The sequence below is a fragment of the Tannerella forsythia 92A2 genome (genome assembly GCF_000238215.1).
GTDB classification, from domain to species: domain Bacteria; phylum Bacteroidota; class Bacteroidia; order Bacteroidales; family Tannerellaceae; genus Tannerella; species Tannerella forsythia.
In genome coordinates, this window is the sequence record NC_016610.1 from 2,940,220 (window position 1) to 3,055,562 (window position 115,343).

Annotated in this window: 93 protein-coding genes, 2 tRNA genes and 1 pseudogene (2 of these 96 only partly in view); 52 read left to right on the plus strand and 44 right to left on the minus strand. The window is 47.3% G+C overall.

Annotation, left to right across the window (positions count from 1 at the left end; all coding sequences use genetic code 11):
• The 3 genes in view from BFO_RS11980 to BFO_RS11990 are tightly spaced (at most 2 nt apart) and all read left to right on the plus strand, a layout consistent with a single transcriptional unit that may run on beyond the window.
• Positions 1 to 1,265, plus strand: partial view of a CNNM domain-containing protein gene (locus BFO_RS11980; protein ID WP_041590923.1) — the 3' portion only. The gene continues 37 nt to the left of window position 1, outside the view; the window shows 1,265 of its 1,302 coding nt (coding positions 38-1,302); its start codon lies off the left edge, out of view; the stop codon is at positions 1,263 to 1,265.
• Positions 1,266 to 1,267: 2 nt separating this feature from the next.
• Entirely contained in the window at positions 1,268 to 1,831 is a 564-nt protein-coding gene (gldD, locus tag BFO_RS11985) for a gliding motility lipoprotein GldD (protein WP_014226024.1), read from the plus strand.
• 2 nt (positions 1,832 to 1,833) lie between these two features.
• A complete protein-coding gene (locus BFO_RS11990) occupies positions 1,834 to 2,457 on the plus strand; it encodes a 4'-phosphopantetheinyl transferase family protein (RefSeq protein ID WP_014226025.1) in 624 nt (207 codons plus the stop codon).
• Between the two features lie 400 nt (positions 2,458 to 2,857).
• On the opposite strand, the gene BFO_RS14575 is transcribed toward BFO_RS11990, so the two are convergent.
• A complete protein-coding gene (locus BFO_RS14575) occupies positions 2,858 to 4,762 on the minus strand; it encodes an Ig-like domain-containing protein (RefSeq protein WP_014226027.1) in 1,905 nt (634 codons plus the stop codon).
• Positions 4,763 to 4,969: 207 nt separating this feature from the next.
• On the opposite strand from BFO_RS14575, the gene BFO_RS15695 reads away from it, so the two are divergent.
• A complete protein-coding gene (locus BFO_RS15695) occupies positions 4,970 to 5,131 on the plus strand; it encodes a hypothetical protein (protein ID WP_155642600.1) in 162 nt (53 codons plus the stop codon).
• A 257-nt stretch (positions 5,132 to 5,388) separates the two neighbouring features.
• Here the strand turns inward: BFO_RS15695 and BFO_RS12010 are convergent, their stop codons facing one another.
• The 5 genes from BFO_RS12010 to BFO_RS12030 all read right to left on the minus strand — a co-directional run bounded on the left by BFO_RS12010 (position 5,389) and on the right by BFO_RS12030 (position 13,223).
• Positions 5,389 to 6,375, minus strand: a complete 987-nt coding sequence (locus BFO_RS12010; protein WP_014226028.1) for a sugar phosphate isomerase/epimerase family protein — start codon at positions 6,373 to 6,375, stop codon at positions 5,389 to 5,391.
• 19 nt (positions 6,376 to 6,394) lie between these two features.
• Complete coding sequence (locus tag BFO_RS12015) at positions 6,395 to 7,930, minus strand: RagB/SusD family nutrient uptake outer membrane protein (protein ID WP_014226029.1); 1,536 nt, start codon at positions 7,928 to 7,930, stop codon at positions 6,395 to 6,397.
• A 24-nt stretch (positions 7,931 to 7,954) separates the two neighbouring features.
• The gene (locus BFO_RS12020; RefSeq protein WP_014226030.1) at positions 7,955 to 11,419 is read right to left on the minus strand and encodes a TonB-dependent receptor; all 3,465 of its coding nucleotides are present in this window, start codon (positions 11,417 to 11,419) and stop codon (positions 7,955 to 7,957) included.
• Between the two features lie 202 nt (positions 11,420 to 11,621).
• Positions 11,622 to 12,602, minus strand: a complete 981-nt coding sequence (locus BFO_RS14580; RefSeq protein WP_014226031.1) for a FecR family protein — start codon at positions 12,600 to 12,602, stop codon at positions 11,622 to 11,624.
• Between the two features lie 51 nt (positions 12,603 to 12,653).
• On the minus strand, positions 12,654 to 13,223 hold the full coding sequence (locus BFO_RS12030; RefSeq protein WP_014226032.1) for an RNA polymerase sigma-70 factor: 570 nt from the start codon (positions 13,221 to 13,223) through the stop codon (positions 12,654 to 12,656).
• Between the two features lie 273 nt (positions 13,224 to 13,496).
• On the opposite strand from BFO_RS12030, the gene BFO_RS12035 reads away from it, so the two are divergent.
• The 6 genes from BFO_RS12035 to BFO_RS12060 all read left to right on the plus strand — a co-directional run bounded on the left by BFO_RS12035 (position 13,497) and on the right by BFO_RS12060 (position 18,132).
• Positions 13,497 to 14,453, plus strand: a complete 957-nt coding sequence (locus BFO_RS12035) for an NAD-dependent epimerase/dehydratase family protein (protein ID WP_014226034.1) — start codon at positions 13,497 to 13,499, stop codon at positions 14,451 to 14,453.
• Positions 14,454 to 14,471: 18 nt separating this feature from the next.
• Complete coding sequence (locus BFO_RS12040; protein ID WP_014226035.1) at positions 14,472 to 15,053, plus strand: phosphatase PAP2 family protein; 582 nt, start codon at positions 14,472 to 14,474, stop codon at positions 15,051 to 15,053.
• Positions 15,050 to 15,928: a phosphatase PAP2 family protein gene (locus BFO_RS12045; protein ID WP_014226036.1), complete on the plus strand. Its 879-nt coding sequence runs from the start codon at positions 15,050 to 15,052 to the stop codon at positions 15,926 to 15,928. The genes BFO_RS12040 and BFO_RS12045 overlap by 4 nt, the downstream gene beginning before the upstream one ends.
• A 183-nt stretch (positions 15,929 to 16,111) precedes the next feature.
• Complete coding sequence (locus BFO_RS12050) at positions 16,112 to 16,654, plus strand: pyruvoyl-dependent arginine decarboxylase (RefSeq protein WP_014226038.1); 543 nt, start codon at positions 16,112 to 16,114, stop codon at positions 16,652 to 16,654.
• A 212-nt stretch (positions 16,655 to 16,866) separates the two neighbouring features.
• Positions 16,867 to 17,232, plus strand: coding sequence for a hypothetical protein (locus BFO_RS12055; protein WP_041590925.1), 366 nt, complete (start codon positions 16,867 to 16,869; stop codon positions 17,230 to 17,232).
• A 699-nt stretch (positions 17,233 to 17,931) separates the two neighbouring features.
• On the plus strand, positions 17,932 to 18,132 hold the full coding sequence (locus BFO_RS12060; RefSeq protein ID WP_140230635.1) for a hypothetical protein: 201 nt from the start codon (positions 17,932 to 17,934) through the stop codon (positions 18,130 to 18,132).
• 26 nt (positions 18,133 to 18,158) lie between these two features.
• On the opposite strand, the gene BFO_RS12065 is transcribed toward BFO_RS12060, so the two are convergent.
• The 3 genes from BFO_RS12065 to pepT are packed head-to-tail and all read right to left on the minus strand — an operon-like array spanning position 18,159 to position 21,471.
• Positions 18,159 to 19,160, minus strand: coding sequence for a Gfo/Idh/MocA family protein (locus BFO_RS12065; protein WP_014226043.1), 1,002 nt, complete (start codon positions 19,158 to 19,160; stop codon positions 18,159 to 18,161).
• Complete coding sequence (gene gcvT / locus BFO_RS12070) at positions 19,157 to 20,242, minus strand: glycine cleavage system aminomethyltransferase GcvT (protein WP_014226044.1); 1,086 nt, start codon at positions 20,240 to 20,242, stop codon at positions 19,157 to 19,159. Before gcvT ends, BFO_RS12065 begins: the two co-directional genes overlap by 4 nt.
• Before the next feature lie 2 nt (positions 20,243 to 20,244).
• Entirely contained in the window at positions 20,245 to 21,471 is a 1,227-nt protein-coding gene (gene pepT, locus BFO_RS12075) for a peptidase T (RefSeq protein WP_014226045.1), read from the minus strand.
• A 189-nt stretch (positions 21,472 to 21,660) separates the two neighbouring features.
• Between pepT and BFO_RS12080 the strand changes: the two genes are divergently transcribed.
• The 3 genes from BFO_RS12080 (at position 21,661) to BFO_RS14585 (ending at position 24,198) form a co-directional block, all read left to right on the plus strand.
• Positions 21,661 to 21,734, plus strand: a tRNA-Thr gene (locus BFO_RS12080).
• Positions 21,735 to 21,889: 155 nt separating this feature from the next.
• A complete protein-coding gene (locus tag BFO_RS12085; protein WP_041590926.1) occupies positions 21,890 to 22,840 on the plus strand; it encodes a glycosyltransferase family 2 protein in 951 nt (316 codons plus the stop codon).
• 623 nt (positions 22,841 to 23,463) lie between these two features.
• Complete coding sequence (locus BFO_RS14585; protein ID WP_052299295.1) at positions 23,464 to 24,198, plus strand: DUF4858 domain-containing protein; 735 nt, start codon at positions 23,464 to 23,466, stop codon at positions 24,196 to 24,198.
• Here the strand turns inward: BFO_RS14585 and BFO_RS12095 are convergent.
• The 4 genes from BFO_RS12095 to ileS all read right to left on the minus strand — a co-directional run bounded on the left by BFO_RS12095 (position 24,127) and on the right by ileS (position 29,417).
• Positions 24,127 to 24,882 carry a DUF4296 domain-containing protein gene (locus BFO_RS12095; protein WP_041590927.1) on the minus strand — a complete coding sequence of 252 codons (756 nt, stop codon included), beginning with the start codon at positions 24,880 to 24,882 and terminating at the stop codon, positions 24,127 to 24,129. The two genes, BFO_RS14585 and BFO_RS12095, sit on opposite strands and share 72 nt — an antisense overlap.
• A 9-nt stretch (positions 24,883 to 24,891) precedes the next feature.
• Entirely contained in the window at positions 24,892 to 25,503 is a 612-nt protein-coding gene (locus BFO_RS12100) for a lipoprotein signal peptidase (RefSeq protein WP_014226047.1), read from the minus strand.
• 13 nt (positions 25,504 to 25,516) lie between these two features.
• Entirely contained in the window at positions 25,517 to 25,897 is a 381-nt protein-coding gene (locus BFO_RS12105) for a TraR/DksA family transcriptional regulator (RefSeq protein ID WP_014226048.1), read from the minus strand.
• 67 nt (positions 25,898 to 25,964) lie between these two features.
• Positions 25,965 to 29,417, minus strand: coding sequence for an isoleucine--tRNA ligase (gene ileS / locus BFO_RS12110; protein ID WP_014226049.1), 3,453 nt, complete (start codon positions 29,415 to 29,417; stop codon positions 25,965 to 25,967).
• A gap of 393 nt (positions 29,418 to 29,810) precedes the next feature.
• Here ileS and BFO_RS12115 point away from each other — a divergent pair, with 393 nt between their 5' ends.
• The gene (locus BFO_RS12115) at positions 29,811 to 30,815 is read left to right on the plus strand and encodes a Fic family protein (protein ID WP_236684444.1); all 1,005 of its coding nucleotides are present in this window, start codon (positions 29,811 to 29,813) and stop codon (positions 30,813 to 30,815) included.
• A 10-nt stretch (positions 30,816 to 30,825) separates the two neighbouring features.
• Here BFO_RS12115 and BFO_RS12120 read toward each other — a convergent pair whose 3' ends face one another.
• Positions 30,826 to 31,362 carry an LOG family protein gene (locus BFO_RS12120; RefSeq protein ID WP_014226051.1) on the minus strand — a complete coding sequence of 179 codons (537 nt, stop codon included), beginning with the start codon at positions 31,360 to 31,362 and terminating at the stop codon, positions 30,826 to 30,828.
• A gap of 107 nt (positions 31,363 to 31,469) precedes the next feature.
• Between BFO_RS12120 and BFO_RS12125 the strand changes: the two genes are divergently transcribed.
• Positions 31,470 to 32,045, plus strand: a complete 576-nt coding sequence (locus BFO_RS12125) for a CDP-alcohol phosphatidyltransferase family protein (protein ID WP_041590928.1) — start codon at positions 31,470 to 31,472, stop codon at positions 32,043 to 32,045.
• Positions 32,046 to 32,141: 96 nt separating this feature from the next.
• Here BFO_RS12125 and BFO_RS12130 read toward each other — a convergent pair whose 3' ends face one another.
• A complete protein-coding gene (locus tag BFO_RS12130; RefSeq protein ID WP_041590929.1) occupies positions 32,142 to 34,136 on the minus strand; it encodes a DUF3352 domain-containing protein in 1,995 nt (664 codons plus the stop codon).
• Between the two features lie 9 nt (positions 34,137 to 34,145).
• Positions 34,146 to 35,402: a type IX secretion system plug protein gene (locus BFO_RS12135; protein WP_014226054.1), complete on the minus strand. Its 1,257-nt coding sequence runs from the start codon at positions 35,400 to 35,402 to the stop codon at positions 34,146 to 34,148.
• A 197-nt stretch (positions 35,403 to 35,599) separates the two neighbouring features.
• Here BFO_RS12135 and BFO_RS12140 point away from each other — a divergent pair, with 197 nt between their 5' ends.
• Positions 35,600 to 36,865, plus strand: a complete 1,266-nt coding sequence (locus tag BFO_RS12140) for a nucleotide sugar dehydrogenase (RefSeq protein ID WP_014226056.1) — start codon at positions 35,600 to 35,602, stop codon at positions 36,863 to 36,865.
• Between the two features lie 42 nt (positions 36,866 to 36,907).
• On the opposite strand, the gene BFO_RS12145 is transcribed toward BFO_RS12140, so the two are convergent.
• From BFO_RS12145 to BFO_RS12180, 9 genes are all read right to left on the minus strand, one after another.
• Positions 36,908 to 37,987: a mannose-1-phosphate guanylyltransferase gene (locus BFO_RS12145; protein WP_014226057.1), complete on the minus strand. Its 1,080-nt coding sequence runs from the start codon at positions 37,985 to 37,987 to the stop codon at positions 36,908 to 36,910.
• Positions 37,988 to 38,072: 85 nt separating this feature from the next.
• On the minus strand, positions 38,073 to 38,507 hold the full coding sequence (locus tag BFO_RS14590; RefSeq protein WP_140230637.1) for a hypothetical protein: 435 nt from the start codon (positions 38,505 to 38,507) through the stop codon (positions 38,073 to 38,075).
• Complete coding sequence (locus BFO_RS14595) at positions 38,434 to 38,916, minus strand: hypothetical protein (protein WP_140230638.1); 483 nt, start codon at positions 38,914 to 38,916, stop codon at positions 38,434 to 38,436. Before BFO_RS14595 ends, BFO_RS14590 begins: the two co-directional genes overlap by 74 nt.
• Positions 38,917 to 38,937: 21 nt before the next feature.
• Positions 38,938 to 41,238: a GH92 family glycosyl hydrolase gene (locus BFO_RS12155; RefSeq protein WP_041590930.1), complete on the minus strand. Its 2,301-nt coding sequence runs from the start codon at positions 41,236 to 41,238 to the stop codon at positions 38,938 to 38,940.
• Positions 41,239 to 41,278: 40 nt separating this feature from the next.
• Positions 41,279 to 42,022: a shikimate dehydrogenase family protein gene (locus tag BFO_RS12160; protein WP_014226059.1), complete on the minus strand. Its 744-nt coding sequence runs from the start codon at positions 42,020 to 42,022 to the stop codon at positions 41,279 to 41,281.
• Positions 42,019 to 42,780 carry a bifunctional demethylmenaquinone methyltransferase/2-methoxy-6-polyprenyl-1,4-benzoquinol methylase UbiE gene (gene ubiE / locus BFO_RS12165; RefSeq protein WP_014226060.1) on the minus strand — a complete coding sequence of 254 codons (762 nt, stop codon included), beginning with the start codon at positions 42,778 to 42,780 and terminating at the stop codon, positions 42,019 to 42,021. The genes BFO_RS12160 and ubiE overlap by 4 nt, the downstream gene beginning before the upstream one ends.
• A gap of 6 nt (positions 42,781 to 42,786) precedes the next feature.
• Complete coding sequence (locus BFO_RS12170) at positions 42,787 to 43,734, minus strand: phosphoribosylaminoimidazolesuccinocarboxamide synthase (protein ID WP_014226061.1); 948 nt, start codon at positions 43,732 to 43,734, stop codon at positions 42,787 to 42,789.
• Positions 43,735 to 43,754: 20 nt separating this feature from the next.
• Positions 43,755 to 44,729, minus strand: coding sequence for a PhoH family protein (locus BFO_RS12175; RefSeq protein ID WP_014226062.1), 975 nt, complete (start codon positions 44,727 to 44,729; stop codon positions 43,755 to 43,757).
• 156 nt (positions 44,730 to 44,885) lie between these two features.
• Positions 44,886 to 47,549 (minus strand): Eco57I restriction-modification methylase domain-containing protein, encoded by a 2,664-nt coding sequence (locus BFO_RS12180; RefSeq protein ID WP_041590931.1) that lies wholly within the window; start codon positions 47,547 to 47,549, stop codon positions 44,886 to 44,888.
• Positions 47,550 to 47,637: 88 nt separating this feature from the next.
• Here BFO_RS12180 and BFO_RS12185 point away from each other — a divergent pair, with 88 nt between their 5' ends.
• Positions 47,638 to 49,017, plus strand: coding sequence for an aminopeptidase P family protein (locus tag BFO_RS12185; protein WP_014226066.1), 1,380 nt, complete (start codon positions 47,638 to 47,640; stop codon positions 49,015 to 49,017).
• Positions 49,018 to 49,218: 201 nt separating this feature from the next.
• On the opposite strand, the gene BFO_RS12190 is transcribed toward BFO_RS12185, so the two are convergent.
• From BFO_RS12190 to BFO_RS12230, 9 genes are all read right to left on the minus strand, one after another.
• Positions 49,219 to 49,944: a hypothetical protein gene (locus BFO_RS12190; protein ID WP_141729009.1), complete on the minus strand. Its 726-nt coding sequence runs from the start codon at positions 49,942 to 49,944 to the stop codon at positions 49,219 to 49,221.
• A 76-nt stretch (positions 49,945 to 50,020) separates the two neighbouring features.
• Complete coding sequence (locus BFO_RS12195; protein WP_074450262.1) at positions 50,021 to 50,716, minus strand: hypothetical protein; 696 nt, start codon at positions 50,714 to 50,716, stop codon at positions 50,021 to 50,023.
• A gap of 102 nt (positions 50,717 to 50,818) precedes the next feature.
• On the minus strand, positions 50,819 to 52,303 hold the full coding sequence (locus BFO_RS12200) for a hypothetical protein (RefSeq protein ID WP_014226070.1): 1,485 nt from the start codon (positions 52,301 to 52,303) through the stop codon (positions 50,819 to 50,821).
• A gap of 77 nt (positions 52,304 to 52,380) precedes the next feature.
• Positions 52,381 to 53,292, minus strand: coding sequence for a hypothetical protein (locus BFO_RS12205; protein WP_014226071.1), 912 nt, complete (start codon positions 53,290 to 53,292; stop codon positions 52,381 to 52,383).
• A 13-nt stretch (positions 53,293 to 53,305) separates the two neighbouring features.
• On the minus strand, positions 53,306 to 54,322 hold the full coding sequence (locus tag BFO_RS12210; RefSeq protein ID WP_141729174.1) for a TolB family protein: 1,017 nt from the start codon (positions 54,320 to 54,322) through the stop codon (positions 53,306 to 53,308).
• 40 nt (positions 54,323 to 54,362) lie between these two features.
• Complete coding sequence (locus BFO_RS12215) at positions 54,363 to 54,851, minus strand: hypothetical protein (protein WP_014226073.1); 489 nt, start codon at positions 54,849 to 54,851, stop codon at positions 54,363 to 54,365.
• A 36-nt stretch (positions 54,852 to 54,887) separates the two neighbouring features.
• Positions 54,888 to 55,625 (minus strand): DUF6935 domain-containing protein, encoded by a 738-nt coding sequence (locus BFO_RS12220; protein WP_014226074.1) that lies wholly within the window; start codon positions 55,623 to 55,625, stop codon positions 54,888 to 54,890.
• 102 nt (positions 55,626 to 55,727) lie between these two features.
• On the minus strand, positions 55,728 to 56,150 hold the full coding sequence (locus tag BFO_RS12225) for a 5-fold beta-flower protein (RefSeq protein WP_014226075.1): 423 nt from the start codon (positions 56,148 to 56,150) through the stop codon (positions 55,728 to 55,730).
• Between the two features lie 45 nt (positions 56,151 to 56,195).
• Complete coding sequence (locus tag BFO_RS12230; protein WP_157755322.1) at positions 56,196 to 57,029, minus strand: TPM domain-containing protein; 834 nt, start codon at positions 57,027 to 57,029, stop codon at positions 56,196 to 56,198.
• Positions 57,030 to 57,350: 321 nt separating this feature from the next.
• Here BFO_RS12230 and BFO_RS12235 point away from each other — a divergent pair, with 321 nt between their 5' ends.
• Both BFO_RS12235 and galB read left to right on the plus strand, forming a co-directional pair.
• Positions 57,351 to 58,760 carry a glycoside hydrolase family 30 protein gene (locus tag BFO_RS12235; protein ID WP_046472699.1) on the plus strand — a complete coding sequence of 470 codons (1,410 nt, stop codon included), beginning with the start codon at positions 57,351 to 57,353 and terminating at the stop codon, positions 58,758 to 58,760.
• A gap of 15 nt (positions 58,761 to 58,775) precedes the next feature.
• Positions 58,776 to 61,286, plus strand: a complete 2,511-nt coding sequence (gene galB, locus BFO_RS12240; protein WP_014226078.1) for a beta-galactosidase GalB — start codon at positions 58,776 to 58,778, stop codon at positions 61,284 to 61,286.
• On the opposite strand, the gene BFO_RS12245 is transcribed toward galB, so the two are convergent.
• Positions 61,271 to 63,409: a tetratricopeptide repeat protein gene (locus tag BFO_RS12245; protein WP_014226079.1), complete on the minus strand. Its 2,139-nt coding sequence runs from the start codon at positions 63,407 to 63,409 to the stop codon at positions 61,271 to 61,273. The two genes, galB and BFO_RS12245, sit on opposite strands and share 16 nt — an antisense overlap.
• An 88-nt stretch (positions 63,410 to 63,497) precedes the next feature.
• Between BFO_RS12245 and lepA the strand changes: the two genes are divergently transcribed.
• Entirely contained in the window at positions 63,498 to 65,285 is a 1,788-nt protein-coding gene (gene lepA, locus BFO_RS12250) for a translation elongation factor 4 (RefSeq protein ID WP_014226080.1), read from the plus strand.
• Positions 65,286 to 65,569: 284 nt separating this feature from the next.
• Here lepA and BFO_RS15700 read toward each other — a convergent pair whose 3' ends face one another.
• Positions 65,570 to 65,842, minus strand: coding sequence for a hypothetical protein (locus tag BFO_RS15700; protein ID WP_157755323.1), 273 nt, complete (start codon positions 65,840 to 65,842; stop codon positions 65,570 to 65,572).
• A gap of 323 nt (positions 65,843 to 66,165) precedes the next feature.
• Between BFO_RS15700 and BFO_RS12255 the strand changes: the two genes are divergently transcribed.
• Positions 66,166 to 69,315 (plus strand): SusC/RagA family TonB-linked outer membrane protein, encoded by a 3,150-nt coding sequence (locus tag BFO_RS12255; RefSeq protein WP_014226081.1) that lies wholly within the window; start codon positions 66,166 to 66,168, stop codon positions 69,313 to 69,315.
• Between the two features lie 12 nt (positions 69,316 to 69,327).
• On the plus strand, positions 69,328 to 70,788 hold the full coding sequence (locus BFO_RS12260) for a RagB/SusD family nutrient uptake outer membrane protein (protein ID WP_052299298.1): 1,461 nt from the start codon (positions 69,328 to 69,330) through the stop codon (positions 70,786 to 70,788).
• A gap of 83 nt (positions 70,789 to 70,871) precedes the next feature.
• On the opposite strand, the gene BFO_RS12265 is transcribed toward BFO_RS12260, so the two are convergent.
• The gene (locus tag BFO_RS12265) at positions 70,872 to 72,278 is read right to left on the minus strand and encodes an MltF family protein (RefSeq protein WP_014226084.1); all 1,407 of its coding nucleotides are present in this window, start codon (positions 72,276 to 72,278) and stop codon (positions 70,872 to 70,874) included.
• Entirely contained in the window at positions 72,271 to 73,689 is a 1,419-nt protein-coding gene (gene rlmD, locus BFO_RS12270) for a 23S rRNA (uracil(1939)-C(5))-methyltransferase RlmD (protein WP_014226085.1), read from the minus strand. Before rlmD ends, BFO_RS12265 begins: the two co-directional genes overlap by 8 nt.
• 173 nt (positions 73,690 to 73,862) lie before the next feature.
• On the opposite strand from rlmD, the gene ppdK reads away from it, so the two are divergent.
• From ppdK to BFO_RS12325, 11 genes are all read left to right on the plus strand, one after another.
• Positions 73,863 to 76,583, plus strand: coding sequence for a pyruvate, phosphate dikinase (gene ppdK / locus BFO_RS12275; RefSeq protein ID WP_014226086.1), 2,721 nt, complete (start codon positions 73,863 to 73,865; stop codon positions 76,581 to 76,583).
• 168 nt (positions 76,584 to 76,751) lie between these two features.
• Positions 76,752 to 77,141 (plus strand): LytTR family DNA-binding domain-containing protein, encoded by a 390-nt coding sequence (locus BFO_RS12280; RefSeq protein WP_046472598.1) that lies wholly within the window; start codon positions 76,752 to 76,754, stop codon positions 77,139 to 77,141.
• Positions 77,138 to 77,797: an FHA domain-containing protein gene (locus BFO_RS12285; RefSeq protein WP_014226088.1), complete on the plus strand. Its 660-nt coding sequence runs from the start codon at positions 77,138 to 77,140 to the stop codon at positions 77,795 to 77,797. Before BFO_RS12280 ends, BFO_RS12285 begins: the two co-directional genes overlap by 4 nt.
• A gap of 125 nt (positions 77,798 to 77,922) precedes the next feature.
• Complete coding sequence (locus BFO_RS12290; RefSeq protein WP_014226089.1) at positions 77,923 to 78,150, plus strand: hypothetical protein; 228 nt, start codon at positions 77,923 to 77,925, stop codon at positions 78,148 to 78,150.
• Positions 78,147 to 78,653, plus strand: coding sequence for an FHA domain-containing protein (locus tag BFO_RS12295; protein WP_014226090.1), 507 nt, complete (start codon positions 78,147 to 78,149; stop codon positions 78,651 to 78,653). The genes BFO_RS12290 and BFO_RS12295 overlap by 4 nt, the downstream gene beginning before the upstream one ends.
• A gap of 19 nt (positions 78,654 to 78,672) precedes the next feature.
• A complete protein-coding gene (locus BFO_RS14220; RefSeq protein WP_046472599.1) occupies positions 78,673 to 79,440 on the plus strand; it encodes a PP2C family protein-serine/threonine phosphatase in 768 nt (255 codons plus the stop codon).
• A gap of 80 nt (positions 79,441 to 79,520) precedes the next feature.
• Positions 79,521 to 81,398 carry a serine/threonine protein kinase gene (locus BFO_RS12305; RefSeq protein ID WP_014226091.1) on the plus strand — a complete coding sequence of 626 codons (1,878 nt, stop codon included), beginning with the start codon at positions 79,521 to 79,523 and terminating at the stop codon, positions 81,396 to 81,398.
• An 18-nt stretch (positions 81,399 to 81,416) separates the two neighbouring features.
• A complete protein-coding gene (locus tag BFO_RS12310; protein WP_014226092.1) occupies positions 81,417 to 82,355 on the plus strand; it encodes a hypothetical protein in 939 nt (312 codons plus the stop codon).
• Positions 82,356 to 82,370: 15 nt separating this feature from the next.
• Complete coding sequence (locus BFO_RS12315; protein ID WP_014226093.1) at positions 82,371 to 84,524, plus strand: kelch repeat protein; 2,154 nt, start codon at positions 82,371 to 82,373, stop codon at positions 84,522 to 84,524.
• 371 nt (positions 84,525 to 84,895) lie between these two features.
• Entirely contained in the window at positions 84,896 to 88,012 is a 3,117-nt protein-coding gene (locus BFO_RS12320) for a SusC/RagA family TonB-linked outer membrane protein (protein WP_014226095.1), read from the plus strand.
• A 13-nt stretch (positions 88,013 to 88,025) separates the two neighbouring features.
• Entirely contained in the window at positions 88,026 to 89,909 is a 1,884-nt protein-coding gene (locus BFO_RS12325) for a RagB/SusD family nutrient uptake outer membrane protein (RefSeq protein WP_014226096.1), read from the plus strand.
• 211 nt (positions 89,910 to 90,120) lie between these two features.
• Here BFO_RS12325 and BFO_RS14600 read toward each other — a convergent pair whose 3' ends face one another.
• The 3 genes from BFO_RS14600 to kbl all read right to left on the minus strand — a co-directional run bounded on the left by BFO_RS14600 (position 90,121) and on the right by kbl (position 93,178).
• Positions 90,121 to 90,972 (minus strand): GNAT family N-acetyltransferase, encoded by an 852-nt coding sequence (locus tag BFO_RS14600; protein WP_014226097.1) that lies wholly within the window; start codon positions 90,970 to 90,972, stop codon positions 90,121 to 90,123.
• Positions 90,969 to 91,880: a DUF2156 domain-containing protein gene (locus BFO_RS12335; RefSeq protein WP_014226098.1), complete on the minus strand. Its 912-nt coding sequence runs from the start codon at positions 91,878 to 91,880 to the stop codon at positions 90,969 to 90,971. Before BFO_RS12335 ends, BFO_RS14600 begins: the two co-directional genes overlap by 4 nt.
• 107 nt (positions 91,881 to 91,987) lie before the next feature.
• The gene (gene kbl, locus BFO_RS12340) at positions 91,988 to 93,178 is read right to left on the minus strand and encodes a glycine C-acetyltransferase (RefSeq protein ID WP_014226099.1); all 1,191 of its coding nucleotides are present in this window, start codon (positions 93,176 to 93,178) and stop codon (positions 91,988 to 91,990) included.
• A 367-nt stretch (positions 93,179 to 93,545) separates the two neighbouring features.
• On the opposite strand from kbl, the gene BFO_RS12345 reads away from it, so the two are divergent.
• From BFO_RS12345 to BFO_RS16715, 14 genes and pseudogenes are all read left to right on the plus strand, one after another.
• Positions 93,546 to 94,067, plus strand: coding sequence for an RNA polymerase sigma factor (locus BFO_RS12345; protein WP_014226100.1), 522 nt, complete (start codon positions 93,546 to 93,548; stop codon positions 94,065 to 94,067).
• A 20-nt stretch (positions 94,068 to 94,087) separates the two neighbouring features.
• Positions 94,088 to 95,401, plus strand: coding sequence for an outer membrane beta-barrel protein (locus BFO_RS12350; RefSeq protein WP_014226101.1), 1,314 nt, complete (start codon positions 94,088 to 94,090; stop codon positions 95,399 to 95,401).
• 66 nt (positions 95,402 to 95,467) lie between these two features.
• Positions 95,468 to 96,259: a BFO_2992 family lipoprotein gene (locus tag BFO_RS12355; RefSeq protein ID WP_041590934.1), complete on the plus strand. Its 792-nt coding sequence runs from the start codon at positions 95,468 to 95,470 to the stop codon at positions 96,257 to 96,259.
• A gap of 269 nt (positions 96,260 to 96,528) precedes the next feature.
• Positions 96,529 to 97,095: a YIP1 family protein gene (locus BFO_RS12360; protein WP_014226104.1), complete on the plus strand. Its 567-nt coding sequence runs from the start codon at positions 96,529 to 96,531 to the stop codon at positions 97,093 to 97,095.
• 12 nt (positions 97,096 to 97,107) lie between these two features.
• Entirely contained in the window at positions 97,108 to 97,572 is a 465-nt protein-coding gene (smpB, locus tag BFO_RS12365; RefSeq protein WP_014226105.1) for an SsrA-binding protein SmpB, read from the plus strand.
• A 3-nt stretch (positions 97,573 to 97,575) separates the two neighbouring features.
• Positions 97,576 to 98,535 carry a nucleoside recognition domain-containing protein gene (locus BFO_RS12370; RefSeq protein ID WP_014226106.1) on the plus strand — a complete coding sequence of 320 codons (960 nt, stop codon included), beginning with the start codon at positions 97,576 to 97,578 and terminating at the stop codon, positions 98,533 to 98,535.
• Between the two features lie 4 nt (positions 98,536 to 98,539).
• Positions 98,540 to 98,947, plus strand: a complete 408-nt coding sequence (locus tag BFO_RS12375; RefSeq protein ID WP_014226107.1) for an A1S_2505 family phage non-structural protein — start codon at positions 98,540 to 98,542, stop codon at positions 98,945 to 98,947.
• A gap of 113 nt (positions 98,948 to 99,060) precedes the next feature.
• Positions 99,061 to 100,380: a T9SS type A sorting domain-containing protein gene (locus BFO_RS12380; RefSeq protein WP_014226108.1), complete on the plus strand. Its 1,320-nt coding sequence runs from the start codon at positions 99,061 to 99,063 to the stop codon at positions 100,378 to 100,380.
• Between the two features lie 191 nt (positions 100,381 to 100,571).
• Complete coding sequence (locus BFO_RS12385; RefSeq protein ID WP_014226109.1) at positions 100,572 to 101,237, plus strand: inorganic pyrophosphatase; 666 nt, start codon at positions 100,572 to 100,574, stop codon at positions 101,235 to 101,237.
• 237 nt (positions 101,238 to 101,474) lie between these two features.
• A complete protein-coding gene (locus BFO_RS12390) occupies positions 101,475 to 102,053 on the plus strand; it encodes a hypothetical protein (RefSeq protein WP_140230643.1) in 579 nt (192 codons plus the stop codon).
• A gap of 94 nt (positions 102,054 to 102,147) precedes the next feature.
• Positions 102,148 to 103,083, plus strand: coding sequence for an IS1595 family transposase (locus tag BFO_RS12395; protein WP_014223827.1), 936 nt, complete (start codon positions 102,148 to 102,150; stop codon positions 103,081 to 103,083).
• Between the two features lie 98 nt (positions 103,084 to 103,181).
• Positions 103,182 to 104,345: a sensor histidine kinase gene (locus BFO_RS12400; RefSeq protein ID WP_014226111.1), complete on the plus strand. Its 1,164-nt coding sequence runs from the start codon at positions 103,182 to 103,184 to the stop codon at positions 104,343 to 104,345.
• A gap of 138 nt (positions 104,346 to 104,483) precedes the next feature.
• A complete protein-coding gene (locus tag BFO_RS12405; RefSeq protein ID WP_014226113.1) occupies positions 104,484 to 105,089 on the plus strand; it encodes an RNA polymerase sigma-70 factor in 606 nt (201 codons plus the stop codon).
• A 22-nt stretch (positions 105,090 to 105,111) separates the two neighbouring features.
• Positions 105,112 to 105,225 (plus strand): annotated as a pseudogene (locus BFO_RS16715) (YegP family protein); the annotation flags it as partial.
• A gap of 49 nt (positions 105,226 to 105,274) precedes the next feature.
• On the opposite strand, the gene BFO_RS16720 reads toward BFO_RS16715, so the two are convergent.
• Entirely contained in the window at positions 105,275 to 105,430 is a 156-nt protein-coding gene (locus BFO_RS16720) for a hypothetical protein (RefSeq protein ID WP_014226114.1), read from the minus strand.
• A 694-nt stretch (positions 105,431 to 106,124) separates the two neighbouring features.
• On the opposite strand from BFO_RS16720, the gene BFO_RS12410 reads away from it, so the two are divergent.
• The 3 genes from BFO_RS12410 (at position 106,125) to BFO_RS12420 (ending at position 108,984) form a co-directional block, all read left to right on the plus strand.
• Positions 106,125 to 107,021 carry a DUF1266 domain-containing protein gene (locus BFO_RS12410; RefSeq protein ID WP_014226115.1) on the plus strand — a complete coding sequence of 299 codons (897 nt, stop codon included), beginning with the start codon at positions 106,125 to 106,127 and terminating at the stop codon, positions 107,019 to 107,021.
• Between the two features lie 84 nt (positions 107,022 to 107,105).
• Complete coding sequence (gene trmB, locus BFO_RS12415; RefSeq protein WP_014226116.1) at positions 107,106 to 107,867, plus strand: tRNA (guanosine(46)-N7)-methyltransferase TrmB; 762 nt, start codon at positions 107,106 to 107,108, stop codon at positions 107,865 to 107,867.
• Positions 107,868 to 107,877: 10 nt separating this feature from the next.
• Positions 107,878 to 108,984 (plus strand): Mrp/NBP35 family ATP-binding protein, encoded by a 1,107-nt coding sequence (locus tag BFO_RS12420; protein WP_014226117.1) that lies wholly within the window; start codon positions 107,878 to 107,880, stop codon positions 108,982 to 108,984.
• A 484-nt stretch (positions 108,985 to 109,468) separates the two neighbouring features.
• Here BFO_RS12420 and BFO_RS12425 read toward each other — a convergent pair whose 3' ends face one another.
• Both BFO_RS12425 and BFO_RS12430 read right to left on the minus strand, forming a co-directional pair.
• The gene (locus BFO_RS12425) at positions 109,469 to 111,172 is read right to left on the minus strand and encodes a S41 family peptidase (RefSeq protein ID WP_014226119.1); all 1,704 of its coding nucleotides are present in this window, start codon (positions 111,170 to 111,172) and stop codon (positions 109,469 to 109,471) included.
• Positions 111,173 to 111,230: 58 nt separating this feature from the next.
• A complete protein-coding gene (locus tag BFO_RS12430; protein ID WP_014226120.1) occupies positions 111,231 to 112,208 on the minus strand; it encodes an adenosine kinase in 978 nt (325 codons plus the stop codon).
• Positions 112,209 to 112,292: 84 nt separating this feature from the next.
• On the opposite strand from BFO_RS12430, the gene BFO_RS12435 reads away from it, so the two are divergent.
• Both BFO_RS12435 and BFO_RS12440 read left to right on the plus strand, forming a co-directional pair.
• Positions 112,293 to 112,366 (plus strand) — tRNA-Asn (locus tag BFO_RS12435).
• 162 nt (positions 112,367 to 112,528) lie between these two features.
• Positions 112,529 to 115,343 carry the 5' portion of a TonB-dependent receptor gene (locus BFO_RS12440; RefSeq protein ID WP_041590935.1) on the plus strand. Its footprint extends 191 nt past the window's final position, so the window shows 2,815 of its 3,006 coding nt (coding positions 1-2,815); its start codon is at positions 112,529 to 112,531; the stop codon falls past the right edge of the window.

A 115,343-nucleotide genomic window follows, 5' to 3' on the forward strand; every position in this document is an offset into this window, starting at 1 on the left:
AGGCCGTGTATCACGAGCCTGTTTGGAATGCTGTGATTATTTTGGTCGTAATACTTTTGCTGCTGGTTCTTTCCGGATGGTTAGCCGCAGCAGAGCGTGCCTTGTTCTCTCTGTCGGCCGACGAGACGAATCAAGTACGGGAAGAGAAAAGCACGAGCGACAAATTCATCAGACAACTGTCAGACCGTCCGCAACAGACGCGTACTGCTATTGCGATGATACAGACAATACTGATCATTACAATGACGATAGCCGGAATGTACGGCCTTCAGTCCGTATGTTCGACTATTCAATCGGTCGGCGGATGCGTGGCCGGGATTTTCGTCCTTGTACTGCTGCTGTTCATCTTCAAAGGATGGTTTCCCAAGTTTTTGACACAGGGCAGACAGCTTGACGTGGCACGTCGGACGGCACCTTTCCTCAAAACGATCGACTGGCTCTGCCGGCCGGTCAGCCGATGGATGTACGCTCCTCCGGCCAATCAACACAAGCACGAATCGCAACCCTCCGAATCTACCATTATTTCGAAAGAATCGGCCGACGAGAAAGAGATGCTTGAAGAGATCGTACATTTTTATAATAAGACTGCCGATGAGATCATGGTGCCACGCCTCGACATGAAAGCCATCAATGCGAAATGCACTTTCAAAGAAGCGCTCGACATCATCATCCGAAGCGGTTTTTCACGTATCCCCATCTACGAAGAGACGGAAGATAACGTAACGGGTGTCCTGTATGCGAAGGACTTACTCCCCTACATTCAGAACACGAGCGATTTTGAATGGCAGAAGCTGATCCGTCCGGCATATTTTGTACCTGAGACAAAAAAGATCGAAGGACTGCTGGAAGAGTTTCGAACCAACCGGGTGCATATCGCCATCGTGGTAGATGAGTTCGGATGTACCTCGGGATTAGTAACGATGGAAGATATTATCGAAGAAATCGTAGGAGATATTTCGGACGAATACGACACGGACGCGAAACAGTATTTCCAACTTCCGGATGGGAGTTATATCTTTGAAGGCAAAATCCAATTGAATGATTTTTTCCGCGAAACAGACATCGACGAGGAGGAGTTCGGCGATCTGACGGAAGATATCGAAACACTTACGGGATTGCTGCTCAAAATCAAAGGCACTTTACCCCGTCGTCGTGAGATTATCGAATATCACAATTATCGTTTTCGCGTGCTCGAAGCAGATGAACGACGTGTACTGAAAGTGAAATTCGACCGTATCCCTCCGGCTCCCGGAAAAGAGAAATAACGATGCGTATCTTGTCATGGATTCTCTTACTGGCAGGCTGTGCAGCCTGCTCGACACCCACGCCAAAGCCGCGCGGCGTATTGCGCATCGATCTGCCGCAGGCGAAATACACGTTGTTCACGGCCGGAGAACTGGCTTATGCTTTTCGGGTATCGCAGCTCGTGACCATCGAAATGCCTCCTGCCGATGTGACGGAAGATTGGCTGAACGTCACCTACCCGTCACTCAACGTCAAAATGTATTGCAGCTACCGAAGTATCACCCGTGAGACGCTTCCTCGCTGCGAAGCGGAGTGTCGTGAACTCGTCGCACGCAGCGCCCGCGATGCTCAGGCCATTACCGAACAGGCTTACGAAGCTCCCGAGCGCCGTGTGTACGGCATGCTCTTCCGGATCGATGGCGACTCGCCCTCGCCTGTCCAGTTTATGCTCACCGACAGTGTTTCGCACTTCTTCCGCGGGGCGATCTACTATCAACATCGTGTCGATGCCGATTCGGTGGCGCCCGTGACCGAATACCTTCACCACGATGTGATGGAACTGATTCAATCGTTCGACTGGAAATAACCATGCCCGTTCTGCCCGAATACACGACCCCGCTGCGAGGAATCTGGAAAATCGAAGAAAGCCGCGATGAATTACTGGCTCTGCTGACGCGCAAAGACGATTACATACCGTTTCTGACCGGTTGCAAGTCCGACACTCGCCAAACAGAATGGCTGGCTGTGCGCACATTGTTGAAAACCATGCTCGGCCGTGAAACAACCGTCGCCTATCACCCCGACGGCATTCCTTACCTGCCCGATGCAGACCTGCACATCAGCATCTCTCACACGAAAGGCTATGCCGCCGTACTGCTCGATACGCAACCTCGCATCGGCATCGATATCGAATACCGCTCCGAACGTATCCGCAAGCTGTACGATCGCTTTCTCGGCAAGGCGGAGCAACGCCTGATCGGCCAACATCCCGATACCGAAACGTTGTTAATTTGCTGGAGCGCGAAAGAAACGGCATTTAAAATGATGAGAAAAAGAGCGGTCGACTGGCGGAACGACCTGCAAATCGTCTCGTTCGATCCGCAACTCAGACGGCTGTCGATCCGCGAAACCCTCACACCGCACGCCACGCTCTGTTCGATCGGCTACATCGCGACCCCCGAATTTATCATGACGCAAAGCGTCTCCCAATAGCTCGACTCTCCTTGTTTATTGTCAATATTTGAATCAAACAGCAATAATCATTCCGCTTTAACGTCTGTGTCTTTCTTTTTATCTTGCATATTGACTACTATTTTTCACCTTGTTACTAACATTTCCACTTCCATATTCTCCGATTTTTATGCGGAGATTAAACAACCCAAACAACCTTGTCAATCTTTTTATCAACCATATACAAAAAAATCACCCATCGTATTAAACGAATAGATTCGGATAAGTTCAACCGGTTATTAACATATCCAAATAAATTATACGCATAACGAGTATATGATGAAACCAAGCGGTCGAACGCTGCATCCCATTATGTTAAAAATAACGGCTATCCGATATCCGATAAAAGAGACACTTGCTTTTATACGGAAATAATTCTGTCTCACAGTTTAATTTTACGTGTCCAGCCCGACGAACCTCTTACGATAAGCACGCTCTGTGAGGAAAGATGGAGATCGTGCGCAACCTTTCCGGGAATTTTAATGATACGGCCAAGCAACCCGCCATTTATGCTATAAATATCAACCGTTTCGGCAGCCGGCGAATCAATATGCAGCCGCCCGTTTTCACTCCACACGGCGAAGACTTCACCGACCTCGACATTGGCGTTAGTAATGTGTTGTACGATGACCTTACATGTTGCGGTCTTACTACCGTCGACAGTCGTGACCGTAACGGTTGTTTCGCCGGCTTTGTACGCAGTCACTTCCCCCTTATCGTCTACCGATGCGACGGCTTCATTGCTGCTCGACCATGTTACGTTCCGGTTCGTAGCATTATGGGGGGTAACGGTTGCCGTCAGTACTTCTTTGCCGCCCACCGGAAGCGTAAGACTCGACTTGTTCAGGCTGACTCCCGTCACCGAAGTGACAGGAGGAAGAGGAACGGCAGCAGCCGTGACTTTTATTTGTACGGATGCCGTCTTTGCTCCGTCGACAGTCGTAACCGTAACGGTTGTTTCGCCGGCTTTGTGAGCAGTCACTTCCCCCTTATCGTCTACCGATGCGACGGCTTCATTGCTGCTCGACCATGTTACGTTCCGGTTCGTAGCATTATGGGGGGTAACGGTCGTCGTCAGTACTTCTTTGCCGCCCACCGGGAGCGTAAGACTCGACTTGTTCAGGCTGACTCCCGTCACCGAAGTGACAGGAGGAGGAGGAACGGCAGCAGCCGTGACTTTTATTTGTACGGATGCCGTCTTTGCTCCGTCGACAGTCGTAACCGTAATGGTTGTTTCGCCGGCTTTGTGAGCTTTTACAAGTCCGTTGGCGCTGACCGACGCAATATCCGCTTTACTGCTCGCCCACGTCATATTCTTATTCGTCGCATTATCAGGTGTTATTACGGGTGTCAGGCGTTTTACATCGTTCACTTTCAAGTCTTGATTTCCTTCCCGAATGGCAACGCTCTCTACGGGTGTGTGTTTGTTTTCGTATGGCTCTACAGTTACTTCGACAGATCCTTTGGGAAAACCGCCATCCCGATCGTCCGACCATGCCGTGACAGTCGTTTTCCCTACTCTCTTTGCTATCAGATAGCCCGAAGAAGTTACTGTTGCGACTGATTTATCGTCTATTCGCCAGCTGATGGATTGTACCGATGCATCAGCGGGCTGTATCGTCGCCGTAAGTTGCTTTCTTTCGGTTTCTTTGAGCGTAATATCTCCTCCGTCGATAATTACTTTTCTTACCGGTCTGTGGACTTTGATCGCGAGCTGGCCACTCACGCCGGAACCGTCTTTTGCAGTAGCTGTTATGACAGCCGTTCCCGTCTTGTGAGTTGTGATTTGCCCTGTAGATGTAACGGAAATAACATCGGGGTTGCTGGTGTCCCAATTCAAATCATCTTTGCCGGTGGCATCAGAGGGTTCGACCCTTACGGGCAATTCCGTCGTTACACCGATATCTAAAAATGATCCCGGTATACCAAGGATAATTTTATTGATCAAGCGTATGACAGTGATGCGGATACTGCCTGTCACGCCGCTGCCGTCCTGTGCGGTAGCGGTGATCCAGGCCGAACCGGTACTATATGCTTTTATAAAAGCATTGTTATTATTGCTTCTGACTATTTCTACGACGCCAACATTTGAACTTTCCCACTTGAGAGCCTTATTCGCAGCATCCGAAGGAGAAACAGTGGCTGTAATGGTTGCATTTGTCCCTACCTGAAGCATTGAGTTCCCTCCAAGCTCGATTTTTGTGACTGACCGGGCTTCTGTACGGCCGATAAAACCGCAAAAAAGCGTCATTATAAAAAGTAATAATTTGTAAGAAGTTATTCTCATTTTATTTATCTGTTAAAAGTTTATCCCATTGAACTAAATATGTGGTTTTGGAGGGCGCAAAGATACATCTTTTTTATGTTTTACAAAGAAAAGGATTACGATCCGATCAGAACGCACACGTTAAATCTTTATATCTTCGACAAGTTTTCAAGGTTATTTATATTTGGGGCAGTCTTGAACCCAGATTCCGCAATAGAACCAATAAGAATGAATTTAATTCAGGCCTTCAGCCCTCTAACCAAGATATGGGCATGGATCCCCCACCCTTACGGGATGGGGCTGAAATATATCTGGCTTTCAGCCCTTTCGGGTAATGGTTATGTGTGTTACACGCCGAATCATGTACCCGGCATGACAATTAACCATTAATAAATAGGGGGCGAGATCATTCAGCCCAATGCGAAGCGTTGGGGAAAAAGGCTTCACATTTCGGCGGAGGGCTGTAAGCCTGACGTAACCCTTGTCGTACATTCGTACGTCCATTATTAATGGTAAACGCCCAATAGGGTACCGCGTAATTTGGGTTGAACAGATAAGTTGAACATTAACCCCATAGACTGATTTCTGAAAAAAGCCCGTCCTACACAGGGTGTGGGGCAGGCTCTTTTTATGAGAAGAGAGCGTAACTACCGGGCGATATAGTCCGTGTAATACTTGTCGATATAGCCCTTCAGCATCTTTATCGAAGCTGGTACGGCCGTATCGGGGTTTTCCTTGCCTTCGAACTCAAGTGTAAGGTATCCTCTGAATCCGACATCGTAGATCTGTTTGATGATACGATCATAGTCCAGATCGAGCGTGTACCAGGTTCCTCCTCCGTTATACGTCTTGGCCGAGATAAAAATCGCTTCGGGAAGCACCTGAGCCAGTTTGTCATAAGGCTCTTCGAGGAAATTACCCGTATCTACCAGTAATTTCAACCAGTTGGAACGGACATCATTCTTGATACGAAGCATCCCTTCGGGTGTACCGGCGATACCCCAGTGATTCTCCAGAGCGAGTGTCACGCCACACTCTTCGGCTACGGGCAGGCATTTGTAGATCGCATCTTCTACCCACCCGAAGGCGTCATTATCCGTATATCCTTCAACAGGCTTTTCAATTCCACGCGCTTTCATCAGGTTATCGAACGAGCCGCTGGTTCCCCATGTGCCCGAATTCAGACGCAACGCAGGAATTCCCATCTTATAAGCCAATCGGATGCAACGGATTGTATGATCTACCATCCGCTGACGATATTCCTTATCGGGATTCACCCATCCCTGATGAATGCAGAGGCACACCAGAGCGATTCCGTTCTCGTAGGCCAATCGTTTCAGCTTCTGCAAATAACTATTGTCTTCGCTTTCCATCTGACGATGCAGTACATCGACCCCTTCGATACCCATATCGGCAGCTTTGAGAATACACGATTCGATGGAATCTTTACGTTCACGGAAGCCCCAATACGAATACGTTGATACCGCAAGTTTGAGGCGTCCCTGCATCTGTTGCTTGCCGGACGCTGTCCCGGAAATTTCCGGGACAGCGTTTGCTGCAAATGTCGGTACTCCCAATCCGGTCGCAATGCCGGCCGCGCTTTGCGCTAAAAAAGAACGACGCGATAATTTCATAACTGATCCTCCTTTCCTATCAATACCCTTCATTCTGTTTCAAATTGTTGTTGAGTGAAATCTCACTGTCGGGAATCGGAAGTACATTGTCTTTCTTTACATTATATCCGTTCGGAAACTTTGTCTCCAGCTTTTCGCCCAAGGCTCCGAACACGTCACACGGATAGTATTCCGGTCCGGCATTCCAACGCTTGATATCATCCCAGAATTGCCCCTCGAGCGCGAGTTCGATACGCCGTTCATGACGCAACGCTTTCCGGGCTTCGGCCTGCCCTACTCCCTTCTTCACCGGCGGCATCTTCACGTCTTTGCGTTCGGTACGGATACGGTTAATCAGATCAATCGCTCCGTCGATATCCTTATTCAGCTCGATCATCGCTTCGGCGCGACACAGCAGCACGTCGCCATAACGCAGAATCATAAAGTCGAGAGGAGATTGACGCCCTACGACCGGCATAGTCTCGATCGTATATTTACGGATACCGAAACCGACCTTCTGCCCCGTATGGTTCTTGATCTCGGTCGGATACAACTGCCCCTGAAAATAAGCGCCCGGACGCAGGATGGTAAAATCCAGACGAGGATCTCTGTTTTTGTAAGGATCATTCCTGTCGACCGGACTACCGTCGAGCGTTTCATACTCATCGACCAGCAATTGAGTCGGCGCAACCGAGTTGGAGCCGTCGATTCCGTATTTCAGATTCTGGGGCTGCCAGTAACGGTCGAAAATACTTCCCTGCTGAAACACCCCGTCCATAAAGCTCAGGGCAAAGAGCGTTTCGGCATTGCCTTCGTTTTCATACTGGAACAGCCCGTAATACGTGGGGAAAAGCTTATATTTATTCAACGCGTCAATTTTATCGCAATATTCCAGCACGTTGTCCCATTCGGAGGTGTACATATACGTTTTCATCTTCATCCCTAAGGCTGCGCCCAATGTCGCCCGTCCGTTATCCGAAGAGTTTTTGGGCAGACGCTTGATGGCTTCGTCGAAGTCTTGACGTACCTGTTTCCAGATATCTTCGGCGGAAGCGCGACTTACCTTACGTCCTTCCTCCGGCGTGATTGTTTTGAGAATTAGCGGAACGCCTCCATACGAACGTACCAGCAGATCGTAGAACAAAGCGCGTAAGAAATATACTTCGCCCAACATCACTTCTTTTGCTGCCGCATCCATATTCGGAATCTTATCTACGTTTTCCAGGAAGTAATTTGCACGGTAAATTCCCCCGTAACAATATTTCCAGCGATTGGAAACGATTCCTCCGATACCGGACGTAATCGTTCCGTTACCGACCTGTTTCTGTTTGCCTTCCCAATGCGCCCACTGATAGGCATTCGGCGTACAGGCGTCATAGCCGCCTCCGTAACCGTACACAAAATTATTTCTCAATACACTGTACACCCCGTTCAAGGCCAGTTTCGCATCGTCGGACGAAGTCCAAAAGGTCTCATTCGTAATCTTATCATCCGGCAATACATCCAGATAACTTTCGCATGAGCTGAGTCCCGTCAATGTGACGGTGAGCATCATATAGATTATTTTTTTCATCATTCTTTCATTTTGAATTGTTAAACATCAAAAACTTACATTCAGTCCCAAAGAGAAGACACGCGGAATCGGATAATGATAGTCCCCCCGATCAAACGAATCCCGTTCGGGATCAAATCCTTCGTATTTACTGCTTACGATGGTGAAGACATCCGTTGCATTCAAATAGATATACAGTTTTTGTAGAAACAGACTGCGAGCTATATCTTTCGGCACATTATAACCTATCTGTATGTTTTTCAACTTAAACCATGACATATCGCATGACCAGAACGACGACTCTTGACGATGCCAGTCGGCATCGAGCGTAACCAAGGGAATTTCATTGTTCTTATTTTCCGGTGTCCATGCACCTTCCCACTTCTTCGTGATCGTCCCTCCGGATACGCCTAACGGAATCGTCCAATCATTTCTAAAATATCCCTTTACTCCGGCTATTCCCGAGAACTGTACATTCAGGTCAAAGCCTTTCCACGACAGATTACCGTTGATACCGTATGTAAATTTCGGGATCGTATTACCGATTTCCTCTTTATCGCGATAATCCAGTTTGCCGTCTCCGTTTACATCCTTGTAGCGAATATAGCCGGCTTTAGGCTTAAAGCTATTGTTTTTCATGTGTGTTGCACCTTCTTCGTCGGTCTGATAGATACCCTCCTGAATAAAACCGTACAATGTCTTATACGAATAGCCTTCGCGGATGAGGAAAAGTTGGTCCGGAGATTTGCCTCCGCGAAATTTTGTCACTTTGTTGTCTACATACGTCAGATTTGCTCCGATGCTGTATGACAAGCCCGAGGCTTTGTCCTGGTCTTGCCAATTTATCCCCAATTCCATTCCGGTGTTCTTCATTTTACCGACATTCTCGAACGGTGCTCCCATATTTCCCAAAACCGACGGGATAGGAAGCTGCACGATAATATCGGTTGTCAGACGCTGAAAGTAATCAGCTTCGAGATTCAGGCGATTATTCAGGAATCCCATATCGAACCCAAAATCGGTTGAGGTTGTCGTTTCCCAGGTAATATTCGGATCGACAAGAGCCGTGATCGCTGCACCGGGCACCAGGGTATTATTGAAATTATAACTGTTCGGATAATCCTGTGTAATAACGGTCAGGTAAGGGAAATAATTGGCATTGCTCGGATTGGCTGTGTTTCCGATGTTCTGATTTCCGAGTTTTCCCCACGAAGCGCGCAACTTCAAATTACTGAACAGATCGAGGTTCTTGATAAACCGTTCTTCCCCCAGACGCCAGCCGGCCGAGAAAGACGGAAAAACGCCCCAACGATGTCCTTTGGCAAAACGCGAAGACGCATCGGCGCGCAGGTTGACCTCAGCCAGGTATTTTCCGTTCAACGCATAGTTAATACGGCCGAACCACGACATCATTCGCCACATGTATTTATTTCCGTCAGCAAAAGGATTCTTCGTTCCCGAAGCGACCTGATGCAGTTCGGGTTTGGACGGATCCGTTTTTTTCGTTTTCGTATAACGACGAGTCGTAGCCTCCTGCTGATATCCAAGCAATAAACTCACATCATGGATTTTGTTCAATACACGGTTATAATTCAAATTCGTAAAGAATGTCGAATAATATTCATCGACCATAATACGCGATATCTCCAACGTAGACGGATAATCGAGCGGTTTCGTGGGGTTCGACCGGTTCAGGTCCGTATAGCAGGTTGCCAGTTGATTGTAATTATCGATATTCCGATGCCAATACTGCCCGCTGTAATGCGCACTCAGTGTCAGCCCCTCAAACAGGTGTAATGTAGCATACACATTTCCTTTGAGGAAGTTCGTTGTCGTTTCGTTCTTTCCATTATACAAATCGGGGAACGGATTGCGAGTATCGACAATGGGCAGTCCGGCTTTCGGCCCCGAAAGATAGAGCGCCTGTGTGCCCCCGTATGTTTTCCCGTCCTGCAAATAGGGGGTAGAGAACGGATGTCCGTTAGACATCATGTAGAAAACACGTTCGATCCCCGAAGAGTAATCACCGTCATAATCGACAAACGGCTGATTCGATACGGTACGCATCACACGTCCTCTCCCACCGAAGGTCAACCACTCGCCTACTTTGGCTTCGCTGTTGATAGAGAGGTTATAACGTTCCGAGTCGGTATTCTTGATCGTTCCGTTGTTTTTCAGGTAACCCATCGAAAGGTAGCTGTTCGATTTTTTTCCGCCAAATGTTGCGGACACGTTATGCTGTGTCGTAAAAGCATTACGGAATACTTCATCGAAATAATTCGTACTCGGATATTTATATGGATCATTGCCGGAAGCAAAAGCATCGATGACATCCTGCGGGAACAACGGATCACCGCCTTCGTTTGTGACAGCTTTATTCCACAGCTGCATATAATGCGGGCTGTCGGTGATCAGATCATACTTTCGTCCCAACTGTTGCATACCAAAATAACCGTTATAGTTGATGTGCACCTGTTCCCCTTCGCCTTTCTTCGTCTCGATCAAGACGACGCCATTGGCTGCACGGGAGCCGTAGATCGCAGCCGATGCTGCATCTTTAAGAACCGTGATCGAGGCAATGTCACTCGGATTCACGTCCGACATACGTCCTTCCACTCCGTCAATGAGTATCATCGGATCGGTATTGTTCAGCGTGCCGTAGCCACGAACACGAATTGTTGCACCGTCGGCACCCGGCGCACCGGAGTTTTGGCTGGCCCATACGCCGGATATTTTTCCGGAAAGAGCCTGCGAAGGATCCGTAATCGGCCGGTTCTCTAACTCCTGATTGTATTTGACAGTGGAAACGGATCCGGTCAGGTTCGCTTTCTTCTGCACGCCGTAACCTACCACTACCACTTCTTCGAGTGCCTTTGTATCTTCGCGAAGAATCACATCGATCACATCTTTTCCTGCAGTAGAGACCGTCTGCTCAATATACCCAATGTACGAAACATGTAAGGTTGCTCCGCCGGAAATTTCGAGCGTAAAACGTCCGTCGATATCCGTTACCGTACCGTTGGTCGTTCCCGCCTCTACGACGTTGGCGCCAATCACCGGTTCACCTTGCGCGTCCGTAATCCTTCCGGAAACCGACCTCCTGTCAGCAGCTTGCCGTAAACCGGAATGGCCTGTTCCGGCTTTCTCTTTGTGAGTGATCACAATATACTTGTCCACCAGCTTGTAATTCATATCGGTATTTCTGAACAGCTGATCAAGTATCTCCGGCAGTTCCTTCTCTCCTACCCGGATATTCAGTCTGGATTCCGTATCTACGATTGCACGATTGTAGAAGAAACGATACTCCGACTGTTTCTCGATCTCACGAAAGACATCGGGGAGCGTTACGTTCTCAAGAGCAAGATTGATTTTTGCATTCTGCGAATGCGTTACATCAGCCTGTAAAACGGGCGAGACAGATAACATGACAATGGCTGTCAGACCGATTTTCAAGCATAATTTTCGTAAGGTCCGAAGAAAATGACCTTTCCTATAGTTCAATGCATTTTCCATATTTTATTTGTTGTATTGCGATTTTAATTGAACAATTGTTATTATTTGATTTAAAAAAACGCAGACTGTCCCTGTCGAACAGTCAGTCGGGTTATTTCCGAACAAGCAGAGACACCCCTGATTTGGTTCTTATTTTCTTCTCTATATCATACGCCTCCCTCCTATCTTTAAAGGTTTATATATTTGTTAATCTGTTTGAACATCATCGGATAAACACTGTATTTTCTTCTATGGTATAACTGAGATGGAGACTTGTCTTCAGTACGTTCATGACGGTTTCGAGTGAGTCATAATCTTTGAGTGTACCCCCGAAAGCGGTCTGTTGTACTTCGAGGTTGTCACAGACGAATTTCACATGATACAGTCGTTCGAGGCGATGGATCAACTCGCCGAACGTCATCTTATCGAAAACAAATTCGCCCCGACGCCATGAAGATAAATGTTCCACATCTTTCTTCTCGACTGTAAAAATACCGGTGTTCTTATCATACGTAAATACTTCTCCCGGGCTGAGTGCATACACCCATTTTCCACTTTCGACCGTAACTCCTCCTTCAAGCAGGGCCACCGAATTTGTCTCTTCTTCTTCGAATGCGTATACATTAAATGAAGTCCCTGTCACACGGTAAGTCAGTCTTTCGGTACAGACGGAGAAAGGGCGTTGTTTATCCGTTTTTACCTCAAAATACGCTTCCCCTTTCAGATACACGTTTCGTTCACTCTTGCCGAAGAAGTCGCCATACAATAGCGAACTGCACGCATTTAGCCACACAACGGTCCCATCTGGCAGTGTCGTTTTCGATTTATCGCCGACCCCTGTCTCTATACGGGTTTGAGCCACGGGGCACTCCGATTTTTCTTCCACAATGTAACGAATCCAATAAACCAAAAGCATCCCCAAGATAAAAACAGCAACATAACGCATCCAAGAGAAACGGTTGAGAAGTCGTTTGTCTGCGTTCCGACTGACGGAAATGTTTTTCCGAAACATGTCCCATTGCGACTGAACACAACTGTTTTTTTGCTCGTATTTCAAACGTCCCGAATCATAGGCATCTTTCATCGAACGGAAATGCCTCTTGTTCGTTTCGCTTTCTTCCAACCATTTCAGTAACACCGCCTGCTCCTCGAAAGAAGCACTGCCCGTCAGATATTTTATGATCAGCGTATCGTTCTGCTTCATGTTTTTGGGATCATTCTTTTTAGAGTATGACGCACAGAAAGCAGAGAGTACTTAGCGAAAAGCGAAAAAAATAATCAACAGAATCAATAAATAGTCGTTAAATGCTGTTTTAAAAATTTTCAGTGCGTTATATATCTGCACTTCTACGGTCCTGACGCTAAGCCCTAACACCGTTGCTATTTCCTGATTTTTCATTCCTCTGTAACGACTCATTTCAAATATCTTCCGGCATTTTACGGGTAGTTTCTCCACGATACGGTGCACCATCCCGTGCAGTTCCTTAACATAAAGATCGGCTAAGGGGTCGGGCTCCTCAGGATGCAATTCGATTTCGCGAATACGCCATCTGACAACATCTTCATAATATGCGGCTCCGACTTTTCGCGAGCGGATAAACGACAAACAGCGATTATGTACGGATCGAAACAGATACGATTCGTATGAATGTATCGAGTCATCATAATGCTCCCACAAGCCGATAAAACATTCCTGTACAATATCTCTGGCACATTCTTCGTCATCGACATACTTACGGCAGAAAGCAAACAGTTGCGGCTGCATCCTGCGAAACAGTGATTCAAACTCCCGGATATCCGGCTTATTTATTGATTTGTCGTCCATATCATGGTATAATGTCTTTTGCTATCATCCGGAAACATACACTTTCCCGAACGGATGCAAACTTACGAATTATCTATTGGTTCGTAAAACAAGGTCGTCGTTTATTTTTTCGCCTGTATCGGATCGTTTGAGGAGAAAAGAAGTAAACGCAAAACGAGCCAATTACATGACGACGCAAAAACTTTTCATGTCGCTGTACATAAATTAAAATTTATCGTGTACATTTGTGCCTCGAAAATTCGAAGTAATTCGTTAATTAAATTAACAAAAAAGATGAAGAACATATTGGTGATAGGCTCGACCGGGCAGATCGGTTCGGAGCTAACCATGGAATTAAGAAAGCGTTACCACGGGAATGTAGTAGCCGGTTATATTTCCGGTGCGGAGCCTAAAGGAATCTTGGCCGAGTCAGGACCTTCGGCTTTGGTAGACATTACGAACAGACAACAGATTGCTGACACGGTGAGTCGGTATCAGATCGACACGATTTACAATCTGGCAGCGTTACTCTCGGCTGTGGCGGAAGCTAAACCGCAGCTGGCGTGGAAGATTGGTGTGGACGGACTGTTGAACGTGCTTGAGGTAGCGCGCGAGAAGCAATGCGCCGTATTTACCCCCAGTTCGATCGGAGCATTCGGGCCGGACGCACCGAAAGATAAGACGCCTCAGGACACGGTACGCAGCCCCCATACGATGTACGGAGTGACGAAAGTGACCGGCGAGCTGGTAAGTGACTATTATTTCCGTCGTTTCGGGGTAGATACGCGTGCCGTACGTTTTCCGGGACTGATCTCGTATGTGGCTCCTCCGGGAGGCGGTACGACGGACTATGCCGTAGACATCTTCTATTCGGCCGTAAAACAGGAAAAGTTCTTCTGCCCCATCGCAGCCGGCACCTTTATGGATATGATGTATATGCCCGACGCACTCCATGCGGCCATTCAACTCATGGAGGCCGATCCGTCGCGACTCAAACACCGGAATGCGTTCAACATCGCTTCGATGAGCTTCGATCCGGAAATTATTTGCGCACAGATCCGAAAATATCTGCCTGACTTCGAAATGGAATACCGCATTGATCCGTTGCGTCAGGCTATCGCCGAATCGTGGCCGAACATGATGGACGACACCTGTGCACGCGAAGAGTGGAATTGGGCGCCGCAATATGATTTGGATACGATGACTCGCGACATGCTCGAAAAACTGAAACAAAAAGAGGGGTCGTCATGAATCAAAAAACCGGTTGAAATGGAAGAACTGCTGGCCTACGAGCATGATCTGTTTACTTGGATCAACAGCACGCACACTCCTCTGACGGACGCGTTGTTGTGGCCGTTTTCGGGTACGCTCATCTGGTGTCCGGTAGTGCTGGTACCGTTCTGGTTCTACCTTCGTAAGAGACCTGACCGGTTACCGGCTTCCCTTTCGATTGGACTGATTATTCTGCTTTGCAGCATTGTCTCCGACCTTGTTTTCAAGCCTTTGTTTTCGCGCTTCCGCCCGACAATGCATCCGCTTTACCTCGAACAGGTCAGGCTGTTGAAAGAATACACGGCCAACGGACTGTACGGATTCATCTCCGGTCATACGACGAATGCCTTCGGCTTTGCCATGCTCTCGTCATTGCTGATCGGTAAGCGGCCGTACACGATCGGTATTTTCGTCTGGGCATTGGCGATGGGATATTCGCGCATCTACTTAGGCGCTCATTTCGTGTCGGACGTATGGGCCGGGATGATCATGGGGAGTCTGCTCGGAGTACTTGTCTTTTTCCTTTACCGATGGGCAACCCAACGCTATTTCATCTCCCATACACCCACCGAAGGATGATAAAAAAGTACTTCCTTTTATTGCTCGGCATTGCCAGCTCGCTGCACGCAACGCATGCGGAAGGCGACACGCTCGGTATCGTTCCTTTCTCGCAGGATCGTCGCTTTCTCGAGAAAGATTCGCACACCACGATAATGGATTCGAATGTATCTCCAACTTTCTCACCGGAAAGATTTTCTACCGTTTCGTTTGTTGATACCGAAGGAAAAAAACGTCGACCGACCATCCTCCGATTTATTGTCCCGACGTTATGCCTTGCATACGGCACGGCTGCACGGTTCAACGAAGGCCCTGTCCGACGTTTCGACAAACACATTGCCGGACAGGTCAACAAACATATCGACCGTCATTATGGCATCGACAACTCTCTTCTAATCATGCCGGCCGCCGTCGCATGGGGACTTGATTTCGTGCCGGGAGTCAAGGCTCGACACAATTTCCGCGACCGCACCATGATTCTGGCTACGTCGTACACCATTATGTTTGCATTAGTTTACACGACAAAAGACCTGACGAGCGTAGAGCGTCCCCGTCAATGGGGCGAATACAACTCTTTCCCGTCAGGGCATACGGCGATAGCTTTCACGGGAGCGCATATTCTGTACAGGGAATATCGTGATCATTCGCCATGGATCGGCATAGGCGGTTATGCCGCAGCCGCAGCCGTAGGTGCATTGCGGGTCGTCAATAACGCGCATTGGGTAAGCGACGTGATCACCGGTGCGGGTGTCGGGATATTAAGCGCCGAAGCAGCTTACCTGATGCTGCCCGTTTGGCATCGACTGCTGGGGATAAACACAGACGGACGGCAGTTTGCCTTGGCGCCTCAATTAGGACGCGGATCAGCCGGATTTGGCGTGGTGTATGTTTTTTAATAAAAATACGTACGCATTTTTCCGAAAAATCGCCCAAATATATTTTGTATCTATCACCTTAAAATACAAAAGATGTTTGTATTTTTGTCGCCCGTTTGGGTTGGATGTCTGTGAAAGATGATTGACGGCAGACGGATGAATCATACAATAGAATATTAATTGAATTAAAAACAGATTTGAAAGATGATAAAGAAAGTAGGAAATCTGATTCCGAATACCTTTTTTATGGCAAAAGGTAGTGGTGATTCCGATCTGGAAAAGCATGCGGGTTCGTATCACATGGCATTGTTCGATGCAGGAATTGCCGATTTTAACATCATGACGTATTCATCCGTCATTCCGGCTACGGCCCATTTGGTGACGATGGACGAGGTCGATCTGCCTCCGTTCGGGTCGGAGTTGAAAACGATTATGGCCGTCTCGCACGGTTATCAGGATGAGTTTATCTCGGCCGGACTCGTATACGCTTGGATGTATAAAGACGAGAATTTCGACGAGAAAGCCGGCGGGTTGGTCTGCGAAGTGAGCGGACGTTACCGTATCGAAGAGCTGGAAGCACGTCTGATCCGTGTCATCAACGATCTGCATCAGCGTACATACAGCAAGTTTTATCTGGGCGATCTGAATTTCGTGACCGAAGGAATGACCATCGAACGCCGTTATGGTACGGCGCTGGCCGCATTATGCTTTACGGATTTTCTTCTGCCCGAGATTGAAGAAAAGTAAAAACAATTTTGCTTTCTGGGGGAGCCCGAACCGTTAAGGGAGCAATAAACTAAGTACTATTTTGGATGACGGCTGCAAGGAAATGACTCCTTGCGGCCGTTTTCTTTTTACGGCGCAGAAAAGCGTCGGCCTGCGAAACAGAAAAAACCGAACGCATTACAATAATAAAAGACAATGTCCGTTTTATTATCAGATGTAATCAAATACAGAAAATGATGAACAAAACAAAATTATGGACAAAATGGATTCCCGAAGCATTTTTCGCGCTTCTTCTGATCGGAACCTTCCATCCGATCACGATCGGATTGGCGGTAGTGTTGGGGGTATTGTTTCTGATTCGCAAACAAACCCTTCCGGCTGTTATTCTGGGATCGATCCTCTCGGTACTCTTCGTAATGGGAAGTTTATACATGACTCTCGCGTTGCTCTCGGAATATTACGAGTTTGAAACAGCCTCATGGGAAGCCATCCGGATGTTCGTCGTGGGAATGCTTATTCTGGGCACATCGTTTGTGATGGGCATCGTGATGTTAATCAAATACCTTAATTATTTTTCACGGATACAATACAGTCATTGATCCATTCAGCCGTCAGTTTTCAGTATTCAGCGTTCAGATACCACAAGTTTCACAAGTTATATGACAAGGAACACAAATTTTAATTTGCGCCCATTCGTGAAATTTGCATTCAGATAACCCTGCATAATCATTGACAATTAACAATTTACCATCAATTTCGGCGTTCACCCATGGGCCTCGGGCGGTGAGCCGATGGAGCAGCGAGCGGGGCGAAAGAAAATCAGGCTGTCCGAAGCGAAGCAAGTTACCTGATTTTCCGACCTGCAAGCGTAGCGAAGTCGTGTGAAGCGCACGAAGCCTTGACTTTTTGGTTACTTTTGGGTCAAGCCAAAAGTGACGGAGAAAAAGTGACGGAAAAATTATGTCAGGCTTTCAGCCCTTGTGCCTTCTTTGGGTGTTGAATTGTTGAGTTGTTGAATTGTTGACTGAAAACTGACCGCTAATAAGAATTACGAACTGAATACTGATGGCTGAATGCTAAACAAAAAACATCTAAACAACTAAATATCCTCCGATCACACCAACAGAAGTTTAGAGAAGAGCCGATAAGTTTAGACAAAAGGAGAAAATCAAACAGCCAAAAATGGGGATACCAAGACAAAAAACACCAAGTATTAGGGATTGCCCATAACCACAGAACGGCCGTCCTTTATATTTACAAAACTTTATTTAACAAACTAAATGGAAAGGATAAAAGCAATGAAAAGAACATGGAAAATCGGTATGACGGTGGGGGCCGTCGTATGTATGATGTTATCGTCGTGTTATGATAAAATCGATGATTTCGATATTTTATCCGATACGGAATATAGCATCGAAAGAGGAACGGATACCTTATTCAAATCTGAAGAGTTCGTTTGGATGCCGGATATTCGGTTTCCACCCTTTGCGACGAAGTGACCGGAGCCTGCGAAGGCGATTGTCGGTCAGCGTTCGTCGGCAGGGAAGCGCACGCCGAGCTGACGTCGAATTTCGTCGAGTATCTCCATCGTGATCAACGAATGAGCGTGCGAATTGACGGCCGATTCCATGGTGCCGGATTGGATCAGGTCGATAAATTCGGCTATTTCGTAGTAGTATTCGTTATGGGTGGGAAGCGCGAGCAGGTCGATCGTTTCGCCTTTGCGGGGGGTGAAGCTCACGCGGCCGATGATGTTGATGCGGTCGACCGTAATCGTTCCGTTTTCACCCTGAATTTCGGTGGGCAGCGTCGAGTCGGCGATTTTACCGTAGAGGACGGTCGCGTCAAGACCACCGTCGTATGAAAATTGAACGGCAGCCTGTCCGTCGACACCGCTGAAGAGTCTGACGCCCGAGGCATGGACAGTCTTCGGTCGGCCGAAGAGTACGACCATGGGATAGATGGTATAGACGCCGATGTCCATCGTGGCGCCGTTACTCAGTGCGGGCTGAAAGGCGTTGAGCACAACGCCCTCCTTGAGTTTGTCGTAGCGCGATGAGTATTGACAGTAGCAGGAAAAATAGCGCCGGAGGGTCCCGACCCTTGGCAGTTGCTCGCGGATGGCGCGGAAGCCGGGCGTGAGCGTCGGTTTCATCGCCTCCATCAGCACGACGCCTTGACGGAGTGCCGTGGCGATCATTTCGCGCGCTTCGGCGGCGTTCGAGGCCAGCGCTTTTTCGCACAGCACGTGTTTGCCGTGGCGTATGCACAGGATGGCCTGCTGCGCGTGAAGGGCGTTGGGCGAGGCAATGTAAACGGCATCGATCAGGGGGCTGGCCGCCATTGCTTCGAGCGAGGTGAACGTATGCGGGATACGGTGTTTATCGGCAAAAGCCCGCGCCGTTTCGTGCGAGCGCGAACAGACGGCCGAGAGTTCGAACCGTTCGTCTTCGCGCCCACCGGCTATCACCCAGTCGGTAATAAAATTCGTACCGACTACGCCGAAACGGATTCTGTTCTTCTTCATTTACGGAACGGCGGTTTGACGATCCGCGCCTTCAGGTCGCGGTTACGCACACGGATGCAAACGTTTTCGCCCACCTTGGCATGAGCGGCTTCTACGTAGCCGAGCCCGATGCCAATTTTCATCATCGGCGACATCGTACCTGACGTTACGCGGCCGATCACTTCGCCCTGCGGACAAACGATTTCGTAGCCGTTGCGCGGCACGCCCTTTTCTAACAGTTCAAAAGCACAAAGTTTGCGAGCCACGCCTTCTTTCTTCTGCTTCTCCAGCGCGGCACGGTTGACGAAGTCTTTGCCGTCGACGAATTTCGTGATCCACCCCAAACCGGCTGCGATGGGCGACGTCGTGTCGTCGATATCGTTTCCGTAGAGGCAGAATCCCATCTCCAGACGCAGCGTATCGCGCGCTCCCAGTCCGATAGGGCGGATGCCTTCGGGCTTACCGGCCTCGAAGAGGGCGTCCCATATCTTGCGTCCTTCGTTCGGATAGAAATACAGTTCAAACCCTCCCGCGCCGGTATAGCCGGTGTTGGAGATGATCACGTCCGGGCATCCGGCAAATTCGCCCGTGACGAAGCCGTAGTAAGGAATCGACGAAAGGTCGACCGGCGTAAGGCGCTGCATCACCTCGGCGGCTTTCGGGCCCTGCACGGCCAGCTGCGCCATATTGTCCGACGCGTTTTCAAGCTCGGCGCCCATCGTGTTGTGCTTCACGCACCAGTCGAAATTTTTCTGCACGTTCGAGGCATTGACCACGAGCAGGTATTTCTCGTCTTCGTAATGATACACGATGATATCGTCGACGATTCCGCCCTGTTCGTTGGGGAAATAGCTGTACTGCGCCTTCCCCACCGGCAGCGAAGCGACATCGTTCGACGTCACTTTCTGAAGCAGTTCGAGCGCTTTCGGCCCTTTGACCCAGATTTCGCCCATGTGCGAGACGTCGAAAACGCCCACGCCTTGGCATACGGTCTGATGTTCTTCGATAATTCCGGCATATTCGATCGGCATGTTATATCCGGCAAACTCATGCATCTTCGCACCCAGTGCGATGTGTAAATCGGTAAATGGTGTTGTCTTCATTTTTATTTCGTTTGATCTGTAATTATATGACATAGTTGAATAATCGTTTCCTTGCTTTTTTCGAGCGAACGAACCGGCAGATATTCGTACCGTCCGTGAAAATTCAGTCCTCCGGCAAACAAGTTCGGGCAGGGCAGCCCCATAAACGACAGACGCGCCCCGTCCGTACCGCCCCTCACCGGACGGATCCGCGGCGTAACGCCCGCCGCACGCATCGCCTCGCACGCGTACTCGATCACCTCCATTCCCGGCTCGATGATTTCGCGCATATTGTAATACTGGTCACGCACCTCGACGGTTACGCAACCGGGATACTTCGTCTCCATCCTGTTCGCGAGTGTACGGAGCAAGTCTTTCTTCTGCTCGAAAAGAGCCCGGTCATGATCGCGAATAATATAATGTAAGGTAGCCTCCTCGACCGTGGCTTCCAAGCGTGTGAGATGGAAAAAGCCTTCGTACCCGCTCGTCTTCTCCGGCCGCTGCTCGTTCGGCAACGAGACACTCAGCTCCGCAGCCAACAAGGCTGCGTTAATCATCTTGTTTTGGGCATACCCCGGATGTACATTCCGTCCTTTGATCGTGATCACAGCCTGCGCGGCGTTGAAATTCTCGTACTCTAACTCACCAATTTCTCCGCCGTCGATCGTGTACGCCCAATCGCAACCGAAGCGGTCGACGTCGAACCGGTCTGCTCCCCGCCCAATCTCTTCGTCGGGTGTAAAGCCGACGCGCACCTTGCCGTGAGCGATCTTCGGATGCGCAAGCAGGTATTCCATGGCCGATACGATAGCTGCTATGCCGGCCTTATCGTCGGCACCCAGCAATGTAGTTCCGTCGGTAACGATCAGCTCCTGCCCCACGTAGTTCGCCAGTTCCGGAAACGTATCGGGCGAGAGCACGATCTGCTCCGCCTCGTTCAGCACGATCGTTCCGCCGTCGTACGTCACGATCCGCGGCTTCACGTCCTTACCCGTCATATCGGGGCTGGTATCCATGTGTGCAATAAATCCGATGGTGGGGATGCCTTCACGTAGCGTGGTGGAAGGTAAGGTAGCCATGAGATAACCGTTGGCATCGAGCGAAACATCGTCCATCCCGATATCCTTCAGTTCCCGCGCCAAATATTTGGCCAAATGCATTTGTCCGGGGGTGCTGGGCGTTGTCTGTGCTTTTTCGTCCGACCGGGTATCGAACGAGACGTAACGAAGAAAACGATCGGTCGTGTTCATGTACTTTTTTGTTTGCACAAAAGTACGAGAATTTTCAGAATCACAAAAAAAAATTTGATCCGTCGGAAAAAAGAACATATCTTTGTGCCGGGAAAGTCCTACACGACCAGCTCCCTCGGAATCCCCCAGGGCTTGATCGCAGCAAGGGTACTTGGTTGTAGCGGTGCGATGTAGGCAGCTTTCCCACCCGCCTCTTTAGCTCAGCCGGCCAGAGCACGTGATTTGTAATCTCGGGGTCGTTGGTTCGAATCCGACAAGAGGCTCGAAAAGAGGGAGAGATTATAGAAATTTTTGTTTTCATGGTTGCGCCGGATACATCGTTTCGTTTGTGTCCGGCGCACGTTTTATACAAGAGACGGAATTTCCCTTAAACAAATTTTTATTTTACCTTTGCCAACCGAAACAATGTAAAAGATCAATGGATATATCAGTAGTCGTACCTCTGTATAACGAAGCCGAATCGCTTCCTGAATTGCACGCGTGGATCGAACGGGTAATGAATGAGCATCATTTCAGCTACGAAATCATTTTTGTCAACGACGGAAGTACCGATCATTCATGGCAGGTGATCGAACATCTGGCACGACAGTCGGCACATGTGAAAGGCATCAAGTTCCGCCGCAATTACGGCAAATCGCCGGCACTGCACTGCGGATTCCAACGCGCCGAAGGCGACGTGATCATTACAATGGATGCCGACTTGCAGGACAGTCCCGACGAAATCCCCGAGCTCTACCGGATGATTAAGGAAGACGGCTACGATATCGTGTCGGGATGGAAGAAGAAACGCTACGACAACAAGCTGACAAAGAACCTCCCGTCGAAACTCTTCAACGCTACGGCACGGAAGTTCTCGGGCATCAATCTGCACGATTTTAACTGCGGACTGAAATCGTATCGACGCGAAGTGGTGAAGAATATCGAGGTATATAACGACATGCATCGCTATATCCCCTATTTAGCCAAAATTGCCGGATTCAATAAGATCGGTGAAAAGGTCGTCCATCATCAGGCGCGCAAGTACGGCGAAACGAAGTTCGGTCTCGACCGCTTCGTCAATGGATATTTAGACCTGATTTCACTCTGGTTCACCTCGAAGTTCGGAAAAAAACCCATGCACTTCTTCGGGCTATGGGGAAGCGTGATGTTCCTGATCGGATTCGCAGCGCTCGTCGCCGTGCTGATCATGAAATTGATTTCCATCTACGACGGTGACTTGCGTCCCCTCGTTACGACTTCGCCCTACTTTTACATCTCACTTACGGCTATGGTGATCGGTACGCAGCTCTTTCTCGCCGGATTTATCGGCGAACTGATCTCGCGTAATGCTCCGAACCGTAACAAATACAAAATAGAACAGGAGATTTAAAGCCCTGCGGGTGTTTGATTCGTTTGAAACGCACCGAACCATGGGCATGACAAATTAATTGTTAATGGTCAATTGTCAATTGTTATGCGTGGTACACGGTATCCGAACGCAGATGACGCAAATGGACGCAAATAACCCCCTTTGTCATTCCGAACACCGTGAGGAATCCCGCGGGGGGAAGAAAAGAGATTCTTCGCTTCGCTCTGAATGACAAATTAATTGTTAATTGTTATGCATGGTACACGGTATCCGAACGCAGAGGAACATCCCCCCCAGCCCCCCTTCAAAAAGGGGGGAAAGAGCGAAGCAAAGGGGGGATGTTATCCCTTCAAAGGGGGAATGCAGTGCGGTCAGCCGTCAGCATTCAGTATTCAGCCAACAATTCAACAACTAAACAACTAAACATCCAAAGAAGGCACAAGGGCTGAGAGCCTGATATCATTTAATGGTGGATGGTGCACTGTCAGAGGATATACACATCGAATCCATCTTTTTTGGCAAAACATCGATGGAAAATCATTTATTTTTTTTGAAATAAACATCTTCTACGTTTTTTTACATACAAGCGCACGAACTTTTCAGGGACTGCGCTTTATTTTTGCCTAAAAAATATATATCGGGCTATGGAAAGACGCTACGTGTTGTTTTTAGTCTTGGGATTGCAGGTGTGTATCACCGCATTGGCACAGAAAAACTGGTCGGCAAAAGACTCGCTGTGGTTGCAGCGCGTGTTGTCGGGTCAGGAAAAGCTAAAACTGAACGAAGAAACCCTGCGAGCCATCCGATCCGGTACGCTGATCAAACCCGCTCTCACACCCGATCAGATGAAACACAGCCCGCTGGAATTACCCATCGTCAAATCGTTCGACAGCATCATCCAACCTGAAAGCCATCGTGAGCTTCATCTGCTCCCGCCTTACGTTTTCAGCCTGTATGGCCCGGAGAACCATTCGGCAACCGATCCGTATAGAGGTACAAACAAAGCAGGAGGAATGATGTTATCGGAAAAACAAATCGAGGAGATGAAACGGTTGATGAAAATGAATGTAAAAAAAGCGACGGCAGATGACTGGCAAACGCTTCCGGTGCCTTCCATATCGTTCGATGCCGAAGGCCTTGCCCGAACTGTCTTCTGGCCGAGTCGCCGCGCCAAAAAACGCAATGCATGGAATGCACAGGCTTATAAACAATTCCATGTTGCTCCTCCATCTGTTTCGAAGGAAGAACACGAACGCCGCCGCCTGAACGAATATATCAACAGACTAAGGGAACATGCACAAAAACACCTACTCTCCGACCCTGTATCTCATCAGCCGGATTCGGTCAATGTAGATTTTGGGATACGGAATAGCCGGTGACTTCTTCAAACGGATATACCCGTAAACACGCTGTACCGGATCGTATGGCGTACCCTGCAAAGTATATTGGTAAAAACCGTTCCCGACGATCGAATCTTTTACAACAAGGGTCGAATCGGACACGTCGGCACGCAGATTCAATTCCATCACATGCTTTTCGGGGGTCAATCCCCAGACTTGCATTTCCCATACGAAACGGCCATCGGCCGGATAGGCTTCAGTGGGTTTCAGATCAAACACAACCATGTTAGTCATCGCCTTGGGAAAAAATATATAACATCGTTTACCCACCCACAGATCGACCGAATCGGACGGCAGGACATCAAATGTTTCGGCCTCCACCTCACCGAGCGCTTTTATACGCCTGTCTGTTTCAGCCATGGCCATATCATGAACACGCATATAGATATCAATGTTCTTACCGTACCATATCAATGAACTGTCATATTCTGCCTGCGTCAGATTGTGCTTCTTAAAGACCGACCGGAACAAGGCGTTTTTTTGACGGACCGATCCGTAAGTGTACGGATCGTCATTCATGATCGTTTCTGCCATCTGCATATCGACCAACAAATCACACATCTTCTTCTCCGGAATGATTCCTTTGGGCGTGTGGCTGCATGCCGACCACAAGATGAGAGCCGACCACCCGATAAAAAATCGCTGAATCTTCCTATCCGGCATGTATCGAACCTACTTCCTCGAAAGGCTTTTGGAAAGGGTGCGGTGATAGAACAGCAATAACAGCGCTCCTCCGACACAAATAGACGAGTCGGCCAGATTAAAGATAGGACGAAAGAATATAAACTCTTCTCCGCCCCATATCGGCAACCAGTCCGGAAGAGTCGTTCGGATAAGTGGAAAATATAGCATGTCCACTACTTTACCGTGCAACAGGGAGGCATATCCTCCGCCGGCGGGCATAAACGTAGCTATCTGTCCGTAGCTGTGGTCGAAGATGACACCATAGAATACGCTGTCGATGATGTTTCCGAGTGCTCCGGCAAAGACTAATGCAACGCATGCGATGAAGCCGAACGAATAGTTACGTCGTACGAGGCGGATCAAATAGTAAGCGATGGCAACCACCGCCGCGATACGAAAGACGGATAACACAAGCTTGTTTAAAAACTCCATTCCGAAGGCCATGCCGGGGTTTTCAGTGAAGTATAGCTGAAACCATGAGAAAATCTCAAGGCTTTCGTGCAGTTGCATATGGGTTTTCACCCATATTTTCGAAGCCTGATCAAGAAAGAGAAGTAGCAAGATAACGGTTGCTGCTCCCCACGCTTTTTTTCCTTTCATCAAGACGCGCCGTTTATTTTACTCTGCTCTGTTTGGCCTCGATGCTCAGTGTGGCATGAGGTACCGCACGCAAACGTTCTTTTGCGATTAATTTACCTGTTTCACGGCATACCCCGTAGGTCTTGTTCTCGATACGAATAAGCGCCGCCTGCAAGCTCTGAATAAATTTCATCTGGCGTTGTGCCAGACGGCCGGCCTCTTCTTTCGACAACGTAGCCGCCCCTTCTTCCATTACTTTGAATGTCGGTGAAGTGTCGGAAACGTCGTTGCCGTCGGCATTCGTAATCCCCGATCTCAACAAGTCGTAATCTTTCTTTGCCTTATCGAGCTTCTCCATGATAATGGCGCGAAATTCTTCCAGCTCCGCATCCGAGTATCTTGTCTTCTCAGCCATAATTCAGTCCTCCTTTTATTTTGTTTTCAAAAATACGATATTCTTTTTATATGACACTCTTGTCCGTTCAAACTTTTTCGATGTTTACGTATAATTTAAAGTCATCCAGATCGAGCTCAGTCGCATCCGGCAGATTTTCCTTCATTTCGATCGATTCGGCAAGCACTTGCTTTTGAATATAATCGGCATAATCATAGATCGTTCCGTTCATCTCCGGCGCCGGTACCATGGCGATACGTATCTTGTCCGTGATCTCCAGTCCGCTGCTTTTACGCAGGTTTTGAATACGGTTCACCAATTCGCGTGCCAATCCTTCCTTGCGTAGCTCATCCGTGACGGTGATATCGAGCGCGATTGTCAGGCGTCCTTCGTTGGCCACAAGCCAGCCGGGAATATCCTCCGAGATAATCTCCACATCGTCCGATACAATAACCCCTTCCAAGCCGTCAAGATTGAAAGCAAACGAACCGTTTTGTTCGAGCGAAGCAATATCTTCTTGCGTCATGGCCTGAATGGCAGCGGCCAATTGTTTCATAACCTTTCCGTAACGCGGTCCCAATTTCTTAAAGTCGGGCTTAATCTTTTTCACTAATATGCCGGCCGAATTATCCGCAAAGTTGAGTTCTTTTACGTTGACTTCGCTTAAGATTAAGTTTTTTACCGCCTCGATATGTTCCTTCTGCCGGATGTCGGTCACCGGCACCATGATGGTTTGCAACGGTTGACGCACCTTGATATTCACTTTGCGACGCAGCGCGAGCACCATCGACGAGATGTTCTGCGCGATCTGCATCTGTTCTTCGAGCGTTTTGTCGATCATCGCCTCGTTGCATTTGGGGAAGTCGCTCAGATGCACGGACTCCGCCTTGTCGCGTCCGGTTACAGTAATCAGATCGGTAAACAGTCGATCGGCATAGAACGGAGAGATCGGCGCCATGAGTTTGCTGACCGTTTCGAGGCAGATATAGAGCGTCTGATAAGCCGAGAGCTTATCCTGTGTCATCCCCCCGCCCCAGAAACGGCGACGGTTCAAACGAACATACCAATTGCTTAAGTGATCATTGACAAAATCCGAGATCGCGCGTCCGGCACGGGTCGGTTCGTATGTTTCATAAAACTCATCCACCTCTTTGACGAGCGAGTTGAGCAACGACAATATCCAGCGGTCTATCTCGGGACGTTCGGTCATGGGAACGTCCGGTTCGCTGTAGGTAAAACCGTCTACATTGGCATACAATGCGAAGAACGAGTATGTATTATATAATGTACCGAAAAATTTGCGACGCACTTCCTCAATGCCTTCAACATCGAATTTGAGATTATCCCATGGCGACGCATTCGTAATCATGTACCAACGCAACGGGTCGGAACCGTATTTTTCGATCGTCTCAAACGGATCAACGGCATTACCGAGGCGTTTGGACATTTTATTTCCGTTCTTGTCGAGAACTAATCCGTTAGATACCACATTCTTAAACGCCACACTGTCGAAGATCATCGTGGCGATGGCATGGAGCGTAAAGAACCATCCGCGCGTCTGGTCTACCCCTTCGGCAATGAAATCGGCAGGATAAACATCGCGTCGGTCGAATGCGTCTTTATGTTCGAACGGATAATGAATCTGCGCGTAGGGCATCGCACCGGAGTCGAACCATACATCGATCAGGTCGATCTCGCGTTTCATCGGTTTTCCCTGGGGAGAAACCAGCGTGATTTCATCGACATACGGACGATGCAAGTCAATTCGGTCGTAATTTTCCGATGTATATTCGACCGGTTTAAAGCCGTTATCCTTATACGGATTGCTCTTCATAAAACCAGCGGCAACGGATTTTTCGATTTCGTGATACAGCTCTTCGACCGATCCGATACAGAGTTCTTCCGCCCCATCGTCGGTACGCCAGATCGGGAGCGGTGTACCCCAATAACGACTTCGGCTCAGGTTCCAGTCCTGAAGGTTTTCGAGCCATTTCCCGAAGCGTCCCGTTCCGGTGCTTTGCGGCTTCCAGTTGATGGTTTCGTTGAGTTCGATCATCCGATCGCGGCAAGCCGTAGTACGGATAAACCAGCTGTCTAACGGATAATAAAGTACCGGTTTATCGGTACGCCAGCAATGCGGATAATTGTGCATATGCTTTTCGATCTTGAACGCCAGTCCCTGCTGTTTAAGCATGACGCACAAGTCGATATCGAGTGTCTCGTCGTTTCCATTAAGTTGCGGGTCGTAATCGTTCTTTACATAACGACCGGCATATTCTTTATATAGTGAAACGTTGACGTTCTTCTTCACATAATCGTTGTCGAGGTCTTCGAGACAGTAGAAACGGCCTTTCAGATCGACAGCCGGACGCAAGTTACCCGCTTTATCAACAAGCTGTAAAGGCGGGACACCGAAATTTTTGGCTACCCGGGCGTCATCGGCACCGAAAGTCGGTGCGATATGCACGATACCCGTACCGTCGTCGGTTGTCACATAGTCGCCGGAGATGACACGGAACGCGCCTTCTCCGGGATTGAACCACGGCATCAGCTGTTCGTATCCGATACCGATCAGATCTTTACCTTTGCATGTAGCAAGTACCTCGAACGGAATCAGCTTGTCACCCGGTTTGTATTCGCCGAGTGACAATTCGGCCGCTTTCGGATTAAAGTAAGCATCCATACAAGCTTTTGCCAGAATATAGATGCTCGGCGTCCCGGAATACGGGTTAAAAGAGCGAACAGCGGCGTAATCGATGTCTTCACCGACACACAACGCCGTATTCGACGACAAAGTCCAGGGAGTTGTCGTCCACGCAAGGAAGCAGACCTCGTCCGTTGCTCCCTTACATACCTGTTTCCAAAAATCATTTTCCGTTTCGGCAGGCATTTTAGCTCGAAACTGTGCCGTCACCGTCGTATCCTTCACATCGCGGTAGCAACCGGGCTGGTTCAACTCGTGCGAGCTAAGCCCCGTCCCTGCGGCAGGTGAATAAGGTTGAATCGTGTATCCTTTATACAAAAGTCCTTTCCGGTGCAATTCTTTGAGAAGAAACCAGAGCGTTTCAATATATCGATTGTCGTAGGTGATATACGGATGGTCCATATCGACCCAATAGCCCATCTTCTGTGTCAAATCCTCCCATTCTTTCGTGAACTTCATCACGTTTTTGCGACAAGCCATATTGTAATCGGACACCGATATTTTTTTACCGATATCTTCTTTCGTAACACCGAGTTCTTTTTCTACGCCAAGTTCTACGGGCAGGCCATGCGTATCCCATCCGGCTTTACGGTCGACACGATATCCTTTCATCGTTTTGTAACGGCAAAAAATATCTTTGATCGAACGGGCTATGACGTGATGAATGCCAGGCATACCGTTAGCCGAAGGAGGTCCTTCGTAAAAAACGAAAGAAGGGGCATCCTTGCGGATATTCAGACTTTGGTGGAAGATATTCCCTTCCTGCCATCTTTGCAGTATTTTTTTGTTAATGTCTGACAAATCGAACGTGTTGTATTCGGCAAATCGATTACTCATCTTATATTATGCATGTTTTTAAAAAATTGCCGCAAAGGTAAGATTTTTTGCCAAAATAAAAAATCGGTCGCAAGGGGGAAAGAACGTCCTAACACGACAGGGATTCGGCGAAAACTCCGATGCCATTATCAACACAGGATGATACTCTGTCTATTTTTCTAAATTTCAGACAGATGAAACCACTTTCACACTCTTTTTTTCAATGATGTAAATCATTTGCGTACAATGAAACGAGAAACAGTTAACAAAATTTTACGTTTTTAGTCCGATATTCATGCGTTAATCTCGGAAAAGTTCCTTATTTTTGCCGCAAATCTTACGGAGAATATGCATAAAACAGCTATATGGCAAGAAAAAGGATGGCCCTACCTGACATGGAACTACCAAGAAGTAATGTCCATATTGGGGGAGGTACGTAATCGGCAGGGACGACTTGTCGGCAAGACGAGTTTGCTGGGAATCGATCTGAAAAAAAATGCACTGTTGAATGCAATCTCCAACGAAATCGTCTGCTCGGCTGAACTTGACGGCCAAACACTTGATGCCAACAAGGTGCGTTTATCTGTGATTCATCAGCTTAAGCTGGAAAAAAAGCCGCAGCCCGAGATCGATCTTACTGTCGACCGAATAGTCAGCGTATCGACCGATGCCGTACTGAACTATCTCGAGCCTGTCACAGAAGAACGTATTCTCCGCTGGAGGGATGCCTTAAGCGCTTTCCCTCGCGAAACGCCATGTCATACGGACACTGTTACAGCGGCAACTTCTTCCGGGTCGCGTCATTATTTCCCCATGCAGGATACGTCGCCGATTTCAAATGAGATGAAACGATTTGTCAAATGGGTGAATACAAAGCACCCGACCGATCCGGTCATCAAAGCGGCATTAGCACATGTTTACTTCTGGCTTCTTCATCCATTTGCAACAACCAACGGGCAAATCGCACGGACCATATCGCATCTCTTTCTCACACGAGCCGATAACTTTCCGCAACGTTTCTTCTGCCTGTCGGATCAGTTTTGCAAGCAGAAAGAAACATACCGGCAGATATTACATACCGTTTGCCACCAAAATCTGGATATTACCGAATGGCTCATGTGGTTTCTTCATTGTCTGGATGCAGCACTGAACGAAGCCGAAAGATCAATTACACGTATCTTGGAGAAATCAAAATTCTGGGAGAAATATCGATTAGTACGTTTAAATGATCGTCAGGTAAAGATGATCAACCTTTTGTGGGAAGGGATGGACGACAAACTCACCTCGTCCATCTGGGCGAATATCAATCTTTGTTCCCCCGATACTGCCCTTAGAGACATTCAAGACCTGATCGATAAAAAAATTCTTCACAAACACGGCGACGGCGGTCGAAGCACCTCATACGGATTAAGAAACTAAAATCCTTCTCTCAGGTTTCAATCATCCGCATAGCTTCTTCCGGCGTTTCAGCCACTTGCCATAGCATGCGTCTCTGCAAACGCATAAATTGTTCGTCTTCGGCACGGTTCAGCATCTCCAACAAAGGATCGTAATAATGGTTCGTGTTAAGAATCACCACCGGATGATGATACAGTCCCAACTGTCTCCATGTGATGATTTCCATCAACTCTTCCAGTGTACCGCAACCTCCCGGCAAAGCAATCACCGCATCAGACATATCGGCCATCCGCTGCTTGCGCTCGTGCATCGTTTCAACACGAATCAACTCTGTCAGCCCCGAATGACACCAGCCGTTCTCTACCATAAAGTGCGGAATGACCCCGACGACCGTTCCTCCCGCCTTCAACGTCGCATCAGAAATGACCCGCATCAGCCCGAAGCTTCCGGCTCCGTTAATCACCCGCCAGCGGCCTTCGCCAAGCAATGTTCCCAAAGCTTCGGCAGCCTCGGTATATCCCGTGTCGATCCGCGAACTGGACGCACAATACACACAAACTGATCGCATATTCAATCGCTTTTTTAGAAGCGGCAAATTTAGATAAAATCTCGGAGATTTTATCTAAATTTGCATGCGAATGCGGGCAGAGCCAAACGCCCACCTTAGATAGACAAATGATGAATAAAGGACTGAAAAAGATTCCGAACATCTTATCGATATCGCGCATCATCCTTTCGCCGATCATGCTCGCTATGGCTGACCGGCCACCTGCTCTGGCTGCCTTGATCCTGCTTATCGGACTGACTGACATGGCCGACGGATTCATTGCCCGGCGCTATCATTGCCGAAGTGCTTCCGGTGCACGGCTCGATTCGCTCGGCGACTGGATATTCTTCAGCACGGCAGGGATCGTCTTTTACATGAAATACCGGTCGGTCGTATCCGATCACATCTGGGAGCTGGCAGCTATCCTAACTGTCAGAATCCTCTCGCTCTGCACCGCCCGATACCGCTTCGGACGGTTCCTTTCCATTCATACACTCGGGAACAAACTGACCGTAGTGCTTGTCTTCGCCACCATGCTGTTCATCGTATGCGAAAGCAAAGTGAACGAAATCATCCTGAAAACGGCGTTTACAACCGCCCTGCTATCGGCCGTCGATGAATACTTGATTATCTTGACAAGTGGAAAAATAGATATCGACCGGCGCAGTTTCTTTTCTGGAAAAACGACCCAAAAACGTTCCTGAAGAATTCCTTCTCTAACTGTCCCCAACCATCATATCAGCACATTTCAAGAGGGCTGTTCGGTAGCGCATACGAAGGAATGAAGAGGAAGGCATTCCTTACAGTCGAACTTTCTTCTCCAGCGCACCGTCTTCCGTATAATATTTCCATGTACCCGTCGGATGATCCTTATCGTACCGGCCGCGTATTTTCAAGCTGCCATTCTCAAAATATTCGTGATATTTGCCGTTACGCCGACCGTTGCGTATCTCACACTCGCTCTTCAGCGCACCTCCAGAATAAAACTCGCGATAAATATTTCCTTGAAATTTCTCGGCATAGAAACGATTCAACTCGTCAATGACAGCCTTTTCCGATATCTCGGTATCATTCTCTTCGTACAACGCTTCTTCCGGCATGACCGGCGGATGATAAGGATGATAATTCATAACCATCCGCAAAGCGACCTTCTGTCGATCACCAACGATCTGCAAAGCAGAGTAAGGAAACGAGTAGACAATCTCACGATTAGCCGACCAGCCTTCCCACGTCTTCTGGTTCAAGAGGGGCTCCATAAGCGGGAAAAATTTGATGCTGTTCGTATAAACGAAGTACGTAGAGCGGCTATCGATTTGCGCAAGCACCTGCTTGAAACCGTTGTCGTTACGCAACGTACGTTCCTGCTCATAGTCTTCGATGAAGGAGAGCAATGTCGCCGGTTTGTTGCTAAAGACCACAAAATCGTTCACATATGTATAATAAGGTTTTTCGAACTTCTCAAACATTTTTCCGAAAAAGAGAGCAAAGAAACCTTTCAGTTCGACATAATTGATCTCATATCCTTTATAATTGGCCTTTCGGATATGAACTGGCGTGTTCTTCTTCACCTGCTTCTCGATATATTCCATCTTTTCCTGTGCCCGTCCAAGCTCTTCGGCACGAACAGCAAGTAGCATCTCCGTGTCATGCCCCAACAGTCCCGGTTCAAGTTCAATGACCGCAAACTCGCCGGCCATCCAGCTCAGGAAATCATCGCGCAACGATAGATCAAGCATGTTTTCAATGCGCTCGTATGATTCTTTATAAGTCGCATAAAGCGACGGCTCATTGTTGGCCAGCATCCCCTCCATCTCTTCGACGAACGATACCGGATTGTCAACGCAGATGCTGGTGTAAAAAGCCGTACGATCCGACAGTATCTTATGAGCGGTCATTTCCCGGCCTTCCGAATGCAGGAGAGTCGCTATATAAGGGCTGACCGTATCTTTCAGAAAAGTATATCCTTTCAATGCAAATTTTTCCTTATCGGCTTGCAGGCTTAGTCCGGTATAGGCCATCGAAGCGCCGATAGCCGGCAGATAGCCCTTTCGCTTGCCCATATACAGGTCAAGCAAGCGAGGCAAGGTGGCGTGCTGCACGAAGATACGGCATACCCCGTCATCATCGGTCGATTGATCGGCTTCCATAAAAAGCGGGTCTAATCCGATGACCGGGTCGTTACGTTCCGAGATGGAAGCTTCAATGAGTCCAGCCGTCGAAGACGCGATGTAATGATTATCTACAAAAGCCGTATAAAGCATGTCGCGTGTCTTGGGATCACGCAGTTCAATAATCTCCGTGTCCTTGTATTTCCGATACGTCACTCCGTAATTCATCCATGCGTAGAGCTTGTCGATCTGTTCTTTTAAGGCCTTTACCTCTGAGACCTTCTGCAAGTCAAGGATATATAGAAAGCCGAGCTTCTCATGGCGCATGCGATGTACCGAAATCATCAAATCTCTTTTCCCTGCTAACGCGAGAAGTCGCTCGTTAGCCTGCAGGGCGGAATCAAGCTTACTCGCATCCCGTGCGACATCGGCAAACGCGGGACTGCGCCTGAGACATTGCCAAGGTTCACTCGTACTGAATCGCTTCCAGTCACTGACCGGATTATTGGAATGAAGAATAAATACCGCATCTCCGGGTACGAGGTAAATCTGCTGAGTTGAACGATGCGGGGCATAATAAAACATGACCAAACGGTACATCCCATAACCCATCAGCAGTAAAAGAACGGACAGGATCATCCATTTTACAGGATTTTTCTTTTTCGTTGTTTGTTTGTTTTCTTCCATGATGTTAATTTATAAAACAAAATGCGTGTTGCGAAGGGTCAGTTTACCGATCAGCCGGTCATAACGCATCCCCATCGGACGATGATAGACGAGAATCGTATATTCGTTTTCGGTCTGGTAATAATCGCCCTCTGTCGGCAATGTCTGTGCCTTTGTTTCCCCATGAGGGAGCAATACATACTGATAATTATAATATCCCTGCTTCAACATTAGCGCTTTTTCATACTGCCGTGTCTGGGGGTTATATTCCATCCGGCTCGTCTCATTGAACTGATTTTGCACAAAGTCCCCCAACAGATAAACATCGCCTTCGAGCAACGGTTCGGAAGCATACGTAAAATGAACAATATAATAATCGGCTTCCGTGTCAGGGTTGTTACAGTCACTGCAACGGACAAAGAAGCGCCCGTCCTGATCCTGATCATAACGGTAACCAGTGTGCATTCGGCTTCGGTCAATCATCAGGTCGGCATGATAATAGGGATTGTAAAACCCGATACCGTCGATATTCAGTCCGTTGTAACGATGTGTCAAGAATTCGAAACGACGGTATTCGTTGCCACCTTCAAAAATCAGCTCACGAAGATGTTCATACGTCAGCCGGTTGCCTGTAATTATCTGCGGCTGCACATTCCTTGCCACATTATCGTCCCGATTATTCTGATAAACATAGATTTTCAGCTCTTTCTCCGGAAAGTTCACCGTTACCCCCTTTCGATCGATCTGAAAGTTGATCTGCTGATGCTCTTTGTTAAAGGATATATCGGTGTTACCGCTAGCCGTGGCGTCGATGCCGATGAGCGGTTCATAAACACCGAATCGTACCGAACAAACGATTCGGTCCGGTCTTTCTTCTTCATAAACGTACAACAGATAATTGCCCGATACCTTAAAACGGATGTTGTCATTGGGCAGGTAAAGGCGATAGTTCATGTAAGATACGGTCGTATTGAACGATGGAGAATAATCGTTGATGGTCATGCCCTGAAAGCCGTCCATATATTCGATCGGGGTCAGCATCGAAGGGTTCCAGTCTGCATCGCAATGGATGATCGAATAAGCATATTGTCCCTGCGTATGGTTCAACACATCGAAACTGATCTCAAGCCGGTGGTCGCTATTGAGTTCGATATAAGGTTCTGAAATCTGTTCTCCGGCTACCTTCACTTGAAGGCTTTTCACCCGGTTCGAGAAAACCTCCGTCCGGCCATTCTTTTGCGCAGACAGATGACAGGCAAGAATCACCCCCCAAACCACAATCATCATTCGATCTATGTATTTCATTTTCGCTAAAAACATCAAAAAACAATGCCCAAAGGTAAATGTTTGGAAGGATGTAACCAAATGTCTTGGACGGAAAACAACGTATCCGCCCGCTATTTCGGTGGGGAAAGAAAAAAAGTACTATTGCAACAAAAAACTTCGATTTTGAAGATTCGGAAAGATGTGATTACCTTTGTTCCATGAAATCAACAAAAATCTGCGTCATCGGAATGGGATATGTCGGGTTGCCTTTGGCACGCCTTTTCTCTACCCAATATCCGACCATCGGTTTCGATGTAAACCCCGTGCGGGTCGAAAAAATCATGTCGGGACACGACGATACGCTCGAAGTGTCCGACGAATTGTTGCAGGCAGCCTTGAAGAACGGTTTCCGATGTACGACGAACCCCGAAGACCTCCGCGACTATAACTTTTATATCGTCGCCGTCCCTACTCCGATCGATGTATACAACCGTCCGAACCTGAAAGCGTTGATTGACGCCAGCACGACGGTAGGAAAAGTCATCGGAAAAGGAGATATCGTCGTATATGAGTCGACCGTCTATCCCGGTGTGACAGAAGAAGAATGTCTTCCTGTCGTAGAACAGGTTTCGGGAATGAAGCTCAACATTGATTTCTTTGCCGGATATTCGCCCGAGCGAATCAACCCGGGAGATAAAGGACATACGGTAGAAACTATTCAAAAGGTGACTTCCGGATCTACGCCGGAGGCAGCCGAGCAAATCGACACCGTATATCGCTCCGTATTGACGGAAGGAACGCATAAAGCACCTTCGATCCGCGTGGCCGAAGCTTCCAAGATCATCGAAAACGCCCAGCGCGATGTCAACATCGCATTCATGAATGAGCTGGCCAAGATATTTAATGCGATGGGTATCGATACGAACGATGTGATCGAGGCAGCCTCGACAAAATGGAACTTCATACGAATGCATCCCGGACTCGTCGGAGGGCACTGCATCAGCGTCGATCCTTATTATCTTATCCAAAAAGCGCAGGTCTACGGTGTGCTGCCCCGTATCATGACCACCGCACGACGGCTCAATGACGGTATGGGTGCCTACATTGCAAACCAAACTGTTATGTATATGAATAAAAAAGGGATTCTTGTGAAGGATGCTAAAATTTTAATCATGGGGTTCGCTTTCAAAGAAAATTGTCCGGATACACGTAACACAAAGGTCATGGATATCTATCATACGCTACAGGAATATACGAGCCGTATCACGATATACGATCCGTGGGTAGACCCATCCGACGTTCGGGAAGTGTACGGCGTCGACGTCATCACCGAGCAGCCGGCAGGGAAGTACGACGCCGTGATCCTTGCCGTTGCACATAAAGTTTTCGGTGCGCCCGATATTTCCGGACTGCTAAAAACGAATGCCGTCGTCTATGACGTCAAAAGCGTTTTGCCGCGCGAGATCGTAGACGGAAGATTATAGATCGTATCGATTTTGCCCCCTCTTGCTTCCATGCGTAGTTATTCAACTAAATTCTTGGCCGTATTTAATTTGTGCATCGGCCATGTATTGCTTGATTCGTTGCTCTTCTCCTTTCTTGCAAATCAGCAATACATTACCCGACTCGGCCACAATATACTCCTGCAGTCCTTGAATGACGGCTAACCGATCCGTATTTTCCAATGCAATGATATTGCCTTCGGATTCGTAAAGCAAGGCTCTTGTTTTCAGCACAGCGTTATCGGCTTCGTCACGCGGAGCAATATCAAAGATCGATCCCCACGTACCCAGATCCGCCCATCCGAAATCGACACAAAGCATATAAACGTTATCGGCCTTCTCCATGATCCCGTAATCAATCGATATGCTCGGACAGTATGCAAAATGTTCTTTGATAAATGCGTCTTCGGAAGGAGTGTTGAAGATTCCCATTCCCATGTCAAAACGTGCGGATATATCAGGAAGATGGCTGCGTATGGCGTTTAAGATCGTGTCGACATTCCAAAGAAACAGCCCTGAGTTCCAAAAAAATTCGCCACTTTCCATAAAGACTTTGGCCAGTTCCAGATTCGGCTTTTCAGTAAATGTCTTGACCTTCGTAAAGTCTCCGATCATCGTTTCACTGCTTTGGATGTAGCCGTAGCCTGTTTCCGGACGACTCGGTCTGATACCTAACGTGACCAAGGCACTGTGCCGGCTTACGAAGTCGAACCCTTTTTGGATGGCTGCAAGAAATTCTTCTTCCTTGAGGATTAAATGATCGGACGGAGCAACAACAATATTGGCTTTGGGATTACAAGCCTTGATATGATAGGCGGCATACGCAATGCAGGGTGCCGTATTGCGCCGTACAGGCTCAAGCAATATCTGCTCGTCAAGCAGCTGGGGCAACTGTTCTTTGACCAAGTCGGCATATCGCTCATTCGTGACAACATAGATATTCTTCATCGGAACGATTTTGGCAAAACGGTCAACGGTCATTTGCAGCAACGATCGTCCGACACCAAAAAAATCCAGAAACTGTTTTGGTTTATTCTCCCGGCTGAAAGGCCAAAAGCGGCTTCCGATACCGCCTCCCATAATTACGCAATAATTATTCTCCATAACATGATTATTTCCCTACAAAGAAAACGAAAGAATCGAATATTTCGTCTGTTTTTACGAAAAAATAATCTTCCTTACCAAAAGATTACCGTCCGACTTCCGCTTTTACCCACTCGATTTCATAGCCTTGATCGTCAATGCGGGTATCGCTCAGGAAATGGACGTATGACAGTCCGTGCTGCGACTCGTTTCGGAGCGGTACAGTCAAACGCTTTCGGTTATCGACATAGACCTCGGCCGCAGGATGCTTCGTATCGAGGTTCCAGTCGATACGGATAAGGTACGGCTTGTTGTCGCTGATATTAAGCATTTTATGGCTTAACGGAACATCAAACGGCGCATAATAACGAGCTACGCTGTCCGTGGGGTTGAACCACCGGTCGTTGAGCAAAAGATGTCCTTTTGTGGCAAGGTCGTTGAAACGGAGGGAAACGGTAAATCGTCCCTTACGAAAGGCGGGGAAATTCCAGACTGCACCACGGAGGGAAGTAAGCAGCGAATCGTTGAAAAGGCAACGCACCTGCAACCGCCCGTCGACGAGTGCGCACCCTGGCGTACGGTTGTATCCGCAATGCTCGACGATTTCCCTTATAATAACTGAAGACCGACCATTGACGAAGGCTGTCGGAGAAGTTACAGAAGCGGCTTCGCGCCATGAGCCAGTCGACATCGAAGATCAGCATCACACGGTGATGCGCCGACTGTCCGAGCGAGACCAGCACGCGACCGGGCTCCGTTTCGACGAACTGGCTCTGGTGAACGCTCTTATCGATACCGAAAGCCGTACCGAAATCGGCCGCATCGCGTCGCGGGTCAAGATAAAGCTCACGGAAGCCGTGCCACGTGCGTCCGTCGTCGGCAGAGAGGTACACACCATCTTCATGCCAATGAAGGAAAACTCCCCCTCCGACATTCTGTGGTTGACACATGTCGGGCCATTCTGCCCCGCCTCACTCCCACTTCTTTTCCGATACCGAAAACGAGTATGGAAAGTCCGAAGGCTTTGTTCCTCGGTTAAGGTTCGGGTGATCGGACATACGGAAGTCGAGCGTACCGCCGGACAGCAAATCCTTATGCTTCACATAGTTTTTGATGTACGGTTGTCCGTTCAGATGTAACGATTCCACGTAAACATTGTGGGCGTTATTCTCCGGTGCGTTGATAACCATCTGCTTGCCGTCCTCGAATGTCAGTGTGGCTTTTTTGAACAGCGGAGCTCCCAACACATATTCGTCTGTTCCCGGGCACACGGGATAGAAGCCTAATGCTGAAAAGACATACCATGCCGATGTTTGCCCGTTATCTTCGTCGCCGCAATATCCGTCGGGAGTCGGCAAATAAAGCTGCTCCATCACGCGGCGCAGCCAATATTGGGCTTTCCAAGGCTCACCGGCGTAGTTGTAGAGATAAATCATGTGTTGGATGGGCTGATTACCATGCGCGTAATTTCCCATATTCATGATCTGCATTTCGCGTATTTCGTGGATCACCGCGCCATAATAGCTTTCGTCGAACAGTGGCGGAACGGTAAATACCGAGTCGAGCATCGTCACGAACGCCTGACGTCCACCCATCAAATCGATTAGCCCTTGCGGATCGTGGAAGACCGACCACGTATAATGCCAACTGTTCCCTTCCGTAAAAGCATCGCCCCATTTGAGCGGTAAAAAAGGCGACATAAACGTACCGTTTTCATTACGTCCACGCATCAGGTTCGTTTCCCTGTCGAACACATTCCGGTAGTTCATCGCCCGTCGGGCATACTGTGCGATTTCTTTCTTCGGACGTTTCAACGCTTTCGCCAGTGTGTAGATGCACCAGTCGTTATACGCATATTCGAGTGTACGAGCCGTATTCTCCCTGATCTTTACATCGTACGGAACATAGCCCAGCCGGTTGTAGTATTCGTGTCCGAGACGGCCTGTCGAAAATACTTTCGGATGCACATGTTCCGTTCCATGAATTAATCCCTGATACAGTGTCTCCACATCCTCGACCTTTATTCCTTTCATATACGCATCTACGAGTACCGATGCCGAGTTGTTTCCGATCATACAGTCGCGATGTCCCGGGCTTGCCCATTCGGGGAAAAAGCCGCTCTCCTTATAGGTATTAATCAGTCCTTCCTGCATTTCTTTGTTCTGCTCCGGAAACATCAGGTTCAGGAATGGGAACAGGCAGCGGAAAGTATCCCAAAAACCCGTGTCGGTGTACATAAATCCGGGCAGTACTTTCCCGTTATACGGGCTGTAGTGCACGATCTTTCCCTCGGCATCCACTTCGTAAAATTTTCGTGGGAAAAGCAGCGAACGATACAGGCATGAATAGAACGTGCGATACTGGTCAAGACTTCCTCCTTCTACACGGATACGACCAAGCACCTTGTTCCATTCGGTTTTTCCCTGTGCAACTATCGCATCGAAACGATCTACATCCAGTTCTTTTAGATTTTGTTCCGCCTGTTCCGGACTGATAAACGACGAAGCGACACGTGCATGGACAATCTCACCTTTTTCCGTCCGGAAGCCAATCACGGCGCCCGTATGTCCGGCCGTCTGCTCCAGTTTGTCCGTATGTAGCGTTTGATCGGTAAACGTAGCACGGTATGTAAACGGTTTATCGAAGACAATCACAAAATAATTTCTAAAATTCTCCGGTACGCCTCCGCTGTTCTTCGTCGTATAACCAACGATCTTGTTCTCTTCCGGAATCACCCGCACAGACGATCCTTTATCAAAAGCATCGACGACGATATAAGAATGTTCGTTCTCCGGAAACGTAAAACGAAACATGGCTGCTCGTTCAGTGGTCGTTATTTCCGCCACCACATCATGTTCGGCCAGATACACTTTATAATAGTACGGTTTTGCTACTTCCGCCTTATGAGAGAACCAGCTGGCACGTTTGTTTTCATCAAATTCAGGCGCTCCTGTCACAGGCATGATCGAAAATTGTCCGTAATCGTTGATCCACGGGCTGGGCTGATGGGTCTGTTTGAATCCCCGTATCTTGTGAGCCGTATAGACATACGTCCATCCGTCTCCCATCTTTCCCGTCTGTGGAGTCCAGAAGTTCATGCCCCACGGGCGGGCGATGGCCGGATACGTATTGCCCGTAGACAATTCGTGCACCGACTGCGATCCCATCAACGGGTTCACGTATTCTGCAGGGTCGAGCGATTCTGCCCCTGCTTGAGGAATACTGCCAAGCAGCAGCAAGCTTACCGCAATACTACAAATATTTTGTTTCATTTTTTTCGTTATGGTGTTATTTCTTCTGTTTTTTATCTGTTTATCCGTTCCAAATATCCCATGCCGCGAACGCTTGCAAAAGAAGCATCTCAAGACCGTTTTTGACAACGGCTCCGCGTTCTTTCCCCTTACGCATAAACAACGTTTCATCAGGGTTATAGAGCAAATCATAAAGCAGGTGATCAGGAGTTATCCAATCATACGGAATACTCGGACACTCATCGACCTTGGGATACATACCCAGCGGAGTGGTATTGACGATTACTTTATACTGTTCCATGATGGCGGGGGTAAGCTCATCGTAAGTGAATCCGGTATTCTGTTTGGTTCGTGAGACATACGTCGCTCCTACTCCCAACTGTTTGAGGCCATGAAAGACGGCTTTCGATGCTCCGCCCGTTCCGAGGATAAGCGCTTTCGTGTGCAACTCGTGCAGTAACGGATCGATCGATTGTTTGAATCCGGTGATATCGGAATTGTGTCCGATCAGTTTGAGTTTTCCAAAATGCCCGCGTTTGAATTTGATGACATTGACTGCACCGATGTTGCGGGCATTTTCCGTGAGGTCGTCGAGCAGCGGAATGACTGCCGTTTTATAAGGTAAGGTCACATTCAACCCGCACAAATCGGGATGATCATGTAGGACGTCTTTCAGTTCTCTAATATCTTTAATCTCAAAATTAACGTATTCCGCATCGATATTTTCCGATTGAAACTTCTGGTTAAAGAAGTTCCGTGAGAAAGAATGTCCCAGCGGATATCCGATTAAGCCGTATTTCTTCATTTGCCGATCGTATTTGAATGTCCGTGCTTCGTCGCCGAATAAAGAGAACAAGTTCCTCCGGTGAATGTCCTTACCTGCACATCAAACCCCTGTCGTTCGAGCAGTCGTACCATCTCACGTCCCTGCGGCATCTTTCGGATCGAGGCCGGCAAGTAACGATAAGCTGATTTCTCGAGACTGAACCAGCTTCCCACCAGAGGAATAATTGTTCTCGAATAGAGTGCGTAGAGTTGTTTCATCGGGAAATATTCCGGAGTCGATAACTCCAGTATCCTTAGTTGTCCGTCGGGGCGGAGCACTCGCTCCATCTCCGACAGGCCGCGTTCGAGATCGGCAAAGTTACGCACCCCAAAAGCGACGGTTATGGCATCGAACGAATGGTCCGAATAAGTCAACGTCATGCAGTCCTGATGTTCGAAAGAGATGCGGGAAGCATAGCCTGCTTTGGTAGCTTTCCGCCGTCCGACGGCCATCATCTCTTCGGAGAGGTCAGCCGCAATGATCTGTTGCGGCTGCAGTCGGCGGCACATCAGCAGAGCCAAATCGCCCGTGCCTGATGCGACATCCAGAATGCGTTGCGGCGAGGATGGACGAAGCGAATCGACCATCTTTCTGCGCCACAACCGGTCCATCCCAAGCGAGAGCATGCGATTGAGCATATCGTACCGTCCGGCAATGGAGTCAAACATTCGCCGAACTTGTGTTCCTTTGTCTTCGTCGCCTGCATACGGCAACACCCGTTCTACCTCGACAGACATAGGAGTTTATTTCTTTTTCAGAAAGTCTGTTACATTCTTTTCAATCCGTCCGGGGAGATCATCCGTCAAAGCCTTCACAAACGTTTCGCCGGTGATTTGTTCGTACAGCTCGATGTAACGATTCGATATGCTTTCGACGATATCCGACGTCATCTCGGGCACCGGCTGTCCTTCTTTACCTTGGAATCCGTTTTCCATCAGCCATTCGCGTACAAACTCTTTCGATAGCTGGCGTTGCGGCTCTCCCTTGGCAAAATGCTCTTCATACCCTTCGGAGTAGAAATAACGCGACGAATCGGGCGTATGGATTTCATCAATCAAATAGATATCGCCTTCATAAGTCCCAAATTCGTATTTCGTATCGACAAGGATCAATCCGCGTTCGGCAGCCATTTGCGTACCGCGTTCAAAAAGTGCGAGCGTATATTTCTGAAGCGTGGCATAGTCGGAGCGTGACATTAGTCCTTTCTTGATAATATCTTCTTCCGAAATATCTTCGTCATGCATTCCCATCTCGGCCTTTGTCGTCGGGGTGATAATCGGTTGGGGAAACTTTTGGTTTTCCCGCATTCCGTCGGGAATTTTCACGCCGCAAATCTCACGCACCCCGTTCTTATAAGCGCGCCATGCGCTGCCACAAAGATAACCGCGTACAATCATTTCGACCGGGAAACCTTTACATTGTATGCCGACAGTAACCATCGGATCAGGTGTAGCCAATTTCCAATTCGGGCAGATATCTTTCGTTTCATCCAGAAATTTAGAAGCAATCTGATTCAGAATCTGACCTTTGTAAGGAACGCCTTCGGGCAGTATGACATCAAATGCCGAGATGCGATCGGTTACGACCATGACGAGTGTTTCGTCATGAATGTTATATACATCGCGAACTTTACCGTGATACACGCTTTTTTGTCCGGAAAATTGAAATTCTGTTTTGACTAATGCTTTCATATGATCTGTATATAAAGAAGTTATTTATTTAGTTGGATTGCTGATTCTTGCGTTTCGGGTGGTTTGTCGTTTTTCTCGTACGCCTCGACAATACGTTGCACGAGTTTATGGCGTACAATATCTCCTTTCTCGAACTCTACCCTCCCAACCCCGTGCACTTTATGAAGCACCTGCATGGCATGTACAAGTCCCGAAGCGGTTTGTGGAGGAAGATCGATCTGGGTGACATCGCCCGTAACGATCATCTTGGCATTCAGACCGAGACGGGTGAGAAACATTTTAATCTGATGTCTTGTCGTATTTTGCGCCTCATCGAGGAGAATGACCGCATCATTCAGTGTACGTCCTCGCATAAAAGCCAGCGGCGCTATCTGAATGACGTTGTGATCCATGTACTCCCGGAGCTTCGTCGGAGGGATCATTTCCTGCAACGCGTCGTAGAGCGGCTGGAGGTACGGGTCGAGTTTATCTTTCATTTCGCCGGGCAAAAAACCTAATTTCTCACCGGCTTCAACTGCCGGACGACTCAGGATGATCCTTCTCACTTGTTTGCTCTTCAGCGCTTTTACAGCCAAGGCAATGGCGACAAATGTTTTTCCGGATCCTGCGGGCCCGATCGCAAACGTCAGATCGTTTTCTTCAAAACTTTTGGCCAGCAATTGCTGATTGGCCGAACGTGCGACAATCGCTCTGCCATTGACACCGTGAATAATCAAATGTTCCTGTTTGGCCGAAGCCACCTCATTCCCTTTGATGATATCGGTTAATATTTCTTCCGAAAGCGTATTGTATTCTTCACAATACTTTTCGATTTCTTTGATTTTGCGAAGAAACGTATCCAGTTCGCCTTCGTCGCCAATAATTTTCATGATGTTTCCTCGAGCCACAATCCGAAGTTTGGGATACAGTGTCTTAAGTAATTGCATATTGACATTGTTCACGCCGTAAAATGCAACCGGATCTACATTGTCCAGAATATATGTTCGTTCAATCATACGTAAGCGTGTTCCTTTTCGTCTTTTGTCTCATGCCGGATTTTGAAACTGCAAAAGTACGAATAATTGTATATTGCACGACTTAATCCCGGACAAAATATCATCCTGTCCGAATCGCATATTGGATGAAGAATCTCTTCACAAGACGTTTGCATATTATGTATGTGAAATATTTGAATCAATAAAACGTCGTTCTTCCTCATTCAGATCATACATCTCGTAAACGAGCCGATCTATCTTGCCATCCAGTTCCTCATTCTCCAACTTATGCACATCGGATGTACGTTTGTTAACAAGCGATATGACCTCCGACTCGACCTTGATATTGGGGATCGGTATTTTCAAGGCTTCGAGAGTGAGGACACTGATCTGCATATCACCGTTGGGGAGATGCGGTGCATCTTGCAACATGTATCTTCCGAGCTTGGAATTGAGTACTCCAAGCAGGTATTTGAGATGTTGCCCTGTCGCGAAACAAGTCGTATCCAATGTAGCGCATCCCCTGTAGTCAAGGCAAAAGGCTGAAGCAGACGTTTCGCGTTTCCAAACAATTTTCTGCTGCGTAAAGTCGTCCCATTCATTGCTGGTTGCGTAGTTTTGCAAAGCATACCACTCGAAAGAGACACCCACCTCTGCCGCATCTCGTGCGGCAAGTTTGCTTCTGTATGCGGCCAAATGTTCGTAAATGACCGGATATTGCTGCCGGAATCGCTGTTCGGCGCGTTCGGAAGCCATTGTGATGGTCCGGTCATAAAGCAGGGGAAAATGCCAGGGAACATAAATGAGCCACTGGTCGGATTTTTCGGGGATGTAACGCCGGATATCTTCTCCTTTTAGCAAAGGTTTGAGGATATCGACATTTTTGTAATCGGCCAGAATAAATTCGTCTTTCGTGGCTCCGTCGATGATAAAAGCTTCATCGAGTCCTGTTCTGATCCCCGAATACAATTGGATGTCCCATGCCTCGAGAGGGGTTCCGGCCTGTTCTATTTTTCCCCGGATATGTTTCTCCGTTTCCGTGAGGATGACGAAACTCGTCGTAGACGCGGATTGCGTCTCATCCGTAGCCGCCTCGGTCGAGGCATACGTTCCATGATCATTCAGATATCGTTCCCAATTGGAGGTTTGCGGATCAAAATCACTTTTGAGGCAGCAATTCAATGTTCGATGCCGGTTGAAGGCTTTCTGAAGGATAACAATGCCATGATCAGCCAATGTTTTATCGATCTTACAGCTGTCACTAAATTCGATGGTGAGCAGCGGGTTCATCTCTTCCATGAGATATTGACGCATCTTGCTGGCTTGAACAGATTTCATCCATCCGTTTGACGCGATGTAAGAAAGGTAATATTCGGGTTTAAGCAGTTTATTGCCGAGTTCATAAAAGAGGCTGGAAACTTCGCCCGTGCGTTTATAAGCCCGGTAGTTGAGTTGTTTGTAGATATCGATCGGTTCGCCCCCGATCTGCACGAGCGTATCCGGCGGATTCCCGATGATCAGATGGAAGCCGATGAAATCAGCTGATTCATCCAGCAGTTGCGGGAAATCACAATGCCATTCGATGGCATGTTTAAAAATCGGATTGTTCTTGGTGCCTTCGATTTTTTGCTTGTATTTATCCACCATCGACTGCGCATCGAGCAGGCGAGCTTTGACGGCTTTGACTTCTTCTTCGTTCATTTCGAAAAGACTTGGCGCTTTGAGCGTTGCCAATTCGCGTTGCCAACGGAGCAATTCTTCGTTGTTCTTATCATCCCACGTGATCTCCATCAGCAACTTTCGCTTAATCGCTGCCAGCATCTGCCCTGCCGTATTTTTCTCTTCCGGAGTGCGGGCTTTTTTATAATCGTCAGCCAGCATTTTATATTCGCTTACCGAGCACCCGATACGTTGGAAGACGGGCTTGAGATCATCGTATATGGAAATCCGGCTGACAAGGGCATCCCCACAGCGCAGATTAGGCTCAATAAGAGGTAGAGAATGAGGCTGACCGGTATCCCTACATACATGTTTGAGTACGTCGGCCCAAAGACGGATGCGTGCAATGGTCACGGCAATCGGGTCAATATCGACGCCAAAGAGACAATGTTCGATCAAGGTCTGTTTTTCTTTCATCAACGTGTCCTGGATGCGTCGGCATTCGGGAGTGTCCGCTGTCAGCTCGATGGTTTCGGAGCGTCGCTTATCGCGTACGACGAGTTTTCCGTCGTGTATGAGTATTCGGTACGGAAAAAGCGGGTTACCATCTCTGTCGGACAGAATGCCGAGCTGCGATTTGACGGCAATCATTTCGTTGAGCGACTGTATCAGGAAAAAGCCCGACCCCATGGCCGGATCGCAGATGCGGATGGTGTTGAAGGTTTCGTTGGCTTCGTCGGGATGGTCGACGATACGGCAAGACAACTCGGTCAGATCGGTGTACCGACTGCCAATGGCTTCGTTGAACACATGCAGCACGGTGCGTCGTATGCCATCGTGACACATGTATGCCCCCACATAAGGAGAAACGGTTTGGTTCCGGTCCAACTTCACAATAACAAATTCCAAGACAGACAGCGCCTGTGCCCAGGTCAGATTGCCTTCGCTGCATAATTGCTGCATGGCGGATGCGACCTCTTCGAGGGTCGGCTTCCAGTTTTTTGCATCACGCTGTGTCAGGAGATATTGCACTTGGTCTTTGATTTCACGCAACCCCAGCTGCTGAAGAAAAGCCGCATAATAAGGGCGTTGGAGAAAAGAAGCTGACACTGGCTGTCCATTGCTTTCGGAAGCAGTGACAAAAGGTATATGGAGAGGCAACTGTTCTTTTTCAAACATCATTTTTATTCCAAATTTTCAGGATGACTTGACAAAGGTAACAAAAAAATACCGTACCTTTGTTTAACTGAATTCAAAAAAAATCATTGTTATGTTTAAGAAAGAGACTTATATTCAACGACGGGAAGCCCTGAAAAAAGCCGTGGGGTCAGGGTTGTTGCTGTTTCTCGGAAACGATGAAGCGGGTTGTAACTACGAAGATAACACGTATCCTTTCCGGCAGGATTCAACATTTCTGTACTTTTTCGGGTTACCGTATGCCGGGTTAACTGCCATCATTGACGTCGACGAGAACAAAGAGATCATCTTCGGCGATGAACTAACCATGGACGCCATCGTTTGGATGGGAACGCAACCGACATTGCACGAGAAAAGCGAAGCGGCAGGGATTACGAACGTGCAACCTTCGGGACAAGTGGCGACATACCTGAAAAGCGCCCTCAAAAAAGGTCAAACGATTCACTATCTGCCCAGTTATCGCGCCGAACATAAAATCAAACGCTGGAGTCTGCTCGGTATAGAGCCCGGCACCGAAAAACCTTCTGTTGCGTTTATCCGCGGCGTTGTTAACCTGCGTAACTACAAGACGGACGAAGAAATTGCAGAAATCGAAAAAGCGTGTAACGTAACGGCCGATATGCACCTGAGAGCAATGCGGCTGGTTCGGCCGGGAATACGCGAGTGCGAGGTGGCGGCCGCCATTCAGGAAGTAGCGGCTTCGCACAATTACGGGTTGTCGTTCCCGATCATTGCAACGGTCAACGGTCAGACACTTCACAACCATGATCACGGAAACATGGTGAAAAGCGGCGATTTATTCCTCGTCGACGCCGGTGCGGAGACGGAAATGGGATATGCCGGCGATTTCTCCTCGACCGTGCCGGCCGACAAGAAATACACGACCCGCCAGCGTGAAGTCTACGAAATTCAGGTAGCCGGCCACGAAGCAGCCGTAGCCGCCCTGCGGCCCGGTATTCGTTTTGAAGAAGTTTATGATTTGTCGGCAGCAACGATTGTCGACGGGCTGAAAAATATCGGACTGATGAAAGGAGATGCCGCCGAAGCCGTGCAGGCCGGAGCGCATGCGCTCTTCTTTCCGCACGGACTGGGGCACATGATGGGACTCGATGTGCACGATATGGAGAACCTCGGCGAAGCCTATGTCGGATACAATGAGAAGCCGAAGAGCAAGCAGTTCGGACGTAAATCGTTGCGACTGGCCCGCGAACTGGAGGCCGGTTTCGTATTGACCATCGAGCCGGGCATATACTTTATTCCCGAACTGATTGACCGCTGGAAAAGCGAGAAGATGTTCGAGGAATTCATCAACTACGACAAGGTTTTGACATACAAAGATTTCGGAGGCATCCGTAACGAAGAAGATTATCTTATTACGCCTTACGGATCGAAGTTGTTGGGTAAAAAAATCGACCGCAGCGTTGCCGCCGTCGAGGCTTTACGAGAAGGCTAAACGCCGATACTGTTTCATCAGGAAACAGGCAGGGAAGGCAGACCGTTCAAGGTATTCGCCTTCCCTGCTTTTCTATTTTCATGGCTGGAGGGGTACCGTTGTTTCTCATCAAATCTGTGTGAAGATTTGTCTCCCGCAAATTGTTTCTGATAAATCACAGTTGTGATTTATCTCCTGCAAATTGTTTTCGCATACGGCTATTTACTCAGCAGTTCCAATACCTTTTCGAACTTCCTTGACCCATTTTTCGTTTAGCCATTTAAAGATAAGATGTTTAAATATGATTTTCTCATCTTTCAGGCCGGCCTCTTCGAACATGGATTCGTAACTCATATCGAAAGGAATGCTGCCGATACGCATTTCGATCGATGTGCCTTTACGCGGAAGCAGATGTTGAAAAACGATCCGGTTTTCGAATAAATCCTGAAGGATGCCCTTTTCCTTTTCGTCGAGATGCGACGTTTCGAAGAAGTCATCGAGTTGCACGTTGTAAATATCCGGACAATAATACAAGTCTTCGCTCAGATTACCGTTTTCGTATAGATAGAAATTGACATCTCCGTGTCCTTCATCTTTGTTTACCGCAACGAGTTTTCGTCCGTCTTTGAGATTCCAGTAACAGATTTCGTATTTGTAACCTTCCAGAAAATAATAGAATGCGGAGAGATAACCGTTTCGTTCGTCGCACAGCTCAATATAGGCGTAAGTACCGTCATAATTTTCGACGTTTATGTTCGGCTGTTGACCGATGGTTTTAAGCATTTCCTTTCGCTTTTCAAGCGTAAAATCCGGATGTCCGAACGCGTTGTCGGGCAGCATCAGAAAAATATCTTTGATGTTTGTTTTCCTGTTGGTCGGTTTGTTGTTCTGCGCTGCCATGCCGACCACGGATAAGAAACATAACAAGATACACAGTATTTGTTTCATCTGTTTTTAATGTTTAAAGCATGAATGGATACGGGGGAGAATTGTCGTTACGTTACCTCTCCTCTCCGATACCTATTTATTCGATATATTCCCATTTGTATTCGTTCTGCGGAGTCGCTTTTCGTACTTGAATATCGACTTGTACTTTTTGATGCGCCATCAGCGTAAGTCCGTTAAACAAATATTCCCGACTTTTCTTCTTGGCTTCCTCCAAATCGGCGTTTTGCAACTCGGAAGGCACGTGATTACGATTCTCCCACACGGCCTTTTCTTCGTTCCAAGAGACTTGAGGCAAAGCGTCGTCGTATCGATAGAAAGAGAATTGATGATCGTTTTCGATTACGATTCCATAGTCTGCAAACGATTCTACTCCGAGCAACTTTTCGCCTGTAGTCAGATCGTATACCCACAGCATGCGTATGGTTCCCGTGCCTTCGCTGGCCAGTATTGCATTGCCAACGACGTTCTCGAAAGCAAGAACCGTACCTTCGATCTTAAACTGTTTGTATGACGCGTTTTTAGGCTGCATGTTGAGGGTGTTATACATACCTCCGTCCGTATTGACGATTCCCCCTTCGACAATGCGAACCTTGTCGTCTTCAAATACAATTTCCTCTCCGGGTTTGAGTGCAGGCAGTTTCAGGATTTGTTCGACCGATGTTACCTGCGTACTGTCGGTCGCACCATCCGATGTCGTTGCCCCCGTGTTTTTACAACTTATCAGCAAGACGGCCCATACCACCATGCCCCAATTAAACATTCGCTGTTTCATTTTTCTTTTCATATTGAAAGATAAGAGTCGGGGAGGTAGCGAATGTTTTTTATGATACTGAGCTTTTATTCGCTATCCTCCCCCCGGCCCCGATTTATCCGATTATTTCTTCTCCGGTGTTTGCGCTCCGTAATCTTTCACGGCGCCAAATAAATTACGCGCTTTCTCCCACGGGTATTTATTGGCAAACATGCTGACGCGCGTCGTACTCGTACCTTGCTGGTTAAGTCCGAGAAAACGGTTCAACTGGTTGGCCGACGAGTTGGCGTCGTAGTTCTCGGAGGTCGATATTTTCAATTCGGTGAAACCTTTCAGGTAGGGAGCATCTATGGCCGAAATGAACGACTGGTCAAACGGCATTTCTTTATTCCCTTCGTATTTCGGTCCGATTTCTTCGGCTTCTTCGATACGGGATGCCGGCACATTGATTGGTGCGGAACTGTCGCAGATTTCAAGGTCGTACTTGTTCCCCAGAAAATAATTGTTATACAAATTGCTTTGCTTCAATTTCTCGTATTCTTTTTTGTTTTCGTATCGGCAACGTTCCACTCCGCACCGCGCATTGAACGCAAAGATGTTGTTATACACGTTGATGGTACGGATACCGTTCATAAAACGGAAACCCTGTCCCATCGTTTCAAACTCTTTGGTGATCGGCCACGAAAACAGTACGGTGTTATGATGGAAATCGAGCGATATTTCGTTTTCTCTGCCGGATGCCAGCGTTCCCCATATTTCGCAGGCGGCATAACGGTTGGCCACAAACACGTTATTGCAGACTTCGATATGCCCGGCTCCCATGCCTCCTTGCAGCCCAAAGTTACGGCAGTTCACAAACACACAGTTCGTTATTTTTACTTTCCCTTCGACGGTCAGATGCAACGCACGCCAATCGACTTTCGATATTCCCACGGAATTTCCGGCTTGCGCATCGGGGTGAATCAACATGCCGGTAAGTACTTCTTTGTTGGGAGTGCCGGTTCTGGGGTCATTCACATCGGGTTTGTAGTATTGGATAAACTCTCCGCCATCAAACGTGAATCCGTCGACTACGACTTCGCCAGCCGGACGTTTATCACCGTAAGCCCGACGGGCTGTGATATGGAACAGGGCCGAACCGATGCTGCGCGGCGATTTTTCGTTGGGCTGAATTTTAGTAATGTATTTGACCGGGTCACGTTCTGAAAAATCCAACGAATAGCCTCCGTAAAATTTCAGGAACTTCCCGTTATCGGCACCGTTCCCGAACCGGCCGCATTCAATATAGCCTCTGTCCATATTGCCCAGATAATTGCCTTCGGCGACCAGAATGGTAGACCCTTCTTCGGCGAGATCGATGGCTTTTTGCAGATCTTTCAAAGGCGTATCTTTACTGAGTCCGTCGGCACGTACACTGCCGTTGGGACTTACATAGTAGGTTTTACCTGACGAGACGGCAGCTTGTACCGTTATGCCATTCTCTCCTACTCTGTCGGCAGTTCTGCCGGCATCTCCGTTTCTTTCCTCACGGTCCAAAACCCGTGCTTGAGTCGGTACAGCTATTCCCAACAAAAGCACCACTGCAAAATAATTCATGTTTTTCTTCATCTTGATTGTTTTTTAAAAAGGTTTTTTATTTTCTTATTATAATGCGTTTGCATGAACAGTAGATCATGATAGATTCGTTATTTATTGTATTCACGCATCAACGGATCGTTCGACTTAAGTTGTGCGTCGTATATCTTTTCGTAAATAGCGTATCGATCTTTGTAATTCTTCTCGGCCAGCGCTATTTTGATCAAACTCGTTGTCGGACTGTTGGGAAAAGCTTTACCGAAACGCATCCATTCGGCTTTCAGATCGGGATCGAGTTTCCCTGTTTCGTCAGCGATAGACGTATTATCCGTCCCCGTTATGTAAACGTTTTGGAGAAATTGATAATCTTCCGCAAGCACTTTGAAAAAGCCGATATGATCGGGATATTTATTCGCGTATGCTTCGCATCGGGCGATCAGGTCTCCCAATTCTCGCCAGGTAACGATTAACCCCGCATCGGCAACCACATTTTCAGCGTCTCTCAGTAATTGCCAATATTCCTGATAGGATGCCGGCAATTGTTTGAGATAGTTTTCGAAAAGAGCCGCACTCGGTGCAATCGAAACGATTCCTTCGCCCATTTCCTTAAATTCCAAACCGACCTCCCTATAAGACCTTTCCTTTTGTTTAATGGAATCGTGCGGTTCGATGTGATCTCCATTTTCATTCATCCGATATTCATAATAATGTTCCAGATAACCGAATTCCTTTTCGTTAAGATTTTCCAGTTCCACATATAAAAACGTAGTGAAATCATTGAAAAGGCCTGTTTTTTCATCATCCGTGGCATGTTTGAATTTCAGGTCGGTAATCTGTCGGTGTAGACCGATACGTTCCAACTCATTATCCGAAGCAATCAGTTTTTTTTCGAGACTATCTATAAGCATCGTCTCTTGAGTGACGATGCTTTCGGTATTTTCTCCCGATTGTCCAGACGAGATCATGTTCTTGCAGGAAGTCCATAGAAACGCTCCTGCCAATAAATAAATCATTGTTTTCATTGTCTTTTTCTCCTTATTTTACAGGCTGTTTAACATCGAAACTCTTTACGCCGACGATAAGATCAATCGGCTTGTTTTCTTCGGGATCTGTGATATAAAGTACCTTGATTCCGACATTTTCGTGTTCGCTCTCTTCGTCGTTAGCAAAGACCAGTTGGTTACCGGCCCATTGCAGAGGGAAGTATTGTGCTGCGCCGTCTTCACTCAGCCTTTGCTGGTGTTTACCGTCTGCGTCAGCGATGCACAGCGGACCATGTGCCAAATCGCCAAACGAATTAATCGCCACAAAAGCGACTTTTGATCCGTCAGGTGAAACGGTCTGTTTGAAATAATCGACTTCGGTTGAGCCATAATCGTCTCCCATCGCTTTCAGGTTCAATTGATCGGTCAGGCAGATACGGTTACCGTTGTGCAGGTAAATCATGTGTTCGTTTTCCGTTTCGAAACGGTCGTCCGATTCCTGATAGAGTGCACCGAAGCGCTTGCTAGCCTCCTCAGAATCACTCGTCGTTGTCAGAGTATTGTCTGCGATCGTATAAATGTTATACATCCCAAAGTTATATCCATCCCAACTGAAATCACTGCGGATAAGTAGTTTTCCATCCTGATATTCCATCAAACTATTATCTCCGTACGTTTCAGTTATACATTTCTCTTTCGGGATATTCAGGTTCAAAAGGTCTTCGAGTTGTACTCCGGCATCGGAGAATACGACTTTGCGAAGCCACAACACACCATCTCGCACTACGGTATAATACATGGAATGCCCGTCGGGATCGAATTTGAGATTAAAAATCTCTTCGGTTTCTTCGGTGAAAGGCACCCGGTCATCCGCTTCAACGTTGTAAAAATAGACTTGACCGTCTTTCTGATATGCCACGATATGAGCATTCGCAAAGCTATCATACTGATGTTTTTTTATAACTCGCGAGTTTTCAGATGTTTCGGTCTGATTACTTTTAGCCGGGTTGCATGCCGTCAAGAAGCATAAGATCGTTAAAAAGACGGTTTGTATACATGTTGTTTTCATTGTCTCTTCTGTATGTATTTCTGTTTTTATTCTCTTATTATTAGTCTGCGAATTGTTGTAAGGAACTTTTAAAAGCGACATATTTCTTTTTGTAGCGATCGTACGCTTTCCGATTCTTATACTTGATCCCGACAACCCACACCGTATTTTCGATTTCGTTGCGAGTCTCCTGATAGCTGCGTATGTAGCTACCGTCTTTAGCGCCGATTGTCCAATAGGTAACGGTCTGGTTATCGGCCTTTTTAACCTGTCTATCTCCTTCTTTTTCATTCGGCCGAAGGGCAATATCGGTTGGTTCGCCTCCCCATTGAGGCGAGAAGATATAAAATTCGACTTCTCCGTCGGGAGAGGTGAAGAACGCGCTGTCGAACTGATCATCCTCGGCACTTCCGGATCCCATCGATCCTTGGGCGGTGAAGTCAGACGGATACTTCACTTCAAACCATGCTCCCCTATAAGTTTGGTCTTGTGCCGACAAATGCAAGAAGAATATCGCGGCAACGACTGCACATAAAATTTTTCTTATCATTTTTTTCGGTTATGATGTATGTTTTCGGAGATAAAATTAATCTAATCCTTTAAACGGATGATCAAATGCTATCGCTCGTACACGCACATAGATACTGGAACACTCGCTTACGATAAAATATTTGCCTTCGCTCGATTCTTTCGGGTCTTTGGTCTTTACCAAAGCGACCGGATCGGGTCTTTCTTTTCCTTTTGTCAGCACTAAAAGTTTGACGATAGGAGCCTGATAATCGTTTGAATAGCCATATCCCCGTCCTTCGTCTACGATCACTTCTACCGTATAGGGTTTGGTCGGGCTGTAACCATTTTCGAAGGTAGCCCCTTTCAGATAAGCCGCCATCTGGTAAGGACGTGAAGAATTATCATTGTTGAACAAAAGTCTCAGCTGTCTGACCGCGCTGCTTTTTTCACCTGAATTCGTATTCGTACTGTTCAGATTAATGCATTCCATCCCTATCCTTTGATTACGGCGAAACATTTCATAGGCCATGATCTGCAAGGCCACGGCTCCATGGGGTTCCTTACCGATTTTCTCACGCACTTCCTTGAACTCTTGGACCGTAGCCGGAAAGCGGTTAAACGTAACCGAACCTTTTTGCCCTTCAACCAACTTCTGATGATCGATCGTACCCTCTATCTTCACATCGATATCGGGCAGATTCTTCGGTTTCTCTCCTCCCTGCTCATTTTTATCACATGCTCCTAATGAGAGCAACATCACGCTTGCTACCGCAAGCATCCATCCATTAAACTGGTTTAATACATTTCGTTTCATTTCTTTATAGTTATTTTAGTTATACCTCTATCGCAATACATAATCGTGTATCATATTGTTTGATTATTTTTTTCGGTTTCAGCGGACTCCACTGGAGCAAATTCAGAAGTCGAAAAAGAAGAAGGCAACGGCCGCCCACTCTTTTTTCACTCCCGATGCTTTGCCGATGCTGGCATTGTTGCTGTTACGTACCGTACCGTCAGTATCGATCTTACCAAGATACTTGTTACTGCGGTCACGCACGGTGCCATCGGAATTGATTCGTCCGATTTCCGCATGACTGCGATCGCGTACGATGCCGTCGGAAGAGATTATACCGATTTGCCTGTTACTTCGGTCACAAATCGTACCGTCGGATTTGATTCTCCCTACTTCTGCATGGCTTCGATTGCGGATTGTCCCATCGGAGCTGATGCTTCCGATCTGTTGATTATTATTACCACGCAGCGCCTGTGCGCCGGTTTGCTGCGGCATTGCAACCCATGCCATCAAGCATGCCGCAAGAATAGACATCTTTTTTCTCATCGTCGATTTATTTTATCAGTTATTCATAAATATTCTTTCTCCCGGTCAGAAGCGTGTCGACACACCACCGCCGTCGCTATGGCCTCCTCCCCACGAGCCCTCATCGTCATTGTCGCGATTTCTTCCATTGCTCCTCATCGTTTGAATCACATTCTGTGTCAACATAGCAAATTCACTTACATCATCATATACCTTTTCTTTCATCCGGAAGCCACATTTTTTACAGACGAAGCTCCAATGTTGTGTTCTCAACTTTTTGTTTCCGACCGTTTCAAACTCTACATGAAACTCTTTCCGGATATTCTTGAATGCTCCCACCGCACGACACGACGGACACGGCACACTACAGGTCAAACGACGGCGAAACAGCAGTTTGAACAACACGAATAAAGGCAGTAAAATAAGCCCCGGGAAGCAACAGATCGCGATAATCCCTATCACATAGAACGATGTCTTGCGGGAAATGACACTTCGTCCTATCCTGCCGCTACGGGCAAACTTAAATTCGTCGTACGAGATAGCGAAAAACAAGATGGCCGATACGACAATGGCCAATATCACAAGAATACCCTTGATTCCCTCGTCCGTGTTTTTCTCCTTCATGGTAGAGAGGGCATTGTTCTTCGGTCGGTTACTCATAACGCGTCGCACTTCCTTCACGCCCGCGAGCAATCTTTCTCCAAAAGCCTGCTTACGAAAGAGTGGAATCATATGATGAATCTGAATCTCTTTACATACAGCGTCGGTCAATTCATTTTCAAGTCCAGCCCCTGTTTCGGGCTTCCCATGGCGCAGCTGTACGTTGAGTACGTCACCCGTGCGGTAGCGTTTTTGTGCGACCGATGGACTGATGACACCCCAAAGCAGTATTGTCAGCATTCCTACCTTTATATATAACAGTCTATCTGTTCGCCCCTTTTTATTTATCATGTCTTTATCGATAATCAGCTCAATAATAAATCATTTCAACAATCATTCCGACACAAACATTTATCACGCGGGACAAAGGTCGGAAGAAAAATAAATCTGGTCAATGAGTAAATTACTCAATTTTGAACAATACGCTATTTTCAGAGGCTTTTTTTCATTTCGAAAAAATACCGTATTCGTTTTTTGTACCTATATTTACGCCATATTTGAATAGATGGTATGAAAAAAATGTATCAATGGATATACGGGGTATTCCTTGCAGGGATAGGAATGGGCGGTTGCGAATTTCAGTCTGTAGAAACAGTCGATCTGTTTACGACAACGTCCGACCGTACGAAAGAATTTGCTTATGAAATCATTTCGTTTCATGAAGAAGGCTTGAAAGATACCGATCTCCTCATTACGCTCGATACGGCGGTGCGTTATCAGACGATGGACGGTTTCGGAGCAGCCATTACAGGTTCGACAGCCTATAACCTGATGCGGATGACACCGGAAAACCGTTCGGCTTTTCTATACGAAACGTTCTCTCCCGACAGGATGGGGTTCAGCTATGTACGCATTTCGATCGGCTGCTCTGATTTTTCGCTGAGTGAATATACGTGTTGCGATAAGAAAGGCATTGAACACTTTTCACTGACGGCCGAAGAAACAATATACGTCATCCCTGTCCTAAAAGAAATTCTGCGAATCAATCCGTCATTAAAAGTGATGGGATCGCCGTGGACTTGTCCGACTTGGATGAAAATCTCCGACCTGAAAACAAAGCTCTCTTTCCGTTCATGGACCGGCGGACACCTCAGTCCGCTTTATTACGGGGATTATGCCACGTATTTCGTAAAATGGATACAGGCATTTCAGAAAGAAGGTATTCCGATCTATGCCATTACCCCTCAGAATGAACCGCTGAATCGAGGAAACTCGGCTTCTCTGTATATGGGATGGCGTGAACAGCTGGCATTCATAAAAACGGCGCTCGGCCCGAAGTTCAAAACGGCCGGACTGAAAACGAAAATCTATGCTTTCGATCATAATTTCGATTACGATCGAATGGAAGATCAGCAGGATTATCCGCTGCATCTCTACGCCGATACCGAGGCGTCGACATACATTGCCGGAGCAGCTTATCATCATTATTCGGGCGACAAAAGTGAACTGAACCGCATCCATGCGGCTTACCCCAATAAGGAACTGATGTTTACCGAGGCCTCCATTGGTGCTTGGAACGACGGGCGCAATTTCCGGATGCGTCTGCTCGAAGATATGTGCGAAATCGGGCTGGGAACGGTGAATAACCACTGTAAGGGAGTCATCGTATGGAATCTGATGCTCGACAGCAGACAGGGGCCTAACCGTGAGGGAGGTTGCCAAAACTGTTATGGAACTGTTGATATCGATACAACGGATTATAAAACAATCACTCGCAATTCACATTATTTCGTGATTGCACATTTGGCATCGGTCGTGAAGCCCGGAGCCGTACGTGTCGGAATCGAGGGCAAATTACCGGAAGGGGTTACAGGCAGTGCTTTTCTGAATCCAAACGGTAGCTATGCCTTCGTTGTCATGAATAAATCTTCAACCCCCTGTACATTCTTCATGGGCGAAAGCGAGCGTTTGATCCAGTGTCATCTACCGGGCCGTTCAATAGTCTCCTACCGATGGAACGATAAACCATAAACAACTAAATATAAGATGAAACGGAAATGGATAACAGGTCTTTTGACCGCATGTATGGTACTGAGTATCGCAACAGCACAAGTGCGAACAAAGACAGTCTTAGAAAAAAACTGGCGATTTACACGAACGGACGATGCCCGATCGGCCGAACCGGGTTTTGACGACAGCCGATGGCAGCAAGTGACGATACCGCACGACTGGGCAATTTACGGCCCGTTCAGCGTCCATCACGATAAGCAGGAAGTAGCTATTACGCAGGATGGTCAGAAAGAAGCGATGGAACATGCCGGACGGACGGGAGGATTGCCTTTCGTCGGGGTCGGCTGGTATCGTACAACGTTTCAACTGCCGGCATCCGCAAAGGAACAGCGTGTCATTCTTCTCTTCGACGGTGCGATGAGCAACGCACACATTTATGTAAACGGTTATGAAGTCGGATACTGGCCTTACGGATATAACTCATTTTATTTCGATGTAACAGACAATATCAATCGTGAGGGCGACAATACGCTGGCTGTACGGCTCGAAAACAAGCCGGAGTCTTCACGGTGGTACCCGGGCGCAGGCCTTTACCGCCATGTACACCTGATCACCATGGACGATGTGCATCTTCCGCTATGGAGCACACAGATCATGACCCCCGTCGTGCGTAAACAAAATGCGAAAGTCGTATTCCGTACACAGATGACTTATCCTGCCGCAACACGTGGCGAGCTACGACTGGAAACGGAAATCCGTACGCCCGACGGACGGGAACTCGGGACCATTTCGTCAAAAATCGACACGTCTCTGCTGGCAGAGGGCTATACAGAGACCTCGCTGTGGATCCATGATCCGTTGCTCTGGACACCCGAAACACCATCGCTCTACACGGCAGTGACAAGGCTCTACCTGGATAATGCATTGAAAGACGAACAGACCGACCGATTCGGCATCCGTTCTCTTGAGATCCGTCCGAACGACGGCTTTTACCTGAACGGAGTGAAAACATACTTTCGAGGCGTATGCAACCATCACGATTTGGGACCATTGGGAGCAGCAGTCAACGACGCAGCGATCCGCCGACAGATACGTATCCTCAAAGACATGGGCTGTAATGCCATTCGTACATCGCACAATATGCCGGCACCCGAACTGATCGAAGCCTGCGACGAGATGGGGATGATGGTTATGGCTGAAAGTTTCGACGAATGGAAGACACCCAAGTGCCGTAACGGATACAACCTTTTCTACGACGGATGGATGGAAAAAGATTTGGTAAATCTTGTGCGCCGTTACCGTAACCATCCGAGCGTCGTTATGTGGTGTGTCGGCAACGAGGTACCTGATCAGGTAGCGCCCGGAGGCGTTTATCTTGCCCGCATGATGCAAGACATCTGTCATCGTGAAGACCCTACCCGCACGGTAACAGCGGGGATGGATCAGGGATCGGCCATCATCAATAATAATTTTGCCGCTACGTTCGATGTCGCAGGTATGAATTATCGCTTGAAGGCTTACGATGAAGCCTACGAAAAACTTCCGCAGCAAATCATTCTGGGCAGTGAGACGGCGTCGACCGTCAGCTCGCGCGGCGTCTATAAATTTCCGGTCGAGCGCAAAGCGATGGCACGTTACGAAGATCATCAGAGCAGCAGTTACGATGTGGAGCATTGCAACTGGTCGAGCCTCCCGGAAGATGACTTTATACAGCATGAAGATCGTCCCTACTGCATCGGCGAATTTGTATGGACCGGATTCGATTACCTCGGCGAACCGACCCCTTACTACAGCGACTGGCCTAACCACAGTTCCCTGTTCGGGATCATCGATTTGGCCGGTATTCCCAAAGACCGTTACTACCTCTATCGCAGTCACTGGAACAAGAAAGAGGAAACGTTGCATATCCTTCCGCACTGGACATGGCCGGGACGTGAAGGGGAAACAACTCCGGTTTTTATTTACACGAACTATCCGTCGGCCGAGTTGTTTATCAACGGAATCAGTCAGGGTAAACGATCGAAAGACATGACCGTAACGCAGGAGAACAGCAATACTCCGGAAGATGCGGCTTCGTTCACTCGCCAGAAGCGCTATCGGCTGATGTGGATGGATACGAAATACGAGCCGGGTACTGTGAAAGTAGTAGCTTATGACAGCAATGGCAAGGCCGTTGCCGAAAAAGAAATGCACACGGCCGGCGCTCCATATCGGATCGAACTCTCGGCCGACCGTACTTCGTTGAAAGCCGACGGCAAAGACCTCTCATTCATTACGGTCAAGATCGTAGATAAAGATGGTAACGTGTGCCCCGAAGCAGACAAAATAATTCGTTTTAAGGTGAAAGGTGCAGGCACCTACCGTGCGGCAGCAAATGGCGATGTAACCTGCTTGCAACCGTTTCATCTGCCGGAAATGCCCCTTTTCAAAGGCATGTTAACAGCCATCGTGCAGTCGGGAGAGAAAGCGGGAACGATTACTTTCGAAGCATCGGCCAAAGGGATAAAAGGTGCCGTATTACGTTTGGAAAGTCATCCGAGCGAATAACGCAACTGATCCATCAGTAAAGGCATTTCCGACGGTTTGATACCGGCGCGTATCAGGTCGGGAATGTCTTCCTTTAATAATTCCTGAAACGCCTTGAAATTGCCGGCGGCATACACAGACTGTTTATACAGTTCGAGAGCGCCTTTCATGTTCTGCACTGCCCATTCCGTATGGCCGGCATTGAGGAAATCCTGTGCCTGAGGTTCATCTTCCAACACTTTTCGGTAGTAATTACGCGCCTGATCATATTTCCCGCTCAAGAATGAGCACCATGCGATCGCTCGCTGCGCTTTCCTGTTATCCGGACTAAGATAATCTACTTTAAAATAATATCTGAGTGCCTCTTTATAATCTTTCTGCTCTGAGTAACAATGCCCGATATTCATCAGGACAGAGAGGTTATCGGGACTGATCGTATCGTAACGCAAAAAGAACTTCAAGGCTTCTTCGGGTTGTTTCAACGTTCGATAACACCCTGCAATACGCCGGAGTAACCATGGGCTTTCCGGGTTCAGCATTTCCGAGCGCAGATAATCGCGCAAGGCACCTTCCATATCACCGGCCATTTGTCGGCAATATCCGGATTTCTGATACAACACTTCATCTCCCGTACCTTCTTCGATCAGGCGACGGTAAATCGTCAGAGCATCTTCAAAATACCCTTTTCTGAGATAAAACTCGGCAATCTGCAATAACGTTTCCGTATCCGAAATATACGGTTTCAGCATAGTTAAGTGATGAAAGTCAAGTTTTTCGTTAAAGATATCATCAAAGTCGGCATGCCGAGGATACAACTTATAGAAACGGTAAAGACTCTGGATATACAAACCGATGACATTTTCGGCTTTCGTCTGTCGATTTTTCAGTTCCTGCGCCTGCTGTGCGTTTATCTGATTAATCTGGACATCAAGTTGATGGAGAATCATTTTCCGATGTATTTCGGGAATCTGCTCCAGACTGAAGTAAAGCGAATACTTATCGGAATCGCACATAAACGATGCCTGTAGTAAAGTATCAATCGTTGTAATACCGATATCGGCTTTGGATTTAAGTGTAGAGTGATCGATTGAAAAAGGCAGGAACCAGTTTCCGACTTCCCGAAAGAATGAAAAATGCTTGAGGTGAATGAATGTTGAATGCATTACGTCAGCTCCTTCTTCCTGCATTTCGTTATATTCTTCGAGCCACTTCGTGAGCTTGTCGCTTTTCCATTCCGGATTCATCTCATCGTTGGAAAGCTCAGCAATGAGATCAGACCATGAAACTCCCAGATTGATTTGGGGGCGCAGTCTCATCATCTCCGGAATGATTTCTTCTTGCAGTTTATGTGATATCTTCTCCGTTTCACGGGCAAGGATGAAGCGAAGAATGATGGTCAACAAGAGTCGTTTGAAATCAGGTGATTCGGCCAACAATCCGAGTTGACGTTCAATCTCCGGATAAAACGCCGTGCGCCGGCGATACGTGTACAACGTCAGGATAATGGCAATCAGTGCACGAATACGAATCGTTTCATCAGACACGGGGGAAGCCGCATTGAAAAGCAACAGTAACTTCTCCTTGTCGAATGTCTGTTGCAGACCAAGCAGGAGCGCCGAAACGATCTGACTTCTGGCTGCCGACGGGTAGTGAGGATCGGCCAATGCTTCCCGAACAGCAACAACCGTCTCCTGCGAGAGAAAAGTGGTTGTCCAGAGATATCCGAACAACCGATTTACGGACGCTTCGTAGGGTTCCGTTTCTTCGGCCTCGGCATAGAGTGGAATTTGTTTAAGCAGAGTGCCGGTCTCAACCGGATCAAATGTCAGAGTACGACGGGCGGCATAACACGTTTCAGGAGAAATATCTGCCAAAAGTTCATGTCGCAGTCGATCTGTCAGCTCGTATGTTTGCGTCCGAATCCCTGCATAAATCTGTTCCTGCATAGGGTCTCCCGAACCTTCTATATAATAACGAAGCATATATTGATACGTCTCCTGTAATTTGTCGAGTCTGTTTTGATACGTATAGGTTTGTGAACCGGCAATCAACCCTTGAAGCGTATCAAAGGCTGTTTTAAGCGCCCCCCGGTCGAGCGCCTCCGTCGTACGTGTACAAGCAGTCTGTATTTCTTGAATTGTCATCTGTTATCCGAAAGAACAAAAGCCATGCCAAAGGTATGAAATTTTTCTGAAATTCGTATCTTTGCCGGCAAAACAGAAATTTGACATAATGAATCATATCCGCAATTTTTGCATCATCGCCCATATCGACCATGGGAAAAGCACTCTGGCCGACCGCCTGCTCGAATACACGAAGACCGTAGCTGCAAAAGACATGCAGTCGCAAGTGCTCGACAATATGGATTTAGAGCGCGAGCGAGGCATTACGATCAAAAGCCACGCGATACAGATGGAATACGAATATAAGGGAGAGAAATTTGTATTGAACCTGATCGATACCCCGGGACACGTTGATTTCTCGTACGAAGTATCCCGTTCGATCGCAGCTTGCGAAGGCGCTCTGCTCATCGTCGATGCAGCCCAGGGGATTCAAGCGCAAACGATCTCAAACTTGTATATGGCCATTGAGAACGATCTCGAAATTATTCCCGTGATCAATAAAATAGACCTCCCGAGTGCGATGCCTGAAGAAATCGAAGATCAGATCGTCGAACTGATCGGCTGTCCGAGGGATTCGATTCTTCGCGCCAGCGGCAAAACAGGGGAGGGTGTATATGATATCCTTAACGCCATTGTGGAGCGTGTGCCTGCTCCTTCGGGTGATCCGGAAGCTCCGCTTCAGTGTCTGATTTTTGACTCGGTGTTCAACTCGTTTCGCGGAATCATCGCCTATTTCAAGGTAGTAAACGGTACGCTCCGTCAGGGTGACCATGTGAAGTTCATTGCTACCGGCAAAGAATATGATGCTGACGAAGTAGGTGTACTGAAGCTCGAAATGAGCCCCCGCAAAGAAGTACGCACAGGCGATGTGGGATACATTATCTCCGGTATCAAAACGTCGAAAGAGGTAAAGGTTGGAGATACGATTACGCATGTCAAACGGCCTGCCTCTGAAGCCATCGCCGGATTCGAGGAGGTGAAACCGATGGTCTTTGCTGGTGTGTATCCGATTGCTCCCGAAGATTTTGAGAACCTGCGCACCTCACTCGAAAAATTACAATTAAATGATGCTTCTCTGACATTTCAACCTGAAAGTTCGGTGGCGCTGGGTTTCGGATTCCGATGCGGATTCCTCGGACTGCTGCACATGGAAATCATTCAGGAGCGTTTAGATCGCGAGTTCGACATGGATGTAATTACGACCGTTCCGAACGTATCGTACAAAGTGTACGATAAAAAAGGACTCTGTACCGAAGTACATAACCCCGGCGGCTTGCCCGATCCCACCCAGATCGACCATATCGAGGAACCGTTTATCCGGGCTTCCATCATCACACAAACGACGTATATCGGACCGATTATGACACTCTGCCTTGGTAAGCGCGGTATTCTCATCAAACAGGATTACATTACCGGTAACCGAATCGAGCTTTTCTACGACCTCCCGCTGGGCGAGATCGTGATCGACTTTTACGACAAATTGAAGAGCGTTTCGAAAGGATATGCGTCGTTCGACTACCATCTGCACGATTACCGGCCGGGCAAACTCGTCAAACTCGATATTTTGCTTAACGGTGAGCCGGTCGATGCCCTTTCTACTCTCACGCACTTCGACAACAGCGTTACCTTCGGCCGGCGCATGTGCGAAAAACTTAAGGAACTCATTCCGCGACAGCAATTCGACATCGCCATACAGGCGGCCATCGGAGCAAAAATCATTGCCCGTGAAACAATCAAAGCCGTTCGCAAGGACGTAACAGCCAAATGTTACGGCGGTGACGTTTCGCGTAAACGCAAGTTGCTTGAGAAACAAAAAGAAGGAAAAAAACGCATGAAACAGATCGGCACGGTTGAGGTGCCACAGAAAGCATTCCTTGCTGTCTTGAAGTTGGAATAGCAACCCAACCATTATCCATCTAACCACAACAAAAAAACGCTTCATCAGAAAAAAAACTTTGTATATGATATTTTTTATATCTTTGTCATCAAATATATGAAACGACCAAGGGCGTCAATCTCATAAAAACGAGACATGAAAGAGAAGAAGACAAACTTTAATATCTTGATGAACAATATTATAAAAAGTGTTCATTCTCTTCGTGTGCACTATTCTGAAGGAAAGAAAGAGAGCTTGCCATCAATTATCTACCCCCCCCCGTTAATATTATTTAACAAAAACATCTATAGGCATAGCTGCCTTTTCGTGTGGCAGAGCATTGGAGCAGGGAACCATTGCGTTACGACGTACTGGAGATTCGTACGCCCTGACACAAAGTCAGTAGAAAACAGTCCGGTATTGGCCGAATGCCAGAAAACATCGGGTGAAACGCGGGCGATTTCAGGCCTTGCGAGCCGACGTTGCGTTGCCTTCCGCTGGTCTTCCGTTCCATCCAACCGAAGTTCCGTTGAACCCAACGAAACTTGCATTAGAAAGAACGAATCTTGTTCAAACATCTCCCAAACACGCGTTGTATCGTCCCGAAGTTCTGTTGAACGCAACGAGCCACGCGTACGATTATATGGAGGCGTCGTGGGTGAGAACGAATGTTCTGTTGCTCCAATGAACCTTGTGGAAAGACACGTCTCTTTACTTTATAAACCCACTGTATTACAAATATTTACAACTTTTTTTTTTTCAGAGAGGTAAAAACATGAATGTGATGGCAGAGATGATCTGGCAAAAAACATCCAGATGCCGAAAGCCAAACAACCATATACTAAGGATTGAACGAATGAAGAATGAGACATAAAAAATTAACTGTTAAACATTTTAAGGTATGAGACAAAAAATCTTTTTACTAATGGCCTCCCTCCTTATAGGAGCAGGGTCTGTGATGGCTCAGACACAGGTGCAGGGCACCGTGGTCGACGAGCAGGGAGAACCGGTAACGGGAGCATCCATCGTGCTCAAAACCGACCGTTCGAAAGGAACGATTTCCGACATCGATGGTAAGTTTACCCTTTGGGTACCCAATGGATCGACATTAGTCTTTTCGTTCGTAGGTTTTAAGACGCAGGAGGCTGTGGCACAGCCGGACATGAAGATTACCCTGATGGGCGATACCGAAACCTTAGACGAAGTCATTGTTGTCGCTTACGGTACGGCCAAAAAATCCGCTTTTACGGGCTCGGCATCTAAAGTAGATGCAGCCTCTTTACGTGAATCGGCGGCGATATCTCCTATCAGTGCGCTGCAAGGGAAAGCTGCCGGGGTAACCATCTCGGAAAGTTACGGACAACCCGGCTCAATGCCAACGATACGTATACGGGGAGTAGGCTCCATTACCGGAAATCGTAGTCCATTGTATGTCATAGACGGTATCCCGGTATTGGCCGGTGACGTGACATCAACCCAGACTTCAGCTTCTGTACTGAACCTGATTAACCCCGAAGACATTGAATCGCAAACGATTCTCAAAGATGCTGCCGCAACGGCCCTCTACGGTTCGCGTGGAGCCAACGGTGTGGTGCTGATTACAACAAAATCAGGGCGGAGAGGAAAAACACATATCGCATTTACGGCAGAATACGGAACAAGCGATTTTGCCACTCCGCATGCATTGGACTATATGGATGCCGGACAATACGCACAGTATACATGGGAATCGCTGAAAAACAAATACCTCTATGACAGAAAAGCCATGCCGGAACAAGCAAAAGCGGATACTTACGAAAGTTTGCTGCCCGAAGCCGAACGTTATGCCTACCGGAATCTTGCTGCCGCAAGCGGACTGTATCATCCGGACGACCCGTTTGACGGAACATTCAATTATAAAAACATGACGCCCGAACAGCAGAAAATGTTTATCACCAACCCACGCATCGTCAATTGGAGAGATGCCATTTTCAAGACGGGAGCCGTGCAGAAATATGACTTATCGCTGAATGGAGGAGGAGACAAGACCACGTATTATGTCTCGTTCGGATACCTCAAAAACGATGGGCTAGTGCAGGGTAGTGTTTTTGAACGTTTCTCCGGAGCCCTCTCGTTGAATCTCAAACTCCACGACCGCGTACTCTTGAAACTGAGCGAAAAACTAAGTCGTGCAAGACAAGACGGAGCCTTGTCAAACGGTAGTTATTACGCCAACCCCATGTTTGCATATTACGGAGTAAATCCGTCGGCTCCGGTAACCTTATCCGATGGATCGTATAATAACCTCGCCGGATTCAGCAACAAATTCCCCAACCCAATTCTCAATCAACAGATGAACGAAAGAATCAATAAAACGATGCGTTCTTTGACCCATATCGGGCTGGAAATAACCTTTACTGATTGGTTGAAATTCACATCGACAAATGGGATTGATTTTATTTTTTCCGACGACCGCCGTGTCATTGACCCCAGAAGCAACGACGGGTTGAAAGAGCAGGGACATCTGTCGCGATACAAACGTGACCTCTGGGACCTGACAACCTCCAACCTGCTCGTGTTCGACAAAGGATTCGGAAAACATCATGCCAATATCCTTGCAGGCATGGAATATAAAAATTATACGTCAAACAGAATTGGAGCCAGTACCAAAACATTCGGCACATACAAGTTGATGTATCTCTCGAACGGAGCCGTCAAAGACGACATCTCTGAAACGATCGGCGACGATAGACTGATTTCCTATCTGTCAAAAATCGACTACAATTATGATCAAAAATATTTCGGTTCTCTTTCGTGGCGCCGTGACGGCAGTTCGAGGCTTTCACCGGATACCCGATGGGGAGATTTCTTTTCTACTTCAGCCGCCTGGGTTCTTTCGGAAGAGCACTTCATGAAACCCATTCAGTGGTTAGACATGCTGAAGCTGAAACTTTCGTACGGTACGACTGGAAATCTGCCCACAAAATATTACAGCACGCTAGGTCTCTATTCGATCTCTGAAAAGTATCTGGGCAAACCTGCTTTTCAGTTGTATCAGATTGAAAACAACATCTTAGAATGGGAAAAATCTTACACCTGGAACGGAGGATTCGATTTCAGAATCTTCGAGCGTTTCTCCGGAACGCTTGAGTTCTATCAAAAAAATACCAAAGGATTGATCAATAACTCTCCTCTCTGGTGGAGTACCGGATTTGAAACGTATACCGAAAACCGGGGAGAGCTTGAAAACAAGGGGATCGAGTTGGAATTTAATTCCGTCAACATCGAAACGAACGACTTCAAATGGAGCACACAGTTTAATTTAACTCATTATACCTCGAAAATCAAAAAATTAGATAAACCCATCGATAACTTTCCTTACTTCTACGGAGAAGGAGACGATATGTATACGTTCAAACTCAGGGAATGGGCCGGTGTGAACGCACAAACAGGACAGCCGCAATGGTACAAGAACAAGGAAATCAAAGATGCCAACGGCAATGTAACAGGAATTGACCGATCCCTTACCAGCAAAGCTTCCGAAGCGGAAAAAGTAAAAGTGGGAACAGGAATCCCCGACTTCATGGGAGGTTTGACCAATCGATTCGAATATAAAGGATTTGATCTTTCATTCCTCTTCATCTTCAAAAAAGGGGGTAAACTGTATGATCCAAAATCATTCAACCATACCGACGGAAGAACCATCGGAGAGTATAACATACGCAAAGACTCTTACGGCAAGCATTGGCAAAAGCCCGGAGATAATGCCGAATATGCACGCCTGATCTATGGGGCCCCAGATCAGGGATGGAACAACAGTAACAGACGTTTGATCGACGGCAGCTTTATCAAGCTCAAAAATATCACCTTCGGATATAACTTACCCAAGAAATGGCTTTCTAAGGCCTCTCTTTCGAATGTGCGGCTGTATTTTAATGCCACAGACATCTTTACACTCTTCAAAAAGAATTATATTGACCCTGAAGTCCCCCAAAGCGGTTACGGATTCGACTATACGGACGAATTTCCACCTTTGCGTTCTTTCAGATTCGGAATTAATATTAACTTATAAACTTAATCAGCTATGAAAAAAATAATTTGTTTCATTTCATTTCTCCTGTCTTTCTCCGCATGCAAAGATTCGGAATTAAATATAAACCCATCCGATTCGTTGGACAGCAGATCGGCCATCACAACCGTTGACGATCTGAATGCGGCAGTTTTAGGCGCATATAACCGAATGACGATCAACACCTACTATGACGGACAGTATCTGACTGCAGGCGATATGTTAGGTGATGATGCGCTGTCACCTTATTCGGGAAGCGGTTGGTTAAATACCTACTCGGATTACTCATGGACAAAGATCGCTTGTCCGACGAATCTCTATAAGCATATCTATAAACTGATTGCTCACATGAATGATGTTCTAGAAAGGAGTAAAAATCTTCAAGAATCTCCGGCAAAAACAAAACTGATAGCCGAGATAAAAGCACTGCGCGCAATGGTACATTTTGATCTGTCCAAACTGTACGGTCCTCTTCCGGTCAATTTGGGAAAAGGGAAGATCAAGGCCGATGCCCTATGTATTCCCATCATGGATGGCCCTAAGCCGATTAAAGAGCCAGAATCCATGCTACGCCAGCCGGTAACCAAAGTCTATGAATTTATCATCAAAGAGTTGGAAAATGCATTACCCAATTTGGAAACCGGAAAAATAAACGGTCGATTAGGACAGGATGGAGCAACGGCCGTGCTTGCTCGCGCCTATTTATACATGGGCAATTATGAAAAGGCATTCGAATACGCTGATAAACTCATCAAAAACAAAGCATATAGCTTGATTCCAAGAACGGAGTATGTAAAGAGTTGGAAAACAGCATATACTTCCGAGGCAATTTTTGAACTCGATGTTACACAGGAAGATAACAATGGTATCGCTTCTATTGGTTATTATGCATTAGCAGACGGAACACAGGGATATAAAGATATATCGTCAAGCCCTCATTTCGATGAGCTGAAAGCACAAGATCAGGAAGATGAACGATTCAAGCTATTTGTTTGGTATGAGGATAATAAAGGGTCCGGATTCTTCCCGACGCCTAAATATCCAGGTAGAGAAATGTATGCAGTCAACAATATCAAAGTTTATCGTCTGTCCGAAATATATCTGATTGCTGCCGAAGCGCTGCTGAAACTCGGAAGAGGCAGTGAAGCCGCAATATTACTTAACTCGTTGAGAAAAGAACGGACAACAACCGAACCGGAAAAGTATACCGCTGCATTAACCATCGATGATATTTTGTATGAGAGAAGATTGGAACTCTTCGCGGAAGGACACAGAGCATGGGACTTGTGGAGGAATCAAAAACCGGTCGTGAGATGGCGTAATGCTGATGAAAAAGATAAATATAAATTTCGTAAAGACCGATCGGAAGGAGTTATCGAATTTGATTATTTCAAAAACATCCTGCCCATTCACGAAGAACAACTCTTTCTGTTGCCCGATAATCTGAGAGACCAGCAACAGAACCCGGGATACTAAAAAAAGAATAATACTTTATCAAACAGTGCAGAGAAGACAACGTTTTCTCTGCACTGTTTCTATTCGTATCGAAAGAGGTACGATCAACGGTTCTCAAGGCTTTCCGTTTCTTTCCGGTAGTATTCATAGCGGTTTAGCACGTCGGAGACATAGTTATAGGTCTCCGTACCGCGCAGATAACCGAATTTGCACACCGAATCGGTATAATACTGCGCTTCGGCTTTCAAGCGAATAAACTCGGCCACATGATCGCTCCATACGTTCGGATTACGCCCGTACTTCTGCGCCAGTCTTTGCGCATCATAGATATGTCCGATTCCGGCATTGTAAGAAGCAAGCGTAAGTTTAATCCGTTCGAGCGAGTCGAGTGCAGCAAATCCTTTTCCAAAACGACGCAGGCATTCTATCGCAGCTTGTACGTTTTTCTCCGGGTCTTGCATGTCTCCCGCGTCGAATCCCAGCCCTCGTGCAGTAGCCGGCAAGATCCCCATCAATCCCTCGGCACCACTCCAGGCAACAATCTGGGGTTGAAAATGGGACTCCTGATACGCAATCGATGCCAGCAAACGCCAATCCCACCCCAGTCGACCGGCATAACGCTTGAACAGGTCGTCATACGGAGAGATCTGTCCGTTCGCGACCTTGGGCATATCGATCCTGTTTAGTGATACTTTCGAAAGCTCAAAGTAACGTTTGATCGCCGACCGGTATGAACTTTTTCCGGTCATGTTCGACGCCCACGCATTAATGGCCGAAGCCAGTTGCGGACAGCTTCTGCGCACAGCCCACGAAGAGCGCTGCTTAAAACTGATCTGCAGACTGATATCAATATTACGGTAATATGTGCGATTCAGTCTGGCCACATCGTCTTCACACACCGTGTAATCGATCTTGCCTTTGGCCACCATTTCAATCAGGTCTTCCGACGATACGGTGTCTTTATCGATATTGACAATACGAATCCCTCCCCCCAACTCGCTGTTAAGGTTCTCAAGTCGCTCACGATAGCGTCGATACGGTTTTATGCAGACTTCTTTTCCGATTAATTGCGTCACATCCTTCAAAACCGTATCTCCATGTCCGGTGCGCTGAACGATAACCAGATTCGATTGCCGCTCATAGCCGCAAAAAAGCATCTGTTCTTTCAACTTATTATCGATGGTAATCGGGTAAGCCGCCACATCGGCCTCGCCCGACAGCAACATCTCCATCAGACGGGTAATGTTTTCGGCGACCTTAATATTTAAACGCAATCCGTGCTGGCGGGCAAAGCCGGCAATGAGATCGTACTCGTACCCCATCGCCTGCATCTTATATTGGAAATACGACGTGGAACTGTTGAGTGTCACAGCGGTAATCTCTCCCTTTGCTTGGATGGACGGCCAGTCATCCGAAGTGGCGTCACTCTGAGAACGGCTTCCTCCACTGTAGCATCCGCACAGCAGGAGAAACAAAAAGAGAAACAGGAAAAAAGAGGTATTTCTATGCATTTTTTTTACGAAGTAAGGCTACATTCTCTACATGATGCGTATGCGGAAACATATCGACCGGCTGAATTTTCACGACGTCGTAATACCAACCGATCCGTTCGATGTCGCGTGCTTGCGTGGCCGGATTACAACTGACGTAGACAATCTTTTCAGGTGATGCTTTCAAGATCGTATCAATCACGTCGTTGTGCATACCCATACGTGGAGGGTCGGTGATGACTACGTCCGGCCGTCCATGGTCTTCGATAAAAGCTGTCGTGAGCAGATCTTTCATATCGCCGGCAAAGAACGTTACATTGTCAATGCCGTTCAGTTGCGCATTTACCTTCGCATCCTCAATTGCTTCGGGTACATATTCGATACCTATGACCTTGCGGGCTTTACGGGCAATGAAATTAGCAATCGTTCCGGTACCGGTATAAAGATCATAAACCGTTTCAGTACCGGTCAGTCCCGTAAATTTCCGAACCACATCATACAGTCGGTAAGCCTGCTCACTGTTTGTCTGATAGAAAGACTTCGGCCCTACCTTGAATTGTAAATCCTCCATCCGCTCCATCAAATGATCTTTACCACGATATAATTCGATATCAAGGTCGGTCAGCGTATCATTCCGTTTCCTGTTGATGACGTACATCAGTGACGTAATTTCCGGTATTTGCTCCAGCAGATGCTCCAACAACGCTTCACGGAGCGCTTGATCTTCTTTGAAGAAAGCCAGCACGACCATCAGCTCACCGGTCGAAGCGGTACGTATCATTAACGTACGCACAAAGCCTTCCTGATTTTTCAAGTCGAAGAATGGATAGCCTTCATGCGTCAGACAAAAATTTTTCACACATAGCCGAATCCGGTTCGACACATCGTCCTGCAACCAGCAACGCCGGATGTCGAGCACCTTATCGAACATGCCCGGAATATGAAATCCCAGCGCGTTCATTTCCGTATATTCGATACCGGAAGCCACTTCCCGTTCAGTCAGCCAGCGCTTATTTGAAAATGTAAACTCCAGTTTATTACGGTAATGCGTTGTGCGCTCCGAACCGAGAATCGGCAGCACCTCTCCTATCGGCACTTTCCCGATTCGCGTCAGACTATTCGTAACTTGTGTTTGTTTGTAACGCAGCTGCTCTTCATAAGGCAGATGTTGCCATTTGCAGCCTCCGCATACGCCGAAATGTTCGCAAAAAGGAACTACCCGTTTCTCGCTGTACTTATGGAATGCGATAGCATTTCCCTCTGCATAATGACTTCGTTTACGGGTCAGACGGATATCTACTACATCCCCCGGTGCCGCCCATGGCACAAAAACAACCATTTCATTCACTTTGGCAATTGCTTTGCCTTCGGCTGCAACATCCGTGATCTCTACCTCTTCCAGTATCGGGAGGGGGGTCTTTTTTCGTGTCAAATCTGTGAATAATTAAAAATTCGCCACGCAAATATAAAAACTAACTTTCGGATAGAATCAAAAATAGTTTTAAAACATAAAAATATCATTGCGCTTTATTTGGAAATCAGCAATAAAAACAGCTATATTTGCATTGTGGAGATGTCAATGACTTATCATAATTCAACAAATATATGGAAATAAAGAGAGTTTACACCTTTGGCAACGGAAAAGCCGAAGGGCGGGCAGATATGCGGAATCTGCTGGGTGGAAAAGGAGCCAACTTGGCAGAAATGAACCTGATCGGAGTGCCCGTTCCTCCGGGATTTACCATCACAACCGATGTCTGCAACGAGTATTATAAAATCGGAAAAGAAAAAGTGGTGGAACGATTGCAAGACGAAGTGAAAAATGCGGTAGCTCATGTCGAATCATTCATGCACTCAAGGTTGGGAGATGTAGAGAACCCTCTACTCGTCTCGGTACGTTCCGGAGCCCGGGCTTCGATGCCCGGGATGATGGATACGATTCTGAATCTGGGGCTCAATGACGAAGTGGTCGAAGGGCTGGCGCGTAAGACGAACAATCCGCGCTTTGCATGGGATTCGTATCGCCGCTTCGTACAGATGTACGGCGATGTGGTACTGGGAATGAAACCCGAAAACAAAGAAGATATCGACCCCTTCGAGAAAATCATTGAAGAGGTAAAGAAAGCCAAAGGGGTCACACTTGATCATGAGCTTGATGTAGAAGGACTGAAAGAGCTGGTAGTGAAATTCAAAGCAGCCGTAAAGAGACAAACCGGCTGTGACTTCCCGACGTCTGCTTATGAACAGCTGTGGGGAGCCATCTGCTCCGTCTTTGACTCCTGGATGAACGAACGCGCTATTTTATATCGTAAGATGGAAGGCATCCCGGCTGAATGGGGAACGGCCGTCAATGTACAAGCCATGGTTTTCGGTAACATGGGAGCAACTTCTGCTACCGGTGTTTGTTTCTCACGTGACGCAGCGAACGGCGAAGACTTGTTTAACGGCGAATACCTCATCAATGCACAAGGCGAAGATGTGGTAGCCGGTATCCGTACACCGCAACAGATCACCAAAATCGGTTCGCAACGTTGGGCGGAACTGGCCGGAATACCTGAAGCGCTCAGAGCAGCCGAATATCCTTCGATGGAAGAAGCCATGCCCGATATATACAAAGAATTAGATGCGATTCAGACAAAATTAGAAAATCACTACCGCGACATGCAGGACATGGAATTTACCGTGCAGGAGGGCAAACTCTGGTTCCTGCAAACCCGTAACGGAAAACGTACCGGTGCGGCGATGGTGAAAATTGCCATGGACCTGATGCGTCAAGGCATGATTGATGAAAAAACGGCATTGAAACGTATCGATGCGAACAAATTAGACGAGCTGCTTCATCCTGTATTTGATAAAGAAGCGTTAAAGAAGGCGAAAGTGCTGACACGCGGACTTCCCGCTTCGCCGGGAGCAGCTGCCGGACAGATCGTATTCTTCGCAGATGATGCGGCGAAATGGTACGATGAAGGACATAAGATCGTACTTGTACGTATCGAGACATCCCCCGAAGATTTGGCGGGTATGGCCGTGGCCGAAGGTATCCTGACCGCTCGCGGAGGAATGACCTCGCACGCTGCTGTCGTAGCTCGTGGCATGGGAAAATGCTGCGTATCGGGAGCAGGTGCATTGAACATCGATTATAAGAATCGTACGGTCGAAATAGACGGAACGGTATTGAAGGAAGGCGATTATATCTCCATCAACGGTACGACGGGCGAAGTGTATAAAGACGAGGTGCATACGCAAGCCGCCGAACTGCTCGACGACTTTGCAGAGCTTATGAGACTGGCGGATAAGTATACCCGTCTTAAAGTGCGTACAAACGCCGACACACCGCACGACGCAGAAGTTGCACGCAGATTCGGCGCCGTAGGTATCGGATTGTGCCGCACGGAACATATGTTCTTCGAAGGCGATAAAATCAAAGCCATGCGTGAAATGATTCTCTCCGAGAATGCCGAGGAACGAAAGAAAGCATTGGCAAAAATCCTGCCCTATCAACAGGCCGATTTCAAAGGGATTTTCAAAGCCATGGCCGGATATCCCGTTACGGTTCGACTGCTCGATCCGCCGTTGCACGAGTTTGTACCTCACGATCCGAAAGGTCAGCAGGAACTGGCCGATGCAATGGGCGTAAGTGTGGAATACATCCGGCAGCGCGTGGATGCCTTGCATGAACAGAATCCGATGCTCGGACATCGGGGATGCCGTCTGGGAAATACGTATCCCGAGATCACACAGATGCAGACACGCGCGATCCTTGGGGCTGCGCTCGAACTCAAAAAAGAAGGCATCTCAACGTATCCCGAAATCATGGTGCCACTCACCGGCATCGTATACGAATTCAAAGAACAGGAAGAAGTGATTCGCGCCGAAGCGGAAGCGCTCTTTGCCGAACAGGGAGATAAAATCGATTTTAAGATCGGTACGATGATCGAAGTGCCGCGTGCTGCTCTGACAGCAAATAAGATCGCCTCGAAGGCCGAATTCTTCTCGTTCGGAACGAATGACCTGACTCAAATGACCTTTGGCTATTCACGTGATGACATTGCTTCTTTCCTCCCGATTTATCTGGAAAAGAAAATTCTGAAGGTCGATCCGTTCCAGGTACTCGATCAGAATGGAGTCGGACAGTTGATTCGCATGGCCACGGAAAAAGGTCGAGCCGTACGTCCGGACTTGAAGTGCGGCATCTGTGGGGAACATGGAGGAGAGCCTTCGTCCGTAAAATTCTGTCATCAGGTAGGATTGGATTACGTAAGCTGTTCGCCTTTCCGCGTACCGATTGCACGCATTGCAGCCGCTCAAGCTGCGATTGAAGGATAATACGGACAGTCCTTCTTTTAGGAATCTTTTAGAAAAAAAGAAATTAAGGAGTATGTCAGACCAACAGTGATTGCTGACATGCTCTTTTTTATCTTTTTTCTTTGGATAGATCGTAGAAAAAGCCTACTTTTGCTCCTCAATAATGACTATACCTGCTAAATAAAAAGGATGGATCGGTATTTGATCATAAAAACGAGAGATGAGTTGTTGCGCATGCGCATCAGCAACATACTTTATCTCGAAGCAGATCGGAATTACACTAAACTGCTATTGACAGAGGGTATTCAGTTTACATTTGCAATCAATATCGGAAAAATCGAAAGAATGTTGGATACACAAGCTTCAGACTCCGGATCACAACTTGTCCGAGTAGGCAAAAGCTATATCATCAACAAAAATTATATCTTGCAAATTAACTTGCCGAAACAAAAATTGTTGTTGCTCGTGCCGGGTTCGAAACCTCGCGAATTAATTGTACCCAGAGAGCCACTGAAAGCATTGAAGGAGAGTTTGGAACAAGATGCGCTAATCACTGCAAAAAGCAAAGACTCACGATGATTATCCGGATCGGTAAAGCAAATGACAATGACTTTGTAGTAAACGACGTACATGTAAGCCGGTATCATGCACGGTTGATCCGCGATGAAAACGGTCGTCTTTTTATTGAAGATACGGACTCCGCAAACGGCACCTATGTCAATGGTGACCGTGTAATCAAAAAAAGAGTCACGCCCTCTGATGTCATTATGCTCGGAGATCATTATGTCCTCGAAATACAGGCCGTTTTGAAATCGGATAACGACTACAGTGAAGAATTTGCGGCCTTAAAACCTGTCTATGAACGATATATCAAAGAAAAGATACGAATCCAGTCTACCAATCAGTTCAAGACACGTATCTTCCAATCACTGCCTTTTGCTTTTGTCGGAGTGGCAGGACTTGTTATCGGAGTTCTCGGAAAACATCTCCAAGGTGTTTTTATTGGCAGTTTGGCATTGGCCGTATGTGCACCTACCCTGGGTATTTACCTCGGAGCCAGGCAATCCGCCAAAATCCCGGCTTTGATGCAACGCCTGTCCAATCAGTTCAAAATCGATTATGTCTGTCCAAAATGCGGAACGTTCCTCGGCGAAATCCCCTGGGAGTCTCTGGCCAATAAAAAGCAATGCTCCGTCGGTTCATGTCGCGCAAAATGGGTAAAAAAAACAGCATGATGCATATAAAACAATGATTTTGTACAATAATCTCCCTGCTTCGTACGTTAATGGTTAAGAATTAAATCACATACGATTTTAATGCTTATCTTTGTGACAGAATAACGAATAAAAAACAGAAAAAGATGGACATGGACAATGAACATACATTCGTAACGATAGACAATGACGTGAATGAAGTCTTGCTGATCGACGTCAATGAAACGACCGTGAGTGATTTCGTAATGGTGGACGAGGTGCTTGACGATACCGATTTCATCACGCTTTCCGACGATGTGGAAATCGCTTCTTACGAAGATATTATCGACATTACTTCGGGAATGGATGACGCTGACGTTTCAATCATTGTATGATTCCGGTAAAATGCCCGCATTGTAAGGTCGGTTTAAAAGTTGATGAAACAAAAATTCCCGAAGGAATCGCTTCATTTAAATGTCCAAAATGTCGGCATGACATTCCGGTATCTTATTTAAAACACGAACAATCGGCCGATTCCGAAACCGTTTTGATCCGGCCTGTTCGGAAGGAATGCGGCTGGTTAATTGTGGTCGCCAATCCGGACACCCCGGAACAATTGTTCCCTTTGTGTGAAGGAATCTTTATTATAGGACGTAAAGCTTCTGTGTCGGAAGCGACGATCTGTATCGAAACCGAAGATAAAGAGATGAGCCGAAATCATCTCCGAATAGAAGTAAAGAAAGACAGCCGGGGAAGCTACATCCATATGCTCTCCGACTATCGGAGCAAGAATCACACGCAATATAACGGCCGCTATTTAGATAAAGACGAAGTGGTGGTCCTGAAAGATAACGACGAAATCAAAATCGGACATACACACGTTCGTTTTAAGGAGTAACTCATCGCTTATTGAAACCATGCATATAACGCTCGGAACGCCATATGCCATCTGTGAAAAAGGAAGAAGACCGAACAACGAAGATGCAATCTATCCTTCCTCTCAGACGATAGCGCGTTCACAACAGAGGCTCTTTATCGTATGCGATGGTGTTGGCGGTGCGGAAAAAGGTGAGATTGCCAGTTCGCTGGCATGTGAATCTTTTCAGACTTTCTTTTCCACGTTTATTGAAAAAGATGCTACCGACGAATTGATTCAAAAGGCTGTCCAGTATACTGAAATACGTTTTGATGAATACCTCTCAATACACCCGGAAGCAGAAGGCATGGCTACCACACTTACAATGCTCTACTTTGGAAATAAGGGGGTCACGGCCGCACATATCGGTGACAGTCGGATTTATCAGTTTCGAGACGGAAAGCCGGTTTTTCGGACGGAAGACCATTCGCTGGTTAATTTTTGGATAAAGACAGGCAAAATCACTCAGGAAGAAGCTCTGCATCACCCTCAAAAAAACATCATCACCCGAGCGATCACAGGCTCTGCCAATCCGACCGAAGCAGACATCGCGTTCCTGACGGATATTCAACCCGACGATTGTTTTCTCATGTGTACGGATGGAGTTACCGAGTGCCTGCCGGACAATGATCTATCCTCTCTTTTTATCCGACCTTGCATGCCTGAAAAAGTAAAAGATACCCTGGTGGAAACATGTTATGAAAAAGCCCGTGATAATTATTCTTTCTATCTTTTACCTGTCTTAAAGGTGCAAAATTCATCCAGTTGATAAGTAATTTATTCGATCTTTTTCATTCTTTCATCTAAAAAATGTATCTTTGTTGCGAAATCTGATTACTGTAAGTAATTATGAATTTGCCGAACGGATATTGTTTGCAGAAAGGCAAGTATTGTCTAACGAGAGTCATCGGCCAGGGAGGATTCGGAATCACCTATTTGGGCGAGTGGAGCACTGAGGTCAAAGGTGAACTCGGAGCAGTGGAAACGACCGTGCCTATTTGCATTAAAGAGTATTTCTTTAAAGATTATTGCTTTAGAGATGAGGATTCTTTTGAGGTCAAAGTACACTCCGCAACCGGCAAGATCCTTTTTGATAAGTTCAAAGAGCGACAAATCAAAGAAGCCAAAATTCTTTCCGAAGTACATCATCCGTATATCGTGAATGTGTTGGAAGTCTTTGAAGAAAACAACACAGCCTATATCGCGATGGAACATATAGCAGGCTGTTCATTGAAATCCATGTTGAGTGTGCAGGCCGTACTGCCGGAGTCGAAAGTGCTCAAGTATGTCGCACAGATCGGGAAGGCGCTGGAGTTTGTCCATCAGAAAAATATCCTGCACCTTGATATCAAACCCAACAATATCTTAATCGATAAGAACGACAACGCCCGATTGATCGATTTTGGCGTCAGTAAGCGCTACGATCTCGAAGAACAGGAGGCATGCACAACGACGCTTACGCTATCAAAAGGATTTGCATCGATCGAGCAGTACGACGATGAGGGCACGGTAAATTTCTCCCCCTGTCCAGATGTTTATTCCTTAGGTGCCACCATGTATAATCTGCTGACCGGCGTGATTCCGGTCGAATCGATTTTAAGAGCGACAAAGCCTTTAGTTCATCCATCGGAATTGAATAAACAGATCTCTCCGAAAACTGAGGCCGTCGTACTGAAAGCGATGCAAGTGAATCCGAAAGATCGCTATCAGTCAATAAAAGAAATGATGGACGCTCTGGACATTCCACCGTTTATCGAAAGTAGAGAAAGCGTAAGTCTCTCGAAAAAAAAAGAATACAAAGCGGAACAATCTGTAGAGGAGAATGAAAGCACACAATTGGTAACTGTTTCTCATAAGCCTCCCGGATGGACAGACCGTGAAGAAACGATTTTTATACCTTCGAAAACGAAGCAATCCAAACAACGGCGTACAAAAAGTAAACGACGGATTTTATTACCCTTGTTAATCTTTGCGTTTGCCGGTGTAGGTTGGGCTGTGTCATACCTGTTCAATTGGAGCGATAAAAACACAACATTCATCAACAACAAGTTAGTGGCTGACGCCTCAACACAACAGCACGAACCGATCATTCCGACCGGTCTCCAGCCTCAGGGAGAAAGACCATTAACGGAACAATCTCTTTCCGAAGTGACGAATGAAATCCATAAAGCGGAGCAAACGGAGAAAAAGGAACGAAACGAGACCGTCGCTCCGGTAAAGAAAGAAGAGAAATCGGAGAAAACAACGACAAGCAGAGAATCGGATAAGAAAGGCTCTGAAGAAGCATCAAACGCAAAAAAAACAGAAGAAGAGACCGAACGGATGAACGCAAATTATGCGGCATTGTTGACATCCGGAAAAACGAAAATGGATCAAGGTCATTATGTTGAGGCGAAAGAAGATTTTACAAAAGCCAAAGAAATAAAAATTACCGAAGATGTCGTTCGTTTATCGTTAGCTTGTGAGGAGAAAATAGAAGAAAAAAATATTGCCGCTCGGATCGCATTGTATGAATCGGGAATGACTTTTGGCAACTACACAATTGTCCGGAAAAAACAAAACGGACGTTATGGGGCAATTGATGCCAAAGGGATCGAACGAATCAAATGCACTTATCTGAGTGTGGGACGGTCGGAGAGCGGACGAGCTTTTGAGCGTGAAGACCATCTGTACGATATTTATAACTCAAACGGAGTATTGGTCGGGAAAGGACTTACGACCTACTAATAACAAAGAAAAGGATACATGAAAATATGGATGTGGATTATATTCGGATGTTTATTACTATCCTCCTACGCCGGAGCACAGCGACAGACCGAATATAACCGTAGAGGAGACGAAGCGATGAAACGTAACGATTATCGGGATGCAAAAATGTGGTATGAAGAAGGCGTTTCATACTGCGATCAGTACAGCATTCATCAACTTACTGAAATATGGCTGAAAGATGAAACGATGCATGTTTCGATGCGTACGGTGATGAGCAAATGCTTGAACTGTCTGAATGAATACGCAACGGAACGAGACACATCAGCCATTCGGAAATTGATCCTCTATTACACCCAAGGGATCGGGACCTCTGAGAATCGGACAACAGCCGGCTATTGGCGCAAACAGCTCGAAGATATACGCCGTTCAAACACTCTTCCCCCTACCCCTCCGAAGAAACCCAAAGAGCCTATGCGTTTCTTTGCCGGATACGATTTCTCTTTATTAGCTCCATACGGTATTCGGTTCGGTGGAATAAACAGTAGGATCGGTTGGTATGTAAAATTACATTCGAATCTTTCTTTTCAAGGGTATAATGAAGAATGTCGTATCGATGGACATACCTTCGTCATTGAGGGCATGGAACAATATTACGGTCCGACAGGAACAACGAAAGCCAATGTGATGACGGGATCAGTGGGTCTTATGTTAAAGACCGTAGAGAATCTATACACATCTTTGGGAGCAGGGTATTGGCAACGAGATGTATTGCGCGAATACAAAATTGTAAACGATGAAGGCATCATGCAGTCAACAGGATGGGCAAAAGATCGATACACCTCGAAAAAAGGAATTAAAATAGACTTGGATGTCACCTGTTTCTTAAAAAACAAACGCTTCTATGTTTCGGGCGGATGCAGCGCTTTTAATTTCAAGTACTTCTATCCGAATGCGGGAGTTGGCTTGGTTTTCTAAAAAAATGAACAAACAATGAGACAGACGAAACACTATATATTTCTGATTGTCCTTTTCTGCGGTTTTTTTTATGGATGCATTGACGATCCGAAGGTAGAACCGGGAATACAAAACGCAAAAATTCCCCAATTGGGAACAACCGTAAAAATAGAACGCACGGCTACCTCCATCACATTGACAGCCTCGGTCGAGAAGGCCAACGGTGCGGCAGTGGAAGAGCGCGGATTATGCTGGTCAAAAAAAAGCAGTCCCACCGTTCGTCCTGACAGTGCTCAAGCCTTCGGTAAGGGATTGGGTGAATTTAGCGGCACGATCGAAAATTTATCTAATAATACAATATATTATATCCGTCCATATGCCAAAAACCTGAAAGGCATCGCCTATGGAGAAGAGAGTAAGGTCTCGACTAACACGGGATTGGGATCGGTTCGTACGTTTGTAATCATAGACAGTGTACGTGCTAAAACGGCGCTATCCGGAGGAAAAATAGAATTGCACGGCGAAGGGGCTGTTCTTGCTCGCGGGGTATATTATTCTACATCATCATTGATGCTTCCGAAAGATTCTGTTCTAAGTACGATGGATACCGATTCATTCATCTGCCGAATCAGCGGTCTGAGAGCATCTACGAAATATTACGTTCAGGCATTTGTAAGAAATCGATTCGGTTATTATGTTGTGTCCGGACCTCTTCGAACATTCCTGACAGGAGATGGTTTGCCGACAGTTTCATCTGTAACCATTCTAAAAAGAGGCTATACGACAGCCACCTTCTCTGCTACCGTGGTGAAGGAAGGAGATGCTTCCGTTATTCAACGCGGTTTCTGCTGGAGCACGAAGAAAAATCCCACCATCGAAAATGCGACGTATGATGACAAATGTGGCGTGGGGATCGGCACTTTTAAAATAGAATGCGAAAACCTGATTTCGCGACAGAAATATTATGTACGAGCGTTTGCCCGAAATAAAGAATTCGGTATTTCATACAGCGGACAAGATTCGTTCATCACAAAAAGCAATATCCCGACTGTCACTACGACAGAGTTAAAAAACATCTTGAAAGGAGCAGTTACAGTGGGCGGAAAGATCGAAGAGGCGGGACAAAGTGCCGTGAAAGCGTGTGGAATCTGCTGGTCTGCAACCGTCGCGAATCCTACCCTCACGAATGCCGAAGTATTAGAAATTGAACCGAATGCCGAAGGCGTTTTCAGCAGTCAGATTGCCGGTCTGCAAGGAGGTGTAACGTATTATTTCCGAGCTTATGCAACGAATAATGAAGGCACTTCATACGGGGAGATCAAAGTGAAAACAATGCCTCACGTTTTCAAGGGGAATCTAAAAACGTTTCAAGGCGCTCCCCGCATCCAAAATTCTCCGGCATACTTCTCCATCAGAGACTGGGGATATATTCTCGGAGGGGATATCGGCCCTCAATATACGGCTGAACTCCATTACTATAATGCCACTACGGACGAATGGAGAGCGATGCTGCCACATCCGGAAGGTCCGGTCAAATGGCAGACGGCTGTCGTGCATGACAGATCAGCCTTCATTTTCGGAGGAATGGCTGCCGATCGTAAAGCAAGAAACGATTTTTATCAATATAACTCATGGAGTAACACATGGTATGACAGATCGACGGCCATAAGACCGGATTCCTCCTATCTCTCGGTTGGCTTTGCTTTGAACGACAGTATCTGTTACGTAGGAGGTCGCAAAGACACAGTAAAGAACGAGGTATGGATGTACGAGGTCTCAGCCAATACATGGAAACGACAGCCCGATTTCCCCGTTCAACAATACGGAGGTATTGCCGTAACGATCGGGAATACGGCTTATGTCGGACTCGGTAAAAATGGAAGCGGTGTCTTCAATAAAGGGTTGTGGAAAACAACGAATGCCGCTTTATGGATACGAGAAACAACTTGTACCATCTCGACTAACGGTATTTTGGCCGGTGTGGCACATCATAATAGAATTTACATGGTGGATGAAGCGTATTACATCATCGAATATAATCCGTCTACGATGACATGGACGAAGAAATCGCAGCTGCCTCCCCAAGCAAGAGGTATTCACTGTATGTTTGTCATGAACGATCTGATCTACATCGGTCTTTCTCCGACTTCTACGACCATGATTTCTTATGATCCGACATGGGATAATTGAAGGTAGAAGCAACGACTCCGGATACAGCCTGTTTTGCATCTGCCTAAGGAGATATCATCGTGTTAATGTAGATTAAATTTGTTATCTATCGTGTATATGTGTACATTTGCAGCATAAATTGTAAAGAGCATCTAAATAATCCAAAAAGTTTCCGTGCCCTGACAGGTTGGGTTTCTATTTGTTTTTTTCATTTGCTCTTCTGTTTCGGGACAGATCATAATGATTATTTATCTGAATATGATAAAAAAATGAATAATACGATGTATTCTTTTCCCGTTTTGTGTAGCTTATGTCAGAAATGAAAAATGGATTAAATTCCTGAAAGTTGAACGTAACAGAACAATAATTATAACCTTATAAGGAAGAAAAACATGAAGCAGATTTTTAAGAGACAAACGAAATTTTATCGAAGGAAGCGTTTCGCCGCTTTTGGGGCGATCGGGCTACTCATTATGTTATGTTCGTCTACGGCTGTGTTTGCACAAGTTGCGATCAGGGGAACTGTGACGGATATCAATGACAATCCGCTGATCGGCGTCAACGTCTCCATCAAAGGTACGACGATTGGGAATATCACGGACTCGGAAGGTAACTATACGATGGAAGCGCCCGGCAAAAATTCGGTGGTCGTATTTTCTTTTATCGGCTTTCGATCTCAGGAAATTACGATCGGGAATCAGTCCGTTATCCGTGTTAAACTCGTTGAAGATACGCAAAAGCTCGAAGAAGTTGTTGTTGTCGGATACGGTACACAGAAAAAGGTGACGGTTACCGGTGCCGTAGCCAGTGTGACGGGCGAAGAGCTCCGGACTTCGCCGACAACCAACCTTTCCAACGGTATGCTCGGACGTATGCCCGGAGTTATCGGCTTTCAGCGATCCGATGAACCCGGAGGCGGGGCAACGACGATCCGCATCCGCGGTACCAATTCCATCGGGAACAAAGAACCGCTCGTCGTAATCGACGGTATCCCAGACCGTTCGGGAGGACTGAACCGCATCAATCCGGATGAGATCGAAAGCATGTCAGTATTGAAAGATGCCGCAGGAGCGATTTACGGTTCGCGGTCGGCCAACGGAGTCATCCTGATCACGACCAAACGAGGCAAAGAAGGAAAACCGATCGTGACATTCAACGGAAGCTACGGCTACTCCTCCCCTACGCAACTCCCCCAAATGTGTAACGCATTCGAATATGCTACGATGTTGAACGAAATTACGGCTGGCACGTATTCCGACGACGAACTGCGCAAATTTCAGGACGGAAGCGACCCGTGGGGATTCCCGAATACCGACTGGTACAAGACGGTGATCAAGTCCGTTTCGCCGATTTACCGAAGCGACGTGGGCATCAGCGGTGGCACGGACAAGGTGAAGTATTATATCAACTTTGCCGCCAACGGCGAGGACGGCATTTATAAACATTCGGCCAACCGTTACGATCAGTTTGGCATCCGTGCCAACCTTGACTTTAAACTGAGTCAATACGTCTCCTTAACGTATGGCAACACTTCACGTTACGAATATACACAATATCCCGCCAAGTCGGCCGGGAGCATCTTCTCGGCTATCCGCCGGAGCAAACCGACACTGAACGCCTATTGGCCGAGCGGAGAGATTGGCCCCGATATCGAGTTTGGAGACAATCCTGCCGCGACATCGACCGATGCAGCCGGATATAACCGACAGAAAAATTACTACATCCAGAACAATGCCACGCTGACCATTCAGTTTCCGTGGGTCGAAGGGCTGAAACTGACGGCTTCCGGCGCTTACGACAAACATTTCTACGGTGAAAAGAATTTCCGGAAGCCCGTACGCCTCTACTCATGGGACGGTGTGACCAGAAGCAGTGAAGGCCTCAAACCTTACGACGCATGGATCAGCGACCCGCAGCTCAATCAGATTCACAGGGATTACACCGACTGGCTGACGAACGCAGTGTTAAGCTACGACCGTATATTCGGTGACCATACGATCGGTCTGACCGTCGGCATGGAAGGACAAAGCAAGGAGATGGATCAGTTACGGGCTTACCGAAGGTACTTCCTGTCCACTTCGCTTGATGAAATCAATGACGGTAGTGTAAAGGATCAAGAGACGGAAGGCTATTCGTGGAAAGAGACCCGTCTGAATTATTTCGGACGTGCGTCGTATAATTATCTGGAACGTTACTTGTTTGAGTTCGTTTGGCGGTATGACGGTTCATATCGTTTCCCTAAAAACAAACGCTACGGATTCTTCCCCGGTGCCATGGTGGCATGGCGCATCTCTGAAGAGCCATGGTGGAAAGAACAGGTAACATGGATAGATTACCTCAAACTCCGCACTTCGGTTTCGCAGACAGGGAATGATGTCCTGACGGATAATGACGGTAATACGGACCGATCCATCCAATACCTTAACTCGTTCGGATTTCAGACGAACGGTGTTATTTTCGACGGAAGTGAAGAGCGGCAGCTCTATCCTGTCCGCACACCGAACAAAAACATCACCTGGGAGCGGGGCACGACATGGGATATCGGAGCTGAAATGAAGTTCCTGAACAACCGTTTGAATATCGAGGGAGATTTATTCTACCACAAACGTACCGATATGTTGATTCCCCGTAACGCGTCGCTGCCCGAAACGGCCGGCATCACCTTGCCGCTTGAGAATCTCGGTGAAATGGAGAACAAAGGATTCGACGCTTTGATCAGTTGGAACGATAAAATCGGTAAGGTAGAATACGAGCTGGGACTGAACATGTCGTATGCCCGCAATAAAATTCTTTTCTGGGACGAGACACCGGGTATCCCCGAATATCAGAAATCGACCGGAAAACCTGTACCCACAAGCGGAACATTAGCGAACCTGATCAATCGTGCCGGGTTGTATTACAAGACCGACGGCGTATTCAACACACAAGAAGAACTGGATAATTATCCGCACTGGACGGGAGCGCGACTGGGAGATATTAAATTCGTCGATTACAATAACGACGGTAAAATCAATGCCGACGACCGCGTCCGTTCCGATAAGAATCAGACGCCGCGCCTGGTGACAGGTTTCAACGTCGGACTGAATTGGAATCATTTCGACCTGGCGATGCTTTTCCAGGCCGCTTTCGGCGCCGAAACCTACGTACAAACATGGTCGGGAACGGTGGGGAACTTCCTTAAAGAGTATTATGATCAACGATGGACACCCGAAAACCCGACATCCGAACATCCGCGTACTTATGAACGCGAACGACAGTACTGGATTTCAAACGCGAACGATTATTTCCTTCGTTCGAGCGATTATCTGCGTCTGAAGAACATGGAAATCGGATATACCATTCCCACGGATATGAGGCGTTACGGGATCTCGAAAATACGCATCTTCGCCAACGGACAAAATCTCTTTACCATCGACGGACTGCCCGGAGACCCGGAAAATACGGCGTCGAGTTTTGATTACTACCCGCAGCGGAAATATTTCAACTGCGGCATTTCTGCAACTTTTTAAAACATGATTATTTATGAAGACAAGAAAGAATATCATCATGATCATAGCTGCATCTGCGTTATTCGCACTGCCCTCATGCTCCGATTTTATGGACCTCAAACCAACGACGGAGTATCTGAAAGAGCAGGTATTTGAAGATGCGGCAACGACACAGTCGCTGATCAATACGATTTATGACTACGTGATCGACGCAGCCAGAGAGCATACGACTAACGGTTTGACGGACGATGCTTATTTTACGCATAATAAGGGGCAGATCGCTGTAAACGAGGCGACGTGCTCCGCCAGCGATTTGCAATGGTATGGCAGAGGCGACTGTCCGTTTAACTGGTCACAGACGTACAAGGGCATTTATTACGCGAACCTCGTGTTGGAGAATATCGATAAGGTTCCGGAAAAGGCGGGTTTCGATCTGAAGCAAATGAAAGGCGAGACACGTTTTCTGCGCGCATACATGTATACGAACCTCGTGCGTGGTATCGGCGGAGTGCCGATTGTCGATAAAACCGTCAGCGATTATACGAAGACGGAAGAGATGCAGATAGCCCGCAGCAGCATCGGCGATTGCCTCGACTTTATCCTCAAAGACTTGGACGAAGCGATTGCGTCGTTACCGACTACGGCTCCGCTCGGACGCGCCACGAAATGGGCGGCAGTAAGCCTCAAAGCACGTATCTGCCTCCATATCGCCAGCCCACTCTACGCCGACCGCATCATCAACAAACTTGATGTGAACCAGTATCATGGCGATCGGGAAGCGCTCTACCGGAAAGCGCTGGAAGCAGCGAAGGAGGTGATCGACAGTAAGGCGTTCAAGCTGATCGACTGTAACGCCCCGACTGTAGCCGAAATTGCAGACAAATATCATAAAATAACGACGACGAATAACAATGAGTTGATTTTTACCAAACAATTCGCTTCGTCGAAAATAACGAATCAGGTGAATAAACAACACGGTCCTAACGGTTATCATAACTGGTCGGGAACTACACCGACGCAGGACTTCGTGATGCATTTCGAGATGGAAGACGGATCGCTTAATAATACCCTGACGAAGGTGGGCGACCATCAGGTAGGCAATCCGTACAACGGACGCGAACCGCGCTTCTATGCCTGCATCGGGTACGATGGCGCCGTCTGGGGGCGAAAGCGTGCGGCCGATGGATACGCCCTCGATCCCACCCCTCTGGGAAATCTGCAATGCGGAACATATGAACTGAACGACGGCACAGACGTTACGGTCAACCTGCCCGACGGAGAAAAAGTGAAATTCAAAGGGATTTATGGCTGTGACACGCGTCAGGGACCGATCGAAGACTGGAACGGCTCATGGACGTCGTATTACGAAAAGAAGATGATCGATACCTCGATCGATGCCGCCAACTATCCGCAGCTCTGTCCTTATCCGTACATTCGTCTGGCAGAGATGTATCTCATTGCCGCCGAGGCCTGCACCGAGCTGAATCAATTGGATGAAGCGGCAGCCTTCCTCGACGTGCTCCGCGCCCGTACAGGTCGCCCCGACACCAAAGCGACGCTTAACATACGTAAAAAATCCTTCGATCAAGCGGCTATGCGCGAGTTTCTCCGCCATGAACGACGCACGGAGCTTTTCATGGAAGATTCGCGGTACTATGACATCCGCCGCTGGATGATCGGCGAAGAGTGCGGCAATAAAACACTGTGCGGTATGATCGTGTTCGCGCGTCTGAAGAACGGCAAAACGGCCAAACGCCCGTATATCTACAACGAAAGTACGTGGGATTACCATTATTATGTGCGCGATCTCTCGTTTCGCGAGAAGCGCAAATGGGATAACAAGATGTATTTCGCCCCCATCAAACGAGACGAAATAAACCGAAACACCAAACTGGTACAAAACCCCGGACAAGATTAATCTCATGACCGAAAAGCACGACAGCCATGCTGTCCGTGCCATCAAACAATGCACGGACAGTCCGGTATGACAAAGAAGAAACCGAGTAAAAACCCTGAACCTTTGTATCCATTTTTTTTTGGGGGGGGAGGAGAGAAAATTCTCCCCCCCTCGTATTGAATTGTCTATGGAAACAGGTGGAAGCTTTCAGATAACCCCACAGATAACATCATCAATCCAGCATTAGCGACATAAAAACACGCTGCAAATCGGACGGCTCAACCGTTTCATCAAGCGGACAAGCAAGGCCATAAGGCTGCGCATTCCGTCCGGTCAAATACGGTACGCGAACGAAGGCCGTCTGTGCATGATGACGAATCAAGATATACCTTATCAACGCATCCTTAACAGCCGGATCGTCGTACAATATCTCTTTGATCAAAACATCCGTAGAGGATTCGGGAACTTCGAACGCCATGCCAACAGGGCGCTCCCCATCGAGAGCTACCCAAACATGACCGCCATCGGCAAGGCAGTCGAGGCGGATCGTTTCGAAATCGGCAGCATCGTGAAGAACGGCACATCGGCGGCGCCGCTGGGTAAGATCGAAATATGCGTCATACGTTTTTTCGGGACAAGGTATGATTCGACAGGTATCCGTCTGCTCCATCCGGTCGGCCACATAGTACTCTACACCCACGTTAATCGGCACAGTATATCCGTAGCGTCTGTAAACCTCAAACAGCCAAGGCTCGGCGGGGATAAGCATCGAAAGGGCAAACCCTCGCTTTCGCATCGCGTGCATCGCTTCCCGTAGCAAGACTTTCATGTACCCTTTGCCCCGTTCCGAAGGATGCGTACAGACCCCGCACACATATGCACAAGGCAGGATGGCAGAGTTGATCTTTACCCCATACGGGACGGCCTGCAACATGGCGACGACTCCCCGACCCTCCTGTTCAATGACGAATGTATTTTCCGGCTGATAAACCCGATCAAAGAACATCCGCACATATTCGTCCGAATCATGAAAGACCGTTTGCCAGAGGATCTCCAACTGCCTTCGCCTGTCAGTTAAATTCATCGCCTTTTGATTGCCCCGTTCTTTTCGAGCAGGATCACCGGATTATACGACAGCTTTGACTGACGCAGCCCCGGAATGCCCAAATCTTCCTCCCGGTTGATATAAACGTATTGTTCGGGAATATGTAACGCAAATTCCTGATTGATGAGGCTGAAAATGCCTTCGTAGTTCGTATCGGCCTTTTCGACATGCACTCCGAATGTCTGATAATTAATCGGCGAGCCATACGTAAACGCCACGATTTCCCCTTCAACCATGATCGCACCTCCGAGCAGCCCCAACTCTTTGAAATGGTGCATGGCAAACGTCATGGAACGATGCTCGTTCGACAGTTCGTCCGTATTCTCCCCATTCTCGTTCGCCCGTACCCACCTCCGTTCAAGCTCCATACATTGCGGAACGATTTCGGGCGTGATAGGGATATACGTATATTCATACTGCTTCTTGAATTTGTTGATATGATTACGTTTAGCCTGCCATTTCTTGCCTTTCAGCGTCTGAAGGTCTTCACGCAAATAGATATAGTCGAAATAGTCTCGCTCGGTAACGTATGCGAATTCGTTCGGAAACAGTTCTTCCAACTTTTTCCGGGCTTCGGAAGTCACCCCGAGGATGAGCAGCGGATGTCCTTCTCCCATCATCTCGTAAGAATCTTTTTCGAGTGCTTCCACAGCCTGTCTTAAGTCCCCGTTCCCGACAGGGAACATATAGGCCATACGCTTCGGATCTTTCTCTTCGATATAAAAACGTATAAGAAGACATCCTTCGAAAACAGCATATTCGCTTTCGTACAGAAACCTCCAGCTGCACATGTTCGAAAAGGCAAAATCGCAATTCTGAAACGCAGAAGGATAGGTGAAAGACGTTATAAGCTCTTTGTCCTCAATACAGATCGGTTTAAATACCATACAAAATATTTACGGTTCATCAATACGGCCAGTCCTTCGTCCTATTCATTCCGGCTCCTTTCGAACACTCATTTTCCTGACCTGATCGGAATCGAAGCAGCTTATTGTTATTTAACGACGTTGAGCGCTTTGCCGACCTTAATAAATGCACGGATCGCCTTGTCGAGATGTTCTTTTTCATGACCGGCCGACAGTTGAACACGGATGCGCGCCTGCTCTTTCGGCACGACCGGATAATAAAATCCCGTCACGTAAATGCCTTCCTCCTGCATACGTTGCGCAAACACCTGCGACAGCTTCGCATCGTATAGCATCACGGCGCAGATCGCCGATTGCGTCGGTTTGATATCGAAGCCCGCCTGCAGCATGCTGTCGCGGAAGTAAGTCACGTTTTCGGCCAACTTCGTATGCAACGCGTCACTTTCTTTGAGCATCTTAAACATCTCGATGCTTGCCCCGACGATAGCCGGCGCCAGCGAATTGGAGAACAGATACGGACGCGAACGCTGACGCAACAGGTCTATAATTTCTTTCCGACCGGTCGTAAAGCCGCCCATGGCACCTCCGAAAGCCTTACCAAGCGTGCCGGTGAAGATATCGATCCGGCCGTAAGCTCCGAACTGTTCGGCCACTCCGCGCCCCGTCGGCCCGACCACTCCTGCCGAGTGAGACTCGTCGACCATCACCAGCGCGTCATATTTCTCTGCCAGATCGCAAATCTTATCCATCGGCGCCACGTTGCCGTCCATCGAGAAGACCCCGTCGGTGGCGATGATGCGGAACCGCTGTGCCTGTGCTTCCTTCAGACAACGCTCAAGGTCGTCCATATCGGCATTGGCATAACGATAACGTTTGGCTTTGCAAAGACGCACACCGTCGATAATCGAGGCATGGTTCAGCGCATCCGATATAATCGCATCGTCTTCGCCGAGCAACGGTTCGAAAAGCCCGCCGTTCGCGTCGAAACAAGAGCTGTAAAGAATCGTATCTTCCGTTCTGAAATACTCGGATACCTCAGCTTCGAGCTGCTTGTGCAAATCTTGCGTACCGCAGATAAAACGAACGGACGACATGCCGTACCCACGATGATCCATCGCCTTTTTAGCCGCCTCGATAAGGCGCGGATGATCCGAGAGGCCAAGATAATTGTTCGCACAGAAGTTCAGCACTTCTTCTCCTTCATTCACGCGAATATCCGCCTTCTGGGGCGTCTTGATAATCCGTTCCTTCTTGTATAATCCCGCCGATTCGATATCAGCCAATTCCTGTTGCAGGAAAGATTGAAATTTTCCGTACATAACTGTTTGAATTTTATGAGCATTTTATTGCGACAAAAGTAGTCATTTTTTTAGAATACGAATTTCTCTTACCTAATATTTCAACATCGAACGTATAGAATAGAATGATAGAATCGTATAGAATAGAATTATAGAATATAGACCGACAGACAACTCTCCGCTCCGGCACATTCCGAAACAAAGACAACACATTTTTCAACAAATCGTCAAATAAGGAGTCATAAATGATCGTATCATCCACTTAGCTGAGTTTCACGATTTATATTATTTTTGCCGGAAAAAAGAAGACGACCGTGCAACGTTTCTATCGGAAATTGCATCATGGGAGATGGATAACGGTTGCAAACGTTGTACCGAGAACAGAATGATGAACGAAGAACAACTGATTACAGGTTGTAGAAAAGGAGATCGGACGGCTCAGAAAGAGTTGTATGAATTATATTCCCCCCGAATGCTGGGGGTCTGTCTGCGCTACATCGGCGACAGGGAAACTGCACGCGATGTATTGCAAGACGGCTTTGTAAAAGTCTTTTCATCTTTCGGGGGATATAAGGGAGAAGGCCCTTTGGGGGCATGGATACGCCGAATATTCGTCAACGAATCGCTGGAACATCTGCGGCGCAAAACAAATGTTTACCGCAACACGGTCGACATTGACAGCATTGCAGATTATTCGACCAACGAAGAAACGGCTGTTTCAAAACTTTCGGCCGACGACCTGATGCACTTGATCCAAAGCCTCCCGAACAGTCTGCGTGCGGTATTCAACCTTTTTGCGATCGAAGGATATTCGCATAAAGAAATAGCCGGAATGTTACACATTGAAGAGAGCACGTCGCGCTCACAATATATGCGCGCACGACGTTGGTTACAGAACAGAATAAAATAGTAAAAAGAAGAAACAGGTATATGGAAAAGCGGGATAAATGGGAAGAAGCGATTCGGGCAAAACTGGAACACTTTGAATCAACACCGGACCCGAGCGACTGGGAGGCGATTGCCCATCGTCTATCGGATAAAACACCGGTCATCAGGATGAAATCGCAACGATGGGCTTATTGGGCAGCCGCAGCTATCGTGTTGCTGCTGCTACTTGGCGGCGGCTACCGACTATGGTTTCAGGAGGAGCAAGACACCGTGATCGCAGACGTGCAGAAAAGTACCGGTCGGGAAATATCCGTATCTCCGATAAAACCACAAGCAGACAAGGCCGGTGCGCAGGCCGCGACAGAGAGGACGGATGAAAATCCGGTGTCGACGGCCACCCACCGGCTATCACTTATGCGTAAAGACAAAGACCTGACCGCACAAGCAACATTTACTGCACCGAAAGCCCCCCCAAAAAGCCTCTATCCCACACCTGAAGAAACTGATAAATCCCCCGAAACAACACCGGTAGAAAAATACGCGCAGGAGGAGCGACCGATTGCCGTGCAAGATCGTCGGCCAGACGACATACCAGCACAGAAGACTGCCTCTGAGAGCCGACAGAGTGACAATGAACAGCCGTTCATTGCAGATGCTTCTCCCCGGCCATCACATCGCACAACGGTAAAACGCCGTTGGGGATTCGGGATGGGAGGCGGAAGTCTTTCGACCGGTAGTTATTCCACCGCTGACGGAGCAAACCTTTTCGCAAACAGTATCATGAATCGTGATCTGCCCGCTTATTCGGAACTAAAATCCTTTGATCGCAGCGAGAAGATGAACAAAATCGATGTATCGCATAAGCGGCCGCTCTCGTTTGGGATAGGAGTCAGCTACCGGCTCTCCGACCGGTGGGCTCTGCAAAGCGGTGTGACCTACACATACATGACATCGACTTGGCGCACAGAAGCCATTCGGCAAGGCAAGGCTAAACAAAGGCTACATTTTATCGGGGTGCCGCTGGGCGTAAATTACAAGATTGCCGAGTGGCAGCGTGTACGCTTTTATGCGGGTGCCGGCACCATGGTCGAATGGAATGTGGCCGGCAGTATTGATACCGATTATTATTACGGAAACGAGATGGTCAATACACAACATGCCTCGGTTCGGATAAAGGAATGGCAATGGTCGGTCAATGCCCGCACGGGAGCAAGTTATCCGTTGTTCCGCTACCTGAGCGCCTACGTCGAAGGCAATGCGAATTATTACTTCGATAACGGAAGTGCGATAGAGACGATTCGTTCGGAGAAACCTTTTTACGTATCTTTGCAAGCCGGAGTTCGGATAGGATTTTAAAGAGAAAAAGAGGAATAAACATAAAAAATATGACATTTATTAATCAGATAAAAAAAAAGAAAAAAGATGAAACAATTTAATTGGTGCGCTGTAGCTTTGACAGCGACGGTAATGTTAACATCCTGTCTGGATGGAGGAAGTAACAGTCAGTCGGGCACGACCGTAGGCGTTGTGCGAATCGATACGAAAACGATGAAACATGTGTTAGATAACTCTACGCCTATCGGGCCGTTTTATTCGCCGTCTTTTAAAAATGTGAAAGAAGGAGCATGTATCGTTGCATATTTCAATCTGAATTATGATGCGCCGGAAAATGCATCGAATGTCGTTAAAACAAACGGATACTATACCGTAACCGTCAGAGAAAAGGCCGAGCTGGACCAATACACGATCATGAAATTTACAGATACCGGAGCACCGGACACTGCCAAGATGCTGGAAAAAGAAGTGGCGCTCGTAAACCCGAACTATCAGATACTCGGTTATGTAAAAGGATATCTGTTTATCGGACATGCGCTTAAGCAACCCACCGATCAAAAGGACTACTGGTTCCTGACATACAATGCGGATAACATGGTAAAGGAAGAAGGCGGTGAACGAATTTACGACGTTTTCGTGCGTGCCAAAGTCAAGACGCCCGGCACCAAATCGGAAACCGATATGATGGTAGCCAATGCTTACCAGATTAAAGACTATCTGGAGACGGCTGCGCGTGATGAACAGAGCAAAGGAAACACTCGCTTTTATCTTCGTTTCAACTATGTGTCGTCTGTCAAAGACAGTAAGTTGACATGGGCGAAAGGTGAAAAAGTAGGGCCGTTTGACGTGAAATCGCTTCTGGATAAACAGAAAAGCTGATCAATATTGTTTTTGTAACTTTGAGAAAGGAGGGTGTGTCAAAACGCAATGTTTTGGGCACACCCTCCTTAGGTGTATAAGAAAGGGGGAAATTGGGGGGGCTAAGGATGAGAGCGAGGGAGCATACTAACGTAGGTGACCGAGCTCACATTCCGCAAGCAACGAAGCAGTTCGCCCGTTATGACACCCCACCTTTTGTATTTTTATCGGGGCGAGCGCGAAGAGAATAGTCATTTTTTCCTACCTTTGCCCTTTCGAAAAGAGACCGTATGTTTAAAGAAATATTCAGTCAGCTGATCGCCGTTATCTTCAGACCTTCGGAAACATGGGAGTCGCTACGCCGGAAAGAGGAGAACACCGAAACTTTTCTCTCGCGCTTCGTGTATCCTTTGTTCGGATTGATTGCGCTTTCAGCCTTTCTCGGCGTCTTGTTTACACGCAAAGAATTCGATTTCCAGATCGCCCTGAAATCATCGATTAAAATACTGGTTGCTTCCATGGGAGGCTTTTTCCTCGGCACTCATCTACTGAATGAACTGTGGTACAAGGTATTCAAGTATCCGCGCGACATAAAACTTATTCAGCGGTTTGTCGGTTACTCATCTTCGCTGATGTTTGTCCTCCTTATTCTACTGGCACTCTTGCCGGAGTTTATCTTTTTGTGGATGTTTATCCTCTACACTTTCTATATCGTGTGGATGGGAGCACACCCCTATATGAAAGTGAAAGAAGAAGAACAAATGAAATTTACAATACTGGCTTCGGTCATCATTGTTGGAACACCGTTTCTAATTGATCGACTGCTGTTTCTGCTTATGCCGGGACTCCGGTTTTAAACATGACATATCATGGCCAAGGAAAAGTTAAATAACAACATACTGATCAAAAACAAACGGGCAACGTTCGATTACGAACTGCTCGAAACATTTACGGCCGGCATCGTACTGACCGGCACGGAGATCAAATCTCTCCGTCTGGGAAAAGCGAGTCTGGTCGACACGTACTGCTACGTCGAACGAGGCGAAGTATGGGTCAAGAACATGAATATCTCAGAATACTTCTACGGCACGTACAATAACCACGCGGCTCGTCGCGATCGCAAGCTGCTGCTGAACAAGAAAGAGATTCGCAAGCTCCAAGCAGCCGCAAAAGATAACGGCTTTACGATCATCCCTACCCGGCTCTTTATCAACGACCGGGGGCTGGCCAAGGTGGTCATCGCCCTTGCTAAGGGAAAAAAGGAATACGACAAGCGCCAATCCATCAAGGAGCGCGACGATAAACGTGAGATGAGCCGGGTGTTTATGAAGTAATGTATGGAAACGGTCGGGCAAAGAATAGGGAGGTGCATCAGGTCGGCCATGCCCAAAGCGTGCCGAACCTGCTTCTGGCTGCTGAAAATCATTCTGCCCGTGTCTCTGCTTGTGCGACTGCTCCAATATTCGGGTATACTGGCACAAGTATCGGTCTTCCTTGAACCGGCCTTTTCCTTCATCGGTCTGCCGGGCGAAACGGCCATCATCTTCCTGACAAGTGTTTTCACTCCGTTATACGCACCGATGACCCTGATTGCTTCCATGCCTTTGACCGTCCGTGAAGTTACCCTGATTGCACTGATGTGCCTTGTTTCACACAATCTTTTGGTCGAATGCGCCGTACAAAGTAAGACCGGCTCATCGTTCACGGGGATGTTTGTGCTGCGTGTGGGGATGAGCTTTGTAATCGCATTCGCTGTACATCGTATCATGCCGTATGAAGGATATGACACGATCGTTGGCTCAGCTGCCGATACCGGTGTATGCACCTCATTGACTGACGTATTCGTTCTCTGGATCAAAAGTTCGTTGTCGATTACCCTGTTATTTTTCGTGATCGTCTCGGCCCTGATGATTCTGCATTACATCCTCGAAGAGTTCAGGCTGCTGAAAAGCCTGTCGACAGCGATGGCGCCTGTAATGATACTTTTCGGACTTCCACGAAACTGTTCGTTTCTGTGGCTCGTAGGCAACATCGTGGGGTTAAGCTACGGCAGTGCTATTATGATGGAGCAGCTGGAGGCGAATAAGATTTCGCACCGCGATGGTAATCTATTGAACTACCACTTGGCCATTTCACATTCTCAGCTTGAAGACACCTTGATTTTCGCAGCAATCGGCGCCCCGTTTCTATGGGTCATGCTGACACGTATGGTCTTCGCGCTTCTCGTTGTATGGATCAAACGCCTGCTCACCCGTCTTCCCCGCTATCATTACGCAGATTTACCCATCAAAAAATAAACGGATGAAGAAAGATAGAAAAGAAAGAATAACACCCGAATGGATTCATTCTTTGAAAGAAAGCGAAATCTTTGTATTTGGCAGCAACCTGCAGGGTATGCACGCCGGTGGTGCGGCACGTATTGCCACGGAGAAGTTCGGTGCCATCCGGGGACAAGGCGCCGGATTACAAGGTCAAAGCTACGCCATCCCAACCATGCAGGGAAGTGTGGAGACCATCCAGCCGTATGTTGATGAATTTGTTGTTTTTGCCCAAGCGCACCCGGAACTGACTTTTCTTGTGACACCTGTCGGATGCGGCATCGCAGGATTCACAGCCGAAGAAATTGCGCCTTTGTTCCGAAAGGCGATCGATATTCTGAATATTTGGCTGCCCGCAGTCTTCTGGCAAGTGCTGGACACGGATGCTTAAAAATTGGTTATGCGTTCATAAAAAGCACAGAATCCTCCGAATACAATTTAAGTCGGAGAGAAATGAAAAAAGAAAAAGATACACAGTATAAACACAATCTAAATTGAAAAATAATGAAAAAGAAATGGAATATTTTATTTATATGGGCAACCTTGATGCTGAATGGAATATCAGCAGATGCCCACAATGCGAAATACTATATGTATATTCCCAATAAACAGAATGTTCCGGTTGGCGTTACGGTACCAACGGCTTTGGGTTTCGTCTTCATCCTAAAGTCAGACAAACATCCGGACTTTGCCACAGCAATCAATCGCTATTATCCGACGGCCTTCGAGCAAGCCTTCCCCAATGCAGTAACAGACTGGCTGAGGGATGTCTACCAAATTGAATGCGATAGCATCTATATGGAAAGCGACGGATTATACTCTGACAATCAGAAAAAAAACAAATACTCTATGCCATTCGACCGAATGATTACATCCCGTTTTAAAAAGATCGTACCGCTGATTACCAAATTAGGGACTCCACGTATCCCCGAAGATCCGACGGAGATAGAGGGATTCTATTTCCCACTGCTGAACGAAACAAACCGGTGGAACAACTTGAAAGAACGACACGAAGAAGGAAAGTGGACATACATATACCAATTGGAAGGCGATACGCTTATTGACGGACGGAAATACCGAAAACTTTATCATACAGTTGATAAACAAGCGAAAAATTGGCATAAACGAGGATATTTGTACGAAGATATCGGACAAAAAAAAGTATGGTACCGCCCGGCATGGGGAGATCGGGATGGGTTGCTGTACAATTTCGATGTAGCCGAAAAAGATACTTTTTATACGATGGGAAGAATATTCTATTCACTGGAAACTCCTAATACAGTGGATTGGAACTACGACTCCATCCGCCACATTGTAAAAAAGGTGGATACGGTTAAAATCAGTCATAAGGATCATCGGCGAATAACCCTCGAATCAACTCTTATCACTCCATTAGGCTCGTATCATCGATCATTTGAAAACGTATGGATAGAAGGAATCGGCAGTACAAATGGGCTTTTCAGTCTATACGTGTATTTGCCCGGCTCTCCCAGCGAGGAACTGTTGGCCTTCTATCAAGACGATAAGCTGATTTATCAATCACCGAAATACGACAATGTATTTATCTGGGAAACAGTCGAAAACAAACTGATCAGGAATGATACGCAGGTATTCGTATTGCCCGATGGGCGTACGCTACATATCGGGGACGAAGGAACAAATCGTTCGGTGAGGGTATATTCCATGCATGGAACGGAAGTTTTCCGGCAAACTGTCGCGCCTTATACCACAACCCTTGCGCTACCTGCGATTCCCTCCGGTGTATATATCATAACTGTCCGATCAGAAGGAAAAAGTATATCACAAAAAATAGTTGTAAAATAATATGCTTCTACAGATAAACAGAAGCGAGCCTGGCTGTAGCGATATATCGGATCGCTAACGTACGTAGTGAATCATTGCATGTGAGGGAGGCGGCTACCATTGAAAAACTATGCCGTTTCCCCACAAAAAAAACAAAAAACACGCAGGGATAAAAAAAACGTTATCTTTGCGTTAACAAACATTCAAATGCTATGTATAATAAACTGAACGACACCATCACACGCTTGATGGGGCTACGCTATCGGTCACATCCGTGGCACGGCATCGAAGTGGGAAAAGAAGCGCCGCAAATTGTCACGGCTTTTATTGAAATGGTACCAACCGACACCGTCAAGTATGAATTAGACAAAGTGAATGGGTTTCTCTGCATCGACCGTCCACAGCGCTATTCGAGCGTAGTCCCGGCGCTCTATGGGTTTATCCCGCAGAGTTATTGCGGCGAGTCGTTCGCCCAACACTGCATGGAACAGATTAAACGCGAAAATATCTCCGGCGACCGCGACCCGCTCGACATCTGCATCCTGACCGAGAAAAATATTGCACACGGCGATATCATCGCCTCGGCACGCCCCATCGGCGGACTGAGGATGTTGGACGGATCGGAAGCCGATGACAAAATCATCGCTGTACTTAAAAATGACGCAACGTACAGCAATTACAATGACATCAACGAACTGCCCGACGTCGTTACGGAACGGCTCAAACACTACTTCCTGACGTATAAAGACATGCCGGGCGAGAAAAGAAGGGTCGAGATTACACATACCTACGGACGTGAGGAAGCCTGCGAGGTCATTCGGCACTGCCTCAACGACTACAAAAGCTTTCTTGAAGAGATGCACGACGTGCTGGGATAATTATGACATACGACTGACTATCGTGTCAACCTACGCTGCATCAGCATCAAAAATAGGTTGGCAATGAGCGTGATCCCAATCTGGATATGTAGCGCATTGGCGTTCTCTCCATAGAAGTATTTCAGGGGAAAGACCTGCGGGTAGCCGGGAGAATCATTCGCTATTGCTCACAAGACAAAAGTTCCATATATTTGTACCCTGTGGTCAACAAATAAAAAAAATAAAATGCAGAATGACATGAAGAAGTGGATTATGTTAATGTGTGCGTTCGTTTGCAGTCAAGCCATGGCGCAAGATGACTTCGAGTCGCTCGGAGGGGTACGTTTGGGTATGACGGACAATGAAGCGGAACAGGTTATGGCAGCGAACGGCATGAAGCAAACAGTCACGAAAGGACATCGTGTCTTTTATGAAGGAAACGAGGTAGAACTTTACGGCGTCTTTTTCAACAAGGCGTGTATCGAATATATCGAAGGTGAGGTGAGCCGAGTGACCTTCAGTCTGTTTACACCTCGCAATGGAAACACGAGCGGTGCAATGGTAGAATATGAAGACGGCAAGATCAGTCAGGTCAGAATCGATCCGTTCGGGAGGGCATCGGGCAGCACGGTCCGCAAGCTCTTCCGCATGTTGCACGAACGCCTCAGACGCGTATCGAGCAAGGTGAGCGACGAAAGCATCCGTTACCACTATCGTTACACATTCCGGACGGCTGACGGCACACAATATGTACGCGCCTTCATCGAGGAAGCTGTGCAGGGCAAAGAAGGCTATCATCTTTATCTTTCGTGTGACCGGAATAAGCATTATAAATAATCACAGGATAAACAGCACTCAAACAATGAATAAAATTAAATGAATCTCCGTATATTTACCTAAAACAATTATCTTTGCAAAAAAAAATAAGGCAATGACACTGATCGATTTTCTAACTCACTTTCCGGACGAGGAAAGTTGCAAGCAAAAGTTTAAGGCCTATCGCGACCAGGTTGGCGTGGTTTGTCCCAAATGTGGCGGGAGTTCTCATTATTGGAAAAAGGATAAGGAACAATACGAGTGTAAACACTGTAAAACACGCATCACGCTTAAGAGTGGCACCGTTATGCACAAATCGAAACTTCCATTTCGTTACTGGTTTATAGCCATGCATTTGCTCACGTCAACGAAAAAGACCTTTTCGGCCAAAGAGATTCAGCGTCAATTGGGTCATAATCGCTACCATCCCATTTGGCACATGGTTCACAAACTTCGTCAGGTCATGGGTAGAAGAGACGATGAGTATGTACTGGCAGGACGCATTGAACTGGACGAAGGTTATTTTTCCACAGAGTCCCCCGAAGCGGAAAAAGATAAGCCCTTGAAACGGGGACGTGGCAGCCAAAGAAAAAGCAAAGTGCTGGTTATGGCGGAAAGTGAAATGGTTGCATCGCCCGCAAGAGGTCAAAAACCCCGCAGTGTTGGCTATTTGAAAATGAAAGTAATCGATGACTTGAAGAAAGAAACGATCAATAAGGCGGTTAAGGAGTTAGCCTCAGGTGTACAGGAAGTTGACACGGATCATTCTACCTCTTATGTGGAATTGAAAGACTTTGTACCTAGACACAACTCTCAGGTGATTCCCAAAGAGAAGGTGGGGGAAGCCTTGCCTTGGGTTCATATCGCCATCAGCAATGCCAAGAGACAGTTGATAAATACGTTCCATGACATCAAGCCCGAATTCTTACAAAATTATCTCGATGAATTCTGTTATAAGTTTAATCGAAGATACTGGGGAGAAGCCCTCTTTGGAAGATTGCTCGTAGCTTGCGTAACCTATAAAAATGAGTTTAGGTATAAATACGGATAATCATTTAAAATTATTAAACATTTTACTCTTCCGGTACGACGCATATAATAATCCATATCCTTCATCGTTTACTAACGTAGTGATACAGACGATAAGCTATGAATAATTTATATGAGTCGCGCCGGGATTTGAAATATGCTTTCATCATCGGAGCCATACTTATTGCCATCGTGTCGGTCGTGGTGTCCGATATGCTGATTCGAAAACTGGCGCGCGAAGAACGCGTACGGATGGAAATATGGACGGAAGCGTACCGCGTACTGACCACGGAAAATACGGATCAAAACCTGATGGTCGTCTTGCGTATCATCGAAAGCAACACCTCCATCCCCGTCATCTTGTGCGACGATGCCGGAAATATCCTCAGTCACCGTAATATCGATGTGCGTGGCAACGACGAAGACGCTTTTCTTAAACGAAAAGTCACCGAATTTCAGTCAAAAAATCCTCCCCTCGCCGTCGAGATCGGTCCAAACTCATACCAGTACCTCTATTACGACGATTCCATCCTCCTCAAACGGCTCTTAATGTATCCTTATGTTCAGCTCTCGGTCGTCTTTATCTTTATCCTGATCGCTTTTCTGGCATTAGCCAGCACGAAAAAAGCTGAACAAAACAAAGTGTGGGTCGGCCTCTCGAAAGAAACGGCGCACCAGCTCGGCACTCCTATCTCATCCTTGATCGCATGGATCGAATACCTCAAAACCAAAGAGGTGGACGGCACCTACCTGCATGAAATGGAAAAAGATGTGAAACGGCTCGAAGTAATTGCCGACCGCTTCTCGAAAATCGGATCTGACCCTGCGCTTAAACTGCTCAACGTGAACGAAGCCATCCGCTCGGCCTGCGACTATATGAGCACACGTATCTCATCGAAGATACGCATCGAGACCCTATTGTCCGATCAGTCGCTGTTCGTCATGATGAACGAGTCTCTCTTCTCATGGGTGATTGAAAACCTGACGAAGAACGCCGTCGATGCCATGGAAGGACAAGGAACGATCACTATCTGCACAGGCAGCCGCAAGCAACGTGTCTGGATCGATGTGACCGACACGGGTAAAGGTATCCCAAAATCGCGCTTTCAGACCATCTTCAACCCCGGTTATACGACTAAAAAACGAGGTTGGGGATTAGGCTTGTCGCTCGTTCGCCGGATCGTAGAAACAACGCCCGGCAGCGAAATCTACGTAAAGTCATCCGAAATCGGCAAAGGCACAACGTTCCGCATCGAAATGCGTCTCCGTTCCCCCTCGAAATAAGGAATGATGCTCGGTCAATCATATTCCGTGCCATAGTAAATCCGCATAAAAGCATTACAAGCGGTTTGTACATATGCCCGATATGTTATATATTTGCAGTGAATCATCCGTAACATATCAAGGAAATAAACAAATAACATGAGAGACGATGCATACATTGAAAATCTATTCAGAAAAATAGCCGTTCATGACAGTCGCGAGGCTTTCAAGGAACTGTTTTTTGAATTTTATCCTGCTCTGTGCATCTTTGCACAACGTTACGTAAATGATCCGGAGACTTCGGAAGACATCGTGCAAGAGACATTTCTGAAAATCTGGAAAAATAGGAAAACAATCGATATCCGGCTCTCTTTTCGCAATTTCCTGCTTACCAGCGTTCGTAACAGTTGCACGGATTATCTGCGCAAAGAATCGATTACAACCAAATATACCACCGATCAAGTTGAGTTGCCCTCTGTCTCCATGTCACCGGAAGACTTCTATACGTTAAGCGAACTCGAAACTCTCCTCCGCCAAGCATTGGAAAAGTTATCGAGCGATGTCCGCGAAGTATTTGAAATGAACCGCTTCAACGGACTGACGTATCGCGAGATCGCCACACGGCTCGAACTCTCCCCGAAGACCATCGAAGCCCGTATGAGCAAAGCCCTGAAAACCTTGCGCCATGAGTTGAAAGACTATTTTCCGCTGCTGCTTCTGCTCTGTACGCATATAGATGCCATGGGGAATCTCTCTCCGGGATAATTGGGTTAAGTTTATTTAAACAATGACAATAGGAAAATTTGTAATTTCAACCCGAAAGAACAGTGAATTTCGGTTTAATCCGAAAGCTACGAACGGACAAGTAATTGGCAGTAGTCAAATGTACGAAAGTGAAACCTCTTGTGATAACGGTATCAAATCGGTACAAAAGAACACTCCCGATGCAGCTATCGATGACCAAACATGTGTAAAACCTCACATATACGCTCGTTTGTCACCTTCCGGGAATAATCGCCTTCATCGGTATTGAGCAGGATATAGGCGGCACGATAGGTTTGGGACTTGTGAGAGCCTTTGTTTACTATCGCTTCCAATTCTTCCACTTCTTGCTTGCTTAATTTATATGGTGTATCGTATCATGACTTTTTGAGACAAACTTACAAATAATATACGTCATATCAAAATTTACACAACACTAGAATAATCGACAAAATTTATCAATCCGTAAATTCAAATAGCCAATGCAACTATTCTAAGGATGTAGGAAGGAGCTGATTCTTTTCGGGACATTGAAGATAGGAAAATAGCCCCCTCGAAAAGAACAATAAAAGAGCTATCCAGAGTTTAGTAGCTCCACACAAAGGAAAAAATACAAAAGAACTCTCTAAAATCGTTTACAGTATGCTATTGCCATACAAAAAACATGTGCACACCATCACTGTAGATAACAGTAGCGAGTTTGCGGATTATCAAAATTTAGCCAAGGAACTACTACATACACATTTATTTCCCCATCCCCTCCTTGTGCTTCTTAGAAAAAAGGGCTGATCGAGAACACAAACAAGTTTATCAGACAGCACGTCCCACAAAAAGCAAATCTTAACAAACCCAATAACAAAAAAATCAATGAAATACAATATAAAATTAACAACAAGTCAAAATACAAGTTCCATTTTTATCCCCCAAAAGAAATCTTTTTCTTAAATTTGAAGCAAAAAATTACATCCGTCAGTTAAAATCGGGAACATAAACAGTTAATAATCAAGAAACATAAAATCAATCTTAAAACATTATCAAATGAAAACTTTTTTCTTTTTTATTCATGCGCTTGCTCAGAGCAATGCTATTCAGTTTAGAGCTGATGAGACCCTCCCCTTAGAGCAGCAAACATCTCCAGATTACACAACGTATGTCTTAATTCTGATCGGAATTATTTTCGTGGGTTATTTTATCGTGACTAAACGGCGTATGTTTGAGTTTATTTTCCGTGCCGCCACAGGAAAATTCAATGTGACCTCCAACAATCCTCTGAGTATTGATAAACAACGCTCTATATTACTTGGAGCCGTCTATTCGTCACAACAGCATGCACGTCTCGACACCCTTAAACTTCATATCGAAAGCGATCGACGCAATATAATCCTCAAAGAATGGTGGGGAATTCAAAATACAGATGACGCATTGGAAACGCTCGACCGCCTGCGGGATGTGGGGCATCGTTATTTCTTCCCTCCCGTAGTCGAAGCAATGAAACAAGCCAGTGACCAGGCAAAAGAAGATATACTTCTTGCTCATTTCAAGACATCCGAAGAATTGGAACGTGCCGTTCTTTTTTTGAATAATTTACAAGAGGCCCTGGAAACGATGAAAAAAGAAGGGACCATCACGGATATGGAGGATCTGGCACGAATCGGTGTGGCAGGTTGGGATGTGGCTCGATTGTCATTCATTACCCGTGCTTGTTACGATGCCGAATATATTGATGAGGAAACGGCATGGGGTTATTTACAAGCAGCCGATCAACTCGCTCATGCAACACTCGGATCGTGGAAGGCTTTAGGTGATAGTTATGTCGTAGGTCGATACTTCTGGGGCGGGGTAGACGAAGCCAGTTCACTGATTCATCTATATGCAAAAGAACTTTCCGAAAAACCTCAAAGTCCTTGGAAACGGATTGCGTTCAAAACTGTATAGCCGACGTGTTTGGGAAGGGGTGTCTATCGAAAGGCTTATTTCCCTCTTAAACACATCCGATATTTTTCCGTATCTTTGTGCCTCATGGGAAAAAACAAATTACAAAAGTTTGCGGAGATGGAAGCGTTACCGAACGTCTTTCAGTATCCGTATGCAGTGTTGCAGGCCCAGGGAGGCTGTCCGCTGAAAGGCCATTGGCACGCGGAAGTATTTAAAAACGAACGCCCCATCGTTCTCGAACTTGGGTGCGGACGCGGCGAGTACACGGTTGGACTGGGACGCCTTTTCCCCGATAAAAACTTTATCGGAATCGATATCAAAGGCGCACGCATGTGGGCTGGTGCCAAGGAAGCTTTCGATACCGAAATGAAGAATGTTGCCTTTTTGCGCACCGAGATCGAACGGATCAGTCATTTCTTCACCCCCGGCGAGGTCGCTGAATTATGGCTCACCTTCCCCGACCCACAGATGAAGAAAGTGAACAAACGGCTTACAAGCACGCGTTTCATGCGTATGTACAGCGAAATACTTCGTACCGACGGTCTCATTCATCTCAAAACGGACAGTCATTTTATGTTCACCTACACGACTGAGATGATAAAGTCTAATGACTTACCTGTCCAGGCATGCACGGACGATCTTTATCATTCGGGCGCTGCCGACGATATCCTGTCCATCCGGACATATTACGAACAACAGTGGATTGAACGGGGGTTGAATATCAAATATCTCCGCTTCGTCTGCCAGCCGCGCGAAACGTGGATCGAACCTGACGTAGACATTGAACCCGACGCCTACCGCAGCTACAACAGAAGCCGGCGCGGAGGCTCACAAACGTATAAATAAAACAACCTATATGACACTTTATCCGAAATTAATTCTGGAAGCGCTCGAAAAGGTGCGCTACCCGGGCACCGGCAAGAACTTGGTCGAAGCCGGAATGGTCGAAGACAACATACGCATCGAAGGCTCCAAAGTATCGTTTACACTCATCTTTGAGAAACCGAACGATCCGTTTATCCAATCCGTTGTAAAAGCGGCCGAAACATCGATTCTCACCTACATCTCTCCCGAGATCGACATTAAAGGAAATATCTCCGTTAAAGCCCTGCAGGAAAAACGTCCGGAGCCTGACAAGCTACTTCCCGACGTAAAAAATATCATCGCCGTAGCCTCCGGAAAAGGCGGAGTAGGCAAGAGCACCGTCTCGGCCAATCTCGCGGTAGCGCTAGCCGCCGAAGGATACAGCGTTGGACTGCTGGATGCCGATATTTTCGGGCCATCACAACCCAAGATGTTTAACGTCGAAGACGCTCGTCCGACACTCGAAAAAATAGGAGGCCGTGATCTGATATGCCCGGCCGAGAATTACGGCGTAAAACTGCTCTCTATCGGCTTTTTCGTCGACCGTAATAACGCCGTGCTGTGGCGTGGCGCCATGGCCTGTAATGCACTCAAACAACTGATTGCCGACGCCAACTGGGGCGCACTCGATTATCTGTTGATCGACCTCCCGCCGGGCACAAGCGATATTCACCTGACACTCGTGCAGACACTTGCCATTACAGGCGCCGTCGTTGTGAGCACCCCTCAGCAAGTCGCTCTAGCCGACGCACGCAAAGGAATCAGCATGTTTCTAGGCGAGAAGGTGAATGTTCCCGTATTAGGTCTTATTGAGAATATGGCATGGTTTACCCCGGCCGAACTGCCGGAAAACCGATATTACATCTTCGGAAAGGAAGGATGCAAACAGCTGGCCGAAGAGCTGAACGTACCGCTACTCGGACAGATTCCGCTCGTACAAAGCATCTGCGAAAGCGGAGACTCCGGCGCACCGGCCGCCTTGAACCCCGATACAATCACGGGGGCCGCATTCCGTCAACTGGCGGCAAACGTCGTAGAGCGGATCGAATATCGGCATAAACATTTGGCACCGACCCGGCGGGTCATCATCCAATCGTAAAATAAACCCAGATTACGCAATAGAAGAAATAAGAATGAATTTAATTCAGGCCTTCAGCCCTCCGAACAAGGTCCGGATGTCGATACCCCACCCTTGCGGGATAGGGCTGAAATAATTCGGGCTTTCAGCCCTTTCGGACAATGGTTAATGGTTATGCGTGGTACACGCCGAATCATGTACCCGGCAAATAACCACTAATCATTGACAATTAACCATTGAAAAACAGCCCTGAAAGGGAGAGATAATTCAGCCCAATGCGGAGCGGAAGCGAAGCGTTGGGGAAAAAGCAATATCCCCGTTGGGAGGGCTGTAAGCCTGACGTAACCATTGTCGTACATTCGCACATCCATTATTAATGGTAAACGCCGAACAATCTATCGCGTAATTTGGAATAAACCGTAGGGATAGGAACAAAAAAAAGAGGCTGCGTTGCAAAAAAATGTTGACGCAGCCTCTTTTTTTTTGTATCTGATTCCTCAAGCTTTCAGCCCGCACGGTCGGCAACGGCTTTTCTCCCCTCTTCCTTCTCAGGCTTGGGAGCGCTCAATGTCTGACGGTACAACGCCTCATTAGCCAGCACTTCCAACGCTTTCTGCAAGGCCTTGTCGCCTTTCAGGTTCTCGATAAGTTCCCCCTCCTGATAATAATACCGCTTGACAATCTCGGTTGTAATAAGTTTTTTGATATCTTCCTTATACCGTTCGAGGTCACGATCCAAATCAGGCTTGAGTTGAGCTTCGAGCGCCGCAAAAACCGTTGTATCTTCAGATAAATACCCTTCAAACTCAGCCACCTCTTTGAGGTTCTTTAAGGCCTTCTCGCTCTGCCGGTCGTACGTAAACTTCGCATCTTTCAAGCGTTGCTTGAAGACTTCGTAATCAACGTCCGGATAAACGAACTCTTCAGCCGGTGCGATCGTCGGATGCGCCTGCACCCAATCGGTGACGTAGTCAAACAACGTAAAGTCGTTCAATAAATAATACAGCATGGTTGGTGTTTTCTTCTCCTCCACTTCAAAATCAGGGCGAACACCTCCACCGTCGCGTACGGGACGCCCTTTCGAAGTATAAAAAACAGATGTCAAGCTGTCTGGAATAGCCGAGACACTCCCGTCGGTATGGCGATGGGCATAGTCCATGTGCTGAACACATCGTCCGCTGGGAATATAATATTTACTCATTGTTACTTTAACATTACCGTCGTAAGGCAAGTTGCGTGTCGATTGGACGAGTCCTTTCCCGAACGATCGGTTGCCCACCAGCACCGCGCGATCCATATCCTGCAACGCCCCGCTGACGATCTCGGCTGCCGAAGCCGAACTTCCGTTAATGAGCACCACCATGGGAATGACCGTATCGATCGGATCGACTGTAGTGCGATACGTGCGATCCCACTGTTTGATTTTGCCTCGCGTCGAAAGGACCTCCCGCCCCTTCGGCACGAAATAATTCACGATCTGAACGGCACTGGGCAGCAACCCTCCGCCATTATCGCGCAGGTCGAGAATCAACGAGGTAATCTGATGACGATTTTTCAGGTCTTCAAAAGCCTCTTTCACCTCCTGCGCACTCTTTTCCTTGAACCCGTCAAGGTAGATGTATCCCGTGTGATCACCATAAACACCGTAATGCACAACTTGTTTAAGCATCACTTGTTTACGTATCACTTCGAATTTACGCGGTTTCTTTTCGCCCGGACGCTGAATTTTCAATACCACCTTCGAGTTGGGAACGCCTTTGAGCAATTCGCTTACCTTCTCGCTAGTGGCCTTCGTAACGTCTGCCGTATCAATGCCCAGAATCCGGTCACCGGCCTTGAGTCCGGCCAGAGCCGCAGGCATCCCTTCGAACGGTTCGGTGATGATTACTCCCCCGTCACGCGAACGGATATAAGCCCCTACTCCGCCGTATTCACCGGTGATCAACATTTTCATATTGTCCATCTCCTGCTCGGGAAAGTATTCCGTGTACGGGTCCAGACCTTTCAACATGGCATCGATGCCACGTCTCACCATCTTATCGACCTCGACCGAGTCAACGTAAAACATATCAACTTCTTTCACAAGTGCATTGAGAATCTCCAACTGTTTACTAACCTCAAAACGGTTACCCTGCTGAGCGTCGAGTCCGTAAACTCCTCCCAATGCCAGCAAAAGGGAAAGGAGCAGTATATTTTTTAATCGTGACATGTACTGTTGTGTATATTATAAATGTATAAGGATGCAAAAGTAGGCATTTTCGCTACGCCTATGATATGATCTCACTTACTTTTAACTTTATTTGTTGCCAACGATCGGCCGGGATTTGCGGCCCGACGGTTTCAACCACATGAGAGGCCATCACGGCACCAATCGAAGCCATCTGCTTCAATGAGAGTCCTTGCGAATACCCGTACAAGAATCCGGCGGCAAAGTTATCGCCCGCTCCGGTTGTATCGACAGGTGCATGACTTAAGGCCGGTACATGTACTGTTTCGCCCTGATGTCCGGCCAATGCTCCGTCTCTCCCGATGGTCACTACCGAATATTCAACCTCTTTCATGATCTCACGAATGGCCTCAGCCGGAGCAAGGCCGGTATAAGCCTCGGCTTCGCTATCATTCGAGAAAAGAATATCTACATATTCGGGAATGACCTGATGCAACATCTCATGAAACCCGTGAACGATATTAAAGTTCGACAGATCAAGCGCAATTTTCAGTCCCAGCTTCTTTGCGCGACGCAGGATCGGATGAAACAGTTGCTCGTTCGAGATCAGATAACCCTCCATATAAAGACAGTCATACATACGTAATACGTCATCTGTAATCTCTTCGGCCGTCAATGTGGCTGCGGGACCGAGAAAAGTCGCCATCGTCCGTTCGCTGTCGGGCGACATCAACACCGTGCAGCATCCCGATATACCGTCCGTTTGCACGATATGCGGTGTCACACCGGCATCGTGTATCGCCGTTGTATAAAAACGGCCGTTCGCATCCGAGCCTACTTTACCTATATAACCGACCGAAGCGCCTAACAATGCAAGCGCACGCATCGTATTACATACCGAGCCGCCCGGAGCCTCCGAACGTTCCAGTCCCGACTGTTCACGCTGAATCGATCGCATCGTTGCTTCGTCGATCAAATCCATCGCTCCTTTCTTCATCCCGATAGTTTCCAGCGTTGTATCACTCTCCAGACGCAACAAAACGTCGAGTAATGCATTCCCAATTCCAATAATTTTCATCTACTCAAAAAAATTTTTGCACAAATATATTGCATATTTCGAAAATAGCCGTATCTTTGCACCGCAATTTTAAGAGAACAACACTCTTCCTTAGCTCAGTTGGTTAGAGCATCTGACTGTTAATCAGAGGGTCCTTGGTTCAAGTCCAAGAGGAAGAGCAAACGAGAGGGTGTGTTAAGACGCAATATGTTTTGGCACACCCTCTTCAGGTATGTAAGAAAGGATAAAATTCGGGGGCGTTACGGAATAAATTATCCCCATTATTGGGGATTTGAGCATACGGCTGGGGATGCTATCTTTGCAATCTGATTATAAAAGCCATGCGTGGATATATTATTGGGGTTATCATATGGTGCTCGGTCTGTACACAGGGTTTGTTCGGCCAGACGTTCACAATAACAGGTAAAATACTGAACAGCAAAAGTAAAGAGGGGGTGGGTTTTGCTGCCGTCTCGTTTGCGGATAATCGGTTGTGGACAGTGGCCGACGAGGCGGGACGATTCGTACTGAGAGATGTTCCCGGCGGCAAGACTGTATTGCTGGTTCATTGCCTCGGGTACGTCACAAAATCGTTCGATATCGAAGTCAAAAACGATATGCCGGAGCTTGTATTTCTGCTCGCGGAAGAGAATCTGGCGCTCGACGAAGTTGTAGTCACGGCGCGCCAGAAACCTCGCGAGTTGACAACATCCTATACCATTGACCGTACGACGTTGGACCATGCACAGATAACGAATGTGGCCGACATCCTCTCGTTACTGCCAGGTGGAAAAACACCTATAAATCAAAAACTTACAAAAGATCAACGTTTTGTATTACGGGCATATGGAGGCGAGAAAGGGAACGCTTCGTTCGGAACGGCCGTCGAGGTCGACGGAGTGCGGCTGCAAAACAACGCAGCCTTCGACGAGACGAGAGGAGTCGATGTGCGGAGCGTCAGCTCAACGAATATCGAATCGGTCGAAATCGTCACGGGTATCCCGTCGGTCGAGCATGGCGACTTAACGAATGGATTAGTGAAAATCCACACGCGCAAAGGGAAGACGCCGCTGACAGTCGATCTATCGACCTCGCCCGTAAACAAACAGGTAGCCGTCAGCAAGGGCTTTTCGCTCGGCAGGGATGCAGGCACGCTCAACACAAGCTTCGAGCATACGAAATCCGTTTCCGACCCGGCTTCTCCATACACATCGTACACACGCAATGTGTTTACGACGAACTATTCACATACGCTAAACAAAAGCCGGGGAATGCCACTCTCATTCGATCTGGGGCTAGCGGCCAATATCGGCGGCTACGATTCAAAAGCCGACCCCGATGCTTTCAAAGAGACATACACGCATATGCAAAATAACAGTCTGCGAGGGAGTGTAAGCGCCAAATGGCTGCTTAACAAGGCATGGATCACGAATTTGGAGTTCTCCGGATCGGTCAGTTATTCCGACCGGCTATCGAAGTTAAACACGAACAGAAGCAGTTCGTCGTCGCAAGCCTCTCTCCATTCGTTGGAACAAGGATATTTCATCGCAACGAACTATGACGAAAACCCGGATGCTCCCGTCCTCCTGCTTCCGCGCGGTTACTGGTACGTGTTACAATATCACGACAGCAAGCCCGTTCACTACGCAGGTAAGATCAAAGCCGACTGGCAGCATCTGTTCGGCTCCCTCTCGCACAAACTCATAGCCGGTGCCGAACTGAGTAGCAGCAGTAATAAAGGGCGGGGCGTTTACTACAACGATCTGCGCTATGCCCCGACATGGCGTCCGTACCGTTACAATGAAAAACCGTCCGTGAATAACATTGCCTGGTACATCGAAGACAAACTGAGCCTGCCCCTCAGGCAGAACGCCTCGCTGCTTGAAGTAACGGCCGGCATACGCACGGACATGACGATGATCCGCTCTTCAGCCTACGGTACCGTACAGAGCATCTCGCCCAGAGTCAATGCCAAGTGCACCTTGCGCAAAAATGCAGACGGCATGCTCAGCGACTTCAGCCTCTACGCAGGATGGGGAAAGTCCGTCAAACTCCCCTCGCACGAAGTGCTTTATCCCAGACCGACGTATTCCGACGATCTGGCTTTCGCCCCCGGCGCCATGGCCGACGGCAGCACGTTTTATGCCTACTACACCACCCGGACACTGCCTCGCCACAACCCCAACCTGCGCTGGCAGCATAACGAACAGTATGAATTCCGTACAGAGCTTTCCATCAGCGGTGTAAAGGTTCATCTTTCCTTCTTCCGAAGCCAAACCGTCGATCCGTATATCTGTACCCTCGAACATACGCCTTACTCTTATCGGCTGACCGATCAAAAAGCGCTTGAACAGAGCACCATTCCGTTACAAAACAGACAATATACGATCGACAGGGAGACGGGGCTCGTCACCGTCTCGGACAAGACCGGCGCACACAGCAGTCATGCGCTCGAATATACGACACGCGATACGTATAAGACCAACTACGTCTATCGGAACGGATCGCCCATCGAGCGAAACGGCATCGAATGGAAAGTCGAATTCCCACGCATCCCCTCTGTCAGAACAAGGTTTCTCCTCGATGGAAATTACTATCGCTACAAAGGAGTAGACGAAACGCTGATCGCATCAGTTCCCGCACAGTCCATGACGGACAATACCCCGTTCAGGTACATCGGCTATTACGTCGGCTCGTCGACCACCGCCACTTCGTACCGCACTGGAGGCAGCATTGTATCAACTATTCAGTCGGCGTCTCCTTCCGTCTCGAACGGGGGAATCTCCGAAGAAGTGAACCTGAACGTTACGACCGAAACGCATATCCCCGCGATCCGAATGATCTTTACCGTAAAACTCGAAGCGTCGTTATATCAATACAGTCGCCGGCTCAGTCAATACAAGGGGCGAAACTACGGCTTCGTAATGAGCAAACCGGAGCATCTTTCAGGCGAAGATACCGATATTTATCAGGGGGATGTCTATGTAGGTACTTATCCGCTGTATTACTCGACGTGGGAAGATCCCGATACGAAGATTCCTTTTGCCGAGAAATTTGCATGGGCGAAAGAAAACGACAAAGAATTATACACCGAATTGGCCAAAATGGTACTCAAATCGCCAACAAATTATTTTTTCAATCCGAACCGGATATCGC

Excerpts from the sequence above, each read along its gene's own strand:
- gldD (WP_014226024.1), top strand. The coding sequence starts at position 1,268 with ATGCGTATCTTGTCATGGATTCTCTTACTGGCAGGCTGTGCAGCCTGC.
- BFO_RS11990 (WP_014226025.1), top strand. The coding sequence starts at position 1,834 with ATGCCCGTTCTGCCCGAATACACGACCCCGCTGCGAGGAATCTGGAAA.
- BFO_RS14575 (WP_014226027.1), bottom strand. The coding sequence starts at position 4,762 with ATGAGAATAACTTCTTACAAATTATTACTTTTTATAATGACGCTTTTT.
- BFO_RS15695 (WP_155642600.1), top strand. The coding sequence starts at position 4,970 with ATGAATTTAATTCAGGCCTTCAGCCCTCTAACCAAGATATGGGCATGG.
- BFO_RS12010 (WP_014226028.1), bottom strand. The coding sequence starts at position 6,375 with ATGAAATTATCGCGTCGTTCTTTTTTAGCGCAAAGCGCGGCCGGCATT.
- BFO_RS12015 (WP_014226029.1), bottom strand. The coding sequence starts at position 7,930 with ATGATGAAAAAAATAATCTATATGATGCTCACCGTCACATTGACGGGA.
- BFO_RS12020 (WP_014226030.1), bottom strand. The coding sequence starts at position 11,419 with ATGGAAAATGCATTGAACTATAGGAAAGGTCATTTTCTTCGGACCTTA.
- BFO_RS14580 (WP_014226031.1), bottom strand. The coding sequence starts at position 12,602 with ATGAAGCAGAACGATACGCTGATCATAAAATATCTGACGGGCAGTGCT.
- BFO_RS12030 (WP_014226032.1), bottom strand. The coding sequence starts at position 13,223 with ATGGACGACAAATCAATAAATAAGCCGGATATCCGGGAGTTTGAATCA.
- BFO_RS12035 (WP_014226034.1), top strand. The coding sequence starts at position 13,497 with ATGAAGAACATATTGGTGATAGGCTCGACCGGGCAGATCGGTTCGGAG.
- BFO_RS12040 (WP_014226035.1), top strand. The coding sequence starts at position 14,472 with ATGGAAGAACTGCTGGCCTACGAGCATGATCTGTTTACTTGGATCAAC.
- BFO_RS12045 (WP_014226036.1), top strand. The coding sequence starts at position 15,050 with ATGATAAAAAAGTACTTCCTTTTATTGCTCGGCATTGCCAGCTCGCTG.
- BFO_RS12050 (WP_014226038.1), top strand. The coding sequence starts at position 16,112 with ATGATAAAGAAAGTAGGAAATCTGATTCCGAATACCTTTTTTATGGCA.
- BFO_RS12055 (WP_041590925.1), top strand. The coding sequence starts at position 16,867 with ATGATGAACAAAACAAAATTATGGACAAAATGGATTCCCGAAGCATTT.
- BFO_RS12060 (WP_140230635.1), top strand. The coding sequence starts at position 17,932 with ATGAAAAGAACATGGAAAATCGGTATGACGGTGGGGGCCGTCGTATGT.
- BFO_RS12065 (WP_014226043.1), bottom strand. The coding sequence starts at position 19,160 with ATGAAGAAGAACAGAATCCGTTTCGGCGTAGTCGGTACGAATTTTATT.
- gcvT (WP_014226044.1), bottom strand. The coding sequence starts at position 20,242 with ATGAAGACAACACCATTTACCGATTTACACATCGCACTGGGTGCGAAG.
- pepT (WP_014226045.1), bottom strand. The coding sequence starts at position 21,471 with ATGAACACGACCGATCGTTTTCTTCGTTACGTCTCGTTCGATACCCGG.
- BFO_RS12085 (WP_041590926.1), top strand. The coding sequence starts at position 21,890 with ATGGATATATCAGTAGTCGTACCTCTGTATAACGAAGCCGAATCGCTT.
- BFO_RS14585 (WP_052299295.1), top strand. The coding sequence starts at position 23,464 with ATGGAAAGACGCTACGTGTTGTTTTTAGTCTTGGGATTGCAGGTGTGT.
- BFO_RS12095 (WP_041590927.1), bottom strand. The coding sequence starts at position 24,882 with ATGCCGGATAGGAAGATTCAGCGATTTTTTATCGGGTGGTCGGCTCTC.
- BFO_RS12100 (WP_014226047.1), bottom strand. The coding sequence starts at position 25,503 with ATGAAAGGAAAAAAAGCGTGGGGAGCAGCAACCGTTATCTTGCTACTT.
- BFO_RS12105 (WP_014226048.1), bottom strand. The coding sequence starts at position 25,897 with ATGGCTGAGAAGACAAGATACTCGGATGCGGAGCTGGAAGAATTTCGC.
- ileS (WP_014226049.1), bottom strand. The coding sequence starts at position 29,417 with ATGAGTAATCGATTTGCCGAATACAACACGTTCGATTTGTCAGACATT.
- BFO_RS12115 (WP_236684444.1), top strand. The coding sequence starts at position 29,811 with ATGTCCATATTGGGGGAGGTACGTAATCGGCAGGGACGACTTGTCGGC.
- BFO_RS12120 (WP_014226051.1), bottom strand. The coding sequence starts at position 31,362 with ATGCGATCAGTTTGTGTGTATTGTGCGTCCAGTTCGCGGATCGACACG.
- BFO_RS12125 (WP_041590928.1), top strand. The coding sequence starts at position 31,470 with ATGATGAATAAAGGACTGAAAAAGATTCCGAACATCTTATCGATATCG.
- BFO_RS12130 (WP_041590929.1), bottom strand. The coding sequence starts at position 34,136 with ATGGAAGAAAACAAACAAACAACGAAAAAGAAAAATCCTGTAAAATGG.
- BFO_RS12135 (WP_014226054.1), bottom strand. The coding sequence starts at position 35,402 with ATGATGATTGTGGTTTGGGGGGTGATTCTTGCCTGTCATCTGTCTGCG.
- BFO_RS12140 (WP_014226056.1), top strand. The coding sequence starts at position 35,600 with ATGAAATCAACAAAAATCTGCGTCATCGGAATGGGATATGTCGGGTTG.
- BFO_RS12145 (WP_014226057.1), bottom strand. The coding sequence starts at position 37,987 with ATGGAGAATAATTATTGCGTAATTATGGGAGGCGGTATCGGAAGCCGC.
- BFO_RS14595 (WP_140230638.1), bottom strand. The coding sequence starts at position 38,916 with ATGTGTCAACCACAGAATGTCGGAGGGGGAGTTTTCCTTCATTGGCAT.
- BFO_RS12155 (WP_041590930.1), bottom strand. The coding sequence starts at position 41,238 with ATGAAACAAAATATTTGTAGTATTGCGGTAAGCTTGCTGCTGCTTGGC.
- BFO_RS12160 (WP_014226059.1), bottom strand. The coding sequence starts at position 42,022 with ATGAAGAAATACGGCTTAATCGGATATCCGCTGGGACATTCTTTCTCA.
- ubiE (WP_014226060.1), bottom strand. The coding sequence starts at position 42,780 with ATGTCTGTCGAGGTAGAACGGGTGTTGCCGTATGCAGGCGACGAAGAC.
- BFO_RS12170 (WP_014226061.1), bottom strand. The coding sequence starts at position 43,734 with ATGAAAGCATTAGTCAAAACAGAATTTCAATTTTCCGGACAAAAAAGC.
- BFO_RS12175 (WP_014226062.1), bottom strand. The coding sequence starts at position 44,729 with ATGATTGAACGAACATATATTCTGGACAATGTAGATCCGGTTGCATTT.
- BFO_RS12180 (WP_041590931.1), bottom strand. The coding sequence starts at position 47,549 with ATGATGTTTGAAAAAGAACAGTTGCCTCTCCATATACCTTTTGTCACT.
- BFO_RS12185 (WP_014226066.1), top strand. The coding sequence starts at position 47,638 with ATGTTTAAGAAAGAGACTTATATTCAACGACGGGAAGCCCTGAAAAAA.
- BFO_RS12190 (WP_141729009.1), bottom strand. The coding sequence starts at position 49,944 with ATGAAACAAATACTGTGTATCTTGTTATGTTTCTTATCCGTGGTCGGC.
- BFO_RS12195 (WP_074450262.1), bottom strand. The coding sequence starts at position 50,716 with ATGAAACAGCGAATGTTTAATTGGGGCATGGTGGTATGGGCCGTCTTG.
- BFO_RS12200 (WP_014226070.1), bottom strand. The coding sequence starts at position 52,303 with ATGAAGAAAAACATGAATTATTTTGCAGTGGTGCTTTTGTTGGGAATA.
- BFO_RS12205 (WP_014226071.1), bottom strand. The coding sequence starts at position 53,292 with ATGAAAACAATGATTTATTTATTGGCAGGAGCGTTTCTATGGACTTCC.
- BFO_RS12210 (WP_141729174.1), bottom strand. The coding sequence starts at position 54,322 with ATGAAAACAACATGTATACAAACCGTCTTTTTAACGATCTTATGCTTC.
- BFO_RS12215 (WP_014226073.1), bottom strand. The coding sequence starts at position 54,851 with ATGATAAGAAAAATTTTATGTGCAGTCGTTGCCGCGATATTCTTCTTG.
- BFO_RS12220 (WP_014226074.1), bottom strand. The coding sequence starts at position 55,625 with ATGAAACGAAATGTATTAAACCAGTTTAATGGATGGATGCTTGCGGTA.
- BFO_RS12225 (WP_014226075.1), bottom strand. The coding sequence starts at position 56,150 with ATGAGAAAAAAGATGTCTATTCTTGCGGCATGCTTGATGGCATGGGTT.
- BFO_RS12230 (WP_157755322.1), bottom strand. The coding sequence starts at position 57,029 with ATGCTGACAATACTGCTTTGGGGTGTCATCAGTCCATCGGTCGCACAA.
- BFO_RS12235 (WP_046472699.1), top strand. The coding sequence starts at position 57,351 with ATGGGCGGTTGCGAATTTCAGTCTGTAGAAACAGTCGATCTGTTTACG.
- galB (WP_014226078.1), top strand. The coding sequence starts at position 58,776 with ATGAAACGGAAATGGATAACAGGTCTTTTGACCGCATGTATGGTACTG.
- BFO_RS12245 (WP_014226079.1), bottom strand. The coding sequence starts at position 63,409 with ATGACAATTCAAGAAATACAGACTGCTTGTACACGTACGACGGAGGCG.
- lepA (WP_014226080.1), top strand. The coding sequence starts at position 63,498 with ATGAATCATATCCGCAATTTTTGCATCATCGCCCATATCGACCATGGG.
- BFO_RS15700 (WP_157755323.1), bottom strand. The coding sequence starts at position 65,842 with ATGTTTGAACAAGATTCGTTCTTTCTAATGCAAGTTTCGTTGGGTTCA.
- BFO_RS12255 (WP_014226081.1), top strand. The coding sequence starts at position 66,166 with ATGAGACAAAAAATCTTTTTACTAATGGCCTCCCTCCTTATAGGAGCA.
- BFO_RS12260 (WP_052299298.1), top strand. The coding sequence starts at position 69,328 with ATGAAAAAAATAATTTGTTTCATTTCATTTCTCCTGTCTTTCTCCGCA.
- BFO_RS12265 (WP_014226084.1), bottom strand. The coding sequence starts at position 72,278 with ATGCATAGAAATACCTCTTTTTTCCTGTTTCTCTTTTTGTTTCTCCTG.
- ppdK (WP_014226086.1), top strand. The coding sequence starts at position 73,863 with ATGGAAATAAAGAGAGTTTACACCTTTGGCAACGGAAAAGCCGAAGGG.
- BFO_RS12280 (WP_046472598.1), top strand. The coding sequence starts at position 76,752 with ATGGATCGGTATTTGATCATAAAAACGAGAGATGAGTTGTTGCGCATG.
- BFO_RS12285 (WP_014226088.1), top strand. The coding sequence starts at position 77,138 with ATGATTATCCGGATCGGTAAAGCAAATGACAATGACTTTGTAGTAAAC.
- BFO_RS12290 (WP_014226089.1), top strand. The coding sequence starts at position 77,923 with ATGGACATGGACAATGAACATACATTCGTAACGATAGACAATGACGTG.
- BFO_RS12295 (WP_014226090.1), top strand. The coding sequence starts at position 78,147 with ATGATTCCGGTAAAATGCCCGCATTGTAAGGTCGGTTTAAAAGTTGAT.
- BFO_RS14220 (WP_046472599.1), top strand. The coding sequence starts at position 78,673 with ATGCATATAACGCTCGGAACGCCATATGCCATCTGTGAAAAAGGAAGA.
- BFO_RS12305 (WP_014226091.1), top strand. The coding sequence starts at position 79,521 with ATGAATTTGCCGAACGGATATTGTTTGCAGAAAGGCAAGTATTGTCTA.
- BFO_RS12310 (WP_014226092.1), top strand. The coding sequence starts at position 81,417 with ATGAAAATATGGATGTGGATTATATTCGGATGTTTATTACTATCCTCC.
- BFO_RS12315 (WP_014226093.1), top strand. The coding sequence starts at position 82,371 with ATGAGACAGACGAAACACTATATATTTCTGATTGTCCTTTTCTGCGGT.
- BFO_RS12320 (WP_014226095.1), top strand. The coding sequence starts at position 84,896 with ATGAAGCAGATTTTTAAGAGACAAACGAAATTTTATCGAAGGAAGCGT.
- BFO_RS12325 (WP_014226096.1), top strand. The coding sequence starts at position 88,026 with ATGAAGACAAGAAAGAATATCATCATGATCATAGCTGCATCTGCGTTA.
- BFO_RS14600 (WP_014226097.1), bottom strand. The coding sequence starts at position 90,972 with ATGAATTTAACTGACAGGCGAAGGCAGTTGGAGATCCTCTGGCAAACG.
- BFO_RS12335 (WP_014226098.1), bottom strand. The coding sequence starts at position 91,880 with ATGGTATTTAAACCGATCTGTATTGAGGACAAAGAGCTTATAACGTCT.
- kbl (WP_014226099.1), bottom strand. The coding sequence starts at position 93,178 with ATGTACGGAAAATTTCAATCTTTCCTGCAACAGGAATTGGCTGATATC.
- BFO_RS12345 (WP_014226100.1), top strand. The coding sequence starts at position 93,546 with ATGAACGAAGAACAACTGATTACAGGTTGTAGAAAAGGAGATCGGACG.
- BFO_RS12350 (WP_014226101.1), top strand. The coding sequence starts at position 94,088 with ATGGAAAAGCGGGATAAATGGGAAGAAGCGATTCGGGCAAAACTGGAA.
- BFO_RS12355 (WP_041590934.1), top strand. The coding sequence starts at position 95,468 with ATGAAACAATTTAATTGGTGCGCTGTAGCTTTGACAGCGACGGTAATG.
- BFO_RS12360 (WP_014226104.1), top strand. The coding sequence starts at position 96,529 with ATGTTTAAAGAAATATTCAGTCAGCTGATCGCCGTTATCTTCAGACCT.
- smpB (WP_014226105.1), top strand. The coding sequence starts at position 97,108 with ATGGCCAAGGAAAAGTTAAATAACAACATACTGATCAAAAACAAACGG.
- BFO_RS12370 (WP_014226106.1), top strand. The coding sequence starts at position 97,576 with ATGGAAACGGTCGGGCAAAGAATAGGGAGGTGCATCAGGTCGGCCATG.
- BFO_RS12375 (WP_014226107.1), top strand. The coding sequence starts at position 98,540 with ATGAAGAAAGATAGAAAAGAAAGAATAACACCCGAATGGATTCATTCT.
- BFO_RS12380 (WP_014226108.1), top strand. The coding sequence starts at position 99,061 with ATGAAAAAGAAATGGAATATTTTATTTATATGGGCAACCTTGATGCTG.
- BFO_RS12385 (WP_014226109.1), top strand. The coding sequence starts at position 100,572 with ATGTATAATAAACTGAACGACACCATCACACGCTTGATGGGGCTACGC.
- BFO_RS12390 (WP_140230643.1), top strand. The coding sequence starts at position 101,475 with ATGAAGAAGTGGATTATGTTAATGTGTGCGTTCGTTTGCAGTCAAGCC.
- BFO_RS12395 (WP_014223827.1), top strand. The coding sequence starts at position 102,148 with ATGACACTGATCGATTTTCTAACTCACTTTCCGGACGAGGAAAGTTGC.
- BFO_RS12400 (WP_014226111.1), top strand. The coding sequence starts at position 103,182 with ATGAATAATTTATATGAGTCGCGCCGGGATTTGAAATATGCTTTCATC.
- BFO_RS12405 (WP_014226113.1), top strand. The coding sequence starts at position 104,484 with ATGAGAGACGATGCATACATTGAAAATCTATTCAGAAAAATAGCCGTT.
- BFO_RS12410 (WP_014226115.1), top strand. The coding sequence starts at position 106,125 with ATGAAAACTTTTTTCTTTTTTATTCATGCGCTTGCTCAGAGCAATGCT.
- trmB (WP_014226116.1), top strand. The coding sequence starts at position 107,106 with ATGGGAAAAAACAAATTACAAAAGTTTGCGGAGATGGAAGCGTTACCG.
- BFO_RS12420 (WP_014226117.1), top strand. The coding sequence starts at position 107,878 with ATGACACTTTATCCGAAATTAATTCTGGAAGCGCTCGAAAAGGTGCGC.
- BFO_RS12425 (WP_014226119.1), bottom strand. The coding sequence starts at position 111,172 with ATGTCACGATTAAAAAATATACTGCTCCTTTCCCTTTTGCTGGCATTG.
- BFO_RS12430 (WP_014226120.1), bottom strand. The coding sequence starts at position 112,208 with ATGAAAATTATTGGAATTGGGAATGCATTACTCGACGTTTTGTTGCGT.